This is a genomic window from Brucella pseudogrignonensis (assembly GCF_031454375.1).
Classification (GTDB): domain Bacteria; phylum Pseudomonadota; class Alphaproteobacteria; order Rhizobiales; family Rhizobiaceae; genus Brucella; species Brucella pseudogrignonensis_A.
Map to the genome: position 1 here is coordinate 57,672 of NZ_JAVDQT010000005.1, position 115,343 is coordinate 173,014.

Here is a 115,343-nt window from a genome sequence, read left to right on the forward strand (position 1 = left end):
CCGACACTCCCTGACTGGCAAGGCCCGGGCGACCCATATCCTGATACAATGCCGGACGATCAGCGCGTGTTACCAGAAGGCCTTCTGCGGTCTGTGTCTTCACTGCTTCTGCGGCCGGCTTTGATACGGCGATTGTTCCACTCTTCGCCATGTCGCAGAACCGTACGCGGTCACCGGGCGCAAGCAGTGCTGCGCGTTCCCTTGTCGTGTCCCACATGGCAAGCGGTGTGGTGCCAAGCAATTGCCAGCCGCCGGGGCTGTCCGAGGGATAAATACCGCCGAATTTACCTGCCAGCGCCACCGATCCAGCCGGAATTTTCACGCGCGGGCTTTTGCGACGCGGCACATCGAAGCCGGGATCATCACAGGTCATATAGGCAAAGCCGGGGGCGAAGCCGGTAAAGGCGACCGTATAGGTTGCCTCCGTGTGGCGCTCAATGACCTCGTTGATCGTGCAGCCAAGCATGGCTGCAACGTCGCCCAGATCTTCTCCATCATAGGTGACGGGTATTTCAAACAGGTCGCCACTACGGGTGCTGCGGACCGAGAGATCCAGTGCTGCAATCTGGCTTATAAGTTTGGAGCGGTTTGTCAGCCAGCGATCAAAGCGGATCATAATCGTGCGCGCACCGGGAATGACTTCGCACAAGCCTTCAAGCTTTGCTGCCTGCAAAGCGTCGAGCAGCGTGAGCGTTATGGCAAGATCATCAAGCTCGACCAGAAAACTATCGCTGCCGGATGGCAGAAAGCGCAGGCGTTCACTCATGATTTGACATCAACGAAGGGCTTGAGTTCCACGCCGCGTGCTTCCAGGCGCTCACGCAATGCGGCGGCGATTGCAACAGCGGTCGGATTATCGCCATGCACGCAAATCGACTGCGCATCCAGCGCAATATCGGTTCCATCAATGGCGGTCACGCGCTGCTCATTGACCATGCGCAGCATCCGTTCAGCAATCACTTCAGGGTCGTGGATGACCGAACCTTCAAGGCGGCGATTAACGAGACTGCCATCGACATTATAGGCGCGGTCGGCAAAGGCTTCGCACACGACGGTTAGTCCGGCTTTGCGAGCCTGTTCAACGATTGGCGCACCAGCCAGTGCCATCAGCACGAGCGATGGGTCGATTGCTTTAATCCCGGTAATGACATCAGCTGCCTGCCGCGCATCATGGGCGATTGTGTTGTAAAGCGCGCCATGCGGCTTCACATAACGCACCTTTGTTCCGGCAGCCCGTGCCAGCCCCTGCAATGCGCCGATCTGGTAAATCGTATCGGCCACGAGTTCACTGCTCGAAGGATCCATGTTGCGGCGGCCAAAGCCGACGAGATCACGATAGCCGATATGCGCGCCAACAGACACGCCACGTCGGGCAGCTTCGCGTAGCACAGTGAGAATTCCGGCAGGGTCGCCCGCATGAAAGCCACAAGCAATATTGGCGCTGGTCACGATCGCCAGCATTGCTGTGTCGTCTCCCATAGGCCATGGGCCGAAGCCTTCTCCAAGATCGCTGTTGAGATCGATAGCTGCCATGTCGCGCCCCTGTTGAACATAAATGTATTACGGGTTATTGTTGAATAACCTATTATGGATTGTTCAACAATATGAAATCGTATATTTGCAGAAATATGATGTGAAATAGCTGATCCGACTTATGGTTAACACGGTTCTTAGAGTTTGGCCCGCAAAGCTGTCCTGAATTGACAGGGTTTTGAAGGATATTCATGACACGCGAAATCTTGCCGCCTGCAGATGACCGGACATTGGCGACCCAGACTGCTGCCAAAATTCGTGAGATGCTGATTACCGGCGAACTCTCGCCGGGGACAAAGCTTTCCGAACAGCAAATTTCAACGCAGTTTGGCATATCGCGCAACACGCTTCGCGAAGTTTTTCGTCTGCTGACCAGTCAGAGCCTTCTGACTTATATTCCCAATCGTGGCGTGTTTGTTGCCACACCTGATGAGGCCACGGTCGTTGATATTTATCGTGTGCGGCGCGTCATCCAGAAGGGTGCTGTTCAGGTTGCCATCCCCGGCCATCCTGCATTGATCCGGATGAGAGCACTGCTGGCACAAACGGCATCGGCACAGGAAACCGGCGACTGGCGACAAGTCGGAACAATCAATATGGAGTTTCACCGTGCAATGGTGGAGCTTTGCGATAGCCCACGACTAAGTACGTGCTTTGATCTGGTGCTGGCTGAATTGCGTCTTGTCTTCGTGCAACTGGAAGACACAGCGCATCTGCACGAGCCTTACATCGCACAGAACGCGGAACTGCTGGCTTCTCTTGAGGCAGGCGATATCGAAACGGCGACCCAGCAACTCGATTCTTATCTCCTGCGTTCTGAACGTTCAGTGCTGGCCGCGTTGCAGCGTAGAATTCGTTAAGATAAAAACTTTATTACGGAGCCACACAGCATTCGAAAGCGCTACTTTAAGTAAACTATTCCGTTGACGAGGGCAGTCAACTGCGCCTCGTTTACCTGCGTCAGGTCTGCATTGCAGGATATACACCGTCGTGGGAGTTTGTAGAGATAGTCTGGTTCGAACGGGTTGCGAGGCAAACCCCGCAAATAAGACGCCGAACTCAGCATGGCTCCATGATATCAGTCCATTCCGGATACATTGGTCAATCGTCTTCGTTGCAAAGGCTGGAGACGCGTACCTGACGTGTCAACAAATGCGCCACGAAGATTGATAATTTGCACGAATACCGTACCAATCTATGACTGCCTGGACTGACACACCAAGTCGCAAGCTTTGCGAAAGAATACGCGCCTTCAAATTAGCTGACCACGGGCGATGACTGTTACGCTCACTATGATCAACTGAGAGAGAATCCCTTTGGCGAGGGATTTAAATTTGCATTTTTTGACGGAAATGGTGTTTGACGCAGTCATCGGTGTGTATTCATGCCGTAATTAATGGCATTGCCAGCATATTACCAAATTTCAGTGATAGCCACACAGTATCTAATATTTATCTACTCCACCCGCTTGGATAAAACGCGGGAGGCGTACTTTGATATTGGATCAGAAGAGAGAAACCACACATTTGCCACGTCTAAAGCGTGCGCTCCTGGCTGGCGTATGTGTAACGACACTCAGTGTTGTTGCTCCTGATCCAATTCTGGCGCAAGACATGTATTCCGGTGTGGCGCCGGTTTCATTTCCTCTCTTATCTGAGCTTTTAAAGAAGGGGAGCATCGTTTCGCAGCAACCCAGTGGTGCCAATGGCGGCAATGGTTCAGATGCAAGTCTTGCTCCTTCACGCAAAAGTGCAACGGCGGGTGGCTCAGGTGAAAATGGACCGGGTTCATCGCAATCCATTGGAGCTTCGATCTCAACGTTTGGCGTTAATGCGATTGTTGGCGGCAGTACTGGCGGTTCAGGCGGTAATGGCGGAAGTGTTGGTCGAGCTCGTCCCGGCAATGGCGCGGATGCTGGTCACGGCGGTAGCGGCGGTTCAGTTGATATCGCGAGTGCTGGCGGCTTAACTGTCACCAATGGTACTGGCATTATCGCCTATTCCTCGGGTGGTGATGGTGGCAAAGGCGGTAATGCCAGCGCTTTGACCAGCTCGATTGTCTCCGGCTCCGGCGGCAGTGGTGGTAATGGCGGCTCGGTTACGGTGTATAATTCCGGCCGAATCCAGACGATAGGAGATAACGCAGTCGGCATTTTTGCACAGTCTTCGGGTGGAGCCGGCGGGAAGGCGGGCGACGCCGATGGCGATGCTGCGAGAGCAACTGCTGGCAGAGGCGGGCATGGTGGCAATGGCGGAACGGTCACAGTCACAAATCAACACTTGATCTCCACAAATGGTGCGCATTCTGACGCAATCCATGGCCTTTCGCTTGGTGGGAATGGTGCAGATGCCGCACAAGCGAAATCGACATTCAGAAGCGCTACGAATGGCCTGGCTGGTAACGGTGGCAATGCCGGTGGAGTGACGATTGTCAATCACAACACACTAGCCACTCAGGGAGCGCAGTCAAACGGGCTTGTTGGAAGATCAGTTGGTGGTCAGGGTGGCAATGGAAATAATGTAACGCCGGGTGGGTCCGTCAGCACCAATGCATCTTCCGGTGGAAGTGGTGGTTCATCTGGCACTGTTAATCTGACAAATAATGCAATTGTGGCGGTCAACAGTGGTCACGCGGTTTATGCTGAATCAACCGGTGGTGCTGGTGGAACAGGTGGTTCTTCAATCGCAGCATTGAGCACAGTTAAATCGGGCAATGGCGGTAATGGTGGCAGTGCTGGCGCGGTCAGTGTCACCAATCAGGGGAATGTTCAGACAACGGTTTCGTCATCAAGCGCTATTGTCGCCCTTTCCAATGGAGGGGCTAGTGGCAATAGTGGCCTTGCGGGCAGCTCGCTGCAAGCAGAAGCGGGTAATGGTGGAAATGGTGGTGGCGCCGGACAGGTTATCATCGATAACCGTGCCACAGTTACCACCAGCGGCACATCTTCAGATGGCATTGTCGCGGCATCCAACGGTGGCAAAGGTGGCCATGCTGGCGCAGCAGTTTCTCTCGCGGGAGCGCCAGCTTCAGGGGCTGGCGGTGCCGCAGGCAGCGGTTCAACTGTTTCGGTTACAAACAACGGTAATATCACGACAAACGGTGGAAATTCCGCAGCGGTTGTCGCCAGTTCATCAGGAGGCACGGGTGGCAATGCCGGGTTTTCGGTTGGGATTGCGACCGCGACCAGCGGTCGTGGTGGCAATGGTGGTAATGCCGAACAGGTAAAAGTCGAGAACAAAGCGGTCATCACTACAAAAGGCGCTTCGTCGGCAGGCATTATTGCTGCTTCGATAGGTGGTGCAGGTGGCAATTCTGGATGGTCAGTTGCCGGAGGGGATGCTGTCTCGGGCTCCGGTGGCAGTGGCGGTGTGTCTGGAAAAATTGACATTGATAACAAAGCGACGGTCACCACCGACGGGGATCAATCGATTGCAGTTGTTGCCCTTTCGACGGGCGGCAATGGTGGTAATGCTGGCTTCTCTGCAGGCGTGGGTGTCGCAACCAGTGCTTCAGGTGGAAACGGTGGTAATGCCGGTGCCGTCAGTATTGCGAACTCCGGAGAAGTTTTAACGAAAGGTAATTCTTCTTCTGCGCTTGTCGCAGCATCTGGTGGCGGCAATGGCGGCAATGCTGGCTGGGCAGCTGCCGTTGGAAAAAGCACTTCCGGCAAAGGCGGAAAAGGTGGCGATGGCAGCACAGTCTCGATCGCCAATAGTGGATCGGTATCGACAGTGGGTATGTCGTCCAGTGCAGTGGTTGCCACCTCAAATGGTGGGAATGGAGGCAATGGCGGCCTGGCCATTGGCACTTATGCAAATTCTAACGGTGCTGGTTCGGGAGGCAAGTCCGGGAATGTGAGTGTCGTAAACGATGGCCATATCTCGACATCGCAATCTTCCTCTCTCGGTATTGTCGCACAGTCAAATGGCGGTATGGGTGGCGATGGTGGATTGAATATCAGTATCGCATCGAACGGCGGAGATGGTGGTTCAGGCGGTGCTGCGGGTGCGGTTTCTGTGACCAATAGTGGTTCAATTGAAACAGGTATCGCAGCACGCGGTTCAAATATGACTGTGACAGATGCTTCTGCAATCGTTGCTCGATCTGCGGGTGGTGATGGGGGAAATAGTGGCAGCAATATCACTGGTCTCCCGATAATCTCTGGTTCATCAGGGGGGACGGGTGGTAATGGCGGTGCGGGCGGCACTGTTACGGTCAGCCTCACTTCCGGGGCAGATAGTAGTACGATCACCACTTGGGGCGATAATTCCGCTGGCGTTATCGCGCAATCTGCTGGTGGCAATGGTGGTAAAGGTGAATTGACGGTTAGTCTCGCAGCCGGACCCGGCGCGGTGGCTGGTGCGGCGGGTACAATCGGCGGCAAGGGTGGTGGCGCTGGGGATGTCATCGTTAATGCCGCAGGTTCGATCATCACGAATGGCAATAGTTCTGTCGGCATTTTCGCCAATTCAGCCGGGGGTGATGGTGGCGAAGGCGGACTGACCATAACGGCTGCTGCAAGTACAATCGCTTCAGCTGCGATTGCAGTTTCCCGTGAAGGAGGCGCTGGTGGCAATGGCGACCTCGTTTCCGTAAATAACTCGGCCACAGTCACTACTACGGGCATTCAGTCGAGTGCTATTGCCGCCATATCGGACGGTGGCAAAGGTGGCCAAGGCGGTTCGTCTGGCGATTTGGCCGTTCCGATGGCAGCAGCAGTATCGGCTTCGATCGGCGGGAATGGTGGTGCTGGCGGCAACGCGGGAGCCAGCAGTGTTGTAAATCTGGGTGCAGTTTCGACAAGTGGTGCTGGTTCAGCGGGTGTTATCGCTCAATCAAATGGTGGTGAAGGCGGCGCTGGTGGTAAAGCGCTGGCACTTACGCTTGGCACGGGCGGGTCCCTTTCCGGGTCAGTGGGCGGTAAAGGCGGTGTTGGCGGTCAGGCCGGTAAGGTAACTGTTGCAAACAGTGGCGTGATCACAACAGCTGGTGGTGGATCATCCGCAATCGCAGCGCAGTCAATTGGTGGCGACGGTGGCGCCGGTGAAGGAAATGGAACCGGTGCCTTCACCTCTGCGGGCGCGCTCACTGTTGCTGGAGGCAATGATGGTGGCATGGGCGGTCATGCAGGATCCGTTCTCATCAACAATACTGGAAATCTGACTACAGCCGGTAGCGCAGCTGCGGGCATCAGTGCGGTTTCGCAAGGTGGTGAAGGTGGAAACGGAGGCAATGCGGTTAGCATTGCTACGGCATCGGTTGCGGCGGCTTCAGGCGTATGGAGTGGAAAAGGTGGCAATGGTGGAGCGGCGTCGGATGTCGCGGTCATCAATGCCGGCACTATCATTACAGCCGGAGTAAACTCTTCGGCCATTGATGCGCAGTCGTTGGGCGGTGCTGGTGGTGATGCTGGTCTTGCAGGAGCCGCTGGCCTGGCAGTCTTTACATCTATGCCGACCGGTGCGTTGTCTGTCGGTTTTGGACAGGGCGGCGCAGAAGGTGGGTCTGCCGGGAATGTTAGCATTCAATCGCAATCTGAAGATAACCGTCCATTGGATAACATTGCTTCTATCGCAACGTTTGGCGATGGTTCGGCGGGTATCCTTGCTCAGTCTTCTGGCGGGACAGGTGGTGCTGGTGGCTTGGCCGGAGCATTGTCCGGTTCTCTTGGCCCAACGACATTTGATGCTGCTATTGCTATTGGCGGCAATGGCGGAACAGGTGGCAATTCCGGTCATGTTGTTGTCTCCAGTTTTGATAACATCGTGACGAAAGGTAACGACGCCAGCGCGATCAAAGCTCGCGCTTCAGGCGGTAGTGGTGGTCAAGGTGGCGCGGCTGGCACACTGGCGCTGGAAGCCAGTACAGGTTCTAAGTCTTACGGCGGGTTTGCAACAATCAGCGGCTCAGGCGGCGAGGGCGGTGTATCGGGTGATGTTGAGGCTGCTTTTAACGGCCAGATTGCGACCTATGGTGATCAATCACACGGTATAGATGTTGCCACTATCGGCGGTAAAGGTGGCGATGCTAGCAACGTTGTGGGTGCAGGTGTCAGTTTCACGCCAGATGGGTTGAATATTGCTGCGGGCGTTGGCGGTGCGGGCGGTGCCGGTGGCAATGCCGGGAATGCAACCATTGATTTCGAAGGTATAATTGTAACTGAAGGCAATGCATCCTCCGGAGTTGTCGCGAAGAGCTCCGGGGGCAACGGCGGTGCAGGTGCCGTGAGCGTTTCTACTGCGTTGGGCCAGCTTGGGTCTACAAATATCGCTGCCACATGGGGCCGTAAAGCAGGTGATGCTGGACTGGGCGGTGACGTTGAAATTCAAAGCGCCGGTATCATCATCACAGAAGGCGATGGCTCTGACGCAATCTACGCGTTGTCTTCCGGTGGTACAGGCGGAGCGGCACAGCATGCGATTGCTGCGACAGCCGGTGCACAGAGTTCAAGTGCCAATAGTAACATTAGCATTGCAGTTGCAGGCAACGGTGGCAGCGGCGCATCCGCCGGAACAGTGAGCGTCGGGAATACGGCCGATGTTTATACGACAGGCTCAGATGCACGTGCCATTGTTGCGTTGTCAGCTGGTGGCGATGGCAGTAATGGGGGTGCTTCTGTTTCAGGTGCAGCAAATCTCGCAGGGATAAACACCGGACAGTCAAGAGTGGGCCTTGTAACTGTTGCGGGCACTGGTGGTGCGGGTGGCGCAGGTTCAGGCATAAACATGCGCAATGATGGCAGTATTCAGACGGAGGGTGCTAACTCTTCCGGGCTAGTGGCCCTTTCTTCGGGTGGTTCTGGTGGTCAGGGAGGAGAAGCTGGCCTCGCTCATCTGCTCTTTAAAGCAGAACTACCAGAGGTTGAAAGCGGCAGTGGTTCGGAGGAAGAAGAATTTCCATCAGCGAATACGTATCAGCTTCTTATTGGAGCTGCGGGTGGAAATGGTGGTGTTTCCGGGACAATAACTGTCGCTAATAATGGTAAAGTGCAGACTGCTGGTGCGGGCAGCAGTGGTATTGATGCGCAATCCATCGGTGGAAATGGTGGCACAGGCGGAAGCACGAATGTTTTGTTTACCGCAGCAGATGTGCCTGTTGATGAAATCAGCCAGTTTGCTGACAAGGACTCAAATGACTGGATTATTGGTGCAGCGGGAACTGGCGGCGCAGGCGGCACGAGTGGTTCTGTTAACGTCACAAACACTGGCATTATCATCACAGAGGGCGACGCATCGGCGGGTATTGTGGTGCGCTCTGTCGGCGGCGCGGGTGGTAACAGTGGAAATGGCGGTCTTGCTGGCGGAAGTCTCGGCATTGGGGGCGGTGCGTTTACAGAAATTGTTCGTTCCATTGGCGACGCAAATAACGAACAGTCGAATATCCTCGATCCGCTTTTTAATTGGGCAGAAGATGTTAGTGCTGGTGGTCATGCTGGCAATGTAAGCATTGTAAACGGTGGTTTGAATGATAAGACCATTGGTGCAATCTTCACAGAAGGCAGTAATTCCGGTGCACTTATTGCACAAACAAGCGGCGGCAACGGTGGCGACGGCGGAAATGGCGTCGGTAAGATAGCGTTTGGTGGTGATGGTGGGCGTGCAGGCAATGCCGGTGCAGTGGATCTCGAAAATCACGCTTATCTGATTACAGCCGGCGATAATTCTGCTGCCATTGCCGCGCGCTCCCTTGGTGGCGCTGGTGGAAATGGTGGCAATGCAAGTTCCGGTGATGATGAGGGGGCGTATCTGACTTTTGGTGGCCGCGGTGGTGCAGGGGGTTCGGCAAATCAGATTAACATATTAAATCAAGGCATTATCGCAATCAGCGGACAGGGATCGCAGGGCATTCTCGCACAATCTATTGGCGGAAATGGCGGCAATTCCGGTTCTGGCGACAGCACATATGCTGGTATTGGCGGCGGGCTGCTTGATACGACAATTGCGCAGAATTTTTATTGGCTTGGCACCAGCGGTGAAGGCGGCCATAGCGCCGATGTCCGTATTAACAACGGCTATTCCGGCGACATAATTGCAGGCGCAATTTTCACCTATGGTGATCAGTCCGATGCAATTTGGGCAGAGTCACTTGGCGGACAGGGTGGCGCGGGTGGCTCTGCAAGCGGGTATCTGGCGCTTGCTGGCGACGGTGGTAAAGCGGGTGACGCAGGTTTGGTCGATGTTAACAACCATGCATTTCTGATCACAAAGGGCAATGAATCCTCTGGTATTGTTGCAAGATCAATGGGTGGCGCGGGTGGAACAGGCGGTGACACTGGTAGTCACAATACGCGTAAGAGTATCTTCGGCGTCGGTGGACGTGCTGGCGCAGGTGGGTCGTCTGCCGCTGTTATCGTCAACAACGCTGGTGTGATTGAAACCTTTGGAGATAATGCGAGCGGGATCATTGCCCAATCTCAGGGTGGAAACGGCGGAAATGGCGGTGATAGCAACACACAACTGATTGCAGCGGGTGGCAATGTGCTCAACGCGCTGATCAGTGGCAAAGCAGACTGGTACGGGAAATCTGCGCTGGGTGGTGCTTCCGAAGCGGTTTTCGTCAGAAATGGTGAAGCAAACAATGCCGACGCAGGTCTGATTTTATCTCATGGTGATAATTCGGCTCTGATCATAGCACAGTCTGTCGGTGGAGACGGCGGGAACGGAGGCAACGCTTCCGGTCTCATGCAGTTCGATATTCCATTAAATGACTATAAGGCTGCGATTGGCCTTTCACTTGCTGGCGATGGTGGTGATGCTGGCAGTGGCTCGACTGTCAGAGTTGAGAATTTTGCAGTTTTGGCGAGTGAAGGCCGGAATTCAACAGCAATTGCTGCGCAGTCTCTTGGCGGGCAGGGCGGCGATGGCGGTAACGCCGGCGCCATGGTTGACGACGCAATGATAAGTCTGACAGCCGCTGCTGGTGGCCTGAGTGGCTCTGGTGGCAATGCCGATCTGGTGGCAGTTCTTAACCGCGGTTCCATTTATACACTGGGCGATGGATCAGTTGGAATAAAGGCGCTTTCAGCTGGTGGTGACGCTGGCATTGCTGGCGATGCTGCAGCGTCGCTGGCGCTTGCAGGTGGCGCACTTAGCGGCATAGGCGGCATTGGCAATGGTGCTGGCGGCAATGGTGGTGACGTTAGCGTTGTAAACGGCTCTAACGACGTTCCAAACCAGGGATTAATCTATACGGCTGGTCATAATGCAACTGCAATCATCGCCACATCACGCGGCGGAAATGGCAGTGCAGGTGGCAATACCGCAGGGATACTCACGCTTGGAGGTGCTGGCGGGAATGGCGGTAGCGCTGGAGGCGTCAGTGTTGAAAATTATGCCACTTTGATCACGCAAGGTGATCGTGCATCAGGTATTCTGGCACAGTCGCATGGTGGGCAGGGTGGCTTCGCTACAATGAGCGATGTTGATAGTTTGCCAGTCGCAGCCGATGGTGTTGCCGGGAGTGCGGGAGCGGTTACGGTTGCCAATAGCGGTACGGTGGTGACACGTGGTACAGCTTCGCAGGCGATTGCGGCGCTGTCACAAGGGGCGGCTGCGGGAGAGGCTTCTGTCTCGAACGCAGGCACCGTAATCACCACTGGCGATCAGTCATCCGGTGTTTCAGCTCAATCGCTGGGAAGTAGCTCTGCTGCGAATGTTAGTCTTACCAATAAGGCCGATATTGTAACAGAAGGGACAGCGTCAAATGCTCTGGTTGCGCGTTCTGTCGCAGATCAGTTCGCATTAGATACATCTGACTTTTTCCTTTTTGCCGGCAGTGGATTTGCCGGAAATGTGCTTGTTGATCATGTCGGTGATCTGATTGCTACCGGTGCCGACTCTTCTGCAATTTATGCACAGAGCTCTGGCATAGTGAATGGCAATATTGATGTCGTGGTGCAGGCAGACAGCATCGTGGTTGGCGGCAGTGCGGGTGGTGCAGGTGTTTCGCTCATTGATGGTGCGCAGAATAGTCTTGTAAATGCCGGAACAATCACTGCGATCGGCGAGAAGGTTGGCTATGTTCCCGGTGCTGATGGACAGTTAATCGCTGTTGGCTGGGTTGATGGTCAGGCCATTCAGGGCACGACGGGCAATACACATATATCCAATACCGGGCTTATTGTTGGATCTGTTGACCTTGGCAGCGGTAGCGGCAGCCTCACAAATGAAGAAAATGGTTGGCTCGTCGCTGGTGATAGTATCGGCCTTGGTGGTCACGAAGGATCGTTGCTTGCCAATGAGGGTAACTTAACTCTTGGAGGCATTAGTACGGCTCAGACGACAAAGGTGATAGGAAATTTCAACCAGACGGAGAGTGGCAATTATCTGGTTGATGTTGATTTTGCGGGAGAAAGTGCTTCTGGCAACCAGCGCGCATCAGGAGGGGTTGCGACTTCCGGCAAAGCGGATCGTCTGGACGTGAGCGGTTGGGCAAATCTGGCCGGGCGTTTACCAGTGAGCATTTCTAACGCTGGTTATGCACAAAGCGGGAGCAATGATTATGTGATTGTGCATGCTGAAGGCGGGATTAACGATGATGGTATGGTTCTCGTTGCACCCAGCACTGCGGTGGCCACCTTCACGCTGGCTTATAGCGCATATGAAGCAAACCTTACTGCCAACATTGACTACGCAGCAAGCGGCCTGACCGAAAACGGTATTGCCGTTGGTAATACCATTAATTCAATCCAGCTCGATCAGACGTCGCCTGCATTCCGTCCACTGGCTGAAGCCATTTTTGCGCAGCCAGATATTGCCTCTCTCCAGAGAACATATGATCTGATCGATGGTGAGGGTACGGCGGGTGCTCAGCAGGCTTACTTCTCCGAAACCAATGCATTTATTGGCACAATTGCGCAACAGACCAGTCTTTGGAGCAATCCATATCGCCAGATGGATGCGAATGCGAAACCCGATCGCGATTGCGTGGTAAAAGATCAAACCTGTGCGTCAAGCAGATGGCGCGGCTGGTTTTCGGGCTTCGGAAGCAGCACAAGTGTCGACGGTGATCCAACGGTTGTTGGCTCGGGTGATCTGCGAAGCCACAGCAAAGGCATGGCGGCTGGCTTTGATTATCAGCTCAGCCAGCAGGCACTGCTTGGTTTTGCAATCGGTGTTGGCGACACAGACTTCAAAGTCACTGACCGCCTGACAAGCGGCGACATGCAGACAGGACGAAGCGCGATTTATGGCGCATATAAGCGGGATAATTTCTACATTGACGGTTTGCTTGGGTTGGATTGGTTCAATGTCAGTACCGAACGTTTCGCAGCTATAGGAGCCACTGCATCCAATGCGGGGGTGCATGACTGGCTACAAAATGATTTTTCTGGCTATGGCTTTAACATGCGCCTTGAAGGCGGCTACCGTACAGAGCTTGGAGGCGTTCAGTTGACCCCCTTTGCGGCGTTGCAATTGTCGTCGTTTCACATGAATGGCTCAACAGAACGTGCGGATGTGACAGATGGAAGTCTCGCACTTTATTATAAAAACCGGACGATCAATTCTGTTCCTCTCACGCTTGGAGCTCAGTTCGATACGCGTGTAGAACTGAGTGAAAATGCGCATTTCACGCCTTACATGCGTGCATCCTGGGTTCATGAATTCGCAAACAAACGCTCGGTTGAAGCAGGTTTCACGGCGGCTCCTGGCTATGAGTTCGTCGTGCATGGTGCGCAAGCGCCGCGCGATTCGGCACAACTCGAGGCAGGCTTCAATGTGCAGATCGAGACGGGATTGTCTCTCTACGGCAAAGTGACCGGCAACCTTTCCAGATCGTCAAACGATATATCTGGCTCGGGTGGTTTCCGGTTACGATGGTAAAAGGGCAGTATGTGAATATGCAAATACGAATGAAAACCCTTTGTTTGATAGTTATGGCCCTGTCGGCGACACCCATTGTTTTGGCCAGAGCGCAGAATGAACAGTCAGCTGCGGCATCAAATTCGCAGCAGACCCTTGAACTTAAGACGAGCGGCTGGCAGAGCCAATGTGTTGCCAGAGATCGTCAGGCTCCGTTAGAATGTGTCATTGAAGCGAGTGCCGTGCTTAGCAACAATGGACAGCGTTTGACAGATTTTTCTATTCGTATTCCTGATGCAAAAGCGCAACCGGTTATGTTGGTGCGTGTTCCTCTGGAAGTAGCATTAACTGCGGGTCTCAATCTGAAGGTGGACGCGGGTAAAACGTTCAGCTATCCGTTACAGACCTGCAATAATGATGGCTGTTTTGTTGGTGATGCCATCGATAAAGACCTGCTTGAGGCGATGATTAAGGGCGCAAATGTTGAGGTGTCCTTCAAGGATACAGCGCAAAATGATATTCGGCTGACGTTACCGCTTAAAGGCTTCGGCGATGCTTACAAAGGGGTCAGGTAACAAACAATGTTGATACTCATTACAAGTGATATCGTGTGAGCGTATATGATGGTGACCAATAGCCTGCTGTTAATCAGAACGGTTGTAACTTCATTCGACTGATTAGTGATTTTCTCACTGTCTCTTGCCAAAAAAGGAAACTCAGATGTCTCTGAGCACATTTGCAGTCGATATCGCTTTACCTGCGCCAGTTCTTCTCGTTGAAGATGATCTGGCAGTCCGTCGCAGGCTTGAGGGAATACTTCTGCAATTTGGCTATAAGATTGAGGCTATTATCTTTGTGGCATCTTTGGCTGAAGCGCGCGCTTATCTGGCCGAAGAACCAGTTTCTCTGGCGCTTGTTGATTTGGGCCTGCCTGATGGCAATGGCGTGGATCTGATCAAAGAATTACATGTTAGTGAGCCGGCACTGCCGATTTTGGTAATTTCCGCCTGGTGCACACAGGACGTCATTCTTTCTGCGTTGAGAGCAGGTGCAATTGGTTATGTGTTAAAGGAGCGGGATGATATCGAAGTCGCTCTGGCAATACGCAGTGTCTTGCGCGGTGGAGCACCGATAGATCCATTTGTGGCGAAACGGATCATTGAAGAGCTTCCTGCTGAAACGCAGGAGCGCCCCGAACCGCAAAGTTCTATGGAGGCGCTGACTGCACGAGAAAGCCAAATATTATCGTTGGTAGCTGAAGGGCTGGGAAACAAAGATATTGCTGACACGCTGTGTCTGTCCCGCTATACGGTGGAATGCCATATCAAGCGGATCTATCGCAAACTCGCTGTTTCTTCACGTACCCGCGCCATTCATACTGCGCGGCAGCGCGGTTTGTTGGCGTGAGATGGCTGTTCATCGTATTATTCTTGTGTGGTCTTGGCCCATCCGCCTGGGCTAAGGAAGCCAGCGATGTCCCGGTCTGCCCCGTTCAGATTGTTGGTATTCAGGCAGCTCAATCACTTGAAAATGGTCAAAGGCCCGATAATACGGGACATTGGGAAAATGTTACTTTACCCGATGATTGGAATTGGCGCCACAAGGAGCAGGCAGATAATATCTGGTATCGTATAAGCTGGCGTCAAGATTGCGAGCCTGCACCGGAAGAGCGTATTGCACTGCTGTTGCGTTCAATCATCATGGCCGGTGAAATTTATATCAATGATCATTTTCTTTGGCGCGATGAGCATTTGGTTGAGCCACTATCACGCAGCATGAATATGCCGCGTTATTGGGTTTTGCCAGATGCCTGGCTCCAGGACGGTACCAACACAATTTGGATCAGGGTTGTAGGTGTCAAAGGACAAATGCTGGGTCTCGGACCAATTGCTGTGGGCGAGGCTACTTCTCTCTATCCGCAATATGAAAACCTATGGTGGCGTAACCGCACATTATATATCGCCAATATTATCGTTTCTGGTGTTATTGGGATTTTGTTCTTTTGTATCTGGTTCGTTCGGCGCGATCATACGGCTTATGGCTGGTACGCCTTTTCGTCCTTATTCTGGGTTGTGTTTATATCGAATACTCTTGTTACGACGCCGTGGCCATGGCCTGACACCTTGACCGCATCCCGGGCCAATGTCGTTGCCTTGATGTTATGTGTGGCATGCTTTTGTATGTTTGTTATGCGTTTCGGAGAGCTGTTTCCCAGGCTATATGAGCGAACGCTTTGGGCTTTTGTGGCCATATTGGTCGTTGCGTCGCTTTTTACGCCGCAAGCCTTTTTTGTTTATATTCAAATAGCTGGTGTTATCATTGCCGCCGTTTTCTTTTTATTCAATTGTATTCAGTTTCCGCTTTATGCATGGCAAACGAAAAAGCCGGAACACCTTATGCTTGGCGGCTGCCTGCTTGTTCTCATCTTAACAATATTGCATGATATCTTCATGGTTTTTGGGCTTATTCCGGGAGATTTTACGGTGTTGCCCTATTCCAACATCGTCATTACCTTGAGTTTGTCTGGCATATTAGGTCTGCGTCATGCTCATAATGTTCGCCGTATTGAGCAGTTCAATGTCGAGCTTGCCGAAAGCATAGACAGTGCCCGCTCCGAGCTCGCAACAACACTTGAACGTGAATATTCACTCGCTCTATCCAATACCCGTTTAAAAGATCGGTTGGAAATTGCCCACGACCTTCATGATGGTTTAGGCGGCGCGCTGGTTCATATGATGGCGTCAATCGAGCAGGGGAGCGGGCCCGTAAACCGTTCGCAAGTTGTTTCCATGCTGAAGCTGATAAGGGATGACTTGCGTCAGACAATTGATAGTAATTCAAGCCCAAGTATCAAGGTTCCTGCAACGCCGATCGAGTGGGCAGCGCCACTCAGACACCGTTTCACGGCACTTTTTGATGAATTGGATATTGCCGCTGAATGGAGTTTTCCCGCTCGCTGGCAAAAGCCTCCAACGACATTGCAATGTTTGGCATTGGCGCGTGTCGTTGAAGAAGCTTTGACGAACGTCATTAAACATAGTCGCGCGAAGCATGTGATCGTGCGTCTTAAGCAGTCTGCAACCAATGAACTGACATTGGAGGTCGAAGATGACGGTGCTGGCTTTGATGTTTCGGCTGTTCAATTGGCAAGTATGAGTATCGGTACCCGCAGTATGTCGATGCGCATTATGCGTATCGGCGGACGTTTCAGTATAACATCCTGTCCTGGAAAAACGACGGTGTTGGCAACATTTACATTATAGAGTTATGACTTGTTTTGCTCCCATGGCGTTCCGCTCGCCCATTCTTTGCGAATGGCTTCGATGAAACGTCTTACTTTTGGCGAAACATGGCGCCGCGTAGGATAGACAGCAGTAATGGGCAATTCTTCGTGACGTAAATGTGTGAGGATTGGTATCAGGCGCCCCTTTTTAATATCATCTCCAACCAGAAAAGCGCCGAGCTGCACAATTCCAAGGTTATTTAAAGCCGCATCGCGGATTGCTTCCGTGTTGTTGAGTTTCAGGCGTCCTTCGACAGAAATGTATCGAACCTCACCACCAATTTGGTAACGCCATGGCATTGGCGAGTTGGCATAGGTAAACACAATTTTGTTGTGGTTTTTCAGATCATCAAGGCTTTGTGGCATGCCATGATGTTCCAGATAGGCAGGTGTTGCACAGGTGAAAAAACTGTGGGGTGCCAGAACCTGCCGGATCAAACCGCTATCGGTTGGTCCACCAATGCGAACTGCAACATCAATTCCATCTGAGACAAGATCGCAATAGTCATCAGAGAATGTCACATCCGCCTCCAGTTCGGGCCATTCGGCTAGAAACTTTTGTAATACGGGCAGGACGTGCAGACGACCGAACGCTGTTGGAATATCTATGCGAAGTCGTCCCTTAGGCGCCTGATTGCGCATAGCCAGTGTCGCTTCTGCGTCATCGACTTCACAAATGATACGCAAAGCGTGGTCGTAAAATAATTTTCCCTCCTCTGTGAGGCTCACGCTTCGTGTCGTGCGATGAACCAGACGTGTGGCAAGATTTTCTTCAAGCCGGGCGATACTCTTTCCGACAGCCGAACGTGTAATCCCTAACTTTGTCGCTGCTTGAGTAAAACTCTCGGTATCTGCAACGCGCACGAAAGCCAGAATGTCTCCGAAATGATCAAGCATTGGTTCCAGTTTGTCCCATCTGATGCGGCCTTGAGCTACTTTATCAATTTTCCGGACCTAGTAAAGACTGCCGAACGATTGAGGTGAACTTCAAAAGCCTCGCAATAAAAGGCAGTCCAATGGCACAGATCACGAAATTAAGACAAAGCGCTCAGCATACGGATTGGTCGGCGGTTTATGTTGTCGGCCTTACGACTTTTGCAGTTGTGACAACTGAAATGTTGCCGATAGGCATGATGATGCCAATTGCAAAGGAACTGAATATTTCGCTCGGCAGTGCCGGGCTAATTATTTCAGTTCCCGCACTGCTTGCCGCTTTTTTTGCACCCATGGTTATCCTCATGGCAGGTGAAATTGATAGACGTCGAATTCTTGTCGCGCTGCTTATGCTCCTGACCGTCGCTAATCTCGCTTCGGCCTTGTCACCATCATACGAATGGCTGCTTGTCGCGAGAGTTATTGTAGGATTCTGCATGGGCGGGATATGGGCAGTCGCTGGGGGACTGGCCCCAAAATTGGTTCCTACGCAATCGATAGGAGTGGCGACAGCAATTATTTTTGGCGGGGTTGCTGCCGCGTCAGTCGTGGGGGTGCCGCTTGGCGTGATGATTTCTGACATTGCAGAATGGCGAGGGGCATTTGCAGTCATGGCAGGATTTAGCTTGATTGTCTTCGGGCTTGGTTTTCGTCTCTTGCCAGCCTTGCGTGTCAATCAGTCTGTCCGGGCAAGCCAGATGATCGCCGAATTGAAAAGACCTCGTGTTCAGGCGGGACTGTTCCTTACACTGTTGCTCGTCGCGGGACATTTCATCGCCTATACATTTGTGGGCTCAATTTTAAAGGTTATATCTGGTGTTAAGACGGAATGGATCGGCATGTTGCTGTTCATTTACGGCGCTGCAGGAATTATTGGGAATTTTCTGGCAGGCAGGTTCGCTTTAGCACGACTTGGAATGACACTAGGGACGATTATTCTCAGCCTTTTGATAGCAATTCTTGGGTTCGCCTTTATTGGGGAAGGAACTATCTCAGCGGCTGAAATCCTCATCTTGTGGGGCGTGGCATATGGTGGAGTTTCTGTCACTCTGCAAATATGGATGATGAAAGCGGCATCAACCTCCATTGAGATTACGACCGCGCTTTTTGTGTCGGTCTTTAATAGTGCTATCGCTTTAGGGACATTGATTGGTGGGCAAGTCACCGACCGTTTTGATTTGCATACAACCCTTATTGTCGCGGCAATTTTTGCGGCATTAGCCCTATCGTTTTTGCTGCTCACTCTGCGGGGGAAATTAAAATGAGTTATGATATCTTTGACTTAGGCGATATCCAACTTCAATCAAAACAATATATCCGTAATGCGCAGCTTGCATACAAAACATATGGCCGGCTCAATAATGAGAGAGATAACGTCATTATCTATCCTACATCTTTTGCGGCCACGCACGATGATGCTGCCTGGTTGATTGGTCAGGGGCGTGCTCTCGATCCGGATAAGTACTTCATCATTGTTCCAGATATGTTTGGTAATGGTGTATCCAGCTCCCCGAGTAATATGCCATCGTGCATCGATGCTGGGAAATTCCCACGTGTGACGATTCATGACAATGTTAAGCAACAGCATCGGCTCTTGACCGAAAGGTTCAATATTCAAAAAATAAAACTAGCTATAGGCTGGTCTTTAGGAGGAGCACAAGCATTTGATTGGGCATCATTCTTTCCAGACATGGTTGAGCGCCTGTTCACTTTTCAGAGCGCTGCACGCACCTCACGACACTTCTATTTGTTCTTTGATAGCGTGCGAGCCGCTATTGAACTTGATGCAAATTTTGAACAGGGTTTCTATACGAAGCAACCGCTTTGTGGCCTTCGTGTTGCCGCGCGTATTTATGCAGCATGGGGTTTTTCGCAGGCGTTTTTTCGAGAGAAGCTCGATGAGCGCGCGCTTGGTTACAAGTCGCTTGACGATTTTCTTGTAAATTTCTGGGAAGATTGGTTTTTGAAGCGCGATGCGAATAATGTTCTCGCGCACCTATGGACCGGCCAACATGCAGACATAAGCGCTAACGAAAAATATCTTGGTGACCTTGATCAAGCACTGGCTGCAATAAAAGCTGACACTATGATCATGCCTGCGTCCAGTGACCTGTATTTTCCGGTAAAAGATGCCGCCTGGGAAACTTCCCGTATTCCGAAAGCCGAGCTGCGTATTTTGGAAACCGTATGGGGACATGTTGCTGGCGAAGGTTTGAATGATGCTGACACCAAAGTCATTGAGACTGCAATATTTGAACTACTGCAACGATGATACAAACTACACATTATTCAATCGCAGCAGATATGAAAAATAGTGTGCTAGCTAAAGATTGGCATTAGCAAAAACGCGGAGTTCTGGTTTTTCGACATATGAAAGATCAGAATTTTCGACGCCGAGTTCTGTAAGGGCTGCCTTCAACGCCCAACGTGCTTGCTTTTCAGGATCTTGATCGAGGACAAAATCTAAAATGCGTTCCCGGATTAAAGCTTCATGAGCATCATTGCGCTCATGGCCAATCCAGATTGGTTTCCGATCAAGTTTTCTCAGTATAGTCGCGATTTCGCCACCAGAGTCGGCAGTTTCATAAATTGCATCTGGCAAGCGGCCGTACTTTGCCAGCTCTGCCAAATGGCCCCACGATGCGTTTGGGGCCTCGTGAGTGACAAAGACATCGCTCTTATGGTTTGTATGCAATTCAGCTCTGAAGCCTTCCACTCTGTCGCGGTGCGATTGTAAGGTTGTATTTGCTTGGAGGATCAGCACTTTGGCAGGCTTGTCACGCAGTGCGAAATTTATCAGGGATGCTGCCAGACGTCCGGCAGCCATATTATTGACCCCACTAAATGCATGAGCTGGCAAGCCGGGAATACGGGTGGATACAAAGATAAGGATTTCACCCTTCTCCATGACGCCCGCCAAGCTTTCTGCAACTTCGCTGTCCAGTTCTGCTGCAACGATCAGAGCGCTGCGTTTTAACTGCGATGCAGTAATCGCACGGATCATCGCCTGCGGATCGTTTTCCGGCACAAAAGTTCGATGAAGCATTATGCCACGCGGCAGTAGTTTTGCTGCGTTCTTAAAACTGTTTGAAAGCTTGGCCCAATATGGCGTTGGATTCGTGGGAAGGATCGCCTCTATCCTCAGGTTTCCGTAGTCGGGAAGAGGCAAAACACGTCTAAGACCCAGCTGTGAGGCCGCGTGTAAAACTTTTTCCCGTGTTTTTGGGGATACGCTGCCGCGTTCGTTCAGGACCCGTTCAACTGTTGTGATGCTTACCTTAGCAAATTCAGCGACGTCCCGAAATCCGGGGTTTTTGGACGCGTCAATCAAAATGGCCTCTTTATGATTCACTTGTCCTCCCAAAGAGAGCGATTAACACACGCTGGCAATTTAGAACATAATAAAATGTCAATAGCTCAGATGACGTGAATCCGTCCAAACGGTCCTTGGAGACGACTTGTCGCACTTTTTAACGCGCCATATAAGAGCGCTTTCCTCCCAAGGAAAGCTCAACTGTGTTGCATATCCGATCCTAAGTCTGGCTCAATTCCGACGAGGGCGTGTGCGCACAGTTGTGCGTTATTGACTGGTTGCTGAATAGAGATTTCAGCGATCCAAATATGGAGCAGCTTCAGATGCGCGATGCGGATCTCGTACGAGTTTTCAGGCTATGCAAACGCCCGCAGCAAAAGCTTTATCGGAATCGTGCTGCCATTGTGAAAAGCGTCTGAAGCTCCTGTAGTTCAAATGGATTATTCAACATGAACAATGTTTTAACATGGATACTCCGTGTTCTGGGGGTGGTCGTTGCACTGCTCGGACTCGGCCTCGTCTGGGGAGGGGTTAAACTTCTCTCGCTGGGCGGTTCGTGGTTTTATCTCGCTGCAGGTATCGCCATGTTGGCGATTGGCTATTTTGCATTTCGCAAACGTGGCGCAACGTTGTGGATCGCACTTGCTCTTTTTATTGCAAGTGTCATCTGGGGTGTGTGGGAAGTCGGGTTCGATTTCTGGCAGCTCGTTCCACGCACTCTAACATTCCTCGTCATCGCGCTCGCCACCGCTGTCATTTCACCAGCTCTGGTACGCAAGTCGGGTGGCGCAGCGCTGTCTTGTAAATATTCGGCTGGTTTGTCAGTCGTGCTTGCTGCAGCTTTCGTCGCTACGCTCTTTGGCATGTTCCGTCCGCATCCAACGGTCGTTGCAGCGGGCAATGGCCCAGCACCTGTCATCAATGCTGATGCAGGCAAAGATAGCGGCAATGACTGGCCAGCTTACGGCCGGAATACGGGCGGTAACCGTTTTGTTCAGTTCGATCAGATTAACAAGTCGAACGTAAAAGATCTGAAAGTCGCCTGGACCTATCGCACAGGCGACCTTGCCGTCGATGGCAAGGAATATCAGGTTACGCCGCTTAAGATTGACGACACGGTTTATCTTTGCACGCCGTCCAACATAGTCATTGCGATTGATGCGACGACTGGACAGGAACGCTGGAAGTTCAACCCACAGGCAACTGTCTTTGAGAGCACGAAGGGCTGGCGTCGATGCCGCGGTGTTGGCTACGCTGATCTCACAGCACTTCCAGCACCTGCGAGCGAAGACGCGAATGCCGATGCAAACGCCATTCAGGCATCTGCTCCTGCTGTTTGTCGTAAGCGCATTTTTACATCGACCATCGATGCACGCCTTCTCGCAATTGATGCCGATACCGGCAAGCTTTGCGAAGATTTTGGTGTGAATGGCGCTGTCGATCTGAGTGTCGGCCTGACGCCCGATCCGGTTGGTGGTCAGCAGGGCTCTTACAACGTAACATCTGCACCTCTGGTTGCCGATGGCGTTGTGATGGTTGGCGGTCGTCTGAACGACAATCTGACCGTCGGCGAGCCTTCGGGTGTTGTGCGTGGCTTTGATGCGCGCACAGGAAAAATCCTGTGGGCTTGGGATGCCGCTCGCGGCGCAACCGATAGCACGCCTCTGCCAGAAGGTCAGACATACGCGCCAGAAACACCAAATTTCTGGGGCACGGCTGCCTACGATCCAGAGCTTGGCCTCGCGTTCTTCCCAACGGGAAATCAGACGCCTGACTTCTGGACTGGAAATCGTCATCCGTATTCGGATGAGTATAACGATGCCATCGTTGCTGTCGATATGAAGACAGGTAAAGAGCGCTGGCATTTCCGCACTGCGAATATTGATCAGTTTGACTACGATGTTTCATCGCAGCCAATTCTCTACGATCTTCCACGTGCCGATGGCACAAAAACACCGGTCATCATTCAGCTTACCAAGCGTGGTCAGATTTTTGTTCTCGACCGTCGCACGGGTGAACCTGTTGTACCGGTTGAAGAACGTCCGGTATCAACAGATTCCATGCCAGGCATGAATGTTGCGCCAACACAGCCATACTCCGCGATTTCCGTCGGCACTGATAAGCTGACTGAACGCGATATGTGGGGCGCAACAATCTTTGATCAGTTGTATTGCCGCATTGAGTTTAAGGATATGCGTTGGGAAGGTGAGTTTACACCGCTCTCCGATAAGCAGCGCACTCTGATCTATCCGGGCTATTATGGTGGCTTTAACTGGGGTGGTGGTGCTATTGACGCGGCGACAGGTACGTTGATCGTCAATGATATCCGCATGGCTCAGTGGGGTCGCTTTATCAAGCAGGATGAAGCCAAGCGCATCGGACTGAAGCCTTCGACTGAAGGCGAATATTCTGAGCAGCTCGGCACTCCCTGGGGTGTAGAACGTTCGATGTTTGTCTCACCGCTCGGCATTCCGTGCTTTAAGCCACCGTTCGGCACTATGACAGCCATTGACCTCGAAAGCGGCAAGACAAAGTGGCAGGTTCCTATGGGATCGATCCAGGATGCGCCGGTTCGCGGTATCGTTCCGGGCGTTCTCATTCCACTCGGCATGCCAACGATGGGTGGACCATTGGTAACCAAGGGCGGCCTGACATTCTTCCACGGTACACTGGATTACTATACACGTGCGCTCGACAGTGACACGGGTGAGGAACTCTGGCGTGGACGTCTTCCCGTTGGTGGTCAGGGCGCGCCGATGAGCTATGTCGGAAAAGATGGCAAGCAGTATATCGTTGTTGTTGCTGGTGGTGCCACACGTACCGGCACCAATGACAATCGCGGTGACTATGTCATTGCCTATGCGTTGCCTGACTAAAGGCATCAACGAACATGGCCGAAGAAAATCGGCCATGTCACGCACATAATTTTGATCATGCAAATCCCGATTTTGTGCGAAATAATGTTATGTGAGTGAATTATAACTTTTGCGTGAGGCTTTGCCCAAAATGCAATCTAAGCCTTATAATAAATACGAGCAGTTTTATCTGCTCTTGAATAAGGAGTATCGAAATGAAGTGGTCTGCACCAAAATTCGTTGAAGTTACCTGCGGAATGGAAATCAATCGCTATGCTCCGGCTGACGGCGATGAACCGATCCTGTTCTAATCATTGAAGCATGGTTTTTGCCGCTTGCAGCAAGACCATCTGAGAAATGATTTTGTTGGTGGCAATCGTCCGCGTCACATTGGTTGCGGGTTACGGTTGCCATCAACATTTTGAGTTATCGCGCATCGGCGCAACCGAGTTATTCCGACATGCATAAGACAACTCGGACAAGGAATTAGATTTCATGAGCAGCCTGCGTTTTCTCGTGCTTGGCGCCGCCGCAGGTGGTGGCCTGCCACAATGGAATTGCAATTGTGCCAATTGCGCTGCCGCACGCGATCCCAAATCAGGGCTAACTCCCCAAACGCAATCATCACTTGCTGTGAGCGTCGATGGCAAAAACTGGGCCGTGTTCAATGCGTCACCTGATATTCGGCAGCAGTTGATACAAACCAAGGCACTGCATCCGAGAGCCTTACGTGATAGCCCTGTCAAAAGCATCGTGATTACCAATGCTGATGTGGACCATATTGGCGGATTGCTAACGGTACGTGAGAAGCAACCTTTCCGGTTGCTGGCAACATCCGCTATTCAGAAAGTCCTGAGCGAAAACCCGGTTTTTAAAGTTCTTGATCCTGACTACGTAGAGCGAAAAACTATTCAGCTTGATGAAGAGTTTACACCGCTAGACGGGCTGACCGCGCGCATTTTTTCTGTGCCGGGAAAAGTTGCACTTTTTCAGGAAGAGGGCGAGCCTGAACTTGGCGTCAAGGGTGAGCAAACTATCGGCATTGAATTTATAGCAGGCACCAAACGCGCATATTATATTCCCGGATGTGCGGCACTACCCGATTGGCTGGCAGAGCGCATTCGCGGTGCTGACCTTGTGTTTTTTGATGGCACATTGTTCACTGATGACGAAATGATTACGGCCGGAACCGGTCTCAAAACCGGGCAACGGATGGGGCATATGTCGATTTCCGGGCCAGATGGCAGTCTGGCACTGTTGTCTGCTCTCAACATTGCTCAGGTGGTTTATGTCCATATCAACAATACCAACCCGATCTGGCTGTTGGGACCAGAGCGCGCAACCGTAGAGGCAGCTGGAATGGCTGTTGCCTTTGACGGCATGGAGATTGATCTTGACTGAAGCTCAAAACAGAACAGCTTTCGAAGCACGCTTGCGTGCAATCGGTGATGCCCGCTATCACGACAAGCACCCTTTTCACGATATGCTGCATGGCGGACGGTGCAACATCACGCAGGTTCGTGCCTGGGTCATCAACCGTTTCTATTATCAGAGCCGTATCCCGTTAAAGGACGCTGCTTTTATGTCCCGCTGCGAAGACGTGTCGATACGGCGCGCATGGCGCAAGCGCATTGAAGACCATGATGGTGGTGTAGAAGAGGGTGGCGGTATTCGACGCTGGCTGAAGCTTGCGGAGGCTGTGGGTCTTGATCCGGATTATGTCGCCTCAAATCGTGGTGTTCTTCCCGGCACACGTTTTGCCTGCGATGCATATGTACGTTTTGTGCGCGATATGCCGATGCTGGATGCGGTGGCAGCCTCGCTCACTGAACTCTTCGCCCCTGCCATTCATAAAAACCGCATCGCTGGTTTGATTGAACATTATGCTTTCGCTAACGAACAGGCTCTTTCCTATTTTCGTAAACGTCTGGATGAAGCGCCCGTCGATGTGGCTTTTGGTCTGAACTATGTGCTGAATCATGCTGACACGAAAGAAAAGCAGGACGCGGCTGCCGCAGCGCTGACGTTTAAGACCGATGTGCTCTGGGCGCAGCTCGATGCTCTGCATCAGGCATATGTAGCGCCAGCCTTGTTGCCCCCCGATGGTTGGGATGGGCGCGAAGGTGTCATTGGCCAACTCGACCAGCCTGCGCGTAAGCTGGAAGTTGAGGGAGCGGCACAATGACAGAACCCACAGCCGTTATCGTATCGGGTGGTACAATAGCCAAGCTCGCGCGGGGCGTGCGTTTGCGTCAGGATCCGGTACGCGGTCAGAATGTTTTATTGGCACCTGAGCGCGCGCTGGCTTTGGATGAAATTGCGGTGATGATCGTGAATGCGCTTGATGGTGAGCGCACGCTGGAAGAAATCGCCAGTGAATTTGCGGTTAAATTTGAAGCGCCCAAGGATCAGATCCTCAGTGATGTTATTGCTTTTGTGGATGAGTTTTCAAAACGCAGGATGCTGGAGCTGAAGCCTTGAACGAGCATGTAAGTGTCAGGCCGACAAGCGAATGGAATGGGGGACGTATTCGTATTCCTGCTCCCATCGCTATGCTTGCGGAGTTGACACATCGCTGCCCGCTTGCGTGCCCATATTGCTCAAATCCTCTTGAGCTTGAAGGTGTTAAAACTGAGCTTTCGACCGAGGAATGGATTAAAGCCTTCCAGCAAGCGGCCGCTTTAGGCGTATTACATTTGCACCTTTCAGGTGGAGAGCCTGCGGCGCGTCGCGATCTTGTGGAACTGACGGCTGCTGCCGCTAAAGCCGGTCTCTACACCAATCTTATCACATCCGGCATTGGCCTTACGGAAAAGCGTATAGCTGAACTATCCGATGCAGGTCTCGATCATTTGCAACTTTCAATTCAGGGATCGACACCTGAACGGGCCGACCGTGTTGGCGGATATAAGGGTGGCTATCAACGCAAAATTGCCGTTGCCGAATGGACTCATGCGGCTGGTATTCCCCTCACGGTCAATGCGGTCTGTCATAAGCAGAACATGGACCAGATGGATGAAATGCTGGACCTTGCAGTTAAGCTTGGGGCGCGGCGCATCGAGATTGCGACGGTTCAATTTCATGGCTGGGCCGACAAAAACCGCAAAGCTTTGATGCCGACAAAAGAGCAATTTCTGAAAGCAAATGCATTCGTTGAAAGTGCGCGGAAACGTCTCGAAGGGATCATTGTCATCGACTATGTTGGCGCAGATCATCATGCATCTTATCCAAAGGCCTGTATGGGTGGCTGGGCGCGCACAGGTCTGAACATTACGCCTTCGGGTAAAGCATTACCGTGCCATGCAGCAGAAACAATCCCAACACTGCAATTTGACAATGTGCGCGACAAAGACCTCGAAACAATCTGGTATGAGGGGCAGGCATTTAACGCTTTTCGCGGTGATAGCTGGATGCCGGAACTCTGCCGCAGTTGTGATCGCAAGGCGATTGATTTTGGTGGTTGCCGCTGTCAGGCGATGGCGCTTGCGGGTGATGCTTCTGCAACTGACCCTGTCTGTATTCGCTCTCCGTTGCGTCAACTGCTGGCTGAGCAAGCGGAAGCAGATAGCCTCGCAGAACCACCACCCTTTGTTTATCGGGGGCGATAGGGCCACTGCATAGAAATACTTTTGTGCTCAATTCACAGGTTAAAAGGTTAATGTTGGCGAGCGTATTCTGGTGTAATATCCAGTCAGATAGCTATTTTTTGATATTCTAATTAATAATCAAAAATTTGTGACCGTTCTGCCTATAGCATTAAACCACGTTATGATTGATGCCTGGTTCAGTATTCAGGCGAATTGGAGTGAGTTCCATGTTAACTCGTATAGGCGGTTTAATAACTGCTTTATTGGGCGCTGCCATTTTATATTATGGTGCGCAGCTGGCAATTATTGGCGGCAGTTTTTTCTATGTCATCATGGCTTTAGGGCTTCTGATTTCAGGCTTGCAGCTTTTTCGGCTACGTCAGAATGGGCTTGTAATCTACGCATTAACGCTTGTCGTGACCTTCATATGGACACTTTATGAAGTCGGGATGGACAAGTGGCAGTGGATACCACGTGGTGCGCTCATAATCTTCTTAGGCCTGCTACTTTCGTTGCCCTTTATTGTGCGCGGCCTTCGTGACAAGCCTGTAAAGCTTTGGTCGCCGGGCCTTACGAATGGCCCGTTTATTTTACGTTCTGTCGTCGGTCTGGTTGCAACGATGGCGCTTGTTGCATGGTTTATCGATCCCATCGAAAAACAGGGGACATTGCAAACTGTCGCTGGTGCTAAAGAGGTGAGTATTGATCCAAGTGGCGTCCCTTATCCAGCAAATGACTGGGTTGCATATGGCGGAACGAACCTTGGTCAGCGTTATTCGTCGCTAAAAGATATCAATAGTGACAATGTGGGAAAACTGAAAGTCGCGTGGGAACATCATACAGGTGATCTGCGTGAAGGTGATGCCGTCGATTCAAAAGAATACACTTTCGAAGCGACCCCAATCAAAGTGAATGGTCTTCTGTATTTCTGTACGCCACATAATATCGTACGGGCATTGGAGCCGGAAACAGGCAAACTGGCCTGGTCCTTTGATCCGAAGATGCAACGCGACAACCAATACCAGCATCAGACCTGCCGTGGCGTTTCTTATAATGATTCGTCAGAGTATGTCGTTCCCGCAGATACTGATCCTGCAAAAGCCGAAGCAATTAAGGCTGCAATTTTGCAATGCCCGCGCCGCATCATTGCTTCGTCCGTCGATGCACGCCTTTATGTGTTGAACGCAGACAATGGTGAATTGTGCACCAGCTTTGGCGATAATGGTTATGTCGATCTTAAAGCGCAGATGCCAAACATGGAACGCGCAACTTACCAGCAAACCTCCGCACCGCTGGTAACTGCTGATCTGATCATTCTTGGGAGCGCGATCGCCGATAATTATTACGAGAATAACCCGTCAGGTGTTATTCGCGCTTACGATGTACGCACTGGCGATATCGTTTGGAAGTTTGATGCGGGTAAACCAGATGAAACCGCACCACTCGCGAGCGACGAGCTTTACGAGCCCAATTCGGCTGTTGCCTGGACGCAGCTTTCCGCAGATGAGAAGCTTGGCTTGGTTTATGTTCCATTCGGAAATAAATCACCCGATCAGGTCGGTGTATCAAGGTCTGAAGCAGACCAGAAGATGGTAGATTCGCTCGCCGCACTCGACCTCAGGACGGGCCGTTTGGTTTGGAATTTTCAGACAACCCATCACGACCTTTGGGACCGCGATATTCCTTCACAGCCAGTATTGCTGAACTTGCCGCATGACGGGCAGGATGTTCCTGCAATTCTCGTTCCTACGAAAATCGGTAACATTTGGGTTTTAGATCGTCGCACTGGCGATCCAATCATGCCCGTTCATGAAATGAATGTTTCGACAAAGACAGACATTCCAAATGAAAAGCTGTCGTCGACACAACTAATGTCCGCCCTATCTTTCACTCCAGCGCCATTAACTGAAGCTGACATGTGGGGCACAACGCCATTTGATCAGATCGCCTGTCGCATTACCTACCGTCAGGCGCGTTATGACGGAAACCCTTTTACCCCACCGCAGACAGAAGGTCTTTCGCTTGTATGGCCAGGAAATATCGGTGTCTTTAACTGGGGTTCGGTGGCCGTAGATCCGGTCAACGGATGGATGATTGCTACACCTCAGTACCTTCCTTACCTGTACCGGCTGTATAAACGACCTGAAGGTGAACCTGATAAACGAATGTTTGGAAACGCGGGCGACGCAGGTGGGGAATCCAAGCCTGGTAACGAAAATCTCGGCGGACCCTATGCTGTCTCAATCAGTCACATGCGTTCTGCCCTGGGCGTGCCATGCAATACTCCACCGTGGGGCGTTCGTGTTGGTGTCAATCTCGCAGACGGCACGACGGCTTGGAAATATCGTAATGGTACGGTAGCGGGTCAGAAAATTGCCGGTATTCAGTTCCCTATACCATTCGAAATGGGCATGCTCGCACATGGTGGAACACTAACTACAGCTGGTGGCATTGCCTTTACTGGGGCAGCTCTTGATGACATCATTCGTGGTTACGATATGAAAACTGGCGAAACACTGTGGTCCCATAAACTCCCAGCCGGGGGGCAGGCAACTCCTATGACGTATCGTGGTAAAGATGGTAAGCAGTATGTCGTTATTGCTGCTGGAGGTCATGGTTCTCTGGGAACAACTCCTGGAGATTCCGTGATCGCATATACGGTTGACTAACCTGCATTACGGTATAGCGATAGCAGCACCGCAGGGTGCTGCTATCGACACGATGGTATCTATGTGGTGAGAATAAATGCCAACAATCTTTTCAAATGGCGAGGGTAGTGTTTGGCATAAGATGAGCTTCTTAATGAACCGATAGAGAAATAAATAGATTATACCAAATCATGAATATATTTAAATAATAATTTCTGTAGGATTTTACTATATTAGCTAGATATAATATTATTAATATGGCATCTGCAAATTGATTTGCTTAAAGATGAAGGCTTTTTGCATAATTTGATGGAATGCAAAGATGAAGAATACCTCAAATATTGGCTATAAGACTCTAGTCGAATATCCGTCTCGTTTGTCACCCCTTCCTGAGGCAGACTTGGATGATTATAAGCGTGAAGAGGCCTTTATCCGCTATGCTTTAGATAGTGCCGCAATAGTTGCCGTAACAGACGTTAAGGGCACGATCACATATGTAAATAATAAATTTTGTGAGATAAGTGGCTATCGGCGCGATCAGTTGATTGGACATAATCATAGGCTACTCAAATCAGGTCTCCATGAGTTAAATTTCTTTAAAGACATGTATCATCAGATCGGAAATGGCCATGTCTGGCATGGCGAAATTTGCAACAAAGCCAAAGATGGTAGCTATTACTGGGTTGATACCACAATAGTCCCCCATCGCAATACTGACGGGAAAATCGATAGCTACACGGCAATTAGATTTGATATATCCCATCAAAAAGCGGTTGAGGCCGAATTACGTAAGAATGAAACTGAGCTGGATACACTCGCTAATAGTGATGCGCTGACCGGGTTAGGTAACAGGCGAAGTTTTCAGGCGCAGATGAATAAGGCACTGGTCGTTTGCAAGGCAAACAGGTCAGAATTGACGCTGGCATTATTGGATATCGACTCGTTCAAAGATGTAAATGACTCATATGGCCACGACGCTGGTGATATTTTATTGGACAAAATTTCAAGAACACTGAGAGAAAACCTCGAGCAATCAACATTTGTGGCTCGTTTAGGCGGAGACGAGTTTGGATTGATTTTCGCGAATGATAATCAACAAGAGACACTTGCGACTTTAAATAGCCTACTGGAAAAAATAAGAGCTATCCCAACAAGTGGTATTAATTCCAGGCATTGTAGTGCAAGCATAGGTATCTCTCATTACCCTGATGATGGACAAGACCTGACATCTTTGTTTAAAGCGGCAGACATTGCACTTTATTGCGCTAAGTCAATAGGGCGAAACCAAGTCTCGGTCTTTGAAGAGCAATTGCTGGTTCAACTGAATGCGCGTGTTTCCCTGTTAGAAGAGGTGAAAATAGGATTAGCGAATGGGCAGTTTGAATTGTTCTATCAACCCATTGTCTCTCTTTTAGCTGACAGAGAAATCTCTTTTGAGGCTTTGCTACGCTGGAACCATCCAAGCGGAAAGATACTCACTCCGGAGCATTTCGAAGCCGCATTGGAAGACGATCAAACCTCTGAGCTAATCGGTCAGTTTGTCCTTGAGAGAGTATTTTCCGATGCAATTGAGTTGCGGACACTTGGCATTGAAACCGACTTCATCGCTATAAACATTACGAATTCTGACCTAAAATCGGACGTTTATATTAAACGCTTTGTAGAACTTTTGAGGTTAACTGGCCTGCCTGCTTCCCGTTTTTGTATCGAGATTACGGAGCGTATGCTTTTAAGTCGAGATCGAGAACATGTTTATGACGGGCTTAAGAAGTTTCATGAGATTGGAGTCAAGGTCGCCTTCGATGACTTTGGAACCGGGTACGCATCTCTGACTCATTTGCGAGCAATATCGATAGATCATATTAAAATTGATCGCTCCTTTGTGCAGAATATTGAGACATCTGTCGCAGATCAGGCAATTGTCGAAGGTATAATCCATATTTCACATAGGATGGGAAAACGCGTTGTTGCCGAAGGTATCGAAACCAAAGAGCAACTGATAAAATTGCGTCATATGAAATGTGATGACCTTCAAGGCTGGTTGTTCTCAAAACCGAAACCGATCAGAGCGTTAGAAGGTGGGGTTAAAGCAATAAAGCGCATGTTGGACGGCAATCTGTGCAACACTTTATAAAGGGCATATAATTTGGAAATGTTGTGGGTGGGTTGCGACAAGCAACGAGCCAGAAGCCAAGTACTTAAAGCACTTCGCACAATCTGAACGCTACAGTATTTAGCTAGCAGAGAAACTATCTTGTTAAGCGTAATATTCTTGGCTGTCTCTGCGTTTGCCTCGCTCACAGTTCGCCATCTTGGGCGCTGGCAATCCTGCGAGTTGCTATTGCTGCCGATGCCCCAAACCGAATACCGACGCTGCGGGCCATGATCTTTCTCTACCAGCCTGCAAAAGCGCATGACCGTAGGTCGTCACTTAACACTCGTCCCATCTGGCGGTTCCGTGGCTTGAAACTCTTAAATATGCATACCATAAACCGTTGCTTCACAATCAATTCAACTTTTGCTCACGTGTATGGCGTTAGCTCTGCGTGTAGTTCATAGCTGAGATGCACAAAAAATAGGTGCTTTATGATAATTATTTAGGCATAAGCGCGTCAGCTGTGACGCATTCCTCCCATTTTTGCGTCCAGCTGTTCCCCTCTGAAGGTTTAACCTTCTAAATTTAAAGGGCCTCGGTTTCCGATGGCCCTCTTTTTTTGCCCTTAGTTAAGATCCGCATTGCGCTGTGAATGTCTTGTCGATTTTGCTCGCCGAGCAGCGAGCCGTGCCGATCATGCTCTTACTGTCCAATCATAACTAATCAATTTTTATAAATGTTAGTCTTTGTTGACTTATATAAAGAATCGCGCAAAAAGTGTAGAAGTGGAGCTTGAGGAAGTCACAGGAGCTTGGGATGTTAAGACTACGGGAGGAGAGCCTTCGCAGGTTGGCAACTAAGCCGGAGTTTGACGTTCTTATTATTGGTGGCGGCGTAAATGGCGTTGCCGTTCAGCGCGAACTTTCACTCAATGGTGTTTCCTCTTTGCTCATCGATAACGGTGATTTTTGTAAAGGCGCAACGGGAGCGTCGTCTCGAATGGCGCATGGCGGCTTGCGTTATCTTGAAAACAGAGAATTCAAGCTTGTTGCGGAGTCGGCACGTGAACGTAATTTGCTGTTGAAGTATGCACCACACTTCACCAGACCATTAGAAATCGTCGTTCCTCTTTCCGGATACATTCATGGTCTCTCTGGATCGGTTTTAAGATTTCTAGGGTTTAAAACGGCCAATGGCCCACTCAGCGCAGCAAGCTTGAAAGGAGCACTTTTTCTTTACGAGTTCCTTGGACGTATTGAAAAAGTGCTGCCGGATCATCGCACACAACTGTTGCGTCGTGGCTTTCCAAAAGCAATCGCTGCTCGTTACAAAGCAGTTATCAGCTATTTCGACGCGCGCATCCGCAATCCGGAAGCGCTCGTTCTGGAGATGATCGCTGATGCTATGCAAGCTCATGAGAGAGCAGTTTGCCTTAATTATGTTGATTGGCGTTATGATGCCGATGGTGGAGTGGTTGTAAGTGACCCGATTACCGGGCAAACGGCGACAGTTAAGCCCCGCTTAATAGCAAATGCGGCAGGCGCCTGGGTCGATGTTGTGAACGGTTTGCTGGGGAAAAAAACCCAATATATCAGGCCGGTTAAGGGCGCTCATGTTCTGCTCCGCCACAATGAACTACACCAACGGATGGCTGGCCGTGCGTTCTATTTTGATGATGGAACAGGCCGGATGGTTATTTGCTATCCACTTGATAAAACGATCCTCTTGGGCACAACTGAGATTCAGGTTGCTAGCGCCGATGATCATTCCATAGCACCATCTGAAGTCAGCTATCTTCTCAGCGCTCTGTCTGGTCTTTTCGACGATATCAGCATCACAGACGAACATGTTGTTGCTTTAACGACTGGAATTCGGCCTTTGCAGGCCGGAGGTAGTGGCAGCGCCAATCAGGCAAATCGTGATCATCGCATCGCGTTTGATGAGTTAAATGATAACACGCCGTTGTTGTCTTTGGTCGGTGGAAAATGGACAACGTTCCGTGCGTTTGGAGAACAGGCTGCAAGCCTTATTCTGGATCAACTGCATGTCACCCGAACCGTTTCGACGCGGGAACGGATATATCCAGGATCTGTTGGGTTAATTGCGGGTGATAATGCAGTAGCTAAGCTCGAAGCAGTTATCGCGGAAACGTTTGGTCTGTCCTGGAAACGCGCCAAAGATCTTGTCGCAAGATATGGAGCGCTTGCCAATGTGGTCGCAGATTTTTGCAGTTTAGAAACCGATGAATTCCTCAAAACTGTTCCTGATTACAGCAGAAGGGAGCTTCGATGGCTGATCGAGTACAGAGCTGCACTGTTTCTCGATGATGTTCTGCTTCGGCGCACACAACTCGTTGTAGAAGGGCGCTGTAGTCGCGCTGTGGTCGAGGAAATTGGGCATTTACTCGCAAATATAAGAGGTTTGGACGAACAATGGGCAGAGGAGGAAGTTGCCCGTTGTCTCGAAATGTCGACGATTATTCCGCGCTAATTGTGCGAAACAATAAAGGGAGGTGTGTCGATGGGAGACTTGTTTCTCGCTATCGATGCTGGAGGAACAGCGGTAAAGGCGGCTGTTTTCGATGCAAGAGGCAAACTTGTCGCTCTTCGTGCTGTTGATGTCACAACGGTGTATCGTGACAATGGCTGGGTTGAGCGTGAACCAAAGCGATTTTGGGAGAATACAGCGCAAGCCATTCGCGAACTCACGACAACCGTCGTGAAGCCGGAGCGTATAGCGGCGATAACCTGTACAGGTTTTGGCAACGGTATCTTCCTTGTTGATGAGAATGGGCGAGGGATACGAGACGGCATTGTCTCGGTTGATCAGCGGGCACAGCCAATTGCTGACGCGTTTATTGAAGACCATACAGCAATCCATATGGAGGCAACCACAGGACATCGTGTCTGGGGCGGGCAAACGATCATGCAGATGATCTGGCTTGCGCGAAATGAGCCCGATGTTGTTAAAAAGACGCGCTGGGCACTGGCATGCAAAGACTATGTTCGCATGCAATTGACGGGTATTGCGGCGACGGACCCCACCGACGCCAGCGGTGGGGGGCTGCTCAATCTTACATGCAATGCCTATGACGAAGCATATTTTGAGATGCTCGGAATTTCATCACTCTTTCGGTGCATGCCGCCCCTGCTGAATAATTCTGGCATTGCAGGGAGAGTAACGTCTGAAGCAGCAGCGCAAACTGGATTGCAGATTGGAACGCCTGTCGTTGCAGGAATGATGGACGTCAGTTCCTGCGTTATCGGGTCGGGTGTTATCGGCAGTGATGCTCTGACGATGATAGCTGGCACCTGGTCCATCAATGCAGTTGAAACCCAACAGGCAATAAACAGTGCGCCGCCTATCCTTAATATGCTTCATCGCGATCGGACTTGTCGTCTGATTGCAGAAGGAAGTCCGACCTCTGCTGGTAATCTGAATTGGTATCTCTCGCGAGCAGTCGATGGTCTAGTCAATATTGATACTGCAAATGCGCTTGTTGCGGGCAGCGCGGTTATAGGCCGTCGCTGTCATTTCATGCCCTTTCTGAATGGGCCTGAGCCCCGTCAGGGTGCCTTTGTTGGCCTTGGTAGCTCGGACGATCAGGGGTCAATGTTGCGCGCGCTTTTTGAAGGTGTCGCATTCCAGCACCGCCGTCATGGGGAAAGTATCATGGAATATGTTGCCCCTCAGAGGCCGGAAACAATTCGTCTGGCTGGAGGTGCTTCCAAAAGCGATATCTGGTCCCAGATTTTCGCAGATATCTGCGGGTTACCTGTCGAGGTCTCGGAAGGTGAGGAGATTGGCGCATTGGGAGCGGCGATTTGTGCAGCCGTTGCGACAGGTTTTTACTCAGACATCTCTGAAGCGACAAAGTCCATGTGTCGCATCACCCGAACAGCGTTACCAAACCCCGAATTGCGTGAGTTTTATGAGAGCCGCTACCGCCAGTTCTTAACACTGGATCATAAACTGGCAGGTCTTTTCACCTGATCTTTAACGTCATGAAGTTTTCTTTGGAGGAGGAATGAGAATGAAACTGCAAATGATTTTACTGAGTTCCGTCTGCTTGCTAGCCGGTATGGGCCTGGCAAATGCCAATGATGATATGTGCGTTGGGAAAGTACCGACGCTCAACGTAATTGGTCAAGGCATGCCATCCGTCACAGAGCTCGACAAATATGTTGGCGAGTTTAATGATAAATGGAAAACAACAGTTAAAATCAATCTGCTTGGCGAAAACGAGCGGCGCGCCAAGGCACGTCTTGATGCTTCAACAGGTGCAGGTGCCTATCAGGTGCTGTATGTGGACGAAGCCAATACACCTGAATATGCAAGCGCTGGCTGGTTATACCCTCTCGCAGATGTTTTGCCCGAAGAATATGATATTGCCGATTTCCGCGTAGATCTTGCGAATGTTGCAAGCTATGAGGGCAAACAATATTTCGCCCCGCTTGTCGGTGGCGGCGATATTCTGATCTATCGCAAGGATGTGTTGGAAAAGGCAGGATTGCCTGTGCCAAAGACGCTCGATGAACTCGTCACAGGCGTGAAGACAGTAAACGATCCTGCAAATAAGTTGTACGGATGGGCCGCTCGTGGCCAGCGTGGTTCAGGCATGAACGTCTGGCGCTGGACGCCATTCTTCCGTGGCCTTGGTGGTCAATGGCTTGATGGCGATCAACCGGCGTTCAATTCTGAGATCGGAGTGAAGGCGACCGAACTCTATATCGATCTTTTGAAGTCTGCTCCTCCGGGTGCTGGTACATTCAGCTGGTCAGATGCGGTTGAAGCATTCCGTGGTGGCCAGGTTGCCTATCTGATTGAATCAGATGTTTTTGGACCATGGATGGAAGTTCCAGATAAGTCGGTCGTTGCGGGTAAGGTGGGATATGCTCCACCGCCTGAGCCTTTGGGATCTGCTGGTTGGGCGCATGGTTTCGCTGTTTCCGCCGTGGGTGCAAAAGATGACTGTACCAAAAAGGTAGCTGCGGATTTTGTCGGTTGGGCCACGTCAAAAGACATGGAAGCTCGTCGTCTCTCCAATGGGATCGCTTCTGATATAGGTCGTCAGTCCAGCCTGAAAAGTGAAGCGTTCAGCAAAGCCGTTCCTAAAGAGTATATTGAAGCACTTCTTGCGACGGGTTCGCGCACGCAGTTGCTCATCATGGCCAGCCCAGCATGGCCGGAGATTGGCGATAATCTTGGTCTCGCGCTCGAAGAGTTGTTTACGGGCACTAAAACTGATGTTCAAGCGACATTGGATGAGGCGGCTTTCACCGCTGAAGATGCACTTCGCCGCGTTAAATAAACAAAGGTTTGACCGGGTGTCTTGAACGACGCCCGGACACACTTTTCAATTCAAGAGCAACGGAATGCATAAACAAAAATTCGTATTCTGGACGCTTGCACCCGCGTTCAGCATTCTGGGAATTCTCGCCTTCGTTTCGATCGCTGGTGCAATTTACTTTTCGGTGATGGACCGATCACTGCGATATGCCGATTATGACTTCGTTGGGCTTTATAATTACCAACGCCTTCTTGGCGATCGAAGGTTTCTGAATGCGCTTAAGATTTCGGCCATATGGGAACTTGTAACAGTGGCTGGGACGCTTATCGTAGCGACACTATTGTCCGTGCTGATTTTCGAGAATGTAAAATCGTCGCGTACCCGCAATCTGATCTGCATCGCGTTTCTCGCTCCGGTTTTGTTGCCTCGTGTGGCCGCAGCTTTCATCTGGCGGTTCCTCTATTCGCCTTCACTTGGTCTTATCAACTATCTTGCAGATATCGTGGGACTTGGCCCGATAGAATTCCTTGCTAATCCGTCACTGGCCCTTGTTTCAGTAGCTGTTGTCGATATTTGGCAATGGGGACTGTTCTTTACAGTTATAATGCTCAAACTGCTGGAAACACTACCCAAGGATCCAATTGAGGCGGCCCAGCTTGATAATGCCAAGACATGGGAAATTCATGCTTATGTGACGCTGCCTATGTTGAAAGCCCCGATCATAAGTCTTGCGCTGGTGAAGGCTGTGGAGTCACTACGCTCGTTTGACCTGATTTACGTGATGACGGGTGGTGGCCCGGGAACTGCGACCGAGACGCTCGATCTTTATGCGTATCAGGCAGGTATTAATCTTGGTGGGCGTGTCTCCTACGCTTCAGCTATGTCTATTCTTTTGCTCCTGATCACAACGGTTGTCTTTACACTGATATGGCGAGGTATCCGCAAATGGTCGGTTTGATCCAACGTATCGTTGCACGTGCAATTCTCTCGTTCATGATCCTGATTGCTCTCATACCGATTTTGTGGACGGTTCTTGGCTCCTTTAAACAGCTGAAAGATATTGTTACGCCTGTTCCCAAGCTGATTTTTACTCCGACGTTAGAGAACTTCGGCGTTATCCTGCAAAACCCATCTATTCGTGACGGGCTTCTCAACTCTGTTGTGGTGGTAGGTACCTCAGTACTCCTCGGCGCGCTCTTTGGTATACCAGCGGCTTATACGCTGGCGCGTCATGTGAGGCGTAAAAAGGACGACTTGCAATTTTTTGTCTTGTCGTTGCGCTTCATGCCGCCTGTTGCAATCGCGATACCATTCATCGTCCTATACTTAGACTCTGGTCTCTATGACACGCTATCAGGTTTGATATTAGTATACCTTATTTCGACGATCTCGACAGTTATCTGGTTATCGGTACCAGCATTTGAGCGCGTTCCAAAAGAGATTGAAGAAGCCGCAGCTATGGAAGGTTGTTCGCAAACTGAAATCTTTCTGAAGTTTGCCTTGCCCGTGGCCGCACCCTCGCTCTTTGGCGGATTGGTTTTCACATTTGTTCTTATCTGGAATGAGCTTTTACTCGCATTAACGCTCGCCGCGGAAAACTCAACGTTACCAGTCGTTGCCGCTTCGATTACGTCGCTGGGCAAAGAAGTTCCATGGGGTGTGATTAATGCCTCCACAGTTATTCTCGTATTGCCACCGTTGATTTTCATCGGGCTGTTGATGGGGTTCATCAATCGTATGGTTTCTACGGGTCGCAAATAGGATACCCATTATGGCAAATATCAAATGTACGCAAATTCGTAAGTCTTACGGCAACACGACCGTTATTTCAGATCTCAATCTCGATATTGACGACCATGAGTTCGTTGTATTTTTGGGACCATCCGGTTGTGGTAAGTCGACAATGCTGCGAATGATCGCGGGACTTGAGGAAATCTCGGATGGAACTGTCACCATTGGCGGCAAAGATGTGACCCATCTCCCTCCAGGAGAGCGCGGTGTTGCCATGGTTTTCCAGTCTTATGCGCTTTATCCGCATATGACCGTTTTCGATAACATCGCTTTTGGTCTGCGAAGACAGAAGGTGGCTGCCGAAGAAATCAATCGCCGTGTAAAGCAAGTATCAGACGTTTTAGGTCTGGCTCAGTTTTTAGACCGGAAGCCCAAGAACCTGTCGGGTGGTCAACAACAGCGGGTTGCAATGGCGCGCGCCATGATCAAAACGCCAAAGTTGTTCCTTTTCGATGAGCCGCTTTCAAATCTTGATGCTAAGCTGAGGGAAAAATTGCGGACAGAAATTCGTCGTATGCATCTTGAGCTCAAGACAACGACAATTTTTGTTACGCATGACCAGCTTGAAGCGATGACTATCGCGGATCGTATCGTGCTTATGCGAGCTGGCGCAATTGAGCAGCAAGGAACACCATCCGAAATTTTCGATAGTCCTGCCACACGCTTTGTCGCCGATTTTATTGGTTCGCCAGCAATGAATTTCCGAGATTGCACAGTGCAGAGTACCGGCGACACGGCGGAACTGGTTTCTGGATCAATTCGCCTACAAGTCCCAGTCAGTTCATATAATGGTCTTGCTACTGGACTTCAGGTTGAAGTTGGACTGCGTCCATCGAAGATGGACATTGCCGTCCCTGGAGATGTGAATGTCATAGCAGGAAGCATCGTTCTGGTTGAAAATATGGGCAGTGAGGCACAGGTGATTGTGGAGGTAGACGGGAGGGAAATGTCGTTTGTGACCAAAGCCTTCCGATCTTTGGAAATTGGGCAGACAGTCAATTTCTCGATCGACGTGGAAAGTATACACCTCTTCTCTAAAGAAGATGGGCGTTCTCTTTTACGTAAAGCTAACTGATAATTCTGAAGATAGATGGATGATAGACAATGACAACTACGCGGTATGACCAGAAGATTGAACGTATTCGTGCGGGCCGCTATACAAAAGGCGATTTTCTGATCGCTGATGCGAAGGATGCTGACTTGTCTGGTGGGATTTTGACCGCTGGGGTGAAACGTGATGACAAGGGCAGAGCAATAGGTAATCGGTCACGCCCAGAGTTTCTGGCCGAGATAGAAGCATTGATCGAACAAGATGTTGTGGACATTATGCTCGCATCAACATCGAACATCGAATATCTTCAGAATAAGGATGCCTTCAAAGGCACTGGTGTGACGCCAGCGTTCAGAGCGAATGACACCACAGATGTATGGGGTGTCATTCGCGGTGGGGCTTATCGATCATTCTTATCCAAACCCTATAGTGGAACGGACCTTTCGAAAGCGCAGGCTGATCTTTGCCTTTATTCGATGACATTCAACAATGATGCAGACGCCGACATGGCAACACTTGAAGCCTATCGGGATTTCAGGCCGCGCGCGCGCGCAGCAGGTAAGCGTCATTTTCTGGAAGTGTTTAACCCGAATATGGCGACAGGATTCACTGCTGCTGAAACGGGGATGTTTGTGAATGATTGTATCGTTCGCGCGCTTGCCAGCCTCACGATTGAGGAACGTCCGGAGTTCTTAAAAGTGGCTTATAATGGTGCAGCAGCTTTGGAAGAGTTAGTAGATCATGATCCATCTGTGATTATTGGGGTTCTGGGTGGCGGAGCAGGAACGCATCGTGATACATTTGAACTTGTCTGGCAGGCTGAAAAATATGGTGCTCGACTAGCTTTGTTCGGGCGCAAGATTAATTTGGCTGAACATCAACCAACCTTCATTCGATGGATGCGATTGGTCGCTGATGGCAATGCAAAGCCTGAAGAAGCGATACGTGGCTATCATGCAGATATCGTTAAACTGGGTCTTGTGACGGATCGCTCTATTGACGATGACATTCGGATCACTGAAGACGTTCTTATTCACGCGTCAGAAAAATAAAGTCAGAAGAAACGATGTATAAAGCACAACATCCATCCAGCAAGATTATCGCCGAAGTTGCATGGATGTACTATGTGAAAAATCTTAATCAGGGTGAGATCGCGGATGTTCTCTCCCTGTCGAGACCGACGGTCATCAGCTATCTTAAGATCGCAAAAGAACGCAATATCGTTTGTATTCAGGTTGCTCCGGAGCATTATCGGTTAAATGATATTGCGGACACACTCGCGCAAAAATATAACCTCAAGTCTGTACATGTCGTACCGGATGAAGGCCTTGAAGGGGAGATGCTATCACGTCTCGTCTGTGAAGTGGCTGCACAATATTTGCCTTTCTTCCTGAAAAAAGGTGATAGCCTTGGTGTGTCGTGGGGGCAGACGATTTCGTTCGTCTCCGAGTATGTGCCGCATTGGCCAGTTGAAAGCCTGATTGTGCGCCAATTGATTGGATCGATTGCCAATCCGCTATTGAGCACTTCAGAAAGCTGTACTACCGAAATAGCGAGCCGGCTTGAAGCTTATTGCGTCAACTTAAACGCTCCGGCGGTTTGTTCCAGCGTATCTTTGGCTTCGGCATTAAAAGCCGAACCCATTATAAAAGAACAGCTGGATTCTCTGCAAACTTGCAATAAGTCGATTTTCTCACTCAGTCCATGTACTCCAGATACGCATGTGGTTCAGTTCAAGATTGCGAGTGTGGACGACATCGAATTCTATCGCAAAAAAGGGGCGGTGGGTATAATTGCAGGCCGCTTTATAGATGCAGACGGACAACCTGTGCTTGGTGAACTCGACGAGCGTATTATCGGAGCTGACCATGCCTTGTTGAAAAAGATGGAAGGCCTCATGGTTGTAAGCGGCAGCTTTAAGCTTGATGCAACTTTAGCTGCTCTTAGAGGAGGATTCGCTGATCATTTGGTCATTGACCAACGAACTGCGAGTGAGCTTTGCGCATAAGGCGTCTTAGGGTCTTTATTGTTTGATGAATTGATTGCTATCTGTCGCAATTATTTGTTCATACAAGGAGCCTGGGAAAACGTCGGCAACTCATGTTCAACACCATGGCGGAGTTTGCAGGCTGCTCTGCGTGTACGGAGCAGGCCCAATGACCGTGTGGCGACCTTTTTGGATCTGAAAGACCAGATGGGCCTGACTGATTGAAAGATCTGAAGTATCGTCAGGATAAGCAAGGCCCATTTGTCCGTCAGTTCCGAGAAAATAGGAGCCGTTCACGCCGCGATTGATAGAGGTGCGCAGATCTGAAACAACATCGCGGAATTTGCGCGGTTGACCTGTGCGAAGCCACGCACCGCTGAGTAGCGTAACCCGGTCATAGGCAAGTCCAGCCTGAGACTGGCCGGGAAGGGTGGAAAAACGATGCTGATAACGTTTGCGGAATCCCTCACCGATTGCATCGGTATAAAGGCCACTTGTGGTGGCCCATACAATACCTTCGCTTAAATCTCCAAGTTCAGCGCAAAATTGCGGTACTGAGGGCGCATAAATTGCATAGATCATGGCGTGTAAAGGTTGCTGCATAAACGCACGCTGAAAGGCGATGGCATCTTCAACAAAGAAGGATGCCAGAACGATAATGGACGGATCAGTTCTGGCCAAACTAGCAACCGCGTTCTGCCAGCAATCTGCTGATGCGGTCGGAACTTCAATGACGTCGATTTGCCAGCCTCTCAAATGCAATTCCGCTTCGACCTGCTCAATCCCAAGATCCAAGTTTGACCATGAGGGTTTCACAACAGCAAGTCGTCGTTGTTTGGTGCACCAGTGTTTCATGGCCTGCATTTGCTCGATAAAACGCGTTAGGCCAACGCCATAATTGATATCACTCGCGCAAGTCTGAAATATATTACCAAGCCTCGTCCGGTCGTATTTTACCCGCTTTACGGCTTGATCCATAGTTGCCGCATGAAGATAAGGAATGCCTGTTTCACCAATCATATCGTGAACTTCGGGTGAGTAGCAGGCGTAACCAGATGTAATCGCATCCACTTCATGCTCAATGAGTTGGTGGTAGGCAGCGAGAATGCTGTTTTTGTTTCCGCCTTCATAAGCAACAGCATGCAGTTCAATATTTCGTCCCAGAACGCCGCCACGTGCATTTAATTCCGCAATGGCGAGTTCTGCGCCGTTCAGCATTTCTTTTGCATCTGCTACACCCCATCCTTGCGCGGCATAAGGCATACCAATGTAAAGCGGGCGTAATCCGTTTTGGCGCGCAGTGCACTGGTTTTTCGACACCTCCTTACGCAGACGGTGGCGCTTACGCATGTCGGCAATTTCTTCGATCTGACCCGTTGCGAGTGGATAGCCGTCATATCCTCCGGGTGTTGGAAGGCGAAGCAGACCATTATCAACCGCAAAACCAGCCAGTGCTGAGCGGCTCCAGAGTTTTGTTTTATGGAATAGGTTTTCGACGTGTTTAGCGACTGTCCGTGTGCTGATGGTCAGGCGGGCCGAGATGTTCTCATTTGAAAGACCGCCCGCGAGGAGAGTGAGAACATCCAGTTCGCGAATTGTCAGTTCATGGGATGGTCGGATCATTCGCAACTGGACTGATGCAAACTGGTGTGAGCCCAGCTGTGCTTCGCGCAGGATAAGCACACGATACCATTGTCCTGCCTCGGCAATGATGTGAAAAACCAGTTGATCACGATCAGAAAGCAGCAAAGCACGGGCATAATGGGCTATATCGTCAAAAGCACGGATATAGTCTGCACCTGAACGGTCTTCGAGTTCTTCTACGCGTCCGTTTGAATCAACAAGACATCGCCAGCGGTAACGTGGAACTTCTGCTATCCGAATTCTCCTGACCTAGTCCAACGAACGTACCCAATTGTGATCAATGTGTATGAAGCACCGGCAAAGTCAAGGATATGGTTATGGTAAGCCTATGCCCGGCCTATTGCTCAGCCGGGCACAATTCTGAAAAGCCCGGTTTATTTGCCGGGCCAGTTATAATCGTCTGGCATTGGGGAAACACCACGCGCATCCGGCAAAGCCATACGACGTTGATCTTCTTCGTCATCTACCCACGCATGAGCGATTTCTTCACAGGTTGCAAACCAGACGCCGTCATGCCCTTTGATATGCTCGATAAGTTTTTCAAGCATAATCATGTGATGTGCCTGTCCAATTATCTGCGGATGCAGCGCCATCGCATAGACGCCATTCGGTTGGTTTTCATAGGCATAATCGAAGATGTCTTTCCAGCGGCGCAGAACGCTTTCCGTATCGGACATGCCTTCCTGACTGCCTGTATATGCAAGCGCCGGAAAATCATCGAGATACCAGCTTACCGGGATTTCCAGCACCCTACTTGCAGGGCCTGCGATATTGGGCTGTTCCCAGTTTACCTGCCAGCGTTGTGGACGATAGGGCACGAGATCACGCGCCATCAGGCTGCTGTCATAAAGGAAGCCTGCTTCTTCGATAAGGTCGAGCGTGTTCTCGCTATAATCCCAATAAGGCGAACGATAGCCGCTCGGGCGTATGCCGAAATGGTTTTTGTAAGTCGCAAAAGCCAGATCCATAAGGCGGCGTTCGGTATCGCGATCAATCAAGGTTGGGTTTTCGTGATAATAACCGTGATGCGCGATCTCATGACCCGCCTCAAAAACTTTCTGATTGATGGCGGGAAATGTATCGACAGTATGGCCCGGAGTGAAGAATGTCGTGCGGATATCGTGCTTCCGGAACAGTGACAGCAGACGAGGGGTTCCCACTTCGGCACCGAATTCGCCGCGTGACATGAAGGACGGTGAAGGGCGGTTGAACCCACCTAGCCAGAGGGACTGTGCATCAAAGTCAACACCAAGATTAACTGCTATTTTTTTGCCTTCCGGCAGTTGTAAATGACCCATTTTCTCCTCCAGTGGTCAAAGAGAACGGCCAGGCCATAGCGCGACCGTTCAAGGCTGAATTGATTGAAACTTTAAATCGCGATTAAATGTGCGACGGCCATGCGCGGTAAAGATGTGCCTGTCTGCGACGGTCATTGAATGTCGTAGCGGCACCACTCGCACGGTTTTCATACAGAAGGTCGAGATTGACCTTTCCGGTCACAGTGGTTTCGACATTTGTGGGCGCTTCGGCGATGATCCCTGCAGCATTCTGCCATGCGAGATCGCATGGACCCAGAACCGAGCTTCGTGCATAGCCGTTTGGCAAAGGCGCGCCGGGCTGGCCACCGAGACAGCAATGCACGAGATAGACCTGATTTTCGATGCATCGTGACTGGGCACAATGACGAACTCGCCAGAAACCTTGCTCGGTGAAAGTCGCCGAAGGCGTCAGGATAATCTCCGCGCCTTGTTCGGCGAGAGAGGCGGAGCACTCCGGAATCTCGGTTTCGTAGCAGACATTGAAACCCACTTTGGCGAATGGAAGCTGGATGGCTTCCATCTTCTCGCCTTCGGTGGTTGACCAACCGGATTCGGCAGGGAAAATATGCGTCTTGCTATGCGCGAAGACTTCACCGCCGGGACCGAAAAGATAGGCGATGTTCTCAAACCGCTCTTCTGAGACCTTCTCCAGATGAGAACCGGCTGCGATGAACTGACCGCGTTTTTTTGCTTCTGCACGGAACAGCTCTTTATAGGCGGCAGTGAACTGGTCAATTAGCACCAGTTCAGCAATCGGCCGCTCACGCCATCCCGGCAGAGTTGTGAAAAGTTCGATGGTAAAGAGTTCTGGAAATACAACAATATCCGAACCACCGGCCTGATCGAGAAGGGCTCGCACGCGCTGAGCCATATCCTCGAATCCCCGGATTTCCTGCACCAGATACTGGCAGGCAGACAGAGTGACTTCACGCGGCATTATGGATCCTCCCATGATTATAAACGTGGGGAATATCTTAAAATTCCGGATGTGACGGCTCCATACGTATAAATACGTATGAGGGTTTAATGTGTGTGGTGTGAATTGATCTCAGAGTTCAGATATTGGGCATCGGCCCGCCTGAACGCGACTACAAATGAAAGGTGAACGATGCATGACCTCTCATCTCGATGATTAGTTCATGTCGTTCTTTATGGTGCGGATGCTTGGTTTTATCTTTTGCGGAAACTGAATCGGCGGTGGGCCAGCGGATCTCAATAGGACTCCAGCGCTGTTTTTGAGAAAATAAGCACTTCGTGAAAAGAGATAGAAGCCCTAACTTAACGTGCTGGGGCTTCTTTTCTTTGTTCTTCTCTTGCTCGAATGACCAAATTCGAACTGACCAATACAGAGAAATTTACGAAAATCTCTCAGGAGAAAATGCTGCCAATTCTGGCCTCGGGGTTTGGTCAAACATGCTTTCGACGAGTAGTTTTCCCGTAATGGCACTCATGGTTAAACCAAGATGTCCGTGGCCAAACGCAAAATGCGCGTTTGCGAATGTCGGCGAATGACCGATAACAGGGCGATGATCAGGCACTGAAGGGCGGGAACCCATCCACTCGCTACCTTCAGACACTTCGCCAACCCCAGCATGCGCTGCGGCTGCTTTTTGGGCTTTAAGGTGGATCAAACTATAATCAGCTTCGAGATTCAAACCGCCATAAACCAGACCGGTCGTGATGCGTACCTGATCATCCATCGGCGACGAATATGTGACAAGGTCAGAATAGTAGATAGAGCGTCTGAGCCGTTGATCGTCTTCACGCGCTTTCGTCATAACGTGGTATCCGCTCTCAGGTTCAAGCGGGATGTCTGCACCGAGTTCGGCAGCCAAAGGCTTGCTCCATGCGCCTGCAGATACGACAAAATGGTCAGCTTGCACTTCGCCGGATGTCGTAATAACGGCCTCAACTTTTTGCCCGTTTTTCTTGAAACCTTTTACTTCCGCTACGATCCGTGTCGCACCGAGGCTCATCGCATATTCTTCAAGACGGCGCAGGTATTCGCCAGGAAGCTGTACATTGCCCGATTTCGGGTGCATGACTCCATGAGTGTATTCTTTTGACAGACCAGGTTCCAGTTCGCGTAACTGAGCGTCGTTCAGAAATTCAATAGGGGTGCCGACCTCGCGGGTGTACTTCAGTTCATCCTGAGTGAAGTGATTAAATGCTGCCTCACCCTTAAATACCTTAAAGTAGCCTTCAGGGTTCAGGCGATCCAGCGTGCCAGATTCTTTGGCAAGCTCAAAATGCGCATCAGTGGCTTGTCCTAAAATCCACGCCAATGCTTTGGTTGAAGCACGGACATAGTCGTCTGTGCTGGCCAGTGCAAAGCGTGTTAAATAGGGAGTTGCCTGAACAGCATAAGATGGGCGGATACTTAAGGGATGCTCGGAATCAAGCAACATCGAAGGTGCTGCTTCAAGGTTCATTGGAGTCCCTAAAGGAGCGGTGTCACCAATAGCAATCACGCCCGCATTTCCAAATGATGCGCGTCGGCGAGGCTCATTTGGCGCTATGATGGTCACCTTAAGGCCGCGCTTCAGTGCATTTATGGAGTTCGCGATCGCAACAAGACCGCCACCCACGACAACCAAACTGTCGCCCGGTTTAGCTGGAATATGTGGGAATTTTGGCGCCGCCGCACCATTGGCCCAGTAGACCTCATGGGGGCTGAGCAATTTAACTGCCGCTGTTCCACCAATTGCAGCTGTTCCGACGCCAACTCCGGCGCCGATTAGGAATCCACGTCTTGTAATTTTCAATTCAGCTCTCCTGGGTATCGCTAAATATGATAGCGATATTCAAGAAATTCTGTTTCACTAACGTAAGTTGCTTTGGTGCTAAATAGCGACATAAAAGGTCGCAAAAAGACAACTTTATGCTCTATAAATTTGTTCTCGAGATCATACTTCGTTCATGGGACACGTGATGCGCAGGTTTTCGATTTTCGATTAAATTCATCGTTCGCAATACTTTCGTCACGATAATGGTGAGTATGCACAATGTGATTGGAGTTCAGAATTTTGAAAATTGGTGATGTTTTTGAACGCGGACCCACGATTAAAAGTCAAATTCAATGATCTGACAATTACGGCTTAATCAAAGTGGCTCAAGTCACCGATATTTTTGTTCACGGATGATTTTATATATCTCGTTAACAATCAAATCTGGTTCAGTTAAAAGCACGCAGTGTCCAGATTTTTTTGCCAGCACATGACGTCCGTGAGGCAACAGTTTGGCGCGTAGGTTGTGTGCCGTGTTGGCAGCAGCACGCAAGCGTGTACTCATTCCGAAATCTGCTTTCGCTCCGGAGATGAGCGTCACAGGATTATTGGGTAATGTTGGAGCCTGATAGCGATATTTGTTCAGTGCTTCACGTAGACCTTTAAGCTCGGCGCCGCGCGTAGCCATGGCTTTTTGAGTGAAGCCTTCTCTCCCCAAATCATGCCTTACATCACGAGGGAGCGGTGCCATTAGGCGCCTATAGAAAAGCGAAAGCAGTCCAACGCGTGCCAACGCACAACTCGCCGCGTGAGCCACTTTTTCTAACAGCAGAAACGTCTTATCAAACAGGGCTAGACAGCCTTCATCTGGAGCGTCAATCAAGACGAGGCCAGCGATGCGCTCAGGTCTCGCCGCGGTTGCTTCCCGAATGATTGGCCCGCCGCCACTATGTGCAACGAGAATAAATGGGCCCGGACCGAGTTGATCGAGTAGATCATTCAAATCGCTTGCCATGTTTTCCATTGAGCGAGGCATAGGTCTGTATTCACTGCGCCCTAGGCCACTCCGGTCGTATACGACCGCCTTCGTGAACTGAGCAGTTGCCGGTTGGACTAGCCCCCAAAATGATCGTGACGCAGCCAATCCACTTTCAAAGACAACGGTGGGCGCGCTACTATCAAGCGGCCCGGATAATTCCTGATAGAATAGGCTTCTACCGTCTCTGGTGCGCGCATAATGCTCTTTGCCTTGGCTATGCAAATGGGGAGTAAGCACTTAAATTTTCTTTATCTGCCAAGACGTTGAAGAGCGCCGCCGATGCCACCAGGTCGCAAATTTTTTGTTAGATTGGATAAGGCTTGCCAGATCGCCAGTTTCAACGACACGACCGTCTTCGATGAAAACTATGTTATCAGCGTTGGCGATCGTCTCCACCCTATGAGCAACCACAATAATCGTATGCTCTGAGAAGTCGCTGAGTGTTTTATTGATCGCTGTTTCGTTGATGGTGTCGAGAGCACTTGTCGCTTCATCAAGCAACAGTACAGGTGCCTTTTTCAAAAGCGCACGGGCGATGGAGATACGCTGACGCTCTCCGCCAGAAAGAAGTTGCCCTTCATCTCCAATAGAAGCATCCCATCCGCCGAGCCTTTTGGCAATTTCTTCTGCACCTGCGAGGCGACCTGCTACAGTTACTTCCACATCACTCGCATCTGGTCGTGCAATTCTGATATTACCAGCAATTGTATCATCCAGCAGCTGAACGTTTTGAAAAACGACCGCCAGTGATTGAATGTGATCGTGTTGATCAATATTGCGAAAGGCGACATCACCGATTTTAATCAGACCATCATCGGGCTCATGAAACCGTGCAATGAGAGAGAGTATTGTCGATTTACCAGCACCGGACGGCCCAACAAGCGCTGTCATTTTTCCGGCTGGCGCTTTGAAACTTACGTTTTGAAGGATTTTTTGATCACCAATCGAAAAAGAGACGTTTTCTAACCCGACATCGTATCGAGACGGAACTTCTGTTTGCTTTGAAGTAGCTAGGATCGGTGCTCCTAAAATACGCGTGGTCCGCTGCGCTGTGCCGTGCAGGTTTTCCAGAGCAGGGAACAGTGCAGTCAGCGCTTCTACCGGTTCTATAAACCGCAAGATAATGATGCCAAGACCTATCGCTTCCAGGGTGCTTATGCTCTGGGTCCACAGCATCCAACCGAGCAGTGAATAGAGAAGGACAAGCACGAACTGCAAAGCGAGTGAGAAGAGTAATGTTCCGGGAAGGCTAAACCAGAGAATGCGGGTTGTTGCTTGTCGTTGAGCTTCGATTGCCTCGCCTACAGGACCAGAAGTACCTGATCGACCGGATGATCTGAGAACCATTTGCACAGAAGCGAATTCATCGATCCGTTCAGATGCATTACGATTAGCGTTTGCGAAGTCTGTCTCTGCACGACGCATCAGTCTCGCACCAGTTATCATCGCAAACTGTAATATCGGCCAGCAGACCAATGCTGCGATACCAAGTGGCCATGAAATGAAGAGCAGGCCGATAGCGATAAGCCCCGGTAGAACGACGTTTATTCCGATTTGTGCGGAAAGATTAATACAGGCTGCAAAAATCTCCATACCAGTTTCCGACAGCGCACGTTTGGCTTCGGATTGTCTCCCGCCAGTCAACCAGCCAAGTGGAATGTTAAGCAGTATATTTATCAATCTATCGTTTAATGATGTCATGCTCGACAGACCCAAATCGAAGCTTGACGTCGCTAATTGCCTTTCAGTAAGCCAACCAGCGAACACGACGATGAGAATTGTTCCAAGCCAGGGCACAGCCGTGGCAGGATCGTAAAAGATCGCGTTGAGAAAGGGGACCAGAAGCAATGACGAACAGGCCCGTAAAGTTGCCGCCAATAGGATCCACAATTGCAGCATGCGGACTGAAGACTTGCTATCTGGGTGCAATAAGAGTGACAACCGCATTATCGTTCTCCGCTTCGCCACATTGAAGCATAAAGGCCATTCCGAGCCAGCAATGCTTCGTGATTGCCCTCTTCAACGATGGCCCCATTTTGGAGAACCACGATTTTATCAGTTTGCACTATAGTTTGAAGACGGTGCGCTATCATCAGGACGGTGCGGCCATCGGCAACAGAGCTTAGTGCTTGTTGGATAAGATGTTCTGCATCGGGATCCGCCATTGCGGTTGCTTCGTCCAGAATAAGCACGGGAGGATCTGTCAAAAGGGTGCGAGCGATGGAAACTCTTTGTGCTTCTCCACCCGAAAAGCGGACATCCTCACCGATAACGCTGTCGTAGCCGCGCGGCAGTTTGATGATGCGCTCGTGAATCTGAGCTGCTTTCGCCGCTGAGATTATTTCCGCTAGCCCAGCGTCCGGCCGAGCAAGTGCAATATTGTCTCTAATCGTACCAGCAATTAAACGCACGTCCTGGAAGACGAAACCAACGGTCTTTTGTAACGATTGGGCCTCAAGTGTTCGTATGTCGAAGCTCTCAGAGCCTACAGTCAAATTGATTGCCCCGGACGAGACGTCATGAAAACGCCCGGCGAGTGTTGCAAGCGTCGATTTTCCTCCACCGGATGGTCCGACCAGCGCTGTAACACTTCCGGGAGGGCAATTCAGGGTGAGTTCTTTGATCACCGGGCGGTTAGGTCGATAGCCAAACGAAACGTTGCTGAAAGATAGGCCGGTCGGTCCGATCGGCAACGCGCGCGTTGCACGGCTCTGGTCGAGCTCTTGCTCGCCCAACAACATGCCAATGCGACGCGTGGCAGCTTTGCTTTCTCTGAGCGGCACCAGACTATAGAGAATGCCGCTGATTTGAGGGCCGAAGGCTGTTCCCAGCACGAGAAATGGTATCAAGTCGATGGATTGCAGGCTATTTCGTTGAATAAGCCAGAGGCCTGCTGCGCAGATCACAACCAGAAAGACGGGCGGTTGGACGACAAACTGAGCGCTCAGCTTCCGCCGCGCCATTTGACGTTGCCATTCCTTCAGAAACTGTGCTTGACCCGAAAGCGTATCGCGTAATTGCTGAGCACCTCCGCCAAAGATACGAACGACAGGAAGTGCGTTGATGAAGGTGCTGGCGGCCGTAGATGATCGCTTGGACCAGTCAGCAACACGCGCAATGTTATCTCCTTCACCGTGGATCATGCGGATAAGCAAAATTACATAGAGAAGGATCGGAATAAACAGGAAGCCAGTCAGTGCCGCACTCACTGTGAACAAATATAGTAAAGCCGCTAATGGTGTAACGATAGCCGCGACGAGGTCTGGAACTGCATGGGTAATGCGGTAATGTAGACGAGCTGTGTCTTGATCAACCGCCTGACGGATCGCTGACGAGCTCTTTTCTGAAAACCAGCCCAATGGTAAGCGCGAGAGCTTGGCAACACTTTTAAGCCGTAGGTCTTTGCCAAATGCGGCATCAACATGGTGCAACCAAAAGATAAGACCTGAGACTACAAGACCCGAAAGCCCATAAAACACGAGCGCCCATAATAGCGGTGTCGCAACATTGTCCAGGCCGTGTTTTGGGGTTATAAGGCGACGTGCCACTTCTGCTAACAAGACGAGCGGAACCACTTGCATGACAGCAGCCATCGCTTGAACTGCAATGGCAATTCGGAGCTTCCATTTAATCGACTCAAGAAGGCCGTCGGCACCTTGGGACCGCCATTGGGATGGTTTGCGTTTTTTTTGAACTTCGAAGGATTCTAACGTGTTTTCAACCGGTATAACCTGAGAATTGCTGGCGATCGCGTCAGCATCTGTAGGCTCATCTCCGACCGATCGCTCCTTTTTTAGCCGCATCTGCTTGCCGCGGATCCAATATGCCGCGTTTGTGATATCGGTCAGAGGAAACCCAAAATGTTGGTTCAATCGACTGCGTAGCGTTTTAACAGCCAGACTTTCGCCAGCAATCCAGGCATACCAGTTGGACCAGTCACGGTCAGGTATTGCGTCAGCAAGCGCATTTAACCCAGGGCCTGTGCGGATATATTGTACGCCTTCATGGGCAGCAATTGGAATGTTGATATCATCTGCATCGTTATCTTGCAGAACAACAATGATCTGGCAGTCTTTGGGTAGAGTGTTCAGAATGGCATTGATAGCGGGAAAGGTTGCAGCATCTCCTGCAATTAAATAGCCGGCAGGTTCTGGTTCCGGGCGCTCAAATTTTTTTGAGGAAAAGTAGGACGCCTTGATCGTATCGCCTATGGTCGCTTTCCCAGCCCAATGTGACGCAGGGCCGGATGGGAGATGAAGGACAAAATCTAAGCTAACTTCGCCATTTGAAGGGTCAGGGTCGACCAGAGTATAGCCGCGCTGATGAACCTTGCCGTCACCGCTCGGATCGGGTGCCCATAAGCGAAGATAGCTTGCAGGTGGTGTCTCGCGACCATCGATCATGCTTGGAGCGTGAAAGCGAATGCGCCGGAAAGTCGGCGTTATATCAGTGACGCTTATCACGGTCATCTCATGATCTGTCGCACCCATGGCCCGCAATATGGCCTTGTCAAAGCGACTGCCCATTACCGTTGAAGCTCCATACTCATATTATTCCGCTTTGGTGATACGCGACCATTCCACCGCAGGGTTTGTGCGGTGGATTCGACCGATCAAAGGTTCACATGCATTGCATCGAACTCGGCCCGCGGTGAGGCCCGTAGCTCTGTTCTGGTTGTTGTCTCTGCTCACCACTGAGTGCTTAAACCGAGACCCAAGACACGACCGCGACCGACATAAGCTGCTGAAACGCCTGTAGTGATAGGAACGGCATAATAAACGGGCCGCTCGTCGAACACATTGTTGGCAAATACGTAAAGATTCACATTGTCTTTCTGCCAACCTATTTTTGCGTTGACCAGATTATAGGGATCGAGCTTGCCAGTGTTTGCAACATCACTATAGCGCACGCCAACATATTGATAATTGACGGATGCTTTGAACTCACCCGGAACACCGATCTGCTCCGCGGAGAAAGTGTAATCGAGACCTATGTTTGCGGAGAATGAGGGCACCTGCGGTACCTTGTTTCCCTCTGCTGCACCAGCTGCAACCGACTCTGGCGTTACATTCACAAGCTTTGACTGAATGACGCTAAATCCGCCAGTCAGGTCTAGTCCGCCTAACAGTGTTGCTGTCGCGCTGGCTTCAAAGCCATAGCTGTGATAGTCCTGATTGGTGAGATGCGCGGTTAACGTGGCATTGTCGAAGCTTGTGAGAAGTCCGTTGCTCACATCGTTGTAAAACAATGCACCATTGATACGCAGCCAGTTAGTCACCTGGGCTTTTGAGCCGAGTTCATAGGTCCATGAAGTCGCTGGATCGAACGGGGATTGCACAACACCATAAGGTGCATATGTCGTGGCTTTTTCAAAGCCACCTGATGAGTATCCATGCGCAATAGAAGCATAGGAGATGATTTCATCAGTCCATTTATACGAAAGAGCAGCACGACCTGTTAGATAAGTATCTGAATATTTCTCGCTTTGTGAAAGCGATGGAACCGTGCCGGGAAAGCCGTTCGATGTGTAATTCCCATCAAGGTGCTGATCTTCGTAAGCAAGGCGGAGTCCGCCTGAAACTTCCCATCTTTCACCTAAAGGTACACTTGTATCACCAAACAAGGCCACTGTTTGACTGGTGATATCGTTGTCGATAAAGCCGTTCAGAGTTGGGTAAAGCGTGCTGTTCATATCCCTGTTCAGGGAATAAGTAGATCTGAAGTAGTTTGCGCCAACCACCCACTTCAAAGGTTCCCTGTCGAGGGAGTTCAAACGAATTTCCTGATTGAAAATCCGCTCGTGATCGCGAAAGCGCAATTTATCAGCTGATGTGTCATTAAAGTAATTGTAGTAGGGTAGGTATGCAGACATGCCTGTCGCATTCAGATATGCCGAATAGAGAAGACTGTCGGTAAAATCATTATTACTTCTAACCCGAATATCCTGAAGGCTCGTGGTCGAAGTTAAGCTAAAGGCATCGAACTCTTTAGAAATTTTGACCGAGCCACCACCAATCGATTGTTGATTGAAAGGCCGGATATCCTGCCCGCTGAGTGGAAAGTCGCCAGTTTCCAACAGAATATTGGACGGATTAGAATTGCGATTACGACTATAATCGCCTGAAATGTCGATTGTCAGTGTGCTATCCGGTGTGAAGCGTAGAGTTCCGCGCGCAGCTCCGATCCGAGATGCGCCGTCATCACCTCCGAGTACCGTATTGGGAATGTCTCCATCGAACTTCTCTAAACGGATTACACCGCGTCCGGCAACTTTATCGGGGAGAATCCATCCGCCTACAGTGCCTTGAACGAAACCAAAGCCGTCGGTTCCGATTTCAGTGTCGACCCTGACTTCTCTTTTTCCATCAGCAGGCTTTGTAACAATATTGATAGAGCCGCCAAGTGCATTGCGGCCGAATGTGGTTCCCTGAGGCCCTTTTAGTATTTCTACATGATCCACATCAAGCATCGGAGCATTGATGCCCGAGAGGCTTGTAGGAATCTCATTGGTGGAAAAGCCAACCGTGTTGTCGAGCGGGTTTTGTGCCGAACCAAGTACGGCGGTTCCGCGCATCGTCAGATAGTTTTCGCCAAAACGGCCATAATCTACAAAGACGGTGCCTGGCGTTTGGCGTGCGATTTCCGAAAGAGGATCGAGGGTCGATGCGCCGATCTGATCTGGCGCCAGAATTGTTGTCGCAATAGGCAATGTAAGGTCTTTTTCATCCTGCTTGCGCGACGAGATCGTAATGGTGTCGAGTACAAGAGTTGAAGCGCTCTCTTGCGCGTGTGCCTGAAAAGCGATGCCGCTTGTAAACAATATGCTTAAGGCGGTGCTTGCGAGTAAAGGGCGGCAAGTGGCTTTTGAATGCACGTTTTATCTCCACGCGCCCTCCAGCCATCGGAATATCAAGGCTTGAGGGTAAGTTGAATTTTAAGTTCAACTTTATCGTGGCTGTGATAAATTCACCAGCTTGCGATCGTCGCGAGACATTAAAAAATCGTCGCGTAAAATAATATATTTGCTTTAAACCGCGTCCTCTTGCGTCGGTGAGTAACCGAACTGGCGTTTATAGGCAGCCGCAAATGCTGACGGGCTTGCATAGCCTACGCGCCGTCCAGCCTCTGCAACGGTCAGTTTATGTTCGAGCATTAAAATCTGAGCGATTGAAAGCCGTTGTCTCCGAACATATCCGAAAATTGTCGTACCAAATACGGTTTTAAAGTTTGCCTGAAGCGTCGTTATATTCATGCCGACACGGCGCGCAATTTCAAGGGATGTTGGCGGGTTATTCAGATTCCTATCAAGAAAATCACTGGCTTCGATGACGCGATCATAATGGCGTCGCCCTAATTTCGAAACGAGTTTTGTCTGCCGTTTAAGCTGATCCGCTATTTCGGTGACAAGATAAAGCGTATTGCTTTCCAGAAAAAGCTGACCAAGCTGGCCATTATAAGGATGCGATAATGCCAGTCGGGCGCGGTCAGCAAGCGCAGGTGCACAGGGCAGCGTCTCGGTTTGAATTCCACCTGCAATAAAATTGCGCAGCGTGATCAACCCGTCGTCGGTAATGTCATCGGCGAAGCGGTCAAAAAATGATGGCTTAATCATAAACCCGCTGCCGATACTTCTGTGATGAAGCGCGGGGCGCCAGCGGCAAGAACTTCGTGTTCCATAGCCAACAAGCACCGGACAATTAAGGCGTTTGCGGACACGATGTTTTTCGCCGATTAAAATTTCTTCAGCATCTCCTTCCAGTAGAAAGCCACAGGAGAGTGCTGTGTCAACGTTGACGATAACCTCTTCATCCGTGAGGTAGGTGACGTCACTTGCTGTCACAGTCAGTCCGGGCTGCACTTCTCTTACAAGGAGCTGTCCGGCGAAAAACGGCGTCTCCATAACAGTTGCTGAAATATCGGAAGGCTCCACTTCAAGCGACAGAGACGCACTGTGTTGCAGAATATCACGCGCTGTAAAGTTGCTTACCGGAAGGGCGGCGCTCATGGTGAGTTATGTCCGTACTGGCCAGCATTGACTTCACTGTCTTGCAGGCAAGAGAATTTTATCGAGACGATGAGTGTTCAAAAACTTGATTATTAAACTCAATTTATAGCGCCGGAATAAAAAAGGAAATGCCTTGGAACAAAAATAGTAAGGAGCTCAATGTGCGCCCTGAAATTTCAACGTTTTCGCTGAACACGCATTCTCCCCAGTCAAAGATCAGCAGTGGAAATCACCCGTTCTGAATGCTTAATCGGAGGGGTGCGATCAAACTAGCCGCTCTCACCAGCAACCAGTTCCATAGGCCAGATAATATGCTGCTCTTGTCTGTTATAAATATCTGCGTAAGCTGGCATAGTTGATAATAAGACTTGGCCAACAGATATTCCCAATTCGTGGAGAGACAATCTGAAGCTCGTTAATTGTGGCTGCATGAAGCGTCCACGAGGCTCTTCCCGAAAGCCGATCACGGCGACATCGCGACCTGGCACAATTCCCGCTTCTTCAAGTCGCCGATACAAACCGAGCGCCATCAGCTCATAGATTAAAACCACTGCAGTCGGACGAGGGCTCATTTGTAGCAGCTCACTGCCAGCGTGGTAGCCGCCTTGCTCGCTTGAACGCGCCCTGATGATCAAAGAGGGGTCGAATGGAATGCCGTTTTCTTGAAGGGCTTTTTTATACCCATCCATAAAAAGATAGCCAAGATTGATATCATTGTCTGGTATGGCGATTGCGATGCGACGGTGCCCGTTGGTGACAAACCGATTAACCGCTTGCCGCGCGACACCTTCAAAATCGAGATCAATCCACGTGTGAGCGCCGCCAGATTGCGACCGGCCCAGAGCTAAAAATGGCAGGCGGGCACGGATCAGAAAATCAATGCGCCGATCAATGCGTTTGGTTGAAGAGATTATCATAGCATCGACCATGCGACGCGCTACCATACGCTTAAGATATTCTTCGCTGTCTTCATCCTCGGGGCAAGGAAGAATAACGAGGTCAAGGTTGTGCTGGGTCAGTACGCTCTGCAGCCCGTCTGTCAGCCCTGTAAAAAAATTATCAGCATTCTCGACTGTTTCGGGCGTACTTCCAGTCATGAGTCCAATGACGTTGGTTGTTCCTTGTCGAAGGCTGCGCCCTGATTGGTTGGCGACATATCCAAGGGTTTCAGCAGCTTCCAGAACGCGCTGGCGCGTTTCTTCGTTCACATCAGGCTTGCCATTGAGCGCTCTGGAAACAGTGCCAATAGAAATATTCAGATGCTCGGCAAGCTGACGAATGCCCTTCATGATTCACTCCCCACGCGATTTTTTTGGTTCGGCTTTTAACAGGTCTTGACACATATAGCATTAATCGCATAGCGTCGTAAACGTTTACGGAATATGTGCGTTAAGGAGAACGTGCACTGTAATCGGGAGGAAATCGTGACATTGAATGCCGTTATATGCGGTTGCGGAGCTATGGCCAAAGGTTGGTTGCGCGCAATCGCGTCGTCTCCAGAACTGTCTTCGTCGCTGCGTATCGTTGGGCTTGTGGATCTCAATCATGAGACAGCGGAGGCTTTGGCGCAGGAGTTTGGCCTCACCAATGCTCTGATTGGTTCAGATCTTGATAAGGTGCTCAAAGCAACACATGCAGATGTCCTGTTTGACATCGTTGTTCCTGCCGCACGCTTTGAAGTTGTATCGACAGGTTTGGCCGCTGGCTGTCATGTATTAAGCGAAAAGCCGATGGCCTCTTCTATCGAAGAAGGGCAAAAGCTTATATCCTTGGCTAAAGAAGCCGGTAAAGTTCATGCTATTGTACAAAATAGACGCTTTATTGCGGGTATCCGGCGTTTGAGACGCGCTGTTAAAGAAGGCCTTATTGGCGATCTTTCTGCGATACATTGTGATTTTTTCTTAGCGCCACATTTTGGCGGCTTCCGCGAAGAAATGCGCAATGTTCTTCTTCTTGATATGGCAATTCACACCTTTGACGCCGCGCGTTTTGTAGCCGGTGAAGTTCCAAATGCCGTCTATTGCCTTGAAACCAATCCTAAGGGATCATGGTATAGCCATGGTGCAGCGGCAAATGCCGTTTTTGAATTTTCCAACAATGTCGTTTTCACGTATCGTGGCTCTTGGTGCGCAGAAGGTGAGCGTACGAGTTGGGAAAGTGCTTGGCGGTTGGTTGGCTCCAAAGGCATGATTACCTGGGACGGAGAAGATAGCTTAAAGGCATCCTTAGCCGGCATGGATGCTGGGCTGCTTCATGGATCTGAATTCGTAAACGTTTCTGGACCTGAAAATGATACAGAAACACACGGCCATGCGAGTGTTCTGTCTTCTTTCTTGGATGCGATCAAAAGCGGAACTTCTCCGGAAACAGCTTCTTCCGACAATATTAAAAGTCTGGCGATGGTGGTTGGTGCGATTGAAAGTGCCAATCTTCGTCAACGTGTAACAATTGCAGCATGAGGGTTAGACATTGAGCAATCCGGCAAAATCTATTCGCATGGGAACGATGGTCAGAGGGTCTAAGGAAGATGCGGCGCAACGCATCAGTCAGATAGCTGACTTGGGCTTTGAGAGTTTCGAGCCATTTTTCTGGCAGACGACAAATGGCCAGGATCTTGCAGATTTGGGCAAGCGATGCGTAGAGGCAATTGGTGATCGTGATATTACGATTTCGACGCTCGGTATGTTTGGCAATCCGTTGGAAACGACCGACATTGATCTCGAAACGCTTCAAGGTTGGAAAGATTGCATTGATAATGCGCATCATTTTGGCGCTACCTGTGTTGCAGGTTTTACTGGGCGTGTACGGGGCAAGCCGCTGACAGATAGTCTTCCACGGTACAAAGAGGTGTGGAGTGAGCTGGCCAAGCGTGCCGCTGACAAAGGAATCAAAATCGCGTTCGAAAACTGCGCTATGGATGGTAATTGGGCGACAGGTGACTGGAATATTGCTCATAATCCAGATGCATGGGAATTGATTTTCAACGAAACGCCAGATGATCATATTGGTATTGAATGGGAGCCATGCCATCAAATGGTTTATCTCATCGATCCCATCCCGCAAATTCGCAAATGGGCAGATAAGATTTTCCACGTTCATGGAAAAGATGCGACAATCCGTTGGGATGTGATCAAAGAGCATGGAATCTTTGGCAAAGAGCCATTCGTATTCATGCGTACCCCGGGCTTCGGGGATACCAACTGGACTGATGTGATTTCAGAATTACGTCTGGCTGGCTGGTCGGGTTCAATAGACATCGAAGGTTGGCATGATCCCGTTTACCGTGGTGATCTTGAAATGACCGGTCAGGTTCATGGACTAAATTATCTAAAAAAATGCCGGGGCGGAGAGTTTGTTAACTATCCGGCTTAAGTGAAAAATAAACGGCCGGGGGAGCGGCCGTTTATTAAGATTTAGCAAGCGATAACCAAGGAGGAGGAGACTATGGGAATCGTAAAGAACCTAACTGTGGGTGTGTTGGCGTTGGCGAGTGCTTCGGTCAGCGCGGTTTCAGCATATGCCGAAGACGTAACAATTAATGTTTGGGCTGTGGATCGTGAGATTCAGCCTGTGCCAAACATGACCAAGGAATTTAATAAGCTCAATAATGGCATTCGCGTTGAATTTCGGCAGGTTCAGTTTGATGATCTCGTGAGCGAAGCAATGCGGGCGTATTCGACCGGTAATGCCCCTGACATTATTGCGATCGATAATCCAAATCATGCCATGTTTGCAGCGCGCAAAGCATTTCTTGATCTTACCGATAAGATTGCGGCATCTGACGTTGTAAAGCCAGACAATTATTTTCCGGGACCACTTAAGTCGACAATGTGGGATGACAAGTATTTTGGCATTCCAAAGGCAACCAACACGATTGCACTTTATTATAATAAGGACATGTTTAAATCAGCAGGCCTTGATCCTGAAAGTCCCCCAAAAACATGGGATGAGTTGGTTTCAGCCGCCCGCAAGCTGACAGATCCATCCAAAAATGTTTATGGACTTGCCTTTTCCGCCAAAGCGAACGAGGAGGGGACTTTCCAGTTCTTGCCGTGGGTGCAGATGGCTGGTGCCTCATATAAAGACATTAATGCTGATGGCGCAGTTAAAGCGCTGGATACATGGAAAACAATTATTGATGAGAAACTTGCATCTCCCGATACCTTGACGCGCAGTCAGTGGGATGCGACCGCGACATTTAATGCTGGCAATGCTGGTATGGCAATCTCAGGGCCCTGGGAAATTGATCGAATGATCACCGATGCCAAGTTTGACTGGGGGGTGGCCTTGTTGCCAGTGCCAAGTGCAGATTCTCCAAGATCGTCGGCGATGGGAGATTATAACTGGGCAATTTTCTCCAACAGCAAACATCCTGATGAAGCTTTTAAAGTGCTTGAGTATTTCGTTTCTCAGGACAAGGATATGTTCAAAAATTTTGGACAACTACCCGCTCGTTCCGACATTGCTGCACCCTCAACCGGCAATCAAACAAAGGACGATGCTTTGAAGGTATTTGTTGAACAGTTGCAATATGCGCAGCCACGTGGCCCCTCGCCAGAATGGCCCAAAATATCCAAAGCGATTCAAGATGCCGTTCAGGCCACTTTGACGGGTCAGATGTCTGCGAAAGAAGCGCTTGATCAGGCTGCGGAGAAAATCAAACTTACTGAAGGTTAATTAAGACGCTGGCTTGTTATCAAGCGTCTAAGGCTTTCAAAAACCGACCTTATCCTCCCCGGGCAGGGCTGTCTGTCGCTTATCGATGGGCAGCCCGATCCGAACAAATGGGTGTTTGATGAAGAAGTTGTTTTCCAGCATGAGAGATGGTCGCGGTTTCGACATTATGTTGATCGCCGTACCGTTTCTATTTTTGTTCGTGCTGGCTGGCTTGCCGCTGATTTATAATGTGATCATGAGTTTTCAGGAAGTCGACATGTTCAGTCTTGGCACGTTTGTCAGGCCTTTTGTTGGCTTTAAGAATTATATCGATCTCTTTCGTCAACCTGAAACTCTTCCGATTTTGACGAATACAATTGTATTTGTTGTCGCTTCAATTGCGGGACAGTTTCTGATCGGGTTTGGATTGGCACTCTTTTTCTGGGCGAATTTTCCGGGTTCGACATGGCTTCGTGGCTTGTTCCTCGTATCCTGGGTGATGCCAGGACTTGTGGTTGGAGCAGTTTGGAACTGGATACTTTCAGGCGATTTTGGAGTTCTGAATTTTCTTCTGCGTGAGGGAGGTATTATTGATGCCAATATTTTTTGGCGCTCAGATCCGTCATTCTCGCTATGGGCTGTGATAATAGCCAATGTTTGGTTAGGCACGTCCTTCAATATGATCCTGTTGTCGGTTGGGTTGGCTGCGATACCGGATGATCTTTATGAAGCCGCTGAGCTTGACGGCGCGAATGCATGGCAGCGCTTTTATACAATAACATTGCCAATGATGCGGTCCACGATTGGAGCAATCATTGCACTTGGATTGATCTTCACGCTCCAGCAATTTGATCTTTTTGCAGCCATCACCGATGGTGGACCAAATAATACGTCAAATGTTGCACAATATTGGGCATGGGATCTGTCATTCCGACAATATGACTTCGGTAAAGGTGCGACTATCTCTGTAATCATGATTGTTTTCGTCATGCTGGCTTCGGTCGTGTATGTGCGTTCAACACGACATGAGGTGCGCGGATGAACATGAAAACCCGCAACCGTCTCATGCTGGCAATTGCCCTCGTTTTGGCAGCTATTTATCTCTTTCCGCTATACTGGATGTATATAACATCTCTCAAAAGCGGATCGGAAATGTTTGCGAATCCACCAACTCTGTTGCCTCATTCCGCTCAATGGGACACGTATTCCAATGTATGGCAAAGCCGGAATATGGGCCGATATTTGTGGAATTCTGTGATCATAGCATTGGGGGCCGTCAGCCTCATCAGCATACTCGGTGTTGGCTGTGCCTATGTGCTCGCCCGCTACCGCAATGTCTGGGTTGATGTTGGATTGTTCCTGATACTGATGCTTCAGGTGCTGCCTGCCTCGCTGATGATTACGCCAATTTTTGTTGGCTTTTCGCAGTTCGGTTTGCTCGATTATCCACGCTTTGCCGTTATCTTAGCCATTGCTGCCAAAAGCATGCCGTTCTTTGTTGTGCTGGTGCGGGCGACTTTCATGGCTGTTCCGCAGGAACTAGAAGAAGCTGCACTCGTAGACGGTAATTCGAGAGTGGGGGCATTTTTTCACATCGTACTGCCACTAGCCCGCAATGGTATTCTTGTTAGTGCTATCTTGATTTTCATGCAGGCCTTTGGAGAATTCGTTTATTCTAAGTCCATCATTCAGGCTGTGGAGTTTCAACCGGCAAGCGTTGGACTGAACTCCTTTATGGGGCCGAATACAAGTGAATGGAACAACATCATGGCTTACGCGACCATGTATGTAACGCCCATTCTCGCTCTGTTCATTCTCTTGCAGCGCCGAATTGTGTCCGGCCTAACCTCGGGAGCGCTCAAATGAGCCTGCAAATCGAACTGTCCAACGTTAATAAACATTATGGTAATTTCCACGCGCTCAAAGATATCAATCTGGCAATTAAGAAAGGTACCTTTGTGGCTCTCGTTGGCCCATCTGGCTGCGGGAAATCCACGTTGCTTCGTTCGCTTGCCGGGCTTGAAACGATATCGGGCGGAGATATGCGGATTGCGGGAGCGCTGATGAATGGTGTGCCACCACGCAAGCGTGACGTAGCGATGGTCTTTCAGTCTTATGCACTTTATCCGCATATGACAGTAGAACAGAACCTGACATATTCCCTGAGAATACGTGGCGTAAACAAAGCCGAAGCTCGGAAGGCGGCAGAAGAGGTTGCAGCGACAACCGGGCTTTCCCATCTGATGAAGCGTTACCCGCGCGAGTTATCAGGCGGACAGCGTCAGCGTGTGGCAATGAGCCGAGCTATTATCAGGCACCCGCAGGCATTTTTATTTGATGAGCCGCTTTCCAATCTTGACGCTGCATTGCGCGTTCATATGCGAAAGGAGATCCGAGCACTGCACGATCGCCTTAATGCGACATCAGTTTATGTTACCCATGATCAGATAGAGGCCATGACAATGGCCGATCATGTCGTGGTGATGCGCGATGGCATGATTGAGCAGCAAGGATCGCCGGTAGAGCTATATGACAAACCGGTGAACCGTTTCGTAGCTGGTTTTATTGGTTCGCCTGCGATGAATTTCATACCTGCGAGTGTGGGCGCTGATGGGCAGGCGCTTATGCTGGAGATCGGAATAAGTGCGACGAAGCCATTGCGCTCGCCTCAGGCATTGGAGGCAGGACGACGGGTTATTACGGGCCTGCGACCTGAGCATATTAGCGTCGTGCCATTCGGAGATGGGCGCTTGAATCTTGAAGTTGCAGCAGTTGAGACAACCGGTTCATCAACGTTCATATCGTTGAAGACCGAGCCTGAAATTTCATTTGTGCTGCAAGGGCGAAGTAATGTGCAGGCAGGTGATCAGATTGGACTCTCATTCGATTTGTCTGCACTCCACCTGTTTGATGAGAAAACGGGCCATCGTATTTGAAGGTTAAGGTCCTCTTTGCAAAAAATAGGGATTTGATGCGATGAATATTCATCAAATCCTATCGTCATAGGTCGCAACCTTCCGGAAAAGCGGGAGTAGATCCCGTTAATTGCTCAAGAAAAGTTTTGCGTTTTCCGCAGCATGCCTTTCGATAATTATGTCGAAACTAACCGGCATCATGTTCATCGTTCTGCGGTCAAAGCATAGGCCCGATCCATTGTTTAGTTTCATATGGCGTATATTGCCCCTCCAGAAGTTCGATTAAATTTTCATGCCGATCGTGAAACAAACTTCAAAGCTGGATTTATAATTTTCGATATGAATATTACAACTGCAGTACCTAATATGAACCCAAAAACTCCATCAGCAAAAGCTGTAGCAATCCAATTTATCATGCTTGCAAGATTTATGGTTACCTGGCCGGACAGCATAGCTGCTAAAGTAGAGATACCTTCAAAGGGTTGGTGAATGCCAAATTCGTGGAGACTATGTATAAAGATGTTACCACCAACCCAAAGCATTGCTGCCGTTCCAATGATGGTCAAAAGGTGCAGTAATTTTGGTACTCCATGCACTGTCAATCGGCCGATGGTTCGCGTTACCGAAAAACGCCCCTTTCTAGCCAACAAGACACCGAAATCATCAAGTTTAACGATGACTGCGACAACGCCATAAACTAAAACGGTAATCATGATACCGACCGTAATCAGGGTTCCAATCTCGACCCAGATAGAATTTGTTTCGATCATGGAGAGCGCCAGCGTCATGATTTCAGCAGAAAGAATAAGGTCGGTTTTAATGGCACCTGCGACGCGCTTCTCTTCAAGTGCGGTAGGGTCTTTATCGAGACTTCCTTCAGCATTTTCGTGGTCGTGACCAGGAAATATCTTGTGCCAGACTTTTTCAGCACCCTCAAAACAAAGATAAGCACCACCGATCATCAAAAGTGCGGTGATTGCTATCGGCATGAAATAGTCTAGCAATAAGAGCGCAGGGATCAGCAAAGCTTTGTTACGCAAGCTCCCGAGCGCGATTTTTCCGACCATTGGTAATTCGCGTGCAGCCGTTATACCAACAACATAATTCGGTGTAACAGCGGCGTCATCAATCAAAACGCCAATCGTCTTCGTGCCAGCCTTTGCAGCATTTGCCGCTATATCATCAACGGAAGCTGCTGCAATTTTAGTAATCGCCGCGACATCGTCTAGAAGGGCCAAAAAGCCACTCATCCTATTCGTTTCCTTATTAACCGATGGCACACGGATTAGCACATCAAGAGATAATTTGCTTTGAATAACACAACTGACCGTAAAAAGCCGGATCTTACCACTAAGATTAATTGATATCTTTATTGCAACAAAGGAGATAAATAAGCTTAGTCAGATTGACATTCGCCTTATCTGATCGAAGTCCTCGCGAAACTGTGCCAGTGCATCGTTGCGTTTTCCACTGTCTGGTATTCGTAAAATATAAGAAGGATGGACGGTCACAAGAAGTGTTCGTTTATCTTGCATGGCTATTGTCTGACCACGTATATCCTCCAACCTATCTTTCTGGCCGGTGAGAGAAAATAATGCGGTGGAACCCATCGCTACGATTAGCTTTGGCTGCACAATATCTATTTCCTTTGTTAACCACCAGCGACAGTGCTCAATCTCAGTGGTATTTGGCCGCTGGTGGATGCGTCGCTTCCCGCGCGGTTCATACTTAAAATGTTTAACTGCATTCGTAAGGTATAGCGTATTTCGATCTAAACCCGCTGCCGAAAGGGCTTCGTTCAAGACGCGCCCGGCAGGTCCAACAAATGGCTGCCCTGCAAGGTCTTCCTGATCACCCGGTTGCTCGCCGACAATCATGACACGCGCATTGGGTGGGCCTTCGCCAAACACCGTTTGCGTAGCACGGCAATGAAGATCGCACCGGTTACAATATCGCGCACTTTCCTTAAGAGCGTCAATCGTATCGACCTCATCGACCGGCGCGGTCGGAATACGGACAGCAGCTTTTTGCAGGCGATCATGGAATGGCAAAGGGGTACTGGCCTGCTTTTGCCCCATCTCAACAACTCTGGCTTCGGCACCTGCAATCAGGTTAGGAATGAGGTCTGCCTCTGGAAGGTTCTTCCAATATTTTTTCGGCATTTCCGTCATCATCATCTTTACCTTCAATCGCGCTGGGTTGAAGGTAGATGCATAGTACGTACGCCAAAGTTGCTCCGTTTCATCATTAATGTCTGGCTTGATAGTTGGCTCAGATGAACAATGCAGGTTTTCACCATCCCAGGAAGCCGATCCGTGGGGCGTCGTGATTATCCAATCCATATCGTTGAAACGACGCTGAAAAAACGGAGCGACTCTCCTAACAATGAAATGATCTGGTTCGAACCATGCCATAAATCGTCTGCGACCTATGACGTTTATAGGAAGCGGCATTTCCTTAAACCGAACGAAGGCTGTCATTTTATGATAATCACGACTAACAGATTTTAGCATGCGATGTGCAACCGCAACGTCTGCGTCCGACTTCAAATCCAATAAATGTCGTTCTGACCGTAAGCGGTAGAGAAGCTTATATAACAATCCGAAGCGAGTAGGGTCGGAATGACAAATCACGGCTTCTGCTAGCCGAAGAAATGCCAAAGGAACGTTGATTGCGGCAGTGCCACGCTGCTGAGCATCTTCACCAGATTTTGGGTTGTCATCCTGATCAAGCAATCCCTGCCGCTGACCTCGAAGTCGCCAGTCGATATCTCTCGGTTCAACATTCGCAAGAAGAAACCGTCTTGCAGCACTGCGCCACTCCGAAAAATCTCCACGCCCTTCAAGGAAACAGGTTTCCGTCATAGCAGCGACAATTGCTGCGGCTTAGGCATGAACATTGACCGTAAATCTGTGCGATCGATCAGACGGTGCGGTGTCCATCCTTCTGCTAAAATGAAAGCCTGTACCTTTTTCAGAGATACGCCGAGCCGACCAATATCTTCAAGACGCAAGCGCTTGAACCGACGTGACGAGACAATAGAACTCACCGTTTTCGTACCGAACCCTGGCACACGAAGCAGTGCCTCTTTATCAGCACGATTTACATCTACTGGAAAACTTTCACGGTGGCCAAGTGCCCAGGCCAATTTGGGATCTATATCCAAATCGAGCATTCCATCGGCCGATGAAGAGGTAATTTCGCTGATATCGAACCCATAAAACCGATACAGCCAGTCGGCTTGATATAGCCGATGCTCCCGCATGAGAGGAGGCTTGATCAACGGTAAGTTTTTTGAAGAATCCGGGATCGGACTGAATGCTGAATAGTAAACGCGCTTCAATCCGTAACTACCATAGAGCCGAGCACTTGTACCAAGGATGGTCGCATCGTTTGCAGCATCAGCACCGATAATCATTTGCGTGCTTTGACCTGCTGGCGCAAATCTACGCCGCCGCTTGGTTTGTAGGCTCGGTTCAGCCATATCCTCAATTTTCATACGCAGATTTCCCATTGATCTGCGAATGTTTTCTGGCCGCTTTTCAGGTGCGAACTTGCTGATACCAGCGTCCGTCGGCAATTCGATATTAATCGACAAACGATCAGCATATAGCCCCGCCTCATCGATCAGTTGCGGCGAGGCTTCCGGAATGGATTTAAGATGAATATATCCCCTAAAATTATGCGTGGTGCGGAGCTCTCTGGCGATGCGCACCATTTCTTCCATGGTGTAATCAGAAGAACGAATAATACCCGAAGAAAGAAACAAGCCTTCGATGTAGTTGCGTCGATAAAATTCCAGCGTCAACCACACAACTTCTTCAGCGGTAAACCTCGCCCGCTCGACATTGCTCGATGATCTGTTGATGCAATAAGCACAGTCGTAAATGCAAAAATTGGTCATCAAAATTTTTAGAAGCGAAATACAACGGCCATCTGGTGCGTAAGCATGGCAGATTCCGGAACCTTCTGTCGAACCAAGTCCGCCAGACGATGCTGAGTTCCGTTTGACAGTGCCGCTCGACGCACATGAAGCATCGTACTTTGCAGCATCAGACAGAATAGCCAGGCGTTCTTTAAGAGACTTTTTCATCAGTTTGTTCACTATATGTTCCAATATAAAATGTCAAGACTGGCGCCGTGCTCGTTTGAAGCGATCCCATAAATACAAGATCATTGTTTCTGGGATTATTGTGCCGTTCAATTTAAGCGGTTGGACTTCTGTTGCCCAGATTTTATAAATGTGTTCGCATGGAATGAAGCAGCGCAGCATTGTTAATCTGCGGGTGTAATTTTAGACATTATTAAAGTCGTGGAGGCGCATAACGATGCTCATCAGAGGACGATAATCATTACGTCGTCGTCAACAGCGGCTTCATTAATGACTAAGCCATGCGGCACCAGCCCAGACAATGCTCACTCGGTGTTTAAGTTAAACTATCTAAGAACTGGTATCAATTATACGACTATCAGAATGCACAATTGGCCGCTTATCTGCGTTGTTGAGCAACATCGTGAAAGTGGCCTTCAACATCGAAGCTGATCTGCTGAACGGTAAGGTAGATGCGTATTTTTCGAAGAGATGAAGGAGAACGCAAAAATAAGGCGCTCGAGACATCGCAAGCCACGCCTGTCAATCTGAACGGAATATTCCGTTCAGATTGACAGGATGAGCCATGGGCTAAGAACGCTTCCACCATAGCAGCGAGGGATGCCGACAAAGCCGCGAACAATTTGATCGTGACTTGTTTGTTCATGGGAGTGCCGTTCCGGTCAGAACTTCGCCGTCATGTTCATTCGGAACGTACGACCCGGAGAGGGCATCAAACCCAGCGTCAGCGTGTCCATGTAATAGACGTCAGCTACATTGTCGATTGCCGCATCGACCTGGAATTGCTCGTTGACCTTGTAGCTTGCAAACAAGTCGACAAGTGTATACGGCTCCCACTTCACCAGTTCTATTGTGCCGCCGCCAGAGTTCATTGAATCTGAAAGCACGCCGCCGATACCTCGGTCGCCGACATAGGTCACACGCCCTCCGACGGTTAGTTTCTCTTCAAAGGCGCGAGCACCGAGCGTCAGAGACAGACTGTCCTTGGGAGGCAGCTGGTTGACGACATAGCTGTTTTCTGTCCCGCCGGCATTACAAAGAGCAAACGGGGTTCCTGGATTGACGTTCTCCGGCCGATTGCAGAAATTCGTATGCGTGTAGTGCGTATAGGCCAGATCACCGAAGAAACGGCCCATATCATAAGACGCCTGCAGCTCAATGCCGCGCAACTCGGCATAGTCAATGTTCACGATGGGCGCGGTTCCGCCCGGACCGGTCGCGAGGGACGTTCTGGTTATGTAGTCGTTCACCCTGTTGTCAAAATAGCTCGCTTTAAGACGAAGTTTGTCTCCGCCGGTGAAGACGTCATCCTTCAGGACATTGAGACCTAATTCCCATGTCTTTGCATGCTCAGGCTTGAGACCCAACCCAAGACCAGGCATAGCACCTACGGTCGAAAAGCCTCTGGTTGTTTCGAACAGACTGGGGAGCCGTATCGCCTCGGCATATTTTCCGTAGAACTGAAAGCCTTGCCAGGGCTCTACGGTTGCGCTGAACATGGGCGCAAAGCCATCGCCTTGGTAGTTCCGGTCATCGCGCCGATAGGTGTACACGTATCGCGTGCTGATCGTCGTCGGGCGCGGTCTCGGCAAGAGCGCATATTCCGCAGTCGTCATTTCGATCGTGCCGCCATTTCCATCACTGATCGTGCGGTATTCAACGGTCGAGGCAATCTGAGGCTGTTTATCTGTCGACTTGAAGTCGGAATAGCGCAGGGATGCATCTAGCGTCAGCCAGTCAGAAGGCTTCCACTGGCCTGCGGTAAAGAGGCTGACCTCCTGGCGATTGCCAAAACGGCTGTTACGCCAGTCTGCGCCTTCGCCTGGTTCTATGGTTTCATATGTATATGAGCCACCATAGTTCAGCGACAGACCACCCCATGCAGTATCGAACTCGGATCTATTCTCGGCATTGAAGCCCCAGCGCCGGTTTTTTGTGCCGTAGGCATTCAGCAGGCTCGGATCAGCTTCACGGTAGAATTGAGTTGGAATCTTGAGCTCGGCATCCGTCATCCACAATCCGGCCTTGAGGTTGATCAGATCATTGCCTTCCGGATTCCATTTGTACCTTGACGTGTAGGTATCCATCACCACTTCATTCAGCTTGCCCTGGTACGGTCCCTGGCCTCCGAAATATATGATCTGCGACGGCATGATCTCGCCATACTTGCTCTCGTATCGCATGTAACTCAGATCAAACTCGTGTTCGTCAGGAAGGCGAAGCGTACCCTTGAGAAGGATAGAGGCGTTGTCCTGCGAAGTGTTAAGCACCTCCTCGCCAGCGCGATAACGGTTCACTCCCTCAAATGCGACGCCTGTCATGCCGGGCGCCACTTGAGAGCAGCCGTCGGATGATACACTGCCCCCGCAGTCGGCGAAGAACTTGAGCGTGGGAGCGTCGTTGCCTGTTCCCGCGAAGTAATTCCCATTCTTTCTGCGTGCATAGGCAGCGACAAGATCGACATGTTCCGATCTGAAAGCGCCTGCGATACTGCCGGAACCGCCGGTGGGTTCGAGCAAGGATGGTCTATCTAGGCCACGCGTTCCGCCGAATGAGGTTGGAACAGCATTACTCGGATATATGCCACCACCCCAGTAACCGCCCTGCGTATCGATCGCGGGCGGCGCAGAACTGTTGGAATTGAAGCCGCCCTTTATCCTCAGACCGAAATTCTTGCCGGGCCGTAGAATGTCATCGACCGTAATTGTATTCATGCGCACGATGCCGCCGATCACACCTGCGCCATCCGCCGCTGAGCTAGGCCCCTTTTCGATCATGACGCCGCCGATAAAATCTGGATCCACGTATGAACGCCCTGCGATACCTGAATAGCCCCGATAGACTGTCGTTTCCTGTATCGCACCATCCACGCTTACCGGCACGCGGCCCTGTCCCTGCATGCCACGAATATTCACATCGAGTGCAGCGCCATTACGGTTATCAGCGTTCAACACCCCCGGCGTGCCGGATAGCATGTCACCTACCGACGTCCCCCGGAACCGCTCGATTTTCTCACCCGAAATGTAGGTGCTCGAACCCGCCGTCTGATAAGGCGCGTCTTCTAGACTGTCGGCCTTCCCACCCGACACGGTGATTGTATCGAGAAGCGTCGAGCCACTTGCGTCAATTGGAGCAGATGCGCCTGTTGATCCGTTTGAGATTGTTACCGTATTTGCATCGGTGAAACTGTAGTTCAACCCAGAGCCAGAAAGGACTTTTGCTAAAGCATTTTGAGGCGAGTGATTTCCAATCACTCCTGAGCTGTGCTTTCCGCGTGTCATTTCGCTTGGATATACAATCCTAAGATTTGCTTGTCGGCCAAGCTGGAGTAGCGCATTCTCTAGTGATCCTGCCGACACTGAGAAATTCAGCGCCGATGCCTGTGCTGTGCTTCCCAAATTCGTTTGCGCATAGAGCGAACTGCTCAACGTCAGAACCGAAATTCCCGCCAGTAATGCTCCTACTACCTTGTTTCGCAAATAGTTTGTTCGTTCAGCGGCCGCCATACCAACCCCGTTTTGTTATGATCATGAGGGCGACTGGTTGCGGCCCTCCTGATACATAAGAGTCAAAAGCAGCGTATCTCCTGACGTAAATTTTTTTAAAAATTGAAAAATTTATCTGGCGCTGACAAAAACAAGGAAATCGGTAACACGGGTCATGTTTACAGGCAGGCTTGCCTGGAGTGCATTAAGTGCGTCATCAGTGTTCTTAATGTCAAAAATACCGGATACTCTCTGATCGCCGATCGTGTGGTCGAGCAGAACAATTCGTCCATTTCGGTATCGGGAGAGCGTGGCAAGCACATCTCGCAATGGGCGTTCGGAGAATATCAACTTGCCGTCTTTCCAAGCGGTTTTACTCTCGACATCGTCTCGAGTGATTTCGATCTTGTCTTTTTCTATGACCGTGGCAACCTGACCGGGACTGAGCAATGCGTGGTCGCTCGCGGTCTCTACTTCGACGCTTCCTTCCTCGACTTGTACCTCACTGGACAGCGCACCCGATGCTTTACGAACCGTATATCGTGTCCCCACGGCTCTAGCGTTGAGACTACCATTATCCACAACAAACGGACGTTGCGGATTTTTCGCCACATTGAAGAATGCTTCCCCACGCAACAAGCGAATGGTGCGTTTGTCGGCGGTATACGCAACTTCGATAGCGGTATCCGTATTCAGGTCGACCTGAGTGCCATCTTCCAGACGAATTGCACGTATTTCGCCTGCAACCGTGTAATAGTCAGACTGCCAACGGTCATAATAGCCAGCCCGGTAGAGCCCGATGATGGCAATTCCAGCAATGACAACGCTTGCGACGCCCGCCGACCTCAGTCGTCGACCAGGCCGCAGACGCTCAAGGCCAGCCTTCGGCATTGGAATATGTTTCAGATCACCCCAAAGGTCTTGCATCTCCTCGTAGGCTAGGCCGTTCTTCGGATCACTTTCAAGCCAGAGCTCGAAGGCAGCTCTGTCTTCTTCTGTCGCGTCCTTCGATTGAAGCCGTGCTACCCATAGCGCGGCCTCTTCGTCGCATTCATTTATAGATGGATCGTTTCGATGCCGCATGACATCCTTTGTATCGCCGCCGATCCGAATTTGCCAGACGAACAAATTCGTAACCTGACTATTAAGAGTATTTGGAAAGCTAAGTTCTGACGTTCGTTCAGGAATTTATTTTCAGTCGCACATTACGGCAATGTAGCAGTGCTTTGATAATGTGCTTTTCGACCATGTTGCGGGTGATGCCCAGTTCAGCCGCGATCTCTCCATTCGGCATTCCGTGAAGTCGGCTCAGAATGAAAACCTGCTGACAACGGTTCGGCAGTTCAGCAATTGCCTGTGCCAATAGGAGCAGACATTGACGACCGCTAACAATACGCTCCTGACAAGGGGCGTCATCTGCGATATGAAGTTCTGACACATCAAAGGACAAGAAAAGCCCCGCATCTTTTGCGGCACGGCCTAGCGTCCTGTTGGCGACGTTCTTAGCGACCTGATACAGATAGGCTTGCGGATTTTCTATCAGGGTTGACCGGGACGCAGAGAGAACGCGCAGGAAGGTTTCCTGCATCGCATCCGAAGCGTCTTCATTATTCCTCAAGCGCCGCTGAAAGAATTTCTTCAGTCGCCCGTTTTCCGTTTCGTGAAGAGAACGTAGAGACGCAACGTCCATATTGCAATCGGCAGGATTTCAACCCGCCCCCATTTCTTGATTTGAAAACTCATGTTTTATTTCCCGCCATACATAATGCAATCGGAAATAGGTGTGCTTTTCTGTTCAGTTGTGGAGCGTGTCTGTTCTGCCACACCAACCTATACAGTCCAATGTGCGGTAATAACCGGACCAATTTTTAGGTATTGATAAGAAATAGCTATTCAACGAAACGAACCTGTCATGGCCCGTACCTATTCGCATATTGGTCTGGATGAACGCCGCAGAATAGCGTGCTGGCGCCCTGCAAAGCTTTCCGTGGACATTATTGCTGAAAAGCTTGGATGGCTTCGTTCGAAGCAACGCAAGCTGATCCGGTTTGATGAATTGTGCAAGATTGTGGTCCAACACATCCGTGATGGCTGGTCGCCGTAACAGATTGCATGGAGAATACGGTTGGAACGCCATCCGATCTCATGCCCCCGGATATGGTTGTCAAACGTAAGAAGTTAGGCAAAGCCAATGTGATGCTTATGGTCGAGCGGGTCACATGCCTTACGGTTTTGTTGCGCAACACTGATCGTCTGTCCTGATCGGTGGCGGATAGGGTACTACAACCTGTACCAAATGGTCCGCCGATTAATCACCTTTGATCGTGGTACTGAGTTTACAGATTGGTCTTATCTGCAGAATGGGATTGGGTCGCAAACATGGTTCTGTGATCCGCAGGTACGCTGGTAGAAAGGCACTGTTGAAAACACTGATAGGTGCACAAGACGCAGGCTTTCCCGAGACCTTGATCCGCTCGCTCTCAGTCATCGAGACCTTGCATTCATCTGTCATCGCTTCAGCAATACACAGCGCAAACATTTGAGCTACAAAACACCTGCACAAATCGTTCGGAAAAAATTAATCGCAAACAGGCATCGTTGTGCGTAAATTCAAACGGCAAAAGTCCTACTTCAGCATGCCTTTACATTAATCGCCAATTAAACTGACAGGAGCTTCAATATATGTCTCAACAACTTGTTATATACCAAAAAAATACCAAACTAATTATCGGCGGATTAGTTATGGCAGCTATGGCGGTTGGCATGGTTGTTATGCTCTGGATCGGCCCCAATCCTGATTCAATCTTTCGCTTTTTCCGTTCACCTTTAATGGTCTACGGACTTAGCTGTGTTGGCTTACTACTGTCTCTCTGGCTACTCTGGTTTGCTATGAAGAGCCTGAGTAAACCAAAACCGAGGGTAATAATTTCGGATGACGGCTTAATTGTTGACGGTTTCACAGGGCGTTTTGCTGGAAGATGGAGCGATTTCACTGGTTACACGATCAAGAACAAATCTATTTTCATTATTTTGCACAAGGATTTAGATACATACATTGCATCTCTTCCATCTGGCCGATCGAAACAAACTGCAGAGGCACTCGCAAGGCGGTTTGGAAGTCCGTTTATTATAGAAACATCAATTCTCGAAACCGAGATGAGTACGGTCGAAAAATATCTGCAGAACCATCTCAGGAGCATAGGCTGATCTGTACCTCGTAATACAGCGACAAAGAGAGCTTGCTCCTTTGGAAGAAAAGGGGTTCTTCAAGCTTGCACGATAAGGGCCAACACGGCGGTCGCTCGTATCGTGCCAACGTCTGTAAACAAACCAGTCATTCAAAAAATCTTTCAGAATAACAGCTTTGGACAAAGCAATTTACAAGTGATCGCTCGTCTATCCGCTATGGATATAATAAGGATTCTGATCATCATGGTGTTTGATTTTTGTTCGAGCAAAAAAGAGGAGAATAGCAATGCTGAAAAAGTTTTCTTATTTCGCTATCTCATTTTCACTTTTTGGATCATCAAGTATTTCGCTTGCACAAGATAACGTTAACTCAGAGTTTCGCGGCAAGTACAATCAATCCTTGCTATGTGGCGCGTATATGGGAAACTTCACAATTCTTGCGCAAAAAATTGACGATCAAAAGCTGGAGGCTGCTTTTGAGGCCGCGACCGAACGTTATATGCATGAGATTGTGGATTATGGCGACAAGCTGGGCATTGTAAAGGATGATGGTGTTGACGAATTGAAGAAGCTGGCTGCCTCGCTTGAAAAGGGCCGATCTGGTTACAGCGAAAAAGAAATTGCAAACATGACGAAATTTTGTGCTCCCGAAATTCTTCCGCTCCTCGAATAATTTGCTGTTAAGCGCCAAAACATCATCAGAATAAGCCTTTCCCGCAAAATATTACTTCGTCGCTAAGCACTCGTTCTGCATGTGGCCCCAAATCCAATCTTACAGCGATAAATTTTGTGACTGAATTGGCGATGGCCTCAGTTCATCCAACCCGAAATCGGCTTCCGAAATTGACGGTTAAAAGGAGGCTGACATACGCGGCGATCGCTGCTTTGATCAAATCACCTGGTACAAAGATAAGGTTACCTATAATTGCCTCTGCGAGCGTTAAACCTGCCGCGAATGCAAGCCAGGCGATCCCGAAGGCGTGATCGATGACAACACCCAGGGCCGCGGCAGCGAAAAAGCCGGAGGCCAGTTTCCACCGGCCAGTGATGCGATGAGCCACCTTGTCAGAAAACCAGCCCGTTACAAACGCGGCCGGCAGGAAGCCGACAAGATAGCCGGCTGTCGGGCTGAGGAATACTGCAAGACCGCCTCGTCCTCCAGATAACACTGGCAGGCCGACAGCGACAAGAACCCAAAGCAGAAGTACGGTTAAGGTGCCGCCACGGGCGCCCAGCACGGCCCCAGCCAAGAGTACGCCCATGCTTTGCGCATGTATGGGGACGGGGAAAAAGCCGATCATGATGGGCGGGATCAGCCCCAAAACGACGATGATTGCTGTAAACAGAGCGATGAGAACCAGAGATCGGGTGGACATTCTTTGAACCTCTATTTGCGCTTTGGTGCGGTAGTGCGAATATTACGGGCGTCAATGGCATTGGCGATTTCGTCGGCGCTCGTGATAGTAGCGATGATGACTGGCCCGATGATAGTGGATGGGCGCAGCTTAAGCCCTCTGGCGCGATGCGCATCGACGACATTTCGGTAGCGCGCATGGATTTCGGGCACGAAGCGGACGACGAGGCCTATGGCCAACCCGATGTCTCCTGCGTTGGCAAGGCCGAGCTTTTCCAGTGGGCGAGCGAGGCGTGTGACGGTGTCGATAAACTGTCCGACCGTCGTGGTTGCTGTGACAACAGTGGCAAACAGGCTAAGCGACCCCAGCCGAAGCAAGGTGATGGAAGTCGCTTCCGGACCTCGGGCAAACCATGTCCAGATGCCCAACGCGACAATGGTGAGGAGGAGCGGCCAACCCTTGACCCACTTTACAAACGCGGAGCGGCAGCACAGCAGCGTTACTGCGACTACCGCACCAGCCAGCCAGGCCAAGGCCAGAGGAGAAGCGAGTGCGAACAGCAGTACACTAAACGCGAAAAGCGCAAAGAGCTTGGCTTCCGGTGGAACTCGGTGGATCAGAGTTTTATCCAAGGTGTCCAGGATCATCACGCAGCGAGCTTCAAATAATGGCCGATAGTTTCTGCGGCCGGGCCATCATGAACAAGAGTACCTTCGTGAAAAAGAAGCACGCGCGGGAAATTCGCGATAAGCCCCAGATCATGAGTTACGACGATAACATCCTCATCGAGGGTTTGGATCGTCCGCTCGACAAGGTTTCGGTTGCGAAGATCAAGTTGATTGGTGGGTTCATCCATGATGATAATGTCAGGAGCGGTCGCGAGTACAGCCGCAAGGGCCGCAAGTTGCACTTCCCCGCCCGACAACTCATGCGCTCGTCGTTCCAAAAGATGAACTATACCGACACGCTCAAGCGCATCCAATACGGCTTGATCGATCTCAGCCCTGACACGACAGCGCGACTGGAGGCTAAGTGCAATGTCCTCTTTTATTAGCGGCAGCACGATCTGATTTGCTGGATTCTGAAATATGTAGCCAACTGTTGCCCGGGCCTGGGCGGCGTTCGTTGACGTATCATGACCGTTCGTAATGACGCGGCCAGAAGACGGCAGCAGGAGCCCGTTAATAAGCCGTGAGAATGTGCTTTTCCCAGAGCCGTTCAAGCCAATGATGCCAATGCGCCTCTCAGTCAACCTCAACGACAGCGCTTGTAGCACCACGCGCCGATCAAAAGTCACCTGGGCGTGATCAAATACAATGTCCATTGTCGGAACCCATTTGTTGCGTGAGTGACCTCGCTTGTCGTAAGAAAAAAGTCAAGGTTCATGTGCGGGCCAGCTTGAATGGTTTTTATCCAGAAACTGGCAGGCCGCTTTAATTGCAGGTCAATAAGACGTCCCTGTTATTTTTTGAGATGAAGGGGCAAGGGAACCGTGTTCTACATACGTAAGGATGCAATCAAAACCATTGGCGGATACATTGACGGTTTCTATAATCCTGTGCGCAGACATTCTGCACTCGGATAAAAATCACCGATCCGGTTCGAGATGATAAATCGTAAATTAGTGACAGAACCTCTCCAATAAATCAGGGCAAGTTCAGTCTATCGTAAGGCCGATATTACGTGCCATGGCATTTTTTTGCTGTGGCAGTGCAAAAAACAGTGCCGTCAAACGTCTTAGTAATAGAGAGCTGATTTCAGAGCCAAACTGGCAGAAATATCCGCTCGCTATGAGGGACAAACGACATGACTGATGCTGTCATCCAGAGGCACCTGATTAACCCGCTTCGCGCTGCAAGCCTTAAAGTGCACGCGATGGTTACTCACGAGCGCTATGCAATGCTTGAAAAAAAGCGATATCAGTTTCATCGAGACGGTCTTGCTCTTTATGAAGATGCGAAATTTGCTTTTTGCAGCATTCATGCTTTGACGAGCGAAAAACGCTCATGACCGTATCTGATCTAACCGCGAATGATACCAGTTTGACACAGCCGGCATATCCCAATGATCGCCAACGCGCAGGCTATCTCTCATTGGGGCTTCTATCGGTAGTAGCAGCATTAATCGGCCAGAGACTGTCTTTGATGCCGTCTGCCATTTTTGCTTTTTGTGCTTTGCTTTGTTTTCTGCAGCTTTCACCCAAAATATTAGCTTGGCTTCGGGCGACAAATACTACGCGTCGTATCATGAATGCATGGAAAGCGTTGAACGCCTTGTCTTCGGTATTCCGGTGCTCTCTGCTTGCAATCGTCATCCTGATTTGTCTTGCAGGGTTGGCTTTTGAGCCGCGTATGGCTGTGCTTGAACTCTCGATAAATGTGGTTCTTTGCGCCGTTCTCCTGCTATTTATGGGGCCGCAGGATAGTAATATCAGATATGATACAGAGTAATATGTTTACGATGAAATTTGCCAGACATTTTGAGTTTTTAATTGAGATTCTCGTTCTTTGCGCAAGAGTAGCCGCTTACAATGCTGTGACAACGTATAAGGTGGCACTGGTGACCAGCGCCAAGAAAAATCATGCAGCGCGGATCGTGATGAATCTAATCCGCCATGGATTTCTCGTCGACGCATGCGTACGTAGTATTCTTCTGGTGCGTCCGGTAGATTTAGGGGAGGGCGCATAATGACCGGTGGTGACGATAGCGTACAAACCGTCAGCCGGGCTGCAGAAATCGCTCTTTGGGTGGGGGCAGGGCTTATCGTGTTGTCTGTGCATATCGGCACAGCGATGTGGTTGTTGCGCGAACCTGAAATGCTGGCCGCTGATAATACGCCGCCAGCTGCCATTATGATTGAGCTCGCCGACACACCGGAAGCGGCCATGACCGAAGAGAATGAAATCTCGCCCGATCAGGAAACTTCGGATGCTAGCGCTCCTGCTGAAAAAGTTGAGGAACCTATTGATGAGCCGATTGAACAGGAAGTTGGTGAGGACGAACCCGAGCTTGTTGAACAAGAAGAGCCTGAGCAGGAATTGACGCAGCTTGAAAACGTCCAGGTTCCACTTCCAGTTGCAAAGCCAAAGCCCCCTGAACCAAAAAAAGAAATCGTTAAAGAAGAAAAGCCGGTAAAAAAACGCCAAAAACAGCAAGTCGCCTCGAAGCAGGCCGTGCAGGCGCAAGCACAGGTCACTCAATCAAACCGCAATGCGGCACGGCAAACGGCCTCTGGATTGTTTGCATCTTCCGTGACACCGGCGCGGTGGCAATCCCGCCTTATGGCGCATCTTGAACGCAGAAAGAAATATCCTTCCGGTGCGAAATCACGTCGTGAAGAGGGGGTGGTATATGTTCGCTTTCGTATAGACGATGCTGGCAAGGTCTTATCGGCGTCGCTGGCTAGATCTTCGGGCTGGCCGGAGCTGGATAATGAAGTTCTTTCGCTGGTACAGCGTGCTTCACCTGTTCCTGCGCCGCCGCCAGGCGTGAACAAGACTATCACTGCCCCCGTTCGCTTCAGTAGGAGATAAGAGGCTTTTTGCGTAAGCTACTACTGATAAAGTCGTGACGTAAAAGCCTGCCGCTTTTTCCTTCAGCAATGCACCCGGGAGGATTCGGACATCTGGGCATGAAGTTAATTGAAGGTTGAATTGGCTGTCTCCGGAACGGGTGAATTGTTGTGCGGCGGCTCAGCCATTCAACACATCGTATAACACCGCGGTCTGGATGACGAAAAAATCCTGAATGAAAAGCATAGACATAATTCGTATGTGGATAAACCATAACCTTGCAATTTATGCCTATGCGCCCTGGGAGAACGAAGGCGCACTTATACACCAACGTCTTATGTGGCTCGTTTTCCACCGTTCCTAAAACTTTCAAAAACGTTACAATCAGGAAGTTCGACTTATAAGTTGAGTAAATTGGTATTGTATTGCGAAGTTCATTCGTTTGGATTATGAGCGATGCTGGTTGTGATAATCCTCATCCAAGGCATCTCGTACAAATGAAGCTAGATTCAACAGACAGCGCGGAAGAGCTTATCTCGGTTTATCTCCGTCAGTTGAAATGGCTGCGCGACACACTCAAAAGGCGAATAAGTTCACACGAGTTGACGGAAGATGCTTTGCAGGAGACTTGGCTGAGGCTAGCATCATTGAAAAGCAAGCCACCAGAAATTCGTGACCAGCGCGCGTTTATCCTCAGAATTGCTGGCAATATCGCAATTGATTTGCTCCGCAAAGACAGGCGCCACAATGCTGTATGTATTAGCGACGAGGACGTGCTGGCGGCAATAGCTGATAGCTATCCATCGCCTGAAACGTTTGCATTGGATCGTGACAATCTTCGACAGCTTGTAATCGCGCTCATGCAGATATCGCAAAAAGCGCGATCTGCGCTGCTTTTTGCCCGATGCGATGGGCTATCACATAGGGAAATCGCGGAACAGCTCGGTGTTTCTGAAAGCATGGTTGCTCGCTATCTCGCGCAAGCACTTCGTCATTGCCGTGATCATTTCAGAAATCTGCAATAATTTATCCCTCCGCTGTGTAAGATTGCTCTTTGTGTTTCGTCTTATAAGGGTAAGTTCATGCGACCGCTTTCCAAAATCTTTGGCAGCGGCGGTTTTTAGAGCGCTGATCAATTGATGAATTCTGCTAGAAAAAAATTTGATACTGATATTGGTCTCAGTGACACGGCGATTGATTGGGTGGTTAAGCTCAGTTCCGGACGTGCTACTGCAGAAGACAGAGTGCAATTTGATCTATGGCGACAGCAGAGTGATGAACACGAATTGGCAGCACTGGAAGCCGAAAGCCTCTGGTATGGTATTGGTTCGACAGGTAATCAGATACGCAAGACGGAACGTAATACTAAAATTACGCGCCGAACCCTCTTGGGCGCAGCAGTGCTTGGTGCTACCGGCATAGCGTTTGAGCGTGTCGGCATTGTTGGCCCACGCCTATATGCCGATTATGTAACAAGCTCAGCCGAACAGAAAACCGTACTACTATCCGATGGCTCGACCGTGTTTATGAATGGAAATACCGCGTTTTCAGCGCGTCTAACCGGGTCCGAACGCCGACTTTTCTTATTTGAAGGGCAAGCCTTGTTTAAGGTGGCGAAAGATGCGTCGCGTCCGTTTATCGTTGAAGCTGGTGGCGGCGAGACGCGTGCCATTGGAACAGAGTTTGATATCGATATCCGCCCTGAAAACGTCGCAGTGACTGTCACAGAAGGAATTGTAAGCGTTTCCAATAGTTCGAAGCCTATTGAAGAAGATAGTGACAGTGTCCGGGCAGTTGCAAATCAGCGTGTTACATATCAGACGGACAAAACGCCTTCGGTGCCGGAGGATATTGATGCGGAAATGGAAACGGCTTGGCTTCGCGGAAAGCTGATATTCAACTCAAAGCCTTTGGGTGAAGTCGTCGCTGCATTGTCGCGCTATCAGTCTGGCAAGATTTTCATCGCCAATAGTCGGCTTCGATCGCTCAATGTCACTGGCGTTTTTGATTTAACACAGCCTGAAACAGTGCTCGATACGGTTGAGAAAACATTGCCAGTCACAGTGACACGCATGCCTTTTGTCACGATCCTTCGATGAAAATTTAAAGCTATGAAATTAGATGATTATAATAATCAACTTTTTTGAAATTTGCGGTGTAAGATTCAGAAATTGATTTCGTCCTAGAAACTGAGAGGGCTGTTGAAGATGCGCAAGCACCGGATATCAGCTGAGAAAAATGATCAGGACGGGCGAAATTTTATGCGCAGTGCATCAACCACAAATAATAAGCGATCTCTTTCTAGAGGTGTAATTAAAGCTGGCCTATTCGCGTCAGTGGCAATCATCGGCACAATTCCAATGGCCCAGCTTGGTGCCGCATATGCTCAACAAGCTTCTGCACAAACAATTGCGTTTAACATTCGTTCGCAAAGCATGGGCGGTGCTTTGACTGCCTTTGCGGATCGCGCCGGTCTGAAATTGCTGCTGCAATCGAGCGTGGTTGCAGGAAAAACAAGCCCAAGTGTCCAAGGAAACTTTACTGCAGAGCAGGCACTTTCGCGGCTGCTTACCGGGTCTGGTCTCAACTATCATATCAACGGAACAACGGTGACGATTGCTGACCCGGTTGGTGAAAATCAGCTTGCGCCGGATGTTTTGAACACCACTATGCTCGATACAATAACGGTGAGCGGCGGCAATGGTATTTCCGCTGTCGACGCGCCTTATTATACGGCTGCACCAACGGCATTTATCTCTGAACAGTCTATCGAGCGGTTTCGTGGTTCAAGCCCTGCGGATATTTTTAGGGGGACAGCAGGTGTCATGTCTGCGGAAGCACGTAATGGTGCAGGCTCTATTGATGTGAACATTCGTGGCATGCAAGGCATGGGCCGCGTAAAGACAACGATTGATGGCGCCGAAAACGCAATTAATATTTATCAGGGATACCAGGGTATTTCTAATCGTACCTTTGTCGATCCTGATCTTCTTGCAGGCGTTGAAATTCAGAAAGGCTCGGATGCAGCGTCAAGCGGTATAGCTGGTACGGTTGCTATGCGGACAGTTGAGGCGGGCGATATTGTCAAGGAAGGCAATCGCTTCGGCATTCGTGTTAAGGGTGGCTTTGGCACCAACTCAAGCAAGCCTGTTGCGGGAGATGTTGCAGGCTATCAGGTTATAAATAGGGGCTATGCCGGCCCTCAAATGAACGACCCTGAGTTGCCAGATTACGATAGTTTGTTCGTCCCTTCTGTGACTGCAAGTGAAGATACAATGAACCGGCCAGCATTTCTGGAGCCAACAAATGGCTCAGGGAGTATTGTTGCAGCGATGAAAGAAGAGCAGATAGAACTGCTTGCCGGTTACGCTTATCGTAAACGGGGGAACTATCATGCAGGCAAACACGGTCCCGCGTCTGAGGTCAATGACCGTGGTCCTACATCAGTTTGCACAACTCTTTCATGTCAATTAAATCCCAGCGATCCTTACAACTGGATGTGGTATCCGCAGTATATGGAGCATTCGGGGCTAACAAATTACCGTCCGGGCGAGCAAGTACTCAATACCCAGCTCGAAACAAAATCCTGGCTGCTTAAAGGTAAAGTCAAGTTTGGCGATGGGCATAGTATTCAGCTTGGATACACTGGCTTCCAAAGCATATCGGGCGATAGAATGGCATCCAACCTAAATGGTCGGAGCGTACAAGCACGCCAACAAAGCCAAACTACGGATGCAGATATTCACACGGGTACGTTTAAGTATCGCTGGAATCCGGAAGATAATGATTTAATCAACGTAAAATCAAACATTTGGGTGACGCGTCTCGAGCAGCGTAGTCCTCCTGCCTATGGTGGAAACGCTGGCGCCCCTGCAGGTTTTAAGTCCGGTCCTGATTTATGGACTTGGGGTGCGGATATCAGTAACGAATCCCACCACGTGACAACCTATGGCGAATTAGATCTAAATTATGGTGCATCTTACAAGTTAGAAGATACATCTCCGTCTGAAGCAACCCGTAAATGGGATACCTGGCTTGATCTGCGCGATGGCAAACGTGAAGAAGCTGCAACTTACATTAAGGCAGCATACAAGCCTGTGGACTGGCTGACTTTGAACGGTGGTTTACGCTACTCTTACATGTGGTCGAAAGACAGAAGTAATCCAACGGTTGTTCTACCTGAGATGGATTATGCAATGGCAGCGGTTAAAGAGGGAGGATTTAGTCCGTCATTCGGCGTAACAGTTGAGCCTGTGAAAGGAACGCAGGTTTATGCGAATTACTCCAGCACACTTCGTGCACCAAGCATAATGGAATCCGTCACCGCATTTAGCATGAACGTAAATGCCGATACGAAGTCAGAACGCTCTAATAACTGGGAAGTCGGTGTTAACTTTGTTGAAGACAACATTATTGCAGACGCTGACCAAGCGATGATTAAGTTCGGCTATTTCAATTGGGATGTGCAGGACTACATCGCCCGTGAATGGTACAAGGATCCCACTAAGATCTATCCTGGTATGCGCATTATTAATATCGACCGCGCAAAATTCTCTGGATTGGAGCTCTCTGCACGTTATGATCTCGGTGGATTTAGCGCTGAGCTTGCAGCCAATTATTATCTGAATGTAGAGTTTTGCCGCACCTCGGAAACTTGTGAGGATAAGTCACTTTATGCGGATTATTCGACCAACGCTATTCCGCCTAAATATGGTATAGACCTTACATTATCGCAAAAATTCCTGGAAGACGCTCTCACTTTAGGAAGTCGTATATCCCATGTATCCAATCGCGCAATTGGACATGGTGATGCAACGGCACAAGGCATGTCCCAATTTATTAAACAGATTGAATGGGAACCTTACACACTGGTCGATGTGTTTGCAGAATATAAGCTCAATGAGAATTACACAGCCACTGTTCGTGTAGAAAATCTAACGGATAAATACTATGTTGATCCGCTCAGTTTGGTCCAGCAGCCTGGTCCTGGCCGCACATTCTATGCATCTTTGACAGCGAGTTTCTAGCCTTTTTAGCGCCGAACGTCCGCGCGTAATCGCGCGGAAGTTCGTGGCCAGGTGGATGAGGGAGGCTTCGTCTTTTAAGAAGATTACGCGTTAAGTGACAAATGGTCCGTACGCGCTGACTACGGATACACGCGTTTTGGTCGAGCAAAATTCGAATTCAAAGATGCACGAGAAGGCACAGCTCCCGAATTTGATGATGACATCTTCTGTAAAGATGGTAATCGCCCAGAGGGATGTCCAGCAACTGGTGACTCCTTTATGCCCGTTCATGTCGATGGGACTTGCAAAAATGTCAATGGTAGAAAAGCTTCAAATTGGATGGATTTTCATTCGGTGAAGATCGGGTTGAATTACCATTTCTAATCGTCCTTAATATTATATAACCGGCTGCGCATTGAAAACGCTCGGCCGGTTATGTGAACGTAAAGCATCAACTGTTCGTATTGATCGCTGACATTTTAAATGGGATGTTATTCGTTAGATTTGTTGTCTTAGAGTCAGATAATAATCGTCATCCCAAGCGTATGATATGATAAAGAAAGGTGCTATTTTCACTTAATGCGCTCAATTATTGCGTAAGCGCGCAATGTGCGTGTCGCGCATTGATGAAATCTAGCGTTTCTCTCGCTAATATAAATGCAATTAAAATGATTAGTTGTTATGTGCAAAAAACTGTGATCATAAAGAGTACTGTTGCGCAATAAGATATCATTCCTTTGTCAGGTGCGTTTTTGGAGATATTCCTGACATCTATCCAAAACGGAATAAAAACAGTTTCGGAGTTAGGGTTGGACCAGATATTTGTAGCCTATCAGTTCTGGTCTGAGCAGGATTGTGTCGATGAACCAACGACTGATTGGCCGTATTACTGCGCTATGGAGTTGCTTAAACACCCCGTAGATACCGCCATTTCTGAGTATTTGAATTTTGTTGGCAAGGCATCGCATTCTGACCGGGCATGGATGATAGAATACGGGAAGGATATGCTGCGGTTTCGCAATACGCATGAGTGGTGTCGTGGAGGTACGACGTCATTTCTTGAAGAATTACAGGAAGCTCCCACAACGCTTATCGGATGGCTGCATCGGTACCTGATGGATGGTAAAGCCGTCGCAGTTAATGATGTTCATGGCTTGCCGCGTGTAGCACGCACAATTCAGGTCGAATTCGTACGGCAGGGAAACAAGAGCATACTGAGCATTCCGATTTTCCATCAAGGACGGCTGAGGGGTATTATTGGCTTCGATATGACCCGCGAGTACCGCCAGTGGTCAGGCTCTGAAATCAAGGCGATGTTCCAATGCGCCAGGCTGATCGCTCAAGCTAAGTACGGCAATACTACCAATCAGATTGTGAATATTCCGGAGGATGAAACAACGCCGGTAGTTTATCTGCGAAAGCGCGGCGTTGTCCGCGGTGTCGCACCCGAAACTATCGTCGGCGTCCGTTCGGCGGGGAATTATAGCGAAATTTGGCTCAACGATGGTTCGATGGTACTCGATTCACGCCCGCTTGGCATCTGGCTAAGCATATTACCGGAAAGCTATTTCTTTCGTGTTCACCGCACGGCTTTCGTCAATGCGCTGCATGTCTCAGACGTGGACCGCAGCAAGCCAGACAAATGGCTGATCAAGATGCGTGCAATCAAGCAATCCTGGCCAGTTTCGCGTGTTTATCGTAAACCCCTGCGCGAACGACTTGGCGTTTAATACAACCTACATCCTTGATGCCCAAAACTTGATGGTCACTCGTCCAACGGGTAGGTTGATTCATCCTTCTGTCATTGCTCAAGGCGATGCTTGTTTTCAATGCTTGCAACATCAAAATAGTAACGCCAGTCTGTGAACAGGGGATCAACATGCGTTCGAGCCAATCGTTTGACTATCGAACTTCAAGCATTATTCGCGCTTTGCTGATATCGAGCAGTTTGGTCGTCATGGCGACCCAGCAATCCGGTGCTGAGGACCTTGCTTTAAAGGACGCCGTCTCCATGACCGGTATGGCCCTGTTTCTCAATTCCGGCGCGCCAGCACTCACCATCGCAGTGGTTCGCGGTGATCAAAGTATCGTACAAGGTTTTGGGGAGACTGTGCCTGGCAACGATACGGAGCCAAACGGAAAATCGATATTTCGCCTGGGTTCTATCTCGAAGGTGTTCGCAACCGATGTGCTGACCGCGCTGGCAGCCGATGGTAAATTGAAGCTAACAGACCCGCTCGCGAAATACGCTCCAGATGGTTCAACCGTGAAGCAGACGGGTCGGCCAATTACATTACTTGATCTTGCCACGCATTCTGCAGGTTTGCCACGCGAGCTTGCAGATCCAGGAGCAAAACCCTCCGATAATCCGTTTGATGCCTTTAATCGCGACTATTACTGGAAATGGATCGGATCAAATGCACCCGCTTATGCGCCCGGCACGACCACGCTATATTCCAATCTCGGTTATGGACTTATGGGGGACGCACTCGCCAAAGCAGGCAATAGCAGCTTTGCCGATCTGCTGAAGAGGAGAGTATTCGAAGCTGCAAGCATGGATGACACAACAACTGCGCTGAACGACGAGCAGAAAAAGCGCATGATGGTTGGTCTTGATCCATTCAATAAGAATGATCCGAACAACATCGTACCAGACATCATGTACGCCAGTGCCGGTGTTTATTCGACAGCCGATGATATGGTGAAGTGGATGCAATGGCATCTCAATCCAACCGCTGCAACAATGGAAGCACATACGCTCGATCATACAATGTGGTTGCCTTATGACGGTCTCGAACGTGTCGTTGGCACGGAAGTGACCGGAGGGGAAGGAATGGGCCTCGGCTGGGTTGTAACGATGCCGCGCAATGGTACACCTATGCTTCTCGGTAAAAGCGGCGGCCTCGGCGGTTTCATGACTTATGTGGTACTTTCACCCAACCGTAAACTCGGTATTTTCGTCGTCGCAAACCGCGTTAATTTCGGGATGTTCAATGATATTCGCTCAAGCGTTCACGAACTTGCTGCAGAGCTTGGGCCACAATAGCCCAGGCTCGTGTTCCTACCATTTGTAACGAAGCACGCCTTTGCCAGCATAATTGGAACTGGAACCCGAAAACTCGGCATCAAAAGCTGCGCCAAGTGAAAGGCCATTGGTCCAGCTCATCTCAGCTGAAATGCTGGCAAGTCCAACATCTTTGGGCTGCGATGCGGTAACCGCGCTTGACCTGGGTAATTTACTTCTTGGTATAGCTATTTGCCCCGGTGTTGGGAATGGCTCAGGTGGTGCATCAACCGGTACGCGTTTGCTGACTGGACCAGGTGGCAGCCTCCAATATCAAATATACTCAGACGCCAATAGGCAGGTTCCGTGGGGAGGTTATACAGGCGGCCTTTTGTTCGGTGATGCGCCCTTATTTCGCATGACGGCACAAGTGGGCACTGTATCACAAAGCTGGCCAATTTATGCATCTGTGCCGGGGCAACAAAACCTCTCGCCAGGTCAGTATATCAGCACCTTTAGCGGAACTGCAGGCACTCAGATACGCTATGGCTCTTTGGGAAGTTTGCTCGGTTGTAGTTCGCTTGGTGCCACATTGTCTACGACTGCAAACTTTACAGTTCAAGCGACAGTTAGCCCGAAGTGCAATGTTCTTGCACCCGATAACATCAATTTTGGCACACGTGGACTGCTGAAAAATAATGTCGCTGCGCAAGGAACGGTTCGTCTCTCCTGCACACAAACTACGAATTATGCAGTCGCTTTAGAAACAGGTGGTGTTTCACCAACCGCGCGACTTATGAAAAACGGAGCCAATAGTGTAGTCTATGGACTGTACAAAGATAGCCAGCATCTTCAACCATGGGGAGATGCAGCGGGGCAGACCTATAGTTCTGCGGGCACGGGAACCACAACGTCAATACCCGTTTATGGGCTGGTTTTACCACAGGCAACACCACCTGCAGGTGTTTACACCGACACGGTTATTGTCCGGATAACCTACTAGGTGCCGCTGATAATCTCCGCCTGGTTGGCGTCGTAGGGCGAAGATTGACTAAGGCATCCGTGTTTAGATAAAGTTTACATATCTTCATTTGCTTCATGGTTTGTTCGACTGTAAATCTCTCATTCCACCCACGATTAGAGCACGAATTAAAAAGTGTGAATCGGTTTCGGACAAAGATGTACGTTAGAATCAATATTTAAAGCGCCGGTCTGCTTCAATCAGGCCAGTTGCCTATCGGCTCAAAACTGCTCGCTTTCTATCTGATTGCGATCTGAACAACTTTGATTTTCTAAGCAGCGAGATAAACGAGGCTTTGATCCAGCAGCTTCATCGCGCAGACTTTCTCAATGATGCAAATAATATCGCTTTGGTTGGTGGACCCAGAATGGGTGAGAGACATAATGCCACCGCCATTGGTGTACAGGCGATTGAACTCTACCATATCCTTGAAACTGGAAGTGGCAGCTTCCGCTTCAAAAACAGTTCTGTACAGGAAGCAGAACGAGCAAAGAAAAAACAAAATTTGATCGTGATTGAAAACCTCAACAATACTTCAAAAGTGCATTGCTTTGCAAATGCAATCAAAGATTGCACTTGATGTAACAGGGACACAGAGGTGCGGGATTAGCCGCTTCCACCTCTGAAAGTCGCAGGACATGTATCACCAACGTTTCAGCACGATCTCGCCCGATGAAGTGTAAGCATAGAATCCTGCGGTGGGCCCATATGCATATGTTGTTGCAAGAGCCACCGCAGCGCGGGCACCCTCTTCAGGAGAATGCCCGGGTCCGTTTCCGGTCATGTCGGTCGACGTTAGGCCAGGGTCTACTGCGTTCACTTTAATTCCTTCCCGATCCAACTCCTTCGCGAGTTTGACAGTCAACATATTCAGTGCCGTCTTCGAGGCACAGTACCCGGCAAATCCAACGCTCCAGGTTTCGCTCCGCATGTCGAGTGCATCTGTCAAGGAACTAAGGCCACTGCTCATCATGACGATCCGAGCCGCCTTAGATTTGCGTAACAATGGCAAAAAAGCTTGAGTAACGCGCATCACCCCTAACACGTTCGTATCGAACATGTGCTGCATCTCATCAATTGACTCCTCAGCAAGTGAAGAAGGTGAGCCGAACATGAGACCGGCATTGTTGACCAATACGTCCAGATGATCGGTCTCACTTTGTAAAGTTTTGGCGGCGTTGGAAACACTGGCGCCGTCTGTAACGTCAAGTTGAAGGGGACGAGCATCAATCCCATCGGCACGCAGTGTGCGAGCTGCAATCTCACCGCGTGAAATGTCCCGGCAACCCAGCCAGACGATATGTCCGGCTTTACCCAATTGCTGCGCAATGGCGTGGCCGATCCCCTTGTTTGCTCCGGTGATGAGAGCGATAGGCGAGTTATGAATCATCAGAATGTCCCTGATCGTTTTAGATTGCAGAGACATAATACGAATTTCGTATTATTCAAATATCGTATTTTACGATTTGCTGCGTCAACCGCAAAAAAATAGCCTGGTCAGCCGGATCGAGTGCCTCAAGCATTGCTTTGCAAGAGGCCCGGTATCCATCAATATAGCCTGCAACGACCTGATGCCCCTTATCGGTCAGAGATAAGGCAACCGACCTGCGGTTCGTCTCGGGCCGCTGCCGTTCAATTATCTCCCGACGCACCAACCGGTCGACTGAAGACGACATTGTTGTGAGTGCCACCTGAAGATGCCGGGCAACATCGCCCAAATTACAGGCGGGATGCTCATCGATAAAAATGAGCGCCTGAATGTCGAGGGCGTTGAGCGAATTTTGCATCGCTGCCGCAGCCTCAGTGACCTTGAAGCGACGGGTAAAGCGCTCAAACGCAATTGCAAGTTGTTCGATCTGGTCGGGTGTCGGTTGTGTCATTTCTGCTATTAAGCATTTTCGGCCTTTGGATGTAAGCTGAATAGGCCAAAATATGTACTGAGTGAATTAGCGTAATTTCCGTCAATCAAGCGAACGTAGTGCTAAAACGAAAATCGTGCGGTGCACATTTCCAGGGAAGGACGCAGATGAGATAATAAATCAAACACACTAACGCGAGAATTTGAGTGGTTCATTTGTGACGTCAGATATAAGCTAAATCTCAACTAACAATATCAGGCAGGCTACCCGTGGATCAGATTCTCGCCATTCGAACCTTTGTCCGCGTCGCGGAGGCAGGCTCTTTTGCTAAGGCAGCCGACACGCTGAACCTGCCGCGATCCTCGGTGAGCAAGCTCGTGCAGGACCTTGAGGCGCACCTTGGCACAAAGCTTGTTGAACGCACGACCCGCTCAGTCACCATGACAATAGAGGGCATCGCTTATCATGAGCGTGCGCTTCGGCTTCTCGCCGATCTTGATGATATGGACGGCACTATCGCTGGCTCGCGCAGCGCACCAAAAGGAAAACTGCGCGTCGACATAGGCTCTGTACTGGCAAACCAGATCCTTATACCCGCACTCTCAGACTTTCAGCATCATTATCCTGATGTCGACCTCATGCTCGGCGTTAGCGATCGACCTGCGGACCTCGTCAGTGAGGGGATCGACTGCGTCATCCGTGGCGGGGCCCTGAGTGACTCGTCAATGAAGGCGCGAAAGCTCTGTGAGTTAGATTACGTGCTTTGTGCCTCACCTGTCTATTTGGATGGTCTGCATTTGCCGGAACGGCCTGATGATATGGCCAAGCATCGGATCGTCAGCTACTTTTCCGCATCGTCAGGAAAGAGATTTCCATTGCGCTTCCAACGCGGCGAAGAGCGAAGCGAATATCTGTCGACATCCAGCGGCATTTCCGTCAACGAAAGCACCGCACATCTCAATGCCCTGCTCGCAGGCCTAGGGATCGGACAGAGCTTTGGCTTTCTCGCCAGACCACATATCGAAAAGGGTAGGTTGATCGAACTGCTGCCCGACTGGAAGCCGGATAATCACACCCTGCACCTTGTATACCCAGCTGATCGGTTCCCCAATCCGCGGCTTCGCGCCTTCACACAATGGGCAGAAAAGATATTCGAAGCAGTCGATGCGCGACGCCATGTGGTGGCGGAGACTATCCATCCACATGGATAATGTCTCCACGCCGAGCGCCTTCTCACTCCTGAACTGATAAACTAAATTCTCCACATCGGACGGCTTAACGCTCAACAGCCAAAGCCACTCCCCGAACAGCTTCAGAATTTTAACAGGCCGCACATTCGGGCTGAACCCTTTCGTGCGCCCGCAATCAGGAGAATATCATGACCAACAGGCTCGAAAACAAAATCGCCGTTATCACTGGAGCTACCAGCGGTATTGGCCTTGCGACCGCCAGACTTTTTGCTGCAGAAGGCGCACGCGTCTATATCACCGGCAGGCGCAGAGATGCCCTCGACAAAGCAGTGGACGAAATTGGTCACGGCGCCATCGGTGTTCAAGCCGACTCCTCCAATAATGACGAACTGGAAAAGCTGTTCGCTCGGGTACAAGCAGAACATGGACGCCTCGATGCCCTGGTCGTCAATGCCGGTGGCGGCACCATGCTTCCCCTCGGTCAGATTACCGAAGAGCAGATCGATGACACCTTTGGTCGCAACGTGAAGGCCGTCATCTTCACTGTACAAAAAGCACTTCCATTACTCGTTAAAGGAGCATCGGTTGTATTGACCGGCTCAACGGCGGGCAGTGAGGGAACGGCTGCTTTCTCTGTCTATTCCGCTTCCAAGGCAGCGGTCCGCAATCTGGCGCGTTCCTGGGCACTTGACCTCAAAGGCACTGGCATCCGTGTTAATGTCGTCTCTCCCGGTGCGACGCGCACCCCCGGTCTGGTCGAGCTAGCTGGTGACGACAAGGAACAGCAGCAGGGTCTGCTTGATTATCTCGCTTCGCGCATCCCGTTGGGCCGGGTTGGTGAAGCTGAAGAGATTGCTAAGGCGACGTTGTTCCTCGCTTCTGATGACGCAAGTTTCGTTAACGGCACTGAACTCTTTGCGGATGGCGGTCAGGCCCAGGTCTAAGCCTCTTACTGGAGCGGCCTACAGCCGCTCCCTTGCTCAAGGAGAACCATCAATGCGTGCTACAGTCTATTTCAAACATGGGAAGCCAGAGGAGGTTCTTCAGACTATTGAAGTTGAATCTCCGAAGCCTCCGGCACTCAACGAGGTGCTGGTCCGTGTCCTTCTTCGTCCGGTTCACCACGGCGACCTTCTCGGCGTATCGGGTCGCTACCAACCCGCAGCCGTTGTTTCCAAAGAGGGCGTGCGCGTCGGCTTCGAAGGATACGGCCTCGTCGAGAAGGCCGGCGATGGTGTTGATCTGAAGCCCGGCACCCGCGTTGCTTTTTTCCCCGGCAAAGGTGCGTGGAGCGAGAAGGTCATCGTGCCAGTCGAATATGTCACCGAAATCCCGGATAATGTGTCGGATGACGCCGCTGCGCAGCTTCACGTCAATCCCCTCACAACAGCGCTTCTATTGCGAGCTGTCGAGGCATCCGGCGCGAAACCAGGTCACGATGTCATCGTTCTGACCGCCGCCGGATCCGCTGTCGCAAGACTGGTAATAGCTCTGCTTCTTGATCGCGGCTTCGACGTCGTTGGCATCGTCAGGCGAGAAGCCGGTGTAAACGAACTCAATGTCGTTTTCCCGGACCTGCCTGTGGTTTCCACGGAAGAACCGGGCTGGCAGGACAAAGTCATTTCTGCAGCGGACGGGCATCCGATTGGTGTCGTCCTCGACCCGGTAGGGGGAGGAATTGCGAGTGCGGCGGCAGGGCTTCTGGCTCAGGGTGGCAGTCTGGTATCTTACGGCGACCTTTCCGGACAACCAATCTCAGTCCCGGCGCTTTACTTTTCGACGCGTGACATCCGGATCTCCGGCCTAACAGTCGGACGGTGGGCAAACATTCCCACAGAAATTCGCAAGGCTGACCTTAAACTGGCGCTCGAACTCGCTGCCAGCAAGCCAGAACTGTTTCAGGTCGAAAAGACCTTCGATCTGGCAGATGTAGCCAAAGCGGCAGCGCTCGTCGAAAAGCCCGGCAAATCCGGCACGGTTTTGATCGCATCGCGCACTTGATAATCTCTCATCATATCTTTGAGCGAACCTTTGGGTTCAAACAGCAACATAATCAAAAGCAGGAAAACTATGGCAGACCATGATAAAACTTTACCGACCAGCGTCGTCGTTAGTGCGTACTATCGCGTTCATCCTGATGACCGTCAGACTTTCATCGATGCCGTCATCCCGGAGATGACAGCAGCAGAAAAGATTAAAGGCTGTCGATTTTATGCGTTCGCACAGGACCTGCTCGACCCCAATACCTTTCACCTGATTGAAGGTTATGAGAACGAGCGCGCCTACGAAGAGCACGAGAACTCTGAGACCTTTCTTAAAGCACTCGCCCACGTTGTAAAAAACGTCCGAATACTTGACCGCCAGGGCGTGCGATATGACGTTGAAAAACTACATATCGACGACCCGCGCGCTCGCGTGTCCTAATAATCAGCAGGCGCACGCTTCCCTTCGGAGGGGCGATGCATTTCTTTTACAAGTTATCATACCGTGGCCAATTCAGGCCAATTGCGACACAGGAAGGGTTTTGGCGACCTTCCTGTCGTTCCTCACCATTAAAGCTCATGAAAATTAAAACTCAACAAAAAGAGCAATTGACTGCTTAAAACAATCTGTTACTGTACCAATCAGTAAAGTCTTTACTATTTGGTACAAAAGATAATTTATATAGGAAAATCCCCATGTCTCGTCCTCCTCTCCCGCCTTTTAACCGTGAAACAGCAATCGAAAAGGTCCGTCTTGCAGAAGATGGCTGGAACACACGCGACGCCGCCAAAGTCGCCCTCGCTTACACGCTCGATACCCGCTGGCGAAACCGCGTTGAATTCGCAACCAACCGCGAAGAAGCTGAGGCCTTTCTGACGCGCAAGTGGAATAAGGAGCATGAATATCGTCTCATCAAAGAGCTCTGGGCTTTTACCGGAAACCGCATTGCTGTACGTTACGCCTACGAATATCGCGACGACAGTGGGCAATGGTTCCGCGCGTACGGGAATGAGAACTGGGAATTCGCAGAGGACGGCCTTATGGCGCACCGCCACGCATGCATTAACGAAATGCCAATAGCTGAGAGTGATCGACTTTACCATTGGCCACTGGGCCGCCGTCCGGATGACCATCCCAGCTTAAGTGATCTGGGCCTCTGATCATGGCGCGCATGGTCGCTGAGAGGTCCGACGCTATTGCTGCACTGGCCGAAGTATTCCGCGAACATGGATACGAAGGTGCTAGCCTTGCCTTGATTGGCAAGGCCACCGGCTTGGGTAAAGGCAGTCTGTACCACTTCTTCCCAAATGGAAAAGAGGAAATGGTGCGGGCGGTACTCAGCGAAATTGAGCAATGGTTTGAGCATTCCATCTATGTACCTCTGCGAGATGGGACAAATCCCAATGCCGCCATCACCGCAATGCTGGATGAAACAGCAAAATATTTCAAGTCGGGCAGGCGTGTCTGTCTCGTCGGAGCCTTAGCTGTCTCCAACACCAGAGATCTCTTCGCGCAAGCCATCCGAGGCTATTTCGTGGCCTGGGTCGACGCGCTGCAGTCAGCACTTGTTCGGCGAGGTCACGATAGCGAACAGGCGCGTGCACTTTCAGAGGATGCTGTCCTGGCGATTCAGGGAGCGATTGTTCTTTCGCGGGCAATAGACGATCCGGCAGTATTCCAGCGTAACATCGACCAACTTCGTGGGCGGCTGGGCGTTGAGGGCAGTATCGATAATGGTTCCGGCAGTAAAAGGCATTCGTGACGCTTGGTCCAAATAAAGTTTGAGCGCTTTCCGTTTAACCAGCACATCAGTGTTGAGTTGTAATGATGCTATTTTTAAAACTGACGATATCAGATCTGATGGGCAGTGGATAAGCAATTGCCTGCCACTGCGTTAATCGCTTCGCGGCAATGACCAGATTTATGAACAAACAAATGATCATGATTACGATGTAACGGGATTCCAGTTGTAGAGGATTTACTGCCCAGAGCCGGTTTGAGAAGCATCAACAACGCAGGAGCTTTTAACAATAGGCTATCATCAGCCAGCAGGAGTTAATATCGCGCGTGGCTCAAGAAGTGCGTCGAGACCATAGGCTCCGATCTCGCGACCAAGACCTGATTGTCTGAAGCCGCCAAAAGGTGCTCGCGGATCATGCGGCGCTCCATTGATCACGACACGTCCGGCAAAAAGCCGCTCAGCAAAGTGCTGTGCATGTGTAGGATCGCTTCCCAGAACATATGCTTGCAAACCATATTCGCTGTCATTAGCGATTGCGGCTGCATCATCTTCATCTTCGTAAGTAATGAGGCTCAGAACCGGCCCAAAAATCTCTTCTCTGGCAATGCGCATATCATTACGGACATTGGTGAAGATTGTTGGACGGACAAACCAGCCTTTTGAAAGCCCTTCAGGGCGATCAAGTCCGCCGGCCAGTACCGTCGCACCTTCTTCAAGACCAAGACGAATATACGACTGCACGCGGTCCCATTGTGCGAGATTGGCCATTGGTCCAATTCGGACGGCCGCATCACGCGGATCGCCAATTTTGAATTTGGAAACTTCCTGCTTGAGGCGTGCTTCGACCTCTGAAAGACGCGCGCGTGGCACAAGAATACGTGTGCCAGCAACACAGGCCTGATCACTGTTGGCAAAGCCGGACATCAGCGCAATCGGCAGTGCCTTATCCAGATCAGCATCGGGCAACACAATCGTTGCACCCTTGCCACCCAGTTCCAGTATCACCCTTTTCATGCCGGGGATCGCCGCCATCTGAATATGGTTTGCAGCGGATGTAGAGCCCGTGAAGCTGATAGTCGCTACATCCGGATGACGTGTCAGGGCTGCACCAACAACCGGCCCGGTACCGTTGACGATGTTGAAAACCCCAGCTGGCAAGCCAGCGTAATGAAGGCGTTCCACAAAAACCTGCGTTTGAATCGCGCTCTGTTCAGCTGGCTTGATAACCACTGTCGAGCCGGAGCCTATTGCATGCGCAAGTTTGCTCGCGATAAAGCCAAAGTTGCTGTTCCACGGTGTAATGGCCGCCACGACACCACGCGGCAGCATTGTCACGCTGCTGCGCCCTGCAACACGATCAAATGCGTAATCTGCAACGGCTTCCGCCATAACGTTAAATGTGGCAGCGGCGTTCTGCGCCGAGAAACGGGTGAAATAATCCGGCGCACCATATTCTTCTCTCATCGCATCGACGAGCTGTTGCGGGCTTTTGAGCACCGCATCACCGATGCTTTTCAGCATGTCGATGCGTTCAGCTTTGCTGGTTGCTGCCATCGCAGGAAAAGCGCGTTTCGCGGCCGCAATGGCGGCTTTGGCATCATTCTGATTGCCAAGCCGCACGCTGCCAATACTCTCTTCAGTCGATGGATTGGTAAGATTCAGCCATTCGTTACCCTCAGGCGTGACGAAGGCACCGTCGATATAAATCTGATCAATCGTTCGCATTTCATTCTCCCTTGCTGATTGCTGTTCAAGAGGTAAATCTCTGCTATTGATAAGTAAATGAGTGCGAAAGTTTGCGGACTGATGAGGAAAATAGATCGATGACCAATGCTACACTTGCCGAATTGCAGGCTGTCACTGCTGTGGCGCGCAACAAGGGATTTCGTGCTGCCGCGCGAGAACTTGGGGTTTCATCATCCGCATTAAGCCATGCGGTTGCAGGCTTAGAGGAGCGCCTCAGTGTCCGGCTTTTCAACCGGTCTTCGCGCAGCGTCGCCCTCACAACGGCCGGTGAGCGACTGGTCGCCGAGTTGATACCGGCTCTCAATGCCATTGATATTGCCCTCGACAATATCAGCGAAGAGGGCCCTGAGCCGACAGGCGTTCTGCGGCTCAATATGGCAATCGGTGCCGCCCGTATGCTGATGAGACCGCTCATACTTGAATATTTGCGGCTTTATCCGCGAATGGAGGTCGAGCTAATCACTGAAGGTGGTCTGATCGATGTTATTGGTGAGGGCTTTGATGCTGGTATCCGCCTCAGAGAGGCTGTATCACCTGATATGATTGCTATTCCGATCATTCCAAAAATACGCTCGGTTGTTGTTGCTTCTCCCGATTATTTTGAAGGTCACGGCATACCTCTGCATCCGCTTGATCTGATGAAGCACGATTGCATTCGCGCCAGAATGGTCAGTGGTCGCTATTACCAGTGGGAGTTCGAAAATCAGGGCGAGGAACTGCGCGTCGATGTTCCCGGTCAATTGGTTCTTGATGAAAGCGGCCTGATGCTCGAAGCTGCTCTTGCAGGTGCAGGACCGGCATATCTCTCTGAATTCGCGGTCGAACCACACCTGAGAACGGGTAAACTTATTCAGGTCCTTGATGAATGGACTCCACCTTATGATGGATTGTGTCTCTACTATCCCGGACGCAGGCATGTACCGGCCAAGCTTCGTGCATTTATCGAACTTGCCAGAAGCTATGCATCATCCTGATAAATGAAAGAAAACGGCGCTGATTATGTATGTCGGCGCCGATATCTTTCAGGTATTTCGTTCTGAGATCAGCCTGCACCTGTCAGCAAGCTGAAAAGACCCGCCAGCGCTGAAGGTTCGTCAGATGTCAGATCATAGGGACAGGCTGCTGCAAGCGTTGAAAAGGCAATCAGTCCGATAATCGCATATTTCATCGGAAACACTCCTCTTCGCAACTATGCATCAGCAAGCGTCAGCTCTACTGAAATATTGCCACGCGTCGCCTTTGAATAGGGACAATTCTGATGCGCTTCGTCGACAATTGCACGCGCAAGCGCGGGCTCAATTCCGGGCAAGTTCACCTGCAATCGGGCTTGCAGAAAATAGCCGCCTTCACTCGTGATAAGATCGACTTCCGCATCGACTGCAACGTTAGCCGGAAGACGAAGCTGGTGCTTAGCCGCGGCAAGTGTCATCGCACCAATGAAACAGGCAGACCATCCGGCGGCAAACAATTGTTCAGGATTGGTTCCTGGCTTACCAGTGCCCGGAGGTGATAGTCGCACATCAAGTGCACCATCATGACTGCGGGCAGCGCCATCACGACCACCGGTTACATGCGTTTTTCCCGTGTAGAGAACTTTTTCAATTGCAGACATAATCTTTCCTCACTTTTTGCAGCTTTGCGAGAAACATTCTCAGAAGCCGTTAACGAGAGGAAACTAGAAGAGTGCAGTGGCCTGCATATTTCAGAAAATACCTTTATTGTATCAAAGCGTAACCTGGACCTGTCGATGCAATCATTGCTCTTTTGGTAATCTGACTTCAGCAGCCAAACCACCACCAGTACGATTGTAAAGCCTGACCGTTCCGCCAATTGCGCCTGCCAGTTGCTGTGCTATTGCCAGCCCTAGTCCTGCGCCGCCTGTCTCTCTGTTGCGAGAGTGTTCAAGGCGATAAAAGGGCTGCATAGCAGCGGCCAGCTTATCGTCCGGAATGCCCCTGCCACGATCCAGAACCGTAATAACCAGATCACCGTCTGGCATCCGCTCAGCACTGATCTCCGCTGCGCCGGCAAATTTCAGTGCATTGTCAATGAAGTTGGTCAGAATTCTGCGCAAGGCGTGTGGCTTTGTGAGTGCGGTACCGATTACAGCGCCACTAACAGCAACGTTCTTGCCAGTGTCCTGATAATCAAATGCGACACTGTCAATGAATGACGACAAATCAATACGCGAGGGTTTTTCCCCGCGACCATGCGTGCTGCGCGCATAAGCAATACCGTCCTGAACAAGTTGCTCTATTTCGCGCAAATCATTGACAAGTTTGCGCTTATCCTCAGTTTCATCCGCCATATCAGCACGCAGACGCATACGCGTGATTGGCGTTTGCAGATCATGAGAAATCGCGGCCAGAATCTGCACCCGCTCCTCCAGATAGTGAGCAATTCTCTCACGCATGGCATTAAAGGCGCGCGTAGCCCTGACGACTTCTGCCGGGCCACTCTCCGCAAGAGCATCTGTCTTTTTATTAGGGTCCAGCGCATCGGCAGCAGCTGCAAAATCACTCAGAGGCCGCACTGCCAGCCGTACCGCAAACCAGACACAGATAATCAGCAACATCATTTGAAATATGAAGACATAAGGAAGCCATGCAGCGATTGGCATGACACCGCGTGGCGTGACATCGATTGTCAGCGCCTGGCCATCCGACAAAGTCAAATGTGCCTGCAATCTGCGCCCTTCACCCGGAATAGCTTCAACGCGCAGCGGATATTTATGCCCTGCCGCGTCCTCTATCCGTTCAGCAATTTCAGCGCCGCGCCCGCTCATATCCTCGACACCGGGGTCACCTGCACCAAGAACAAGCCGGTAATTGCCGCGACTAAGCCGGTCCAGCCAGTCTGGTCGTTCCTGTGCTGGCAGGCGGTCAATAATGGCAATCGATGTGGCGAGATCACTTTCCAGCGTTCCAAGCATAACTGCCTTTGCCGACATATACCGTTCAGCTGCCAGAATGCTGAAGGACAGTCCATAAGCAATAAGAAGTCCTGCAAACAAAATAAAAAAAAGCCGCGCACGCAAAGTCCGGGGCCAGACACCAAAACGCGGCTTGGAAGCTTCTGCCGTCATATACGGGGTTCCGATATCTCAATGGGCACAGAGAATACATAACCTTCAGCGCGGACAGTCTTGATATAAATCGGCTCGCGCGCATCGTCCCCCAATCTCTGCCGCAAACGGCTGACCAGAAGATCAATGGACCGGTCAAACAGTTCGGCATCGCGGCCCTGCGTCAGATTGAGTAGCTGGTCTCGGTTGAGAACCCGCTGCGGATGATCGATAAATACCCGCAGTAAACGATATTCTGCACCGCTTAACGCTACTTCTGTTCCTTCCTGATCCAGCAGGTGCCGCCCCACGGTATTCAGCCGCCAGTTGCCGAACTTAAGTAATGTTCCGGCATCGCTGATCTGAAGATTGGGAGGCAGCATACGCGTTCTGCGCAAAACTGACTTGATACGGGCCAGAAGCTCCCGCGCAGCAAAAGGCTTTGGAATATAATCGTCCGCACCCATTTCCAGTCCGATAATCCGATCCATCTCGTCATCGCGTGCGGTCAGCAGGATAACTGGCACTGCCCGGTTTTTGCCAGCGCGCAATTCCCGGCAAAGAACGAGGCCGTCATCTCCGGGCATCATAATGTCAAGAACAATCAAATCGACTGAGTTAGCCTCAAGAAAGTTTCGCATCTGACGGCCATCGGCCGAGACCGTTGCCCTGAAACCATTTTTCTTCAGATAGCTCGATACAAGCTCACGGATCTCCCGGTCATCATCGACAACCAATATATGATCGACATGCTCCATAACGACTCTTTCAATCTCATTGGTTCAGACAATTACATTTCGCGCGAAATCCTGCTGCATACAAAGCTTTTCACCAGACGCATCATAAAAAATCAGTCAGGTCTGGATCAACAATCGCGAACATGATCAGAATATCATCACGCATGATTTTTGAATGAGGACACGTCTGATGACCAGCGTCACCTCATTGCTAATCGCCATGCATTAAAGTGATTTTTATAATGCTCTCGTGTCCAATATGTTTCAGAAGTCGGTTGTATTGTATCAAACTGTATCAAAGCCGTTTTCTCTGTCAGATGACAAAACTAAAGAACTGCCAGCAGCAGATACACTGAGATACGTTTGCGACGTATCATGGAAATATGCCGGATACCCTGCCGCATCATAAGTGCCGTGTGCTGGTCGAGCTTCATCGCCGTCCAGATCCCGACATACGGTTTCAAAGGAAACGATGATGACGCTTCTTATAATTGCCTATCTGGGTGGGGTCCTGACCATCTTCAGTCCCTGCATCCTGCCTGTTCTGCCATTTGTTTTCGTACGCGCTGGACAGCCCTTTCTGCGCAGTTCACTGCCGATGCTTCTCGGCATGGCTTTAACATTTGCCCTTGTGGCCAGCCTTGCAACTGTCGGCGGAAGCTGGGTGATCAATGCCAATAGCTATGGTCGATATGCGGCCCTGCTTCTGCTTGCTCTGTTCGGAATTGGGCTGATATCCCCGCGCTTCGCACAGTTTGGCTCACAATTCATTGTCAGATTTGGCAACCGTCTGACAAACAGTGCATCATCTGGCAAAGCAAGTTCCACGGCTGGCAGCTCCTTCTTGCTCGGGATCGCTACCGGACTGTTGTGGGCACCATGCGCAGGACCAGTTCTAGGTATCATCCTCACAGGAGCCGCGTTGAACGGTGCCAGCTTTCAGACAGCTTTGTTACTGCTGGCTTTCGCAGTGGGGGCTGCGACATCGCTTGGTCTTGCCCTCAGCGTCAGTGGGAAAATCTTCACCTCAATGAAACAGCACCTCGGTATCAGTGAGGGCATTCGTAAAGCGATTGGCATTGGTGTTCTGTGTGGTGTCGCAGCGATCGGACTTGGTCTCGACACAGGACTTCTCGCACGGGTTTCCTATGCCAGCACTGCATCACTGGAACAATCAGTGCTTGATCGCTTCAACGGCCCCCAAAAAACTACCGCTCCTATTGACGACACGCAGGTATCCAGCACCACTCATGATGGCACACGTCCTTATCATAGCAATCTGCCTGATGAAGGAACTGCCCCGCCTTTGGATGGCGCGGTTGAATGGCTCAATTCTGCACCTCTTACTATGGAACAGTTACGCGGCAAGGTCATTCTGATCGATTTCTGGACTTATTCATGCATCAACTGCATTCGAACCATTCCATATGTTCGTGCATGGGCGGAAAAATATAAGGAGCAGGGGCTTGTTGTCATCGGTGTTCATACCCCTGAATTTGCATTTGAGAAGAAAATCGACAACATCAAAAAGGCAATCAGCAGCTTCAAGATTAACTATCCGGTTACGGTAGATAACGACTACAAAATCTGGCGCGCTTACAGCAATAATTATTGGCCGGCACATTACCTCATCGATGGCAATGGTCAAATCCGCTACCACCACTTTGGCGAGGGAAACTATCGCAAGACTGAGCAGGCTATTCAGGACCTGCTTCATGAAGCTGGAAGCCGTACGTCATTGGATACAACCGTTAATCCTGATGCAAAGGGAGCAGAAGCGAGCCCCGATCTGCAACATATCCGTTCGCCAGAGACGTATCTCGGCTACGAAAGAACATCGGGTTTCGCATCCTCAATTCCCATTGTTGAAGACAAGCCAAACTCTTATTCCTTCAGAAAACTTGCTCTCAATCAATGGGGTCTTTCGGGCACATGGAACGTCGGAGCCGAACAGGCAGTTCTCACCAGCCCGAACGGGATGGTCGCCTTCCGGTTCCGCGCACGCGATCTGCATCTGGTGATGGGACCATCTGCGACCTCAGAGCCGATTAGATTTCAGGTCTCTATAGACGGCAAAGCGCCGGGTGCTGATCATGGCTCGGATACAGATTCACAGGCAACGGAACAGTAACCACCACCAAACTATACCAGCTCGTCCGGCAATCGAACGACATTGAAGAGCATGAGTTTGAAATACGCTTTTTGAGCCCCGGCGTTGCCGCTTACGCTTTTACCTTCGGCTGAGTATCGGTCGATCAATCCACTTAGCGTCGCAAGTAAAAACCCCGGAGAAATGGTCTGTTCCGTTGCTCCGGGATTGCTTTTTTCCATATTACATCTGCTGCGAAATGTATGGTTTGTGATACATAAACGCTGATTACCGACATATGTGAGATACAGCAGCACTCCATTTTTCGACTGTCCATTCAGCGAAGGAGTAATTAAATTGCTAAATAAAATCCTTATGATAGGCGCTCTTATGTCATCACTCACTGGTTTCGCTTATGCAGAGCAAAAACCAACAATTGTGCTTGTGCACGGGGCATTTGCGGAATCCAACAGTTGGGATGGCGTTATCAAAGGCCTCCAAAAAGACGGCTACAGGGTTATCGGTGCGGCAAATCCTCTGCGCGGCGTCAGCAATGATGCTGATTATATTTCATCCATCGTTGGCGGAATCAAAGGGCCTATTGTTCTGGTCGGGCATTCTTACGGTGGCAGCGTCATTCCCGGCGCCGCCAATGGTCATAGTAACGTCAGAGGATTGGTCTATGTTGCAGCTTTTGCACCAGAGGCTGGTGAAAGTGCGGCGGCGTTGAGCGGCAAATTTCCGGGCAGCACTCTGGCCCCAACGTTGGCCCCGCCTGTCGAATTAACAGACGGCAGGAAGGACCTTTATATTGATCAGGAAAAATTCCACGATCAGTTTGCGGCTGACGTGCCGGTGGAGCAGGCGAATTTAATGGCTGCGGGACAGCGCCCGATCAAAGATTCCGCCCTTTCAGAACCAGCCGGGCAGCCTGCATGGAAATCAATTCCATCGTGGTTTGTTTATGGTGACAACGACAAAAACATTCCGCCTGCAGCTCAGGCATGGATGGCGGATCGAGCCAAATCCCGTAAACCATTGTCGTTGAGGGAGGTTCCCACGTGGTGATGGTGTCCCATCCCGAAATCGTATTGAAACTCATTGAGGATGCTGCAAACGCTTCCAAATAAATACCCTAAGGCGGCGCGCAGTCGCCTTTTCTAAAAGATTGAAGCGCATGAACCCGGTCTCGTTGAGACAAAAAAATCCCTGTTGCAATTGCAGCCGGGATTTATATCACTGATAATCGAGTTAGAACCTGGCCACGTCGATAACAGCCTGCGCAAAGGCCAGTGGTGCTTCCTGCGGAAGATTGTGTCCGACACCACCCTCTACATTTCGGTGTTCGTATTTTCCTGTAAACATCTTGGCATAGGATGCAGGATTTGGATGCGGTGCGCCATTGGCAGCTCCTTCCATCGTAATAGTCGGAATACTAATCTTTGGTGTGGTCGCAAGTTTTGCCTCGTAAGTGTCGAATTTCTTTTCGCCACGCGTAAGCCCCAGCCGCCAGCGATAATTATCAATCGTAATCGCTACATGATCGGGATTGTCAAAAGCCTTTGCTGTTCGATCAAAGGTCGTATTATCGAATACCCATTGCGGTGAGGCGAGTTGCCAGATGAGCTTGTTAAAATCACGCGTATTTTGCGCATAACCCCGCTGGCCCCGTTCAGTAGCAAAGTAAAACTGATACCACCATGCCAGCTCCGCTTTGGGCGGCAGAGGACTGCTGTTGGCAGCCTGGCTGCCAATAAGATAGCCACTTACTGAAACCATCGCTTTACAGCGATCCGGCCAAAGTGCCGCCATGATGTTGACCGTCCGGGCACCCCAGTCAAAGCCACCCAGAATGGCCTTTTCTATTTTCAGAGCATCCAGAAAGGCAATCATATCAACGGCAAAAGCGCTTTGCTGTCCGTTCCTGGGTGTCTTCTGCGACAGGAAACGTGTCGACCCATAGCCTCGGAGATAAGGGATAAGAACCCTATAACCTTGCTCTTTCAGTACCTCTGCCACATCGGCGTAGCTATAGATATCATAGGGCCAGCCATGAAGAAGCAGAACCGCCGGACCATCGATGGGGCCTAAATCCGCATAGCTGATTTCAAGAACGCCAGCCCTGATATGCTGCAATGGAAGTGGTGATGACCCTGGTAATTTTACACTGCCCGAGGCAGCCGTGGCATGAGCAGCTGATACAGCACCCAATTGCAGTGAAACGGCGGTGAGTGCAGCCGCACTTAATAGAAAACGTCTATTGGGATCGAAGGAATGAGGCATATGTGTTTCTCCCGAAGTTCATAATCAGAAAAAACAGCATCCATGTATCTCAGACATGTCATGATGGGGGACACTATGCGTGGAACTGTAAAGGAGCCGGAACCCGATACGTTAAAATACAAAACAGTCTTAGCTTTCCATTTTCTAAATCCGATGAACCAGGTCATCTGACCTTTTGCGGGATTAGGTTCACAATTGAAGCGTTATGGATGCCGTGAGCAAAGTTATTACGCTGCTCGAGGCTGCGACATGTGTTAATCGCTTCGCCAGATACGATTATAATCCAGCCTGAAAGGTATCTGCGCTAGGGTTTGGTGGCTGGCTGTTATCATTGGCACGACGACAAATGTTCATTCTATGGTAGATGCTTAGTGAAACAAGTTTCAATCATTATGTTGTTGATTATTCTTAGAAAAATGCTCGGTGCATACGTGCATTGTTAAATTTCCTTAGCTTAAAAAATCTTTCCTGAATGCCTGATTAACGAACCGAATTTATTGATTCAACAATACAATAAAACAATGATGAGTTATTGCGTGAACATCTAATGACTGGAAATATAAATTAACGATTACAACTTTTAACAACATTCAAATTGAGCACTTTTTCTAAGTTCATCCGATGTTCTTTTTATAAATATGTGTAATTTTTCATTTACTAACTAACGCAGCCGGATAGAATATATTTATATGTATTCATGCATGAGGGGCGACGGCATGTTATTTAGAAATAGCAATGAACTCTTTCTTAAATTTAAAGTTGCAATTCTGAGTTCTACTCTATTGGGAGTATTAACCTATCCAGTCTTCTCCCAGACACAAACTTTTTCCGGTAACGAAACTACAAACGGGCCTTTCAATGACGGTGAGCAACATTTCTTCGATAATAGTGCTCTCAATGCTGTTTCAACTGCTGCCATAAGCGGAGGTACACAACTCTTCAATCAGTCAAGTACTCTAAATGCCAGTACCGCATATGCAATCACCGATGGGGTTCAGTTTTTCTTTGACTCAAGCACTCTCAATGCCAGCGCATCCAGTGCAATCAACGGCGGCATGCAGTCTTTCACAGAGGCCAATACGCTCAATGCCACTGCGGCGGGAGCTATTAATAATGGCACACAAATTTTCAATGCAACAAGTACTTTTAACGCAAGTGCGGCGGGCGCGATCACTGGTGGCGATCAGAATTTCCACGATACCAGCTTCCTTGATGCTGGTGCGGCGGGCTCGATCAGCGGGGGCACGCAAAATTTCGCTGCGGACAGTTTCCTTAACGCCAATGCATCAGAAGCCATCAATGGCGGTGAACAGACATTCTTTAGCCAAAGCAGTCTCAATGTGAACGCGGCAGGTGCCATCATTGGAGGGCTACAATACTTCAACGAATACAGTACTCTTAACGCCAGTGCAGTCGGCTCCATCAGCGGGGGAACTCAGTATTTATACGACAATAGCTCCCTTAATGCTCGTGCAGCAGATGCTATCAATGGTGGGGCTCAATACTTTCATGCTAATGCCAGCCTTAATGCCAGCGCAGACGGCGCCATCAGTGGTGGAACCCAGATATTCATTGACTCCAGTACTCTTAACGCGAACGTAGAAGGCGCCATCAGCGGCGGGTTTCAGACATTCTATAATACCAGCACGCTCAACCTCAACGTCGCAAATTCGATCAGTGACGGTCAGCAGAGTTTTTATAACACCAGTACCCTTGAGGCAGGGTTAGCAAATGCGCTGAGTGGCGGAATCCAGTATTTCTATGAGAATAGTATTCTCAATGCCAGTGCCGGTGATGCGATAAGCGGTGGATTTCAAACCTTAAACAATAACACCGTCCTTTATGCTATGACGGCGGATGCAATCAGTGGTGGAACCCAACAATTTTATGACACCGCTATTCTCGATGCGAGTTCCGCAGATGCGATAAGCGGCGGTATGCAGATTTTTTACAGTGACAACATTCTCAGCGCCAACGCGACGGGTGCCATCAGTAACGGGGAGCAACATTTCCAGAACACAGGAATCCTGGACGCCAACACAAAAGGTGCAGTCAGCGGTGGAGCGCAATATTTTTTCGTTAATAGTATTCTCAATGCTAATGCGGCAGATGCTATTAGCGGAGGCATTCAGTATTTCTATGATACTGCTACTTTTGACGCCAGTGTAACTGATGCTTTAAGTAATGGGAAGCAAGTCTTTTTTATGAACAGCACATTGCGTGTTCTGGCCCAAAACAGCCTAACAACAACTGCCAATGTTAATTTCGATAATAAATTTGGCGGTATTGGCGGAATATTACAACTCAATGGCTATGACACCGTCGCGGGTGGCATTAACAGTCTTACTAAAGGCAGCGGCCGCATTGTAAACAATGGTGATACAAACAGCGTATTGACGATTAACACGTCACTACTGGCTCCGGCGTTCTATTCCGGAGCGATCTACGATGGATCGGGAGTTGGGTCACTTGCTATGAATGTTGCTGGAGGTCAACTGACATTCACAGGCACTGCGACACATACAGGTGGAACAGATGTTTCTGGTGGTGTGCTTCTGGTTGGCGTTCAAGGCCAAGCGGGCGGACTCGTAACGGGAACTGTGAATGTTGGACAAAATGGCATACTTGGGGGTGTTGGAACAGTCGGTACGACTACCAATCAAGGTATTATTTCTGTGGGGAGAACACCAGATAATAAGTTTAGCTCGAATGGAATATTCACGATCACCGGCGATTATATCGGTCAGAATGGCTTGGTGCTGATTGATTCCGTTTTGGGTAGTGATAATTCGTTAACAGACAAACTGGTTATAGAGGGCGATACCGCTGGAAGCTCTTCTGTCATCGTAACGAATATTGGCGGCACAGGCGAAAAGACTGTCAACGGTATCAAAATCATTGAGGTGGGTGGCGCATCAGATGGGCAATTTAGTCTGATTGGTAATTATAAAGCGAGATCAGGCCAACAAGTAGTGGTCGGCGGTGAATATGCCTATTCGCTGTTCCAGGGCGTCTCATCAGATCCGACGGATGGCAATTGGTATTTACGCTCGCAGTTTCAACCAACCGGCCCTGTAGACCCGGTTGATCCAGTCAATCCTGATCCCTTGGATCCCGTTGAGCCAGAACCGCTGTATCAGGCTGGTGTTCCGGTTTATGAAGTCTATCCGCAGGCTCTGCTTGGCTTGAACGGTGTTGCGACCTTGCAGCAGCGTACCAGCAACCGTGTCTGGTCGGGCAATGGCAATCGTGTGGTTGCACAGGGCGCTGATGCGATTGGCTCGCCTTATGCCGCCCCTGATGAAGTCGGTGCTGCAATCAACGGCAATGGCGTCTGGGGTCGCATTGAAGGTTCGCATAACCATATGGAACCGCGCTTCTCTACCTCTGATACCAATTACAACCAGAATGTCTTCAAAATGCAGGCTGGTATTGATGGCATGCTGACGGAGACCGAAAACGGCAAGCTGATTGGCGGCTTCACGGTGCATTATGCCCATGGCAAGACAAAAACCAATTCAGCCCATGGCGATGGTGATATCAGCACAGACGGCTATGGTCTTGGCGGAACGCTTACCTGGTATGGCGAGAATGGCTTTTACCTTGATGGGCAGGGTCAGGTGACGTGGTATCGCAGTGATCTTCACTCAACGACTGCCAATATAGGCCTCACCGATAACAATCATGGCTTTGGCTATGCTTTATCACTGGAAGGCGGACAGCGCTTTGCCATCAACGAAGCATGGTCACTGACACCACAGGCACAGCTGACCTATTCCAATGTTGATTTTGATGCATTCACGGATGCATTTGATGCAGATGTCAGCCTTGATCGTGGGGAAAGCTTGCAGGGTCGTCTTGGTCTGACGATTGATCATGAGAATTCATGGCAGAATGCCAATGGCATGCTGGATCGGACACGGGTGTATGGGATTGCTAATCTCTATTACGAGTTTCTCAAAGGCACGCGTGTGACTGTTGCAGAAAGCAGCTTCACGAGCCGCAATGATCGGGTATGGGGTGGACTGGGTCTTGGTGGTTCTTACAACTGGAACGATGATAAATATTCGATCTATGGCGAGGGCCTCGTCAACACCAGCCTCAACCACTTCGGTGACAGCTATGCAATCAAAGGCAATATTGGATTCAAGGTAAAGTGGTAGCACCTGATAAAGAGCAACGAGCAGAAATCCCGGACGGTTTAGGCGTCCGGGGTTATAATGATATAGAACACGTACTTTCCCAAATTTTTCAGTTTAAGTCGTCTGTCGCCACCTCAATATCTTAATGTATTCCTAAAATGATTAAATCGGAGGGGTTTAAAATTTATCCGCCTTCTGCTCTAAGCTATCTGCCGTTCTAGGTTGAGATATATGACGCCCCCGTCTTTCGATCTTCGCATACGTGTTGTTGCCGCGTTTAACGTCGGCGCATAGCATTGCGATGCTGATGAGCGCTTTGGTTTGAGTGTATCCAGTGTTATCCGTTGGCGTATCCCGCAATTCCAGCAGGGAGGTGTTCGGCCCGATATCCTTTGTGACTGCCGAAATTCTTTCAAAGCGGGAGCTTATGCTGATCTGACCAAGACCCGGCTCAGCCTGCGTCGGGATGGTTCTTTTTTGAACTTAACGATGAGTTGTCTGCCTAAGGTGTCGTAATCAGCAAGTTGTTATTGCTTCGCTTTTTTGTTAGGCACGAACAAAAGCGCAAATAAAGATTGGCCGTGCGATCGAACCAGTCCGTCCAAATGTTCTGGAAAAGCAGTATGCTGGCTCGAGGACAACCCGATCACGACCCAGCGGCGGTTTTCATCTTCAAGACCTGGACGGCGACCAATGTGGCCCGTCTTCATGTGCGGCGCCGCAAGGGTTGGCTATTTTAGGTGGGGTTCCCTTACGGTCGCTGCAACGGCCGCATGCGTTGAGGGGCTGTGCAACGCAGGAATGTTGCTCAAGTTTTTGTTCCGGCATTGAAAACAGGCAATATTGTCATGCTCTATAATCGGTCCAGCATTAAACAGCCTGGATCTACGCAGTCGACATCAGAATGATGTTCCTGCCGCTCTGCAGCTCAGACTTCAACCCTATCGAAAAGGCATTGTTACGTAAGGCTTAAGAGAAAATTGCCACTAGGCTTTAAGATCGCAATGGAAAGCTGGTTAATCTCGAGGGAATCCCAGAATGCAAAAATACTTCAATTTGTGTGGTTGCGATCCAATATGAAAAAGAAGCGCTATAAACCAATTAGAAATGCCGTCGGTTTCAAATTAGAGTGCATGCTCTTTAATACTGGGATGCCTTAAATTTAGCTTGCTGCCTATTTTCTAGGCATCTAAAGGCTGGCATGGCATCGTTGCGTAGTTGGCGTCTAGCTATTCTTGCTTGCGCTTACCCAATTAGAAGCCATTTTCAGCGGCTAATTCACTAAACAAGCTCGTGCTCATCAGGGAAGTGTGAAACTGGCACGACATTTGCTTTGTATATTTCAGATGTAACGGCAGCCTCCAAAGCCGCCGTTAAAAAGTTAATGATTTGATATAAAGAGACTAGGCGATGACCAAATATAAGCTCGAATACATATGGCTCGACGGCTTTACTCCGACACCTGGCTTGCGTGGCAAAACACAGGTGAAGGAATATGATGCGTTTCCAACGCTTGAACAATTGCCGTTTTGGGGTTTTGATGGTTCGTCGACCATGCAGGCAGAGGGGCGCAGCTCTGATTGTGTGCTAAAGCCTGTTGCCGTTTATCCCGATCCAGCACGGTCGAATGGTGTCCTTGTCATGTGCGAAGTCATGATGCCAGATGGCGTTACACCGCACGTTTCCAACAGCCGCGCGACGATTCTTGAAGATGAAGATGCATGGTTCGGTTTTGAGCAGGAGTATTTTTTCTATCAGAATGGTCGCCCTCTCGGATTTCCTGAACAAGGTTATCCTGCTCCACAAGGGCCATACTATTGTGGTGTAGGATCCAACAGTGTTGGACCAATCGCGCGCCAGATCGTCGAAGAGCATTTAGATCTTTGCCTGGCCGCTGGGATTAATCATGAGGGCATCAATGCCGAAGTGGCTAAGGGTCAGTGGGAGTTTCAGATTTTTGGCAAGGGCTCGAAAAATGCGGCTGACCAGATGTGGATGGCTCGCTATTTGTTACAGCGTCTGACCGAGAAGTATGGCATTGATATTGAATACCACTGCAAGCCGCTCGGTGATACGGATTGGAATGGTTCGGGTATGCATTGCAACTTCTCAACGCAACACATGCGTGAAGTTGGGGGCAAAGATTATTTCGAAGCCTTAATGAAGCAGTTCGAAAAAAACCTTAATGAGCATATTGAGGTTTATGGCCCGGATAATCACATGCGGCTTACCGGCAAACACGAAACAGCTCCGTGGAATAAGTTTTCCTACGGCGTTGCAGATCGTGGCGCATCTATCCGTGTTCCTCACTCCTTTGTTAAGAACGATTATAGAGGCTATCTGGAGGACCGTCGCCCAAATTCACAGGGTTGCCCGTATCAGATAGCTTCGCAGGTTCTCAAAACTATTTCTGAAGTTCCAACACCTGAAGCTGAATCGTTGGCGGCTTAATTATAGTCAATATTTTCTATGTGCATCAATGGTCAGTTGATGCACATAGTTCCGTTTCGACAGCAGCTGCATAAAAATTCACCTAGAAAGTGATAGATACGCTGGTGTGAGCCGCCTTTGCTCCATCTAGGATCCCGTCTTAAGTAGGCTTGCTCTGGTGCTGATTTGATAGAGCGAAGCGGAAACGCTGTATTGCCTTACGGCAAGGAATGGCGCTGTAGTTCATCAGCAGCGTTTAACGACATTTTTCCGAAGACGAACCGTCGTGCCGCCTTACAACGGAAGCGGTATTAAGTCATATGCAAGGCGGTATTAGAGCTGTTCCGTTATACCGTAGCGGATGCGTTTGACGACCGTCACAATCAAAAGCAGACAAAGCACTGGCTGCACCCAGAATGCCCAATCCGGTAAAGCGCCATCAATAGCGACCCACGCGCCAAGCACGCCGAAAAATACAGCGCGGTCGCTCTTGCCCATCGGCCCATCATAACGGCGGCTTGATCCGAGTGAGGCTGCCGTCACGCCGACAAATTCAGTCAGCGTTGAGATAAAGATAATCGCGAAAATCCAGAATGCGGAAAACGGCGCGATGATCGCAAAAGGTGCATAGAGCGCGGTATCAGAAATCACGTCGCCAATCTCGTTGAGATAGGCACCGAGCATGGATTTTTGACTATGCTCGCGTGCCAGCATTCCATCAACCGCATTCAGCGCCATGCGCAGAAATAGCCAGACCGGCACCAGCGCAAACCAGATCGCATTCCCGTTCAGGCAAAGAAAAGCACCAAGAGCAATAGAAACCAATGCAGCGACTACCGTCACCTGATTGGCTGTCACGCCCTTTGCTGCGAGTCGCACGACAAGCGGTCGCAATAAGTTCTGAAAGCGGGATTTCAATTGGTAGACAGACATAAGAACCCTTCAGAAATGACGATTAATTAGAAATCAGCTATTTGCGAGCAGCTTTAGCTCGTTTATTCAAATATTATATTCTACTCAATAATTATTGGGGAGAAGAAGTTAGAAGGCTTACTGAGAGGAGTGGGAATGAACCAGCGTGCAGGACTGACGGGGCATGAAGCCGCATCACATCGTGAAGCGCAGGAATCCCATTTCGTCACCCATGATGGTACTTCGCTGTTCTATCGTTTCTGGCCTGCGCTGTCTGAAAAGCCCAAAGGCGTGATCGTGCTGCTGCATCGCGGGCACGAGCATAGCGGGCGAGTGAGCCATCTCGTTGATGAGCTTGGTCTTGATGATTATGCCTTCTATGCCTGGGATGCACGCGGTCACGGAAACTCGCCCGGCGTACGCGGCTTTTCACCATCCTTTGGCGCGTCGGTCCGCGACCTCGATAGTTTCGTTGCCTATATTCGCAATGAAACCGGGGTAAAAAACGAAGATGTGGCGTTGATTGCGCAGAGTGTCGGCGCGGTTCTCGCGGCCGCATGGGTGCATGGCTATGCGCCCAATATCCGCGCATTGGTCATGGCGTCGCCTGCTTTTGACATCAAACTTTATGTGCCTCTCGCAAAAGAGGGCATCGCGCTCTGGCAGAAGCTCAAGGGCACGTTCTATGTCAATTCCTATGTCAAGCCGCAGTTTCTGACCCATGATAGGGAGCGGATTGAATCCTATCGCACCGATCCGCTGATTACGCGTCCCATTGCCTCGCATATTCTGCTTCAGCTTTATGAAGCAGCAAAGCGTGTGGTGGATGATGCTAGGGCAATTACCGTTCCAACGCAGTTGCTCATTTCCGGCAGCGATTTTGTCGTGCGGCCGACGCCACAGCATCGCTTTTTTGAAAACCTCGGCAGCCGCATCAAAGAGCGCCATGTGCTCAAAGGTTTTTACCATGACACGCTCGGCGAACGCGACCGCAAACCAGCGCTCACACTGATCCAAGATTTCATCGAGGCGCGTTTTGCAGAGGCGCCACAGCGCGCTGATCTGACGGATGCGCATATTGCAGGCCACACCCGCGACGAGGCCGACAAACTATCCAGCCCGCTGCCACTGCTTTCACCACGCGGGCTTTACTGGGCGTCAACGCGTGCTTCCATCGGCTTTGGCTCGCTTTTATCGAATGGACTGAGTGTTGGTCGTCGCACCGGCTTTGATTCGGGTTCCACGCTCGATTATGTCTATGAAAACGAAGCGCGTGGCTTAGGCCCCGGCGGCAAACTCATCGATAAACAGTTTCTGGAAGCCATTGGCTGGCGCGGCATTCGCCAGCGCAAGGTGCATCTTGAGGAACTGATCCGACATGCGATCCGGCGGCTCGAAAGCGAAGGTCGCTCGACCAATATCCTCGACATTGCCTGCGGTCATGGCCGTTATGTGATTGATGCGGTGGTGCGTGCCGGCGAATTGCCGAACAACATTCATCTGCGCGATTATTCGCCGATCAATGTGCTGGCCGGGCGCAAGCTCATCAAAGAGCGCGGGCTTGAGGCCATTGCTCATATGGAAGAAGGCGACGCCTTTGACGACGAAAGCCTTGCAAGCATCACGCCGCAGCCAGACCTTGCGATTGTATCGGGGCTTTATGAGCTGTTTTCGGATAACGCATTGATCAACCGTTCTCTTTCTGGACTCGCCCGTGTGCAAAAGCCCGGTTCGCTGCTCATTTATACCAACCAGCCATGGCACCCGCAGCTTGAAATGATTGCGCGGGCGCTCACGTCACATCGCGGCGGACAGGCATGGGTGATGCGCCGCCGCACCCAAGGCGAAATGGATCAGCTTGTTGAAAAGGCAGGCTATCGCAAGATCGAACAGCGCATTGATCAATGGGGCATTTTCACTGTCTCGATCGCCGAACGCATCGGAGACGACGCAGCGTGATCACACGACCGGCAGGCCACGATGGTTTCTCACGGCGGGCTGTCATCCGCCGTG

At 50.1% G+C, this 115,343-nt stretch carries 87 protein-coding genes and 3 pseudogenes (2 of these 90 cut by a window edge); 56 read left to right on the forward strand and 34 right to left on the reverse strand.

Annotated elements, in window-relative coordinates; all coding sequences use genetic code 11:
• Together J2782_RS15060 and J2782_RS15065 are read right to left on the reverse strand one after the other, a co-directional pair.
• On the reverse strand, positions 1-766 hold the 5' portion of the coding sequence (locus J2782_RS15060) for a 5-oxoprolinase subunit B/C family protein (protein ID WP_310014010.1). Its footprint begins 827 nt before the window's first position; the window shows 766 of its 1,593 coding nt (coding positions 1-766); its start codon is at positions 764-766; its stop codon lies beyond the left edge, outside the window.
• Positions 763-1,533 carry a LamB/YcsF family protein gene (locus J2782_RS15065; RefSeq protein ID WP_310014012.1) on the reverse strand — a complete coding sequence of 257 codons (771 nt, stop codon included), beginning with the start codon at positions 1,531-1,533 and terminating at the stop codon, positions 763-765. The genes J2782_RS15060 and J2782_RS15065 overlap by 4 nt, the downstream gene beginning before the upstream one ends.
• A gap of 191 nt (positions 1,534-1,724) precedes the next feature.
• Between J2782_RS15065 and J2782_RS15070 the strand changes: the two genes are divergently transcribed.
• The 5 genes from J2782_RS15070 (at position 1,725) to J2782_RS15090 (ending at position 16,597) form a co-directional block, all read left to right on the forward strand.
• Positions 1,725-2,393: a GntR family transcriptional regulator gene (locus J2782_RS15070; RefSeq protein WP_310014014.1), complete on the forward strand. Its 669-nt coding sequence runs from the start codon at positions 1,725-1,727 to the stop codon at positions 2,391-2,393.
• A 639-nt stretch (positions 2,394-3,032) separates the two neighbouring features.
• The gene (locus J2782_RS15075) at positions 3,033-13,355 is read left to right on the forward strand and encodes a hypothetical protein (RefSeq protein WP_310014016.1); all 10,323 of its coding nucleotides are present in this window, start codon (positions 3,033-3,035) and stop codon (positions 13,353-13,355) included.
• Positions 13,349-13,909: an invasion associated locus B family protein gene (locus tag J2782_RS15080; RefSeq protein ID WP_310014019.1), complete on the forward strand. Its 561-nt coding sequence runs from the start codon at positions 13,349-13,351 to the stop codon at positions 13,907-13,909. Before J2782_RS15075 ends, J2782_RS15080 begins: the two co-directional genes overlap by 7 nt.
• Positions 13,910-14,054: 145 nt before the next feature.
• Positions 14,055-14,741 (forward strand): LuxR C-terminal-related transcriptional regulator, encoded by a 687-nt coding sequence (locus J2782_RS15085; protein WP_310014021.1) that lies wholly within the window; start codon positions 14,055-14,057, stop codon positions 14,739-14,741.
• Positions 14,651-16,597 carry a sensor histidine kinase gene (locus tag J2782_RS15090; RefSeq protein ID WP_310014024.1) on the forward strand — a complete coding sequence of 649 codons (1,947 nt, stop codon included), beginning with the start codon at positions 14,651-14,653 and terminating at the stop codon, positions 16,595-16,597. The genes J2782_RS15085 and J2782_RS15090 overlap by 91 nt, the downstream gene beginning before the upstream one ends.
• A gap of 2 nt (positions 16,598-16,599) precedes the next feature.
• Here J2782_RS15090 and J2782_RS15095 read toward each other — a convergent pair whose 3' ends face one another.
• Positions 16,600-17,514: a LysR family transcriptional regulator gene (locus J2782_RS15095; protein ID WP_310014025.1), complete on the reverse strand. Its 915-nt coding sequence runs from the start codon at positions 17,512-17,514 to the stop codon at positions 16,600-16,602.
• Positions 17,515-17,633: 119 nt separating this feature from the next.
• Between J2782_RS15095 and J2782_RS15100 the strand changes: the two genes are divergently transcribed.
• Positions 17,634-18,815, forward strand: coding sequence for an MFS transporter (locus tag J2782_RS15100; protein ID WP_310014027.1), 1,182 nt, complete (start codon positions 17,634-17,636; stop codon positions 18,813-18,815).
• Entirely contained in the window at positions 18,812-19,822 is a 1,011-nt protein-coding gene (locus tag J2782_RS15105) for an alpha/beta fold hydrolase (protein WP_310014029.1), read from the forward strand. The genes J2782_RS15100 and J2782_RS15105 overlap by 4 nt, the downstream gene beginning before the upstream one ends.
• Positions 19,823-19,873: 51 nt before the next feature.
• Here the strand turns inward: J2782_RS15105 and J2782_RS15110 are convergent, their stop codons facing one another.
• Positions 19,874-20,914: a LacI family DNA-binding transcriptional regulator gene (locus tag J2782_RS15110; RefSeq protein ID WP_310014030.1), complete on the reverse strand. Its 1,041-nt coding sequence runs from the start codon at positions 20,912-20,914 to the stop codon at positions 19,874-19,876.
• Positions 20,915-21,312: 398 nt separating this feature from the next.
• Here J2782_RS15110 and J2782_RS15115 point away from each other — a divergent pair, with 398 nt between their 5' ends.
• The 16 genes from J2782_RS15115 to J2782_RS15190 all read left to right on the forward strand — a co-directional run bounded on the left by J2782_RS15115 (position 21,313) and on the right by J2782_RS15190 (position 42,188).
• On the forward strand, positions 21,313-23,739 hold the full coding sequence (locus tag J2782_RS15115; protein ID WP_310014031.1) for a membrane-bound PQQ-dependent dehydrogenase, glucose/quinate/shikimate family: 2,427 nt from the start codon (positions 21,313-21,315) through the stop codon (positions 23,737-23,739).
• Between the two features lie 194 nt (positions 23,740-23,933).
• Positions 23,934-24,029, forward strand: a complete 96-nt coding sequence (pqqA, locus tag J2782_RS15120) for a pyrroloquinoline quinone precursor peptide PqqA (RefSeq protein WP_310014034.1) — start codon at positions 23,934-23,936, stop codon at positions 24,027-24,029.
• 184 nt (positions 24,030-24,213) lie between these two features.
• Entirely contained in the window at positions 24,214-25,119 is a 906-nt protein-coding gene (pqqB, locus tag J2782_RS15125; RefSeq protein ID WP_310014035.1) for a pyrroloquinoline quinone biosynthesis protein PqqB, read from the forward strand.
• Complete coding sequence (gene pqqC, locus J2782_RS15130; protein ID WP_310014037.1) at positions 25,112-25,903, forward strand: pyrroloquinoline-quinone synthase PqqC; 792 nt, start codon at positions 25,112-25,114, stop codon at positions 25,901-25,903. Before pqqB ends, pqqC begins: the two co-directional genes overlap by 8 nt.
• On the forward strand, positions 25,900-26,199 hold the full coding sequence (gene pqqD / locus J2782_RS15135; RefSeq protein ID WP_310014040.1) for a pyrroloquinoline quinone biosynthesis peptide chaperone PqqD: 300 nt from the start codon (positions 25,900-25,902) through the stop codon (positions 26,197-26,199). The genes pqqC and pqqD overlap by 4 nt, the downstream gene beginning before the upstream one ends.
• Positions 26,196-27,326 (forward strand): pyrroloquinoline quinone biosynthesis protein PqqE, encoded by a 1,131-nt coding sequence (gene pqqE, locus J2782_RS15140; RefSeq protein ID WP_310014042.1) that lies wholly within the window; start codon positions 26,196-26,198, stop codon positions 27,324-27,326. The genes pqqD and pqqE overlap by 4 nt, the downstream gene beginning before the upstream one ends.
• Before the next feature lie 206 nt (positions 27,327-27,532).
• Positions 27,533-29,974 (forward strand): membrane-bound PQQ-dependent dehydrogenase, glucose/quinate/shikimate family, encoded by a 2,442-nt coding sequence (locus J2782_RS15145; RefSeq protein ID WP_310014043.1) that lies wholly within the window; start codon positions 27,533-27,535, stop codon positions 29,972-29,974.
• 301 nt (positions 29,975-30,275) lie between these two features.
• A complete protein-coding gene (locus J2782_RS15150; RefSeq protein ID WP_310014045.1) occupies positions 30,276-32,087 on the forward strand; it encodes a putative bifunctional diguanylate cyclase/phosphodiesterase in 1,812 nt (603 codons plus the stop codon).
• 777 nt (positions 32,088-32,864) lie between these two features.
• Positions 32,865-34,538, forward strand: coding sequence for a glycerol-3-phosphate dehydrogenase/oxidase (locus J2782_RS15155; RefSeq protein ID WP_310014047.1), 1,674 nt, complete (start codon positions 32,865-32,867; stop codon positions 34,536-34,538).
• 30 nt (positions 34,539-34,568) lie between these two features.
• Positions 34,569-36,041 (forward strand): FGGY-family carbohydrate kinase, encoded by a 1,473-nt coding sequence (locus J2782_RS15160; RefSeq protein WP_310014048.1) that lies wholly within the window; start codon positions 34,569-34,571, stop codon positions 36,039-36,041.
• A 40-nt stretch (positions 36,042-36,081) separates the two neighbouring features.
• The gene (locus J2782_RS15165; protein ID WP_310014049.1) at positions 36,082-37,359 is read left to right on the forward strand and encodes an ABC transporter substrate-binding protein; all 1,278 of its coding nucleotides are present in this window, start codon (positions 36,082-36,084) and stop codon (positions 37,357-37,359) included.
• A 64-nt stretch (positions 37,360-37,423) separates the two neighbouring features.
• On the forward strand, positions 37,424-38,296 hold the full coding sequence (locus J2782_RS15170; protein WP_310014050.1) for a carbohydrate ABC transporter permease: 873 nt from the start codon (positions 37,424-37,426) through the stop codon (positions 38,294-38,296).
• Positions 38,284-39,099 carry a carbohydrate ABC transporter permease gene (locus J2782_RS15175; RefSeq protein WP_310014051.1) on the forward strand — a complete coding sequence of 272 codons (816 nt, stop codon included), beginning with the start codon at positions 38,284-38,286 and terminating at the stop codon, positions 39,097-39,099. The genes J2782_RS15170 and J2782_RS15175 overlap by 13 nt, the downstream gene beginning before the upstream one ends.
• 10 nt (positions 39,100-39,109) lie before the next feature.
• On the forward strand, positions 39,110-40,204 hold the full coding sequence (locus J2782_RS15180) for an ABC transporter ATP-binding protein (RefSeq protein WP_310014052.1): 1,095 nt from the start codon (positions 39,110-39,112) through the stop codon (positions 40,202-40,204).
• A 29-nt stretch (positions 40,205-40,233) separates the two neighbouring features.
• Entirely contained in the window at positions 40,234-41,232 is a 999-nt protein-coding gene (locus J2782_RS15185; protein WP_310014054.1) for a hypothetical protein, read from the forward strand.
• Positions 41,233-41,246: 14 nt separating this feature from the next.
• Positions 41,247-42,188: a sugar-binding transcriptional regulator gene (locus J2782_RS15190; RefSeq protein ID WP_310014056.1), complete on the forward strand. Its 942-nt coding sequence runs from the start codon at positions 41,247-41,249 to the stop codon at positions 42,186-42,188.
• Positions 42,189-42,284: 96 nt separating this feature from the next.
• On the opposite strand, the gene J2782_RS15195 is transcribed toward J2782_RS15190, so the two are convergent.
• The 10 genes from J2782_RS15195 to J2782_RS15240 all read right to left on the reverse strand — a co-directional run bounded on the left by J2782_RS15195 (position 42,285) and on the right by J2782_RS15240 (position 58,189).
• Positions 42,285-43,916 carry an ABC transporter substrate-binding protein gene (locus tag J2782_RS15195; RefSeq protein ID WP_310014059.1) on the reverse strand — a complete coding sequence of 544 codons (1,632 nt, stop codon included), beginning with the start codon at positions 43,914-43,916 and terminating at the stop codon, positions 42,285-42,287.
• Positions 43,917-44,185: 269 nt separating this feature from the next.
• Positions 44,186-45,109 carry a polysaccharide deacetylase family protein gene (locus J2782_RS15200; protein ID WP_310014060.1) on the reverse strand — a complete coding sequence of 308 codons (924 nt, stop codon included), beginning with the start codon at positions 45,107-45,109 and terminating at the stop codon, positions 44,186-44,188.
• An 82-nt stretch (positions 45,110-45,191) separates the two neighbouring features.
• A complete protein-coding gene (locus J2782_RS15205) occupies positions 45,192-46,067 on the reverse strand; it encodes a carbon-nitrogen hydrolase family protein (RefSeq protein ID WP_310014062.1) in 876 nt (291 codons plus the stop codon).
• A 418-nt stretch (positions 46,068-46,485) separates the two neighbouring features.
• Positions 46,486-47,895 carry an NAD(P)/FAD-dependent oxidoreductase gene (locus J2782_RS15210; protein WP_310014064.1) on the reverse strand — a complete coding sequence of 470 codons (1,410 nt, stop codon included), beginning with the start codon at positions 47,893-47,895 and terminating at the stop codon, positions 46,486-46,488.
• 352 nt (positions 47,896-48,247) lie between these two features.
• A complete protein-coding gene (locus J2782_RS15215) occupies positions 48,248-49,132 on the reverse strand; it encodes an alpha/beta fold hydrolase (RefSeq protein WP_310014067.1) in 885 nt (294 codons plus the stop codon).
• Positions 49,133-50,842: an ABC transporter ATP-binding protein gene (locus J2782_RS15220; RefSeq protein WP_310014069.1), complete on the reverse strand. Its 1,710-nt coding sequence runs from the start codon at positions 50,840-50,842 to the stop codon at positions 49,133-49,135. It abuts the gene before it with no gap.
• Positions 50,842-53,421 (reverse strand): ABC transporter ATP-binding protein/permease, encoded by a 2,580-nt coding sequence (locus tag J2782_RS15225; protein ID WP_310014070.1) that lies wholly within the window; start codon positions 53,419-53,421, stop codon positions 50,842-50,844. The genes J2782_RS15220 and J2782_RS15225 overlap by 1 nt, the downstream gene beginning before the upstream one ends.
• A gap of 161 nt (positions 53,422-53,582) precedes the next feature.
• Positions 53,583-55,769 carry a TonB-dependent receptor gene (locus J2782_RS15230; RefSeq protein WP_310014072.1) on the reverse strand — a complete coding sequence of 729 codons (2,187 nt, stop codon included), beginning with the start codon at positions 55,767-55,769 and terminating at the stop codon, positions 53,583-53,585.
• Between the two features lie 153 nt (positions 55,770-55,922).
• Entirely contained in the window at positions 55,923-56,900 is a 978-nt protein-coding gene (locus tag J2782_RS15235; RefSeq protein WP_310014074.1) for a helix-turn-helix transcriptional regulator, read from the reverse strand.
• A gap of 269 nt (positions 56,901-57,169) precedes the next feature.
• The gene (locus tag J2782_RS15240; protein ID WP_310014075.1) at positions 57,170-58,189 is read right to left on the reverse strand and encodes a LacI family DNA-binding transcriptional regulator; all 1,020 of its coding nucleotides are present in this window, start codon (positions 58,187-58,189) and stop codon (positions 57,170-57,172) included.
• Between the two features lie 135 nt (positions 58,190-58,324).
• On the opposite strand from J2782_RS15240, the gene J2782_RS15245 reads away from it, so the two are divergent.
• The 6 genes from J2782_RS15245 (at position 58,325) to J2782_RS15270 (ending at position 64,492) form a co-directional block, all read left to right on the forward strand.
• A complete protein-coding gene (locus J2782_RS15245; RefSeq protein ID WP_310014077.1) occupies positions 58,325-59,359 on the forward strand; it encodes a Gfo/Idh/MocA family protein in 1,035 nt (344 codons plus the stop codon).
• Between the two features lie 10 nt (positions 59,360-59,369).
• On the forward strand, positions 59,370-60,272 hold the full coding sequence (locus tag J2782_RS15250) for a sugar phosphate isomerase/epimerase family protein (RefSeq protein WP_310014079.1): 903 nt from the start codon (positions 59,370-59,372) through the stop codon (positions 60,270-60,272).
• Between the two features lie 72 nt (positions 60,273-60,344).
• A complete protein-coding gene (locus J2782_RS15255) occupies positions 60,345-61,577 on the forward strand; it encodes an ABC transporter substrate-binding protein (protein WP_310014081.1) in 1,233 nt (410 codons plus the stop codon).
• 118 nt (positions 61,578-61,695) lie between these two features.
• Positions 61,696-62,598 carry a carbohydrate ABC transporter permease gene (locus tag J2782_RS15260; protein ID WP_310014083.1) on the forward strand — a complete coding sequence of 301 codons (903 nt, stop codon included), beginning with the start codon at positions 61,696-61,698 and terminating at the stop codon, positions 62,596-62,598.
• Positions 62,595-63,422: a carbohydrate ABC transporter permease gene (locus J2782_RS15265; RefSeq protein WP_310014084.1), complete on the forward strand. Its 828-nt coding sequence runs from the start codon at positions 62,595-62,597 to the stop codon at positions 63,420-63,422. Before J2782_RS15260 ends, J2782_RS15265 begins: the two co-directional genes overlap by 4 nt.
• The gene (locus tag J2782_RS15270; protein ID WP_310014086.1) at positions 63,419-64,492 is read left to right on the forward strand and encodes an ABC transporter ATP-binding protein; all 1,074 of its coding nucleotides are present in this window, start codon (positions 63,419-63,421) and stop codon (positions 64,490-64,492) included. Before J2782_RS15265 ends, J2782_RS15270 begins: the two co-directional genes overlap by 4 nt.
• A 269-nt stretch (positions 64,493-64,761) precedes the next feature.
• Here the strand turns inward: J2782_RS15270 and J2782_RS15275 are convergent, their stop codons facing one another.
• From J2782_RS15275 to J2782_RS15305, 7 genes are all read right to left on the reverse strand, one after another.
• Positions 64,762-65,721: a DUF808 domain-containing protein gene (locus J2782_RS15275; protein ID WP_310014088.1), complete on the reverse strand. Its 960-nt coding sequence runs from the start codon at positions 65,719-65,721 to the stop codon at positions 64,762-64,764.
• Between the two features lie 150 nt (positions 65,722-65,871).
• Complete coding sequence (locus tag J2782_RS15280) at positions 65,872-67,335, reverse strand: UdgX family uracil-DNA binding protein (RefSeq protein WP_310014089.1); 1,464 nt, start codon at positions 67,333-67,335, stop codon at positions 65,872-65,874.
• Positions 67,332-68,564 carry a putative DNA modification/repair radical SAM protein gene (locus J2782_RS15285; protein WP_310014404.1) on the reverse strand — a complete coding sequence of 411 codons (1,233 nt, stop codon included), beginning with the start codon at positions 68,562-68,564 and terminating at the stop codon, positions 67,332-67,334. The genes J2782_RS15280 and J2782_RS15285 overlap by 4 nt, the downstream gene beginning before the upstream one ends.
• A 397-nt stretch (positions 68,565-68,961) precedes the next feature.
• On the reverse strand, positions 68,962-69,228 hold the full coding sequence (locus tag J2782_RS15290; protein WP_310014091.1) for a hypothetical protein: 267 nt from the start codon (positions 69,226-69,228) through the stop codon (positions 68,962-68,964).
• Between the two features lie 16 nt (positions 69,229-69,244).
• A complete protein-coding gene (locus J2782_RS15295; RefSeq protein WP_310014093.1) occupies positions 69,245-72,088 on the reverse strand; it encodes a TonB-dependent receptor in 2,844 nt (947 codons plus the stop codon).
• 111 nt (positions 72,089-72,199) lie between these two features.
• On the reverse strand, positions 72,200-73,150 hold the full coding sequence (locus tag J2782_RS15300) for a FecR family protein (RefSeq protein WP_310014094.1): 951 nt from the start codon (positions 73,148-73,150) through the stop codon (positions 72,200-72,202).
• A 97-nt stretch (positions 73,151-73,247) separates the two neighbouring features.
• On the reverse strand, positions 73,248-73,685 hold the full coding sequence (locus J2782_RS15305) for an RNA polymerase sigma factor (RefSeq protein WP_310014095.1): 438 nt from the start codon (positions 73,683-73,685) through the stop codon (positions 73,248-73,250).
• A 294-nt stretch (positions 73,686-73,979) separates the two neighbouring features.
• On the opposite strand from J2782_RS15305, the pseudogene J2782_RS22955 reads away from it, so the two are divergent.
• The 3 genes and pseudogenes from J2782_RS22955 (at position 73,980) to J2782_RS15320 (ending at position 75,929) form a co-directional block, all read left to right on the forward strand.
• Positions 73,980-74,675: pseudogene (locus J2782_RS22955) on the forward strand (transposase).
• Between the two features lie 74 nt (positions 74,676-74,749).
• Positions 74,750-75,274, forward strand: coding sequence for an STM3941 family protein (locus tag J2782_RS15315; RefSeq protein ID WP_310014096.1), 525 nt, complete (start codon positions 74,750-74,752; stop codon positions 75,272-75,274).
• 268 nt (positions 75,275-75,542) lie between these two features.
• Entirely contained in the window at positions 75,543-75,929 is a 387-nt protein-coding gene (locus J2782_RS15320) for a hypothetical protein (RefSeq protein WP_310014099.1), read from the forward strand.
• Between the two features lie 142 nt (positions 75,930-76,071).
• Here the strand turns inward: J2782_RS15320 and J2782_RS15325 are convergent, their stop codons facing one another.
• The 3 genes from J2782_RS15325 to J2782_RS15335 are packed head-to-tail and all read right to left on the reverse strand — an operon-like array spanning position 76,072 to position 77,935.
• Positions 76,072-76,632, reverse strand: coding sequence for a biotin transporter BioY (locus J2782_RS15325; protein WP_310014100.1), 561 nt, complete (start codon positions 76,630-76,632; stop codon positions 76,072-76,074).
• An 11-nt stretch (positions 76,633-76,643) separates the two neighbouring features.
• Positions 76,644-77,243 carry an energy-coupling factor transporter transmembrane component T family protein gene (locus J2782_RS15330; protein ID WP_310014102.1) on the reverse strand — a complete coding sequence of 200 codons (600 nt, stop codon included), beginning with the start codon at positions 77,241-77,243 and terminating at the stop codon, positions 76,644-76,646.
• 14 nt (positions 77,244-77,257) lie between these two features.
• A complete protein-coding gene (locus J2782_RS15335; RefSeq protein ID WP_310014104.1) occupies positions 77,258-77,935 on the reverse strand; it encodes an energy-coupling factor ABC transporter ATP-binding protein in 678 nt (225 codons plus the stop codon).
• A 482-nt stretch (positions 77,936-78,417) separates the two neighbouring features.
• On the opposite strand from J2782_RS15335, the gene J2782_RS15340 reads away from it, so the two are divergent.
• The 11 genes from J2782_RS15340 to J2782_RS15390 all read left to right on the forward strand — a co-directional run bounded on the left by J2782_RS15340 (position 78,418) and on the right by J2782_RS15390 (position 89,734).
• Positions 78,418-78,621: a hypothetical protein gene (locus tag J2782_RS15340; RefSeq protein ID WP_310014107.1), complete on the forward strand. Its 204-nt coding sequence runs from the start codon at positions 78,418-78,420 to the stop codon at positions 78,619-78,621.
• Positions 78,618-79,061: a DUF454 family protein gene (locus J2782_RS15345; RefSeq protein ID WP_310014109.1), complete on the forward strand. Its 444-nt coding sequence runs from the start codon at positions 78,618-78,620 to the stop codon at positions 79,059-79,061. The genes J2782_RS15340 and J2782_RS15345 overlap by 4 nt, the downstream gene beginning before the upstream one ends.
• Before the next feature lies 1 nt (position 79,062).
• Positions 79,063-79,299, forward strand: a complete 237-nt coding sequence (locus J2782_RS15350) for a hypothetical protein (protein ID WP_310014110.1) — start codon at positions 79,063-79,065, stop codon at positions 79,297-79,299.
• On the forward strand, positions 79,299-80,144 hold the full coding sequence (locus J2782_RS15355) for a TonB family protein (RefSeq protein WP_310014111.1): 846 nt from the start codon (positions 79,299-79,301) through the stop codon (positions 80,142-80,144). The genes J2782_RS15350 and J2782_RS15355 overlap by 1 nt, the downstream gene beginning before the upstream one ends.
• 476 nt (positions 80,145-80,620) lie before the next feature.
• A complete protein-coding gene (locus J2782_RS15360) occupies positions 80,621-81,148 on the forward strand; it encodes an RNA polymerase sigma factor (protein ID WP_310014114.1) in 528 nt (175 codons plus the stop codon).
• Between the two features lie 114 nt (positions 81,149-81,262).
• The gene (locus tag J2782_RS15365; RefSeq protein ID WP_310014116.1) at positions 81,263-82,222 is read left to right on the forward strand and encodes a FecR family protein; all 960 of its coding nucleotides are present in this window, start codon (positions 81,263-81,265) and stop codon (positions 82,220-82,222) included.
• 108 nt (positions 82,223-82,330) lie between these two features.
• Positions 82,331-85,150 (forward strand): TonB-dependent receptor, encoded by a 2,820-nt coding sequence (locus tag J2782_RS15370; RefSeq protein WP_310014407.1) that lies wholly within the window; start codon positions 82,331-82,333, stop codon positions 85,148-85,150.
• Positions 85,151-85,938: 788 nt separating this feature from the next.
• Positions 85,939-86,859 (forward strand): GAF domain-containing DNA-binding protein, encoded by a 921-nt coding sequence (locus J2782_RS15375; RefSeq protein ID WP_310014118.1) that lies wholly within the window; start codon positions 85,939-85,941, stop codon positions 86,857-86,859.
• Positions 86,860-87,008: 149 nt separating this feature from the next.
• Positions 87,009-88,175, forward strand: coding sequence for a D-alanyl-D-alanine-carboxypeptidase/endopeptidase AmpH (gene ampH / locus J2782_RS15380; protein ID WP_310014119.1), 1,167 nt, complete (start codon positions 87,009-87,011; stop codon positions 88,173-88,175).
• Positions 88,176-88,281: 106 nt separating this feature from the next.
• Positions 88,282-89,136, forward strand: a complete 855-nt coding sequence (locus tag J2782_RS15385) for a Csu type fimbrial protein (RefSeq protein WP_310014121.1) — start codon at positions 88,282-88,284, stop codon at positions 89,134-89,136.
• Positions 89,137-89,353: 217 nt separating this feature from the next.
• Positions 89,354-89,734: an ATP-binding protein gene (locus J2782_RS15390; protein WP_310014409.1), complete on the forward strand. Its 381-nt coding sequence runs from the start codon at positions 89,354-89,356 to the stop codon at positions 89,732-89,734.
• Positions 89,735-89,797: 63 nt separating this feature from the next.
• On the opposite strand, the gene J2782_RS15395 is transcribed toward J2782_RS15390, so the two are convergent.
• Both J2782_RS15395 and J2782_RS15400 read right to left on the reverse strand, forming a co-directional pair.
• Positions 89,798-90,544: an SDR family oxidoreductase gene (locus J2782_RS15395; RefSeq protein ID WP_310014122.1), complete on the reverse strand. Its 747-nt coding sequence runs from the start codon at positions 90,542-90,544 to the stop codon at positions 89,798-89,800.
• Positions 90,545-90,599: 55 nt separating this feature from the next.
• Entirely contained in the window at positions 90,600-91,034 is a 435-nt protein-coding gene (locus tag J2782_RS15400; RefSeq protein ID WP_310014124.1) for a MarR family winged helix-turn-helix transcriptional regulator, read from the reverse strand.
• 248 nt (positions 91,035-91,282) lie between these two features.
• Between J2782_RS15400 and J2782_RS15405 the strand changes: the two genes are divergently transcribed.
• The 6 genes from J2782_RS15405 to J2782_RS15430 all read left to right on the forward strand — a co-directional run bounded on the left by J2782_RS15405 (position 91,283) and on the right by J2782_RS15430 (position 95,948).
• Positions 91,283-92,224 carry a LysR family transcriptional regulator gene (locus J2782_RS15405; protein WP_310014126.1) on the forward strand — a complete coding sequence of 314 codons (942 nt, stop codon included), beginning with the start codon at positions 91,283-91,285 and terminating at the stop codon, positions 92,222-92,224.
• Positions 92,225-92,391: 167 nt separating this feature from the next.
• Positions 92,392-93,147: an SDR family NAD(P)-dependent oxidoreductase gene (locus J2782_RS15410; RefSeq protein ID WP_310014128.1), complete on the forward strand. Its 756-nt coding sequence runs from the start codon at positions 92,392-92,394 to the stop codon at positions 93,145-93,147.
• Between the two features lie 52 nt (positions 93,148-93,199).
• A complete protein-coding gene (locus J2782_RS15415; protein ID WP_310014130.1) occupies positions 93,200-94,204 on the forward strand; it encodes an alcohol dehydrogenase catalytic domain-containing protein in 1,005 nt (334 codons plus the stop codon).
• Between the two features lie 69 nt (positions 94,205-94,273).
• On the forward strand, positions 94,274-94,627 hold the full coding sequence (locus tag J2782_RS15420; protein ID WP_310014131.1) for a putative quinol monooxygenase: 354 nt from the start codon (positions 94,274-94,276) through the stop codon (positions 94,625-94,627).
• Between the two features lie 254 nt (positions 94,628-94,881).
• On the forward strand, positions 94,882-95,346 hold the full coding sequence (locus tag J2782_RS15425) for a nuclear transport factor 2 family protein (RefSeq protein WP_310014133.1): 465 nt from the start codon (positions 94,882-94,884) through the stop codon (positions 95,344-95,346).
• Between the two features lie 2 nt (positions 95,347-95,348).
• Positions 95,349-95,948 (forward strand): TetR/AcrR family transcriptional regulator, encoded by a 600-nt coding sequence (locus J2782_RS15430; protein WP_310014135.1) that lies wholly within the window; start codon positions 95,349-95,351, stop codon positions 95,946-95,948.
• Between the two features lie 279 nt (positions 95,949-96,227).
• Here the strand turns inward: J2782_RS15430 and J2782_RS15435 are convergent, their stop codons facing one another.
• Positions 96,228-97,652 (reverse strand): aldehyde dehydrogenase family protein, encoded by a 1,425-nt coding sequence (locus J2782_RS15435; RefSeq protein WP_310014136.1) that lies wholly within the window; start codon positions 97,650-97,652, stop codon positions 96,228-96,230.
• Between the two features lie 98 nt (positions 97,653-97,750).
• Between J2782_RS15435 and J2782_RS15440 the strand changes: the two genes are divergently transcribed.
• A complete protein-coding gene (locus J2782_RS15440; RefSeq protein ID WP_310014138.1) occupies positions 97,751-98,647 on the forward strand; it encodes a LysR family transcriptional regulator in 897 nt (298 codons plus the stop codon).
• A 68-nt stretch (positions 98,648-98,715) separates the two neighbouring features.
• On the opposite strand, the gene J2782_RS15445 is transcribed toward J2782_RS15440, so the two are convergent.
• The 4 genes from J2782_RS15445 to J2782_RS15460 all read right to left on the reverse strand — a co-directional run bounded on the left by J2782_RS15445 (position 98,716) and on the right by J2782_RS15460 (position 101,495).
• Positions 98,716-98,841 carry a hypothetical protein gene (locus tag J2782_RS15445; protein WP_310014140.1) on the reverse strand — a complete coding sequence of 42 codons (126 nt, stop codon included), beginning with the start codon at positions 98,839-98,841 and terminating at the stop codon, positions 98,716-98,718.
• A gap of 21 nt (positions 98,842-98,862) precedes the next feature.
• On the reverse strand, positions 98,863-99,285 hold the full coding sequence (locus J2782_RS15450; protein ID WP_310014141.1) for an organic hydroperoxide resistance protein: 423 nt from the start codon (positions 99,283-99,285) through the stop codon (positions 98,863-98,865).
• Between the two features lie 141 nt (positions 99,286-99,426).
• Positions 99,427-100,758, reverse strand: coding sequence for a sensor histidine kinase (locus tag J2782_RS15455; protein WP_310014143.1), 1,332 nt, complete (start codon positions 100,756-100,758; stop codon positions 99,427-99,429).
• Positions 100,755-101,495 (reverse strand): response regulator, encoded by a 741-nt coding sequence (locus J2782_RS15460; protein WP_310014144.1) that lies wholly within the window; start codon positions 101,493-101,495, stop codon positions 100,755-100,757. Before J2782_RS15460 ends, J2782_RS15455 begins: the two co-directional genes overlap by 4 nt.
• A 454-nt stretch (positions 101,496-101,949) precedes the next feature.
• On the opposite strand from J2782_RS15460, the pseudogene J2782_RS15465 reads away from it, so the two are divergent.
• Positions 101,950-103,718 (forward strand): annotated as a pseudogene (locus J2782_RS15465) (cytochrome c biogenesis protein DipZ).
• Positions 103,719-103,938: 220 nt separating this feature from the next.
• A pseudogene (locus J2782_RS15470) lies at positions 103,939-104,693 on the forward strand (alpha/beta fold hydrolase).
• Between the two features lie 121 nt (positions 104,694-104,814).
• Here the strand turns inward: J2782_RS15470 and J2782_RS15475 are convergent.
• Positions 104,815-105,846, reverse strand: coding sequence for an alpha/beta fold hydrolase (locus J2782_RS15475; protein ID WP_310014145.1), 1,032 nt, complete (start codon positions 105,844-105,846; stop codon positions 104,815-104,817).
• A 1,055-nt stretch (positions 105,847-106,901) separates the two neighbouring features.
• Between J2782_RS15475 and J2782_RS15480 the strand changes: the two genes are divergently transcribed.
• Entirely contained in the window at positions 106,902-110,009 is a 3,108-nt protein-coding gene (locus J2782_RS15480; protein ID WP_310014147.1) for an autotransporter family protein, read from the forward strand.
• 506 nt (positions 110,010-110,515) lie between these two features.
• On the opposite strand, the gene J2782_RS22885 is transcribed toward J2782_RS15480, so the two are convergent.
• Positions 110,516-110,698: a hypothetical protein gene (locus tag J2782_RS22885; protein WP_404989656.1), complete on the reverse strand. Its 183-nt coding sequence runs from the start codon at positions 110,696-110,698 to the stop codon at positions 110,516-110,518.
• Between the two features lie 700 nt (positions 110,699-111,398).
• Here J2782_RS22885 and J2782_RS15490 point away from each other — a divergent pair.
• On the forward strand, positions 111,399-112,439 hold the full coding sequence (locus tag J2782_RS15490) for a glutamine synthetase beta-grasp domain-containing protein (protein ID WP_310014149.1): 1,041 nt from the start codon (positions 111,399-111,401) through the stop codon (positions 112,437-112,439).
• 312 nt (positions 112,440-112,751) lie between these two features.
• Here J2782_RS15490 and J2782_RS15495 read toward each other — a convergent pair whose 3' ends face one another.
• The gene (locus tag J2782_RS15495; protein WP_310014151.1) at positions 112,752-113,351 is read right to left on the reverse strand and encodes a CDP-alcohol phosphatidyltransferase family protein; all 600 of its coding nucleotides are present in this window, start codon (positions 113,349-113,351) and stop codon (positions 112,752-112,754) included.
• Positions 113,352-113,486: 135 nt separating this feature from the next.
• Between J2782_RS15495 and J2782_RS15500 the strand changes: the two genes are divergently transcribed.
• The gene (locus J2782_RS15500) at positions 113,487-115,289 is read left to right on the forward strand and encodes a bifunctional alpha/beta hydrolase/class I SAM-dependent methyltransferase (protein ID WP_310014153.1); all 1,803 of its coding nucleotides are present in this window, start codon (positions 113,487-113,489) and stop codon (positions 115,287-115,289) included.
• Positions 115,286-115,343: the beginning of a phosphatase PAP2/dual specificity phosphatase family protein gene (locus tag J2782_RS15505; protein WP_310014155.1), read on the forward strand. It continues 1,256 nt past the right edge of the window; 58 of the gene's 1,314 nt are visible here — the first part of the coding sequence; the start codon lies at positions 115,286-115,288; its stop codon lies beyond the right edge, outside the window. The genes J2782_RS15500 and J2782_RS15505 overlap by 4 nt, the downstream gene beginning before the upstream one ends.

Bases quoted from the DNA above. Each gene is read 5' to 3' on its own strand.
- J2782_RS15065 (WP_310014012.1), bottom strand. From the start codon at position 1,533: ATGGCAGCTATCGATCTCAACAGCGATCTTGGAGAAGGCTTCGGCCCA.
- J2782_RS15070 (WP_310014014.1), top strand. From the start codon at position 1,725: ATGACACGCGAAATCTTGCCGCCTGCAGATGACCGGACATTGGCGACC.
- J2782_RS15080 (WP_310014019.1), top strand. From the start codon at position 13,349: ATGGTAAAAGGGCAGTATGTGAATATGCAAATACGAATGAAAACCCTT.
- J2782_RS15085 (WP_310014021.1), top strand. From the start codon at position 14,055: ATGTCTCTGAGCACATTTGCAGTCGATATCGCTTTACCTGCGCCAGTT.
- J2782_RS15090 (WP_310014024.1), top strand. From the start codon at position 14,651: ATGCCATATCAAGCGGATCTATCGCAAACTCGCTGTTTCTTCACGTAC.
- J2782_RS15095 (WP_310014025.1), bottom strand. From the start codon at position 17,514: ATGCTTGATCATTTCGGAGACATTCTGGCTTTCGTGCGCGTTGCAGAT.
- J2782_RS15100 (WP_310014027.1), top strand. From the start codon at position 17,634: ATGGCACAGATCACGAAATTAAGACAAAGCGCTCAGCATACGGATTGG.
- J2782_RS15105 (WP_310014029.1), top strand. From the start codon at position 18,812: ATGAGTTATGATATCTTTGACTTAGGCGATATCCAACTTCAATCAAAA.
- J2782_RS15115 (WP_310014031.1), top strand. From the start codon at position 21,313: ATGAACAATGTTTTAACATGGATACTCCGTGTTCTGGGGGTGGTCGTT.
- pqqA (WP_310014034.1), top strand. From the start codon at position 23,934: ATGAAGTGGTCTGCACCAAAATTCGTTGAAGTTACCTGCGGAATGGAA.
- pqqB (WP_310014035.1), top strand. From the start codon at position 24,214: ATGAGCAGCCTGCGTTTTCTCGTGCTTGGCGCCGCCGCAGGTGGTGGC.
- pqqD (WP_310014040.1), top strand. From the start codon at position 25,900: ATGACAGAACCCACAGCCGTTATCGTATCGGGTGGTACAATAGCCAAG.
- J2782_RS15145 (WP_310014043.1), top strand. From the start codon at position 27,533: ATGTTAACTCGTATAGGCGGTTTAATAACTGCTTTATTGGGCGCTGCC.
- J2782_RS15150 (WP_310014045.1), top strand. From the start codon at position 30,276: ATGAAGAATACCTCAAATATTGGCTATAAGACTCTAGTCGAATATCCG.
- J2782_RS15155 (WP_310014047.1), top strand. From the start codon at position 32,865: ATGTTAAGACTACGGGAGGAGAGCCTTCGCAGGTTGGCAACTAAGCCG.
- J2782_RS15160 (WP_310014048.1), top strand. From the start codon at position 34,569: ATGGGAGACTTGTTTCTCGCTATCGATGCTGGAGGAACAGCGGTAAAG.
- J2782_RS15165 (WP_310014049.1), top strand. From the start codon at position 36,082: ATGAAACTGCAAATGATTTTACTGAGTTCCGTCTGCTTGCTAGCCGGT.
- J2782_RS15170 (WP_310014050.1), top strand. From the start codon at position 37,424: ATGCATAAACAAAAATTCGTATTCTGGACGCTTGCACCCGCGTTCAGC.
- J2782_RS15175 (WP_310014051.1), top strand. From the start codon at position 38,284: ATGGTCGGTTTGATCCAACGTATCGTTGCACGTGCAATTCTCTCGTTC.
- J2782_RS15180 (WP_310014052.1), top strand. From the start codon at position 39,110: ATGGCAAATATCAAATGTACGCAAATTCGTAAGTCTTACGGCAACACG.
- J2782_RS15185 (WP_310014054.1), top strand. From the start codon at position 40,234: ATGACAACTACGCGGTATGACCAGAAGATTGAACGTATTCGTGCGGGC.
- J2782_RS15190 (WP_310014056.1), top strand. From the start codon at position 41,247: ATGTATAAAGCACAACATCCATCCAGCAAGATTATCGCCGAAGTTGCA.
- J2782_RS15200 (WP_310014060.1), bottom strand. From the start codon at position 45,109: ATGGGTCATTTACAACTGCCGGAAGGCAAAAAAATAGCAGTTAATCTT.
- J2782_RS15205 (WP_310014062.1), bottom strand. From the start codon at position 46,067: ATGCCGCGTGAAGTCACTCTGTCTGCCTGCCAGTATCTGGTGCAGGAA.
- J2782_RS15220 (WP_310014069.1), bottom strand. From the start codon at position 50,842: ATGCGGTTGTCACTCTTATTGCACCCAGATAGCAAGTCTTCAGTCCGC.
- J2782_RS15225 (WP_310014070.1), bottom strand. From the start codon at position 53,421: ATGGGCAGTCGCTTTGACAAGGCCATATTGCGGGCCATGGGTGCGACA.
- J2782_RS15235 (WP_310014074.1), bottom strand. From the start codon at position 56,900: ATGAGCGCCGCCCTTCCGGTAAGCAACTTTACAGCGCGTGATATTCTG.
- J2782_RS15240 (WP_310014075.1), bottom strand. From the start codon at position 58,189: ATGAAGGGCATTCGTCAGCTTGCCGAGCATCTGAATATTTCTATTGGC.
- J2782_RS15255 (WP_310014081.1), top strand. From the start codon at position 60,345: ATGGGAATCGTAAAGAACCTAACTGTGGGTGTGTTGGCGTTGGCGAGT.
- J2782_RS15260 (WP_310014083.1), top strand. From the start codon at position 61,696: ATGAAGAAGTTGTTTTCCAGCATGAGAGATGGTCGCGGTTTCGACATT.
- J2782_RS15265 (WP_310014084.1), top strand. From the start codon at position 62,595: ATGAACATGAAAACCCGCAACCGTCTCATGCTGGCAATTGCCCTCGTT.
- J2782_RS15270 (WP_310014086.1), top strand. From the start codon at position 63,419: ATGAGCCTGCAAATCGAACTGTCCAACGTTAATAAACATTATGGTAAT.
- J2782_RS15275 (WP_310014088.1), bottom strand. From the start codon at position 65,721: ATGAGTGGCTTTTTGGCCCTTCTAGACGATGTCGCGGCGATTACTAAA.
- J2782_RS15280 (WP_310014089.1), bottom strand. From the start codon at position 67,335: ATGACGGAAACCTGTTTCCTTGAAGGGCGTGGAGATTTTTCGGAGTGG.
- J2782_RS15285 (WP_310014404.1), bottom strand. From the start codon at position 68,564: ATGAAAAAGTCTCTTAAAGAACGCCTGGCTATTCTGTCTGATGCTGCA.
- J2782_RS15290 (WP_310014091.1), bottom strand. From the start codon at position 69,228: ATGAACAAACAAGTCACGATCAAATTGTTCGCGGCTTTGTCGGCATCC.
- J2782_RS15295 (WP_310014093.1), bottom strand. From the start codon at position 72,088: ATGGCGGCCGCTGAACGAACAAACTATTTGCGAAACAAGGTAGTAGGA.
- J2782_RS15300 (WP_310014094.1), bottom strand. From the start codon at position 73,150: ATGCGGCATCGAAACGATCCATCTATAAATGAATGCGACGAAGAGGCC.
- J2782_RS15315 (WP_310014096.1), top strand. From the start codon at position 74,750: ATGTCTCAACAACTTGTTATATACCAAAAAAATACCAAACTAATTATC.
- J2782_RS15320 (WP_310014099.1), top strand. From the start codon at position 75,543: ATGCTGAAAAAGTTTTCTTATTTCGCTATCTCATTTTCACTTTTTGGA.
- J2782_RS15325 (WP_310014100.1), bottom strand. From the start codon at position 76,632: ATGTCCACCCGATCTCTGGTTCTCATCGCTCTGTTTACAGCAATCATC.
- J2782_RS15335 (WP_310014104.1), bottom strand. From the start codon at position 77,935: ATGGACATTGTATTTGATCACGCCCAGGTGACTTTTGATCGGCGCGTG.
- J2782_RS15340 (WP_310014107.1), top strand. From the start codon at position 78,418: ATGACTGATGCTGTCATCCAGAGGCACCTGATTAACCCGCTTCGCGCT.
- J2782_RS15345 (WP_310014109.1), top strand. From the start codon at position 78,618: ATGACCGTATCTGATCTAACCGCGAATGATACCAGTTTGACACAGCCG.
- J2782_RS15350 (WP_310014110.1), top strand. From the start codon at position 79,063: ATGTTTACGATGAAATTTGCCAGACATTTTGAGTTTTTAATTGAGATT.
- J2782_RS15355 (WP_310014111.1), top strand. From the start codon at position 79,299: ATGACCGGTGGTGACGATAGCGTACAAACCGTCAGCCGGGCTGCAGAA.
- J2782_RS15360 (WP_310014114.1), top strand. From the start codon at position 80,621: ATGAAGCTAGATTCAACAGACAGCGCGGAAGAGCTTATCTCGGTTTAT.
- J2782_RS15365 (WP_310014116.1), top strand. From the start codon at position 81,263: ATGAATTCTGCTAGAAAAAAATTTGATACTGATATTGGTCTCAGTGAC.
- J2782_RS15370 (WP_310014407.1), top strand. From the start codon at position 82,331: ATGCGCAAGCACCGGATATCAGCTGAGAAAAATGATCAGGACGGGCGA.
- ampH (WP_310014119.1), top strand. From the start codon at position 87,009: ATGCGTTCGAGCCAATCGTTTGACTATCGAACTTCAAGCATTATTCGC.
- J2782_RS15395 (WP_310014122.1), bottom strand. From the start codon at position 90,544: ATGATTCATAACTCGCCTATCGCTCTCATCACCGGAGCAAACAAGGGG.
- J2782_RS15400 (WP_310014124.1), bottom strand. From the start codon at position 91,034: ATGACACAACCGACACCCGACCAGATCGAACAACTTGCAATTGCGTTT.
- J2782_RS15410 (WP_310014128.1), top strand. From the start codon at position 92,392: ATGACCAACAGGCTCGAAAACAAAATCGCCGTTATCACTGGAGCTACC.
- J2782_RS15415 (WP_310014130.1), top strand. From the start codon at position 93,200: ATGCGTGCTACAGTCTATTTCAAACATGGGAAGCCAGAGGAGGTTCTT.
- J2782_RS15420 (WP_310014131.1), top strand. From the start codon at position 94,274: ATGGCAGACCATGATAAAACTTTACCGACCAGCGTCGTCGTTAGTGCG.
- J2782_RS15425 (WP_310014133.1), top strand. From the start codon at position 94,882: ATGTCTCGTCCTCCTCTCCCGCCTTTTAACCGTGAAACAGCAATCGAA.
- J2782_RS15430 (WP_310014135.1), top strand. From the start codon at position 95,349: ATGGCGCGCATGGTCGCTGAGAGGTCCGACGCTATTGCTGCACTGGCC.
- J2782_RS15435 (WP_310014136.1), bottom strand. From the start codon at position 97,652: ATGCGAACGATTGATCAGATTTATATCGACGGTGCCTTCGTCACGCCT.
- J2782_RS15440 (WP_310014138.1), top strand. From the start codon at position 97,751: ATGACCAATGCTACACTTGCCGAATTGCAGGCTGTCACTGCTGTGGCG.
- J2782_RS15445 (WP_310014140.1), bottom strand. From the start codon at position 98,841: ATGAAATATGCGATTATCGGACTGATTGCCTTTTCAACGCTTGCAGCA.
- J2782_RS15450 (WP_310014141.1), bottom strand. From the start codon at position 99,285: ATGTCTGCAATTGAAAAAGTTCTCTACACGGGAAAAACGCATGTAACC.
- J2782_RS15455 (WP_310014143.1), bottom strand. From the start codon at position 100,758: ATGACGGCAGAAGCTTCCAAGCCGCGTTTTGGTGTCTGGCCCCGGACT.
- J2782_RS15460 (WP_310014144.1), bottom strand. From the start codon at position 101,495: ATGGAGCATGTCGATCATATATTGGTTGTCGATGATGACCGGGAGATC.
- J2782_RS15475 (WP_310014145.1), bottom strand. From the start codon at position 105,846: ATGCCTCATTCCTTCGATCCCAATAGACGTTTTCTATTAAGTGCGGCT.
- J2782_RS15480 (WP_310014147.1), top strand. From the start codon at position 106,902: ATGCAGTCTTTCACAGAGGCCAATACGCTCAATGCCACTGCGGCGGGA.
- J2782_RS22885 (WP_404989656.1), bottom strand. From the start codon at position 110,698: ATGAAGACGGGCCACATTGGTCGCCGTCCAGGTCTTGAAGATGAAAAC.
- J2782_RS15490 (WP_310014149.1), top strand. From the start codon at position 111,399: ATGACCAAATATAAGCTCGAATACATATGGCTCGACGGCTTTACTCCG.
- J2782_RS15495 (WP_310014151.1), bottom strand. From the start codon at position 113,351: ATGTCTGTCTACCAATTGAAATCCCGCTTTCAGAACTTATTGCGACCG.
- J2782_RS15500 (WP_310014153.1), top strand. From the start codon at position 113,487: ATGAACCAGCGTGCAGGACTGACGGGGCATGAAGCCGCATCACATCGT.